At 70.4% G+C, this 98,560-nt stretch carries 96 protein-coding genes (1 of these 96 cut by a window edge); 62 read left to right on the top strand and 34 right to left on the bottom strand.

Annotated features, from left to right (window positions below; translation table 11 throughout):
• Positions 1-73: 73 nt before the first annotated feature.
• Positions 74-901, bottom strand: a complete 828-nt coding sequence (locus tag Ate02nite_RS01235) for a peptidylprolyl isomerase (protein WP_203797614.1) — start codon at positions 899-901, stop codon at positions 74-76.
• Positions 902-934: 33 nt separating this feature from the next.
• The gene (locus Ate02nite_RS01230; protein ID WP_203797612.1) at positions 935-1,795 is read right to left on the bottom strand and encodes a peptidylprolyl isomerase; all 861 of its coding nucleotides are present in this window, start codon (positions 1,793-1,795) and stop codon (positions 935-937) included.
• 131 nt (positions 1,796-1,926) lie between these two features.
• Between Ate02nite_RS01230 and Ate02nite_RS01225 the strand changes: the two genes are divergently transcribed.
• Both Ate02nite_RS01225 and hisS read left to right on the top strand, forming a co-directional pair.
• The gene (locus Ate02nite_RS01225; RefSeq protein ID WP_203797610.1) at positions 1,927-2,610 is read left to right on the top strand and encodes an MBL fold metallo-hydrolase; all 684 of its coding nucleotides are present in this window, start codon (positions 1,927-1,929) and stop codon (positions 2,608-2,610) included.
• Positions 2,611-2,621: 11 nt separating this feature from the next.
• Entirely contained in the window at positions 2,622-3,938 is a 1,317-nt protein-coding gene (gene hisS, locus Ate02nite_RS01220) for a histidine--tRNA ligase (protein WP_203797608.1), read from the top strand.
• Here hisS and Ate02nite_RS01215 read toward each other — a convergent pair.
• The gene (locus Ate02nite_RS01215; protein ID WP_438871144.1) at positions 3,919-5,007 is read right to left on the bottom strand and encodes a serine hydrolase domain-containing protein; all 1,089 of its coding nucleotides are present in this window, start codon (positions 5,005-5,007) and stop codon (positions 3,919-3,921) included. The genes hisS and Ate02nite_RS01215 overlap by 20 nt on opposite strands.
• Before the next feature lie 235 nt (positions 5,008-5,242).
• Here Ate02nite_RS01215 and Ate02nite_RS01210 point away from each other — a divergent pair, with 235 nt between their 5' ends.
• Positions 5,243-6,166 carry an acyl-ACP desaturase gene (locus tag Ate02nite_RS01210; protein WP_203797673.1) on the top strand — a complete coding sequence of 308 codons (924 nt, stop codon included), beginning with the start codon at positions 5,243-5,245 and terminating at the stop codon, positions 6,164-6,166.
• A gap of 2 nt (positions 6,167-6,168) precedes the next feature.
• Here Ate02nite_RS01210 and Ate02nite_RS01205 read toward each other — a convergent pair whose 3' ends face one another.
• The gene (locus Ate02nite_RS01205; RefSeq protein ID WP_203797604.1) at positions 6,169-7,188 is read right to left on the bottom strand and encodes a hypothetical protein; all 1,020 of its coding nucleotides are present in this window, start codon (positions 7,186-7,188) and stop codon (positions 6,169-6,171) included.
• A 123-nt stretch (positions 7,189-7,311) separates the two neighbouring features.
• On the bottom strand, positions 7,312-7,815 hold the full coding sequence (locus Ate02nite_RS01200) for a PaaI family thioesterase (protein WP_203797602.1): 504 nt from the start codon (positions 7,813-7,815) through the stop codon (positions 7,312-7,314).
• Positions 7,816-7,870: 55 nt separating this feature from the next.
• Between Ate02nite_RS01200 and Ate02nite_RS01195 the strand changes: the two genes are divergently transcribed.
• The 7 genes from Ate02nite_RS01195 (at position 7,871) to Ate02nite_RS01165 (ending at position 17,585) form a co-directional block, all read left to right on the top strand.
• Positions 7,871-8,341, top strand: coding sequence for a winged helix-turn-helix transcriptional regulator (locus Ate02nite_RS01195; RefSeq protein ID WP_203797601.1), 471 nt, complete (start codon positions 7,871-7,873; stop codon positions 8,339-8,341).
• A 10-nt stretch (positions 8,342-8,351) separates the two neighbouring features.
• Entirely contained in the window at positions 8,352-9,926 is a 1,575-nt protein-coding gene (locus Ate02nite_RS01190; RefSeq protein WP_203797599.1) for an MFS transporter, read from the top strand.
• Positions 9,927-9,990: 64 nt separating this feature from the next.
• On the top strand, positions 9,991-10,788 hold the full coding sequence (locus Ate02nite_RS01185; protein WP_203797597.1) for a cyanophycinase: 798 nt from the start codon (positions 9,991-9,993) through the stop codon (positions 10,786-10,788).
• Complete coding sequence (gene cphA / locus Ate02nite_RS01180) at positions 10,785-13,571, top strand: cyanophycin synthetase (RefSeq protein WP_203797595.1); 2,787 nt, start codon at positions 10,785-10,787, stop codon at positions 13,569-13,571. The genes Ate02nite_RS01185 and cphA overlap by 4 nt, the downstream gene beginning before the upstream one ends.
• A gap of 507 nt (positions 13,572-14,078) precedes the next feature.
• Positions 14,079-16,082 (top strand): serine/threonine-protein kinase, encoded by a 2,004-nt coding sequence (locus Ate02nite_RS01175; protein ID WP_239147037.1) that lies wholly within the window; start codon positions 14,079-14,081, stop codon positions 16,080-16,082.
• 227 nt (positions 16,083-16,309) lie between these two features.
• Positions 16,310-16,558: a hypothetical protein gene (locus tag Ate02nite_RS01170; protein WP_203797581.1), complete on the top strand. Its 249-nt coding sequence runs from the start codon at positions 16,310-16,312 to the stop codon at positions 16,556-16,558.
• 121 nt (positions 16,559-16,679) lie between these two features.
• Positions 16,680-17,585, top strand: a complete 906-nt coding sequence (locus Ate02nite_RS01165) for a sigma-70 family RNA polymerase sigma factor (protein WP_203797579.1) — start codon at positions 16,680-16,682, stop codon at positions 17,583-17,585.
• A gap of 23 nt (positions 17,586-17,608) precedes the next feature.
• On the opposite strand, the gene Ate02nite_RS01160 is transcribed toward Ate02nite_RS01165, so the two are convergent.
• The 6 genes from Ate02nite_RS01160 to Ate02nite_RS01135 are packed head-to-tail and all read right to left on the bottom strand — an operon-like array spanning position 17,609 to position 22,146.
• Positions 17,609-18,358 (bottom strand): urease accessory protein UreD, encoded by a 750-nt coding sequence (locus tag Ate02nite_RS01160; RefSeq protein WP_203797577.1) that lies wholly within the window; start codon positions 18,356-18,358, stop codon positions 17,609-17,611.
• Complete coding sequence (ureG, locus tag Ate02nite_RS01155; RefSeq protein WP_438871141.1) at positions 18,358-19,113, bottom strand: urease accessory protein UreG; 756 nt, start codon at positions 19,111-19,113, stop codon at positions 18,358-18,360. The genes Ate02nite_RS01160 and ureG overlap by 1 nt, the downstream gene beginning before the upstream one ends.
• Entirely contained in the window at positions 19,103-19,747 is a 645-nt protein-coding gene (locus Ate02nite_RS01150) for an urease accessory protein UreF (RefSeq protein ID WP_203797575.1), read from the bottom strand. The genes ureG and Ate02nite_RS01150 overlap by 11 nt, the downstream gene beginning before the upstream one ends.
• 13 nt (positions 19,748-19,760) lie before the next feature.
• Positions 19,761-21,479, bottom strand: a complete 1,719-nt coding sequence (locus tag Ate02nite_RS01145; protein ID WP_203797574.1) for an urease subunit alpha — start codon at positions 21,477-21,479, stop codon at positions 19,761-19,763.
• The gene (locus Ate02nite_RS01140) at positions 21,476-21,847 is read right to left on the bottom strand and encodes an urease subunit beta (protein ID WP_203797572.1); all 372 of its coding nucleotides are present in this window, start codon (positions 21,845-21,847) and stop codon (positions 21,476-21,478) included. Before Ate02nite_RS01140 ends, Ate02nite_RS01145 begins: the two co-directional genes overlap by 4 nt.
• Positions 21,844-22,146, bottom strand: coding sequence for an urease subunit gamma (locus Ate02nite_RS01135; protein WP_203797565.1), 303 nt, complete (start codon positions 22,144-22,146; stop codon positions 21,844-21,846). Before Ate02nite_RS01135 ends, Ate02nite_RS01140 begins: the two co-directional genes overlap by 4 nt.
• A 305-nt stretch (positions 22,147-22,451) precedes the next feature.
• Here Ate02nite_RS01135 and Ate02nite_RS01130 point away from each other — a divergent pair, with 305 nt between their 5' ends.
• Positions 22,452-23,612, top strand: a complete 1,161-nt coding sequence (locus tag Ate02nite_RS01130) for a hypothetical protein (protein WP_203797563.1) — start codon at positions 22,452-22,454, stop codon at positions 23,610-23,612.
• Between the two features lie 43 nt (positions 23,613-23,655).
• Here the strand turns inward: Ate02nite_RS01130 and Ate02nite_RS01125 are convergent, their stop codons facing one another.
• The 5 genes from Ate02nite_RS01125 to Ate02nite_RS01110 form a co-directional block, all read right to left on the bottom strand.
• Positions 23,656-23,922, bottom strand: coding sequence for a hypothetical protein (locus tag Ate02nite_RS01125; RefSeq protein ID WP_203797561.1), 267 nt, complete (start codon positions 23,920-23,922; stop codon positions 23,656-23,658).
• Positions 23,915-24,259 carry a hypothetical protein gene (locus tag Ate02nite_RS01120; protein ID WP_203797559.1) on the bottom strand — a complete coding sequence of 115 codons (345 nt, stop codon included), beginning with the start codon at positions 24,257-24,259 and terminating at the stop codon, positions 23,915-23,917. Before Ate02nite_RS01120 ends, Ate02nite_RS01125 begins: the two co-directional genes overlap by 8 nt.
• Positions 24,260-24,371: 112 nt before the next feature.
• Positions 24,372-25,190, bottom strand: a complete 819-nt coding sequence (locus Ate02nite_RS01115) for an arylamine N-acetyltransferase family protein (RefSeq protein WP_275422745.1) — start codon at positions 25,188-25,190, stop codon at positions 24,372-24,374.
• Between the two features lie 91 nt (positions 25,191-25,281).
• On the bottom strand, positions 25,282-25,404 hold the full coding sequence (locus Ate02nite_RS49345; protein WP_275422743.1) for a hypothetical protein: 123 nt from the start codon (positions 25,402-25,404) through the stop codon (positions 25,282-25,284).
• 114 nt (positions 25,405-25,518) lie between these two features.
• A complete protein-coding gene (locus Ate02nite_RS01110; RefSeq protein ID WP_203797556.1) occupies positions 25,519-26,943 on the bottom strand; it encodes an MFS transporter in 1,425 nt (474 codons plus the stop codon).
• 34 nt (positions 26,944-26,977) lie between these two features.
• On the opposite strand from Ate02nite_RS01110, the gene Ate02nite_RS01105 reads away from it, so the two are divergent.
• On the top strand, positions 26,978-27,616 hold the full coding sequence (locus Ate02nite_RS01105; RefSeq protein ID WP_203797554.1) for a TetR/AcrR family transcriptional regulator: 639 nt from the start codon (positions 26,978-26,980) through the stop codon (positions 27,614-27,616).
• Here the strand turns inward: Ate02nite_RS01105 and Ate02nite_RS01100 are convergent.
• The 6 genes from Ate02nite_RS01100 to Ate02nite_RS01075 form a co-directional block, all read right to left on the bottom strand.
• Positions 27,603-30,173 (bottom strand): exo-rhamnogalacturonan lyase family protein, encoded by a 2,571-nt coding sequence (locus Ate02nite_RS01100; protein ID WP_203797552.1) that lies wholly within the window; start codon positions 30,171-30,173, stop codon positions 27,603-27,605. The genes Ate02nite_RS01105 and Ate02nite_RS01100 overlap by 14 nt on opposite strands.
• 80 nt (positions 30,174-30,253) lie before the next feature.
• Positions 30,254-31,129 carry a carbohydrate ABC transporter permease gene (locus Ate02nite_RS01095; RefSeq protein ID WP_203797550.1) on the bottom strand — a complete coding sequence of 292 codons (876 nt, stop codon included), beginning with the start codon at positions 31,127-31,129 and terminating at the stop codon, positions 30,254-30,256.
• Positions 31,129-32,088 (bottom strand): ABC transporter permease, encoded by a 960-nt coding sequence (locus Ate02nite_RS01090; protein ID WP_203797548.1) that lies wholly within the window; start codon positions 32,086-32,088, stop codon positions 31,129-31,131. The genes Ate02nite_RS01095 and Ate02nite_RS01090 overlap by 1 nt, the downstream gene beginning before the upstream one ends.
• Positions 32,088-33,608, bottom strand: coding sequence for an extracellular solute-binding protein (locus Ate02nite_RS01085; RefSeq protein ID WP_203797546.1), 1,521 nt, complete (start codon positions 33,606-33,608; stop codon positions 32,088-32,090). Before Ate02nite_RS01085 ends, Ate02nite_RS01090 begins: the two co-directional genes overlap by 1 nt.
• On the bottom strand, positions 33,605-34,201 hold the full coding sequence (locus tag Ate02nite_RS01080) for a YesL family protein (RefSeq protein WP_203797544.1): 597 nt from the start codon (positions 34,199-34,201) through the stop codon (positions 33,605-33,607). The genes Ate02nite_RS01085 and Ate02nite_RS01080 overlap by 4 nt, the downstream gene beginning before the upstream one ends.
• 103 nt (positions 34,202-34,304) lie before the next feature.
• A complete protein-coding gene (locus Ate02nite_RS01075; protein ID WP_203797542.1) occupies positions 34,305-34,934 on the bottom strand; it encodes a DUF1961 family protein in 630 nt (209 codons plus the stop codon).
• A gap of 35 nt (positions 34,935-34,969) precedes the next feature.
• On the opposite strand from Ate02nite_RS01075, the gene Ate02nite_RS01070 reads away from it, so the two are divergent.
• On the top strand, positions 34,970-35,890 hold the full coding sequence (locus Ate02nite_RS01070; RefSeq protein WP_203797540.1) for an alpha/beta hydrolase: 921 nt from the start codon (positions 34,970-34,972) through the stop codon (positions 35,888-35,890).
• Here Ate02nite_RS01070 and Ate02nite_RS01065 read toward each other — a convergent pair.
• From Ate02nite_RS01065 to Ate02nite_RS01055, 3 genes are read right to left on the bottom strand one after another with little or no spacing between them, the layout of a single operon-like run.
• Complete coding sequence (locus tag Ate02nite_RS01065) at positions 35,843-36,220, bottom strand: RidA family protein (protein WP_203797534.1); 378 nt, start codon at positions 36,218-36,220, stop codon at positions 35,843-35,845. The genes Ate02nite_RS01070 and Ate02nite_RS01065 overlap by 48 nt on opposite strands.
• A 1-nt stretch (position 36,221) precedes the next feature.
• Complete coding sequence (locus Ate02nite_RS01060; protein ID WP_203797532.1) at positions 36,222-37,430, bottom strand: amidohydrolase family protein; 1,209 nt, start codon at positions 37,428-37,430, stop codon at positions 36,222-36,224.
• Complete coding sequence (locus Ate02nite_RS01055; RefSeq protein ID WP_203797531.1) at positions 37,427-38,707, bottom strand: MarR family transcriptional regulator; 1,281 nt, start codon at positions 38,705-38,707, stop codon at positions 37,427-37,429. The genes Ate02nite_RS01060 and Ate02nite_RS01055 overlap by 4 nt, the downstream gene beginning before the upstream one ends.
• A 70-nt stretch (positions 38,708-38,777) precedes the next feature.
• Here Ate02nite_RS01055 and Ate02nite_RS01050 point away from each other — a divergent pair, with 70 nt between their 5' ends.
• Genes Ate02nite_RS01050 through Ate02nite_RS01035 form a run of 4 tightly spaced genes read left to right on the top strand, consistent with a single transcriptional unit; the run spans position 38,778 to position 43,057 of the window.
• Complete coding sequence (locus Ate02nite_RS01050; RefSeq protein ID WP_239147035.1) at positions 38,778-40,391, top strand: beta-N-acetylhexosaminidase; 1,614 nt, start codon at positions 38,778-38,780, stop codon at positions 40,389-40,391.
• Positions 40,392-40,401: 10 nt separating this feature from the next.
• Entirely contained in the window at positions 40,402-40,854 is a 453-nt protein-coding gene (locus tag Ate02nite_RS01045; RefSeq protein WP_203797529.1) for an NUDIX hydrolase, read from the top strand.
• Between the two features lie 26 nt (positions 40,855-40,880).
• The gene (locus Ate02nite_RS01040) at positions 40,881-41,609 is read left to right on the top strand and encodes a response regulator transcription factor (protein WP_203797527.1); all 729 of its coding nucleotides are present in this window, start codon (positions 40,881-40,883) and stop codon (positions 41,607-41,609) included.
• Complete coding sequence (locus tag Ate02nite_RS01035) at positions 41,606-43,057, top strand: HAMP domain-containing sensor histidine kinase (protein WP_203797525.1); 1,452 nt, start codon at positions 41,606-41,608, stop codon at positions 43,055-43,057. Before Ate02nite_RS01040 ends, Ate02nite_RS01035 begins: the two co-directional genes overlap by 4 nt.
• An 8-nt stretch (positions 43,058-43,065) precedes the next feature.
• Here Ate02nite_RS01035 and Ate02nite_RS01030 read toward each other — a convergent pair whose 3' ends face one another.
• Positions 43,066-45,207 (bottom strand): MMPL family transporter, encoded by a 2,142-nt coding sequence (locus tag Ate02nite_RS01030; protein WP_203797524.1) that lies wholly within the window; start codon positions 45,205-45,207, stop codon positions 43,066-43,068.
• Positions 45,208-45,425: 218 nt separating this feature from the next.
• Here Ate02nite_RS01030 and Ate02nite_RS01025 point away from each other — a divergent pair, with 218 nt between their 5' ends.
• Positions 45,426-46,589 carry a monooxygenase gene (locus tag Ate02nite_RS01025; RefSeq protein ID WP_239147034.1) on the top strand — a complete coding sequence of 388 codons (1,164 nt, stop codon included), beginning with the start codon at positions 45,426-45,428 and terminating at the stop codon, positions 46,587-46,589.
• Here the strand turns inward: Ate02nite_RS01025 and Ate02nite_RS01020 are convergent.
• Together Ate02nite_RS01020 and Ate02nite_RS01015 are read right to left on the bottom strand one after the other, a co-directional pair.
• Positions 46,561-47,259 (bottom strand): response regulator, encoded by a 699-nt coding sequence (locus tag Ate02nite_RS01020; RefSeq protein WP_203797522.1) that lies wholly within the window; start codon positions 47,257-47,259, stop codon positions 46,561-46,563. The genes Ate02nite_RS01025 and Ate02nite_RS01020 overlap by 29 nt on opposite strands.
• 83 nt (positions 47,260-47,342) lie before the next feature.
• Positions 47,343-47,939, bottom strand: a complete 597-nt coding sequence (locus tag Ate02nite_RS01015) for a TetR/AcrR family transcriptional regulator C-terminal domain-containing protein (RefSeq protein WP_203797520.1) — start codon at positions 47,937-47,939, stop codon at positions 47,343-47,345.
• A gap of 62 nt (positions 47,940-48,001) precedes the next feature.
• On the opposite strand from Ate02nite_RS01015, the gene Ate02nite_RS01010 reads away from it, so the two are divergent.
• The 7 genes from Ate02nite_RS01010 (at position 48,002) to Ate02nite_RS00980 (ending at position 54,198) form a co-directional block, all read left to right on the top strand.
• Positions 48,002-48,373: an MDR/zinc-dependent alcohol dehydrogenase-like family protein gene (locus Ate02nite_RS01010; protein ID WP_203797518.1), complete on the top strand. Its 372-nt coding sequence runs from the start codon at positions 48,002-48,004 to the stop codon at positions 48,371-48,373.
• On the top strand, positions 48,364-48,951 hold the full coding sequence (locus Ate02nite_RS01005) for a zinc-binding dehydrogenase (protein ID WP_203797516.1): 588 nt from the start codon (positions 48,364-48,366) through the stop codon (positions 48,949-48,951). The genes Ate02nite_RS01010 and Ate02nite_RS01005 overlap by 10 nt, the downstream gene beginning before the upstream one ends.
• The gene (locus Ate02nite_RS01000; RefSeq protein ID WP_203797515.1) at positions 48,948-49,334 is read left to right on the top strand and encodes a hemerythrin domain-containing protein; all 387 of its coding nucleotides are present in this window, start codon (positions 48,948-48,950) and stop codon (positions 49,332-49,334) included. The genes Ate02nite_RS01005 and Ate02nite_RS01000 overlap by 4 nt, the downstream gene beginning before the upstream one ends.
• 4 nt (positions 49,335-49,338) lie before the next feature.
• Entirely contained in the window at positions 49,339-50,523 is a 1,185-nt protein-coding gene (locus tag Ate02nite_RS00995; RefSeq protein WP_203797513.1) for an alanine racemase, read from the top strand.
• A gap of 45 nt (positions 50,524-50,568) precedes the next feature.
• A complete protein-coding gene (locus Ate02nite_RS00990) occupies positions 50,569-51,327 on the top strand; it encodes a 2-phosphosulfolactate phosphatase (protein ID WP_203797511.1) in 759 nt (252 codons plus the stop codon).
• Between the two features lie 140 nt (positions 51,328-51,467).
• A complete protein-coding gene (locus Ate02nite_RS00985; RefSeq protein ID WP_203797509.1) occupies positions 51,468-52,937 on the top strand; it encodes an MFS transporter in 1,470 nt (489 codons plus the stop codon).
• A 76-nt stretch (positions 52,938-53,013) separates the two neighbouring features.
• Entirely contained in the window at positions 53,014-54,198 is a 1,185-nt protein-coding gene (locus Ate02nite_RS00980; RefSeq protein ID WP_203797507.1) for an esterase-like activity of phytase family protein, read from the top strand.
• On the opposite strand, the gene Ate02nite_RS00975 is transcribed toward Ate02nite_RS00980, so the two are convergent.
• The gene (locus Ate02nite_RS00975; RefSeq protein ID WP_275422744.1) at positions 54,174-55,472 is read right to left on the bottom strand and encodes a diguanylate cyclase domain-containing protein; all 1,299 of its coding nucleotides are present in this window, start codon (positions 55,470-55,472) and stop codon (positions 54,174-54,176) included. The genes Ate02nite_RS00980 and Ate02nite_RS00975 overlap by 25 nt on opposite strands.
• 275 nt (positions 55,473-55,747) lie before the next feature.
• Between Ate02nite_RS00975 and Ate02nite_RS00970 the strand changes: the two genes are divergently transcribed.
• From Ate02nite_RS00970 to Ate02nite_RS00955, 4 genes are read left to right on the top strand one after another with little or no spacing between them, the layout of a single operon-like run.
• On the top strand, positions 55,748-55,921 hold the full coding sequence (locus Ate02nite_RS00970) for a hypothetical protein (RefSeq protein WP_203797497.1): 174 nt from the start codon (positions 55,748-55,750) through the stop codon (positions 55,919-55,921).
• Positions 55,918-57,051, top strand: a complete 1,134-nt coding sequence (locus Ate02nite_RS00965; RefSeq protein ID WP_203797496.1) for a glycosyltransferase — start codon at positions 55,918-55,920, stop codon at positions 57,049-57,051. The genes Ate02nite_RS00970 and Ate02nite_RS00965 overlap by 4 nt, the downstream gene beginning before the upstream one ends.
• Positions 57,048-58,073, top strand: coding sequence for a glycosyltransferase (locus Ate02nite_RS00960; RefSeq protein ID WP_203797494.1), 1,026 nt, complete (start codon positions 57,048-57,050; stop codon positions 58,071-58,073). The genes Ate02nite_RS00965 and Ate02nite_RS00960 overlap by 4 nt, the downstream gene beginning before the upstream one ends.
• A gap of 9 nt (positions 58,074-58,082) precedes the next feature.
• The gene (locus Ate02nite_RS00955) at positions 58,083-58,472 is read left to right on the top strand and encodes a RidA family protein (protein ID WP_203797492.1); all 390 of its coding nucleotides are present in this window, start codon (positions 58,083-58,085) and stop codon (positions 58,470-58,472) included.
• Here Ate02nite_RS00955 and Ate02nite_RS00950 read toward each other — a convergent pair.
• Complete coding sequence (locus tag Ate02nite_RS00950; protein WP_203797490.1) at positions 58,469-59,482, bottom strand: Lrp/AsnC family transcriptional regulator; 1,014 nt, start codon at positions 59,480-59,482, stop codon at positions 58,469-58,471. The two genes, Ate02nite_RS00955 and Ate02nite_RS00950, sit on opposite strands and share 4 nt — an antisense overlap.
• Before the next feature lie 122 nt (positions 59,483-59,604).
• Here Ate02nite_RS00950 and Ate02nite_RS00945 point away from each other — a divergent pair, with 122 nt between their 5' ends.
• The 7 genes from Ate02nite_RS00945 to Ate02nite_RS00915 all read left to right on the top strand — a co-directional run bounded on the left by Ate02nite_RS00945 (position 59,605) and on the right by Ate02nite_RS00915 (position 66,760).
• On the top strand, positions 59,605-60,315 hold the full coding sequence (locus Ate02nite_RS00945) for a hypothetical protein (RefSeq protein WP_203797489.1): 711 nt from the start codon (positions 59,605-59,607) through the stop codon (positions 60,313-60,315).
• Between the two features lie 86 nt (positions 60,316-60,401).
• The gene (gene aspS, locus Ate02nite_RS00940) at positions 60,402-62,204 is read left to right on the top strand and encodes an aspartate--tRNA ligase (protein WP_203797487.1); all 1,803 of its coding nucleotides are present in this window, start codon (positions 60,402-60,404) and stop codon (positions 62,202-62,204) included.
• A complete protein-coding gene (locus tag Ate02nite_RS00935) occupies positions 62,201-63,040 on the top strand; it encodes an SDR family oxidoreductase (protein WP_203797665.1) in 840 nt (279 codons plus the stop codon). The genes aspS and Ate02nite_RS00935 overlap by 4 nt, the downstream gene beginning before the upstream one ends.
• Entirely contained in the window at positions 63,027-63,701 is a 675-nt protein-coding gene (locus Ate02nite_RS00930; RefSeq protein ID WP_203797478.1) for a hypothetical protein, read from the top strand. The genes Ate02nite_RS00935 and Ate02nite_RS00930 overlap by 14 nt, the downstream gene beginning before the upstream one ends.
• Positions 63,702-63,780: 79 nt before the next feature.
• A complete protein-coding gene (locus tag Ate02nite_RS00925; RefSeq protein WP_203797476.1) occupies positions 63,781-63,999 on the top strand; it encodes a hypothetical protein in 219 nt (72 codons plus the stop codon).
• A gap of 76 nt (positions 64,000-64,075) precedes the next feature.
• Positions 64,076-65,959 carry a replication-associated recombination protein A gene (locus Ate02nite_RS00920; RefSeq protein ID WP_203797474.1) on the top strand — a complete coding sequence of 628 codons (1,884 nt, stop codon included), beginning with the start codon at positions 64,076-64,078 and terminating at the stop codon, positions 65,957-65,959.
• A gap of 597 nt (positions 65,960-66,556) precedes the next feature.
• The gene (locus tag Ate02nite_RS00915; protein WP_203797467.1) at positions 66,557-66,760 is read left to right on the top strand and encodes a hypothetical protein; all 204 of its coding nucleotides are present in this window, start codon (positions 66,557-66,559) and stop codon (positions 66,758-66,760) included.
• 755 nt (positions 66,761-67,515) lie between these two features.
• Here Ate02nite_RS00915 and Ate02nite_RS00910 read toward each other — a convergent pair.
• A complete protein-coding gene (locus Ate02nite_RS00910; RefSeq protein WP_203797465.1) occupies positions 67,516-70,092 on the bottom strand; it encodes a hypothetical protein in 2,577 nt (858 codons plus the stop codon).
• Positions 70,093-70,299: 207 nt separating this feature from the next.
• On the opposite strand from Ate02nite_RS00910, the gene Ate02nite_RS48570 reads away from it, so the two are divergent.
• From Ate02nite_RS48570 to Ate02nite_RS00875, 7 genes are all read left to right on the top strand, one after another.
• Entirely contained in the window at positions 70,300-71,388 is a 1,089-nt protein-coding gene (locus Ate02nite_RS48570; RefSeq protein ID WP_239147033.1) for a hypothetical protein, read from the top strand.
• A 67-nt stretch (positions 71,389-71,455) separates the two neighbouring features.
• Positions 71,456-71,905, top strand: a complete 450-nt coding sequence (locus Ate02nite_RS00900) for a DUF948 domain-containing protein (protein ID WP_203797463.1) — start codon at positions 71,456-71,458, stop codon at positions 71,903-71,905.
• A gap of 22 nt (positions 71,906-71,927) precedes the next feature.
• The gene (locus Ate02nite_RS00895) at positions 71,928-72,191 is read left to right on the top strand and encodes a hypothetical protein (protein WP_203797461.1); all 264 of its coding nucleotides are present in this window, start codon (positions 71,928-71,930) and stop codon (positions 72,189-72,191) included.
• Positions 72,188-74,872 (top strand): alanine--tRNA ligase, encoded by a 2,685-nt coding sequence (gene alaS, locus Ate02nite_RS00890; protein WP_203797459.1) that lies wholly within the window; start codon positions 72,188-72,190, stop codon positions 74,870-74,872. Before Ate02nite_RS00895 ends, alaS begins: the two co-directional genes overlap by 4 nt.
• Before the next feature lie 66 nt (positions 74,873-74,938).
• The gene (gene ruvX, locus Ate02nite_RS00885; protein WP_203797457.1) at positions 74,939-75,397 is read left to right on the top strand and encodes a Holliday junction resolvase RuvX; all 459 of its coding nucleotides are present in this window, start codon (positions 74,939-74,941) and stop codon (positions 75,395-75,397) included.
• On the top strand, positions 75,394-76,584 hold the full coding sequence (gene mltG / locus Ate02nite_RS00880) for an endolytic transglycosylase MltG (protein ID WP_203797455.1): 1,191 nt from the start codon (positions 75,394-75,396) through the stop codon (positions 76,582-76,584). The genes ruvX and mltG overlap by 4 nt, the downstream gene beginning before the upstream one ends.
• A complete protein-coding gene (locus tag Ate02nite_RS00875; protein ID WP_438871143.1) occupies positions 76,578-77,405 on the top strand; it encodes a shikimate dehydrogenase in 828 nt (275 codons plus the stop codon). Before mltG ends, Ate02nite_RS00875 begins: the two co-directional genes overlap by 7 nt.
• Here the strand turns inward: Ate02nite_RS00875 and Ate02nite_RS00870 are convergent.
• On the bottom strand, positions 77,402-78,583 hold the full coding sequence (locus Ate02nite_RS00870) for a multidrug effflux MFS transporter (RefSeq protein ID WP_239147032.1): 1,182 nt from the start codon (positions 78,581-78,583) through the stop codon (positions 77,402-77,404). The two genes, Ate02nite_RS00875 and Ate02nite_RS00870, sit on opposite strands and share 4 nt — an antisense overlap.
• A gap of 144 nt (positions 78,584-78,727) precedes the next feature.
• On the opposite strand from Ate02nite_RS00870, the gene aroC reads away from it, so the two are divergent.
• Genes aroC through Ate02nite_RS00855 form a run of 3 tightly spaced genes read left to right on the top strand, consistent with a single transcriptional unit; the run spans position 78,728 to position 81,364 of the window.
• Positions 78,728-79,906: a chorismate synthase gene (gene aroC / locus Ate02nite_RS00865; protein WP_203797451.1), complete on the top strand. Its 1,179-nt coding sequence runs from the start codon at positions 78,728-78,730 to the stop codon at positions 79,904-79,906.
• Positions 79,906-80,406: a shikimate kinase gene (locus Ate02nite_RS00860; RefSeq protein WP_203797445.1), complete on the top strand. Its 501-nt coding sequence runs from the start codon at positions 79,906-79,908 to the stop codon at positions 80,404-80,406. Before aroC ends, Ate02nite_RS00860 begins: the two co-directional genes overlap by 1 nt.
• A 16-nt stretch (positions 80,407-80,422) precedes the next feature.
• Positions 80,423-81,364, top strand: a complete 942-nt coding sequence (locus tag Ate02nite_RS00855) for an NADP-dependent oxidoreductase (RefSeq protein WP_203797443.1) — start codon at positions 80,423-80,425, stop codon at positions 81,362-81,364.
• Here the strand turns inward: Ate02nite_RS00855 and Ate02nite_RS00850 are convergent.
• Positions 81,361-82,071 (bottom strand): Clp protease N-terminal domain-containing protein, encoded by a 711-nt coding sequence (locus Ate02nite_RS00850; RefSeq protein ID WP_203797441.1) that lies wholly within the window; start codon positions 82,069-82,071, stop codon positions 81,361-81,363. The genes Ate02nite_RS00855 and Ate02nite_RS00850 overlap by 4 nt on opposite strands.
• A 124-nt stretch (positions 82,072-82,195) precedes the next feature.
• Between Ate02nite_RS00850 and aroB the strand changes: the two genes are divergently transcribed.
• Genes aroB through nusB form a run of 4 tightly spaced genes read left to right on the top strand, consistent with a single transcriptional unit; the run spans position 82,196 to position 84,733 of the window.
• Positions 82,196-83,254: a 3-dehydroquinate synthase gene (aroB, locus tag Ate02nite_RS00845; RefSeq protein WP_438871140.1), complete on the top strand. Its 1,059-nt coding sequence runs from the start codon at positions 82,196-82,198 to the stop codon at positions 83,252-83,254.
• A complete protein-coding gene (gene aroQ, locus Ate02nite_RS00840; protein WP_203797437.1) occupies positions 83,251-83,715 on the top strand; it encodes a type II 3-dehydroquinate dehydratase in 465 nt (154 codons plus the stop codon). The genes aroB and aroQ overlap by 4 nt, the downstream gene beginning before the upstream one ends.
• Before the next feature lie 24 nt (positions 83,716-83,739).
• Positions 83,740-84,297, top strand: a complete 558-nt coding sequence (gene efp / locus Ate02nite_RS00835) for an elongation factor P (RefSeq protein ID WP_203797435.1) — start codon at positions 83,740-83,742, stop codon at positions 84,295-84,297.
• A 25-nt stretch (positions 84,298-84,322) separates the two neighbouring features.
• Positions 84,323-84,733: a transcription antitermination factor NusB gene (nusB, locus tag Ate02nite_RS00830; protein ID WP_203797654.1), complete on the top strand. Its 411-nt coding sequence runs from the start codon at positions 84,323-84,325 to the stop codon at positions 84,731-84,733.
• An 830-nt stretch (positions 84,734-85,563) separates the two neighbouring features.
• Here nusB and bldD read toward each other — a convergent pair.
• Positions 85,564-86,052 carry a transcriptional regulator BldD gene (gene bldD / locus Ate02nite_RS00825; protein ID WP_020517563.1) on the bottom strand — a complete coding sequence of 163 codons (489 nt, stop codon included), beginning with the start codon at positions 86,050-86,052 and terminating at the stop codon, positions 85,564-85,566.
• A gap of 291 nt (positions 86,053-86,343) precedes the next feature.
• Here bldD and pyrR point away from each other — a divergent pair, with 291 nt between their 5' ends.
• From pyrR to coaBC, 12 genes are all read left to right on the top strand, one after another.
• Positions 86,344-86,904 (top strand): bifunctional pyr operon transcriptional regulator/uracil phosphoribosyltransferase PyrR, encoded by a 561-nt coding sequence (gene pyrR / locus Ate02nite_RS00820; protein ID WP_203797433.1) that lies wholly within the window; start codon positions 86,344-86,346, stop codon positions 86,902-86,904.
• Entirely contained in the window at positions 86,901-87,824 is a 924-nt protein-coding gene (locus Ate02nite_RS00815; RefSeq protein WP_203797431.1) for an aspartate carbamoyltransferase catalytic subunit, read from the top strand. Before pyrR ends, Ate02nite_RS00815 begins: the two co-directional genes overlap by 4 nt.
• Entirely contained in the window at positions 87,821-89,086 is a 1,266-nt protein-coding gene (locus Ate02nite_RS00810) for a dihydroorotase (protein ID WP_203797429.1), read from the top strand. Before Ate02nite_RS00815 ends, Ate02nite_RS00810 begins: the two co-directional genes overlap by 4 nt.
• Positions 89,086-90,192, top strand: a complete 1,107-nt coding sequence (gene carA, locus Ate02nite_RS00805; protein WP_203797427.1) for a glutamine-hydrolyzing carbamoyl-phosphate synthase small subunit — start codon at positions 89,086-89,088, stop codon at positions 90,190-90,192. The genes Ate02nite_RS00810 and carA overlap by 1 nt, the downstream gene beginning before the upstream one ends.
• Positions 90,193-90,198: 6 nt before the next feature.
• On the top strand, positions 90,199-93,513 hold the full coding sequence (gene carB / locus Ate02nite_RS00800; RefSeq protein ID WP_203797418.1) for a carbamoyl-phosphate synthase large subunit: 3,315 nt from the start codon (positions 90,199-90,201) through the stop codon (positions 93,511-93,513).
• On the top strand, positions 93,510-94,547 hold the full coding sequence (locus Ate02nite_RS00795; protein WP_203797409.1) for a quinone-dependent dihydroorotate dehydrogenase: 1,038 nt from the start codon (positions 93,510-93,512) through the stop codon (positions 94,545-94,547). The genes carB and Ate02nite_RS00795 overlap by 4 nt, the downstream gene beginning before the upstream one ends.
• Before the next feature lie 259 nt (positions 94,548-94,806).
• Complete coding sequence (locus Ate02nite_RS00790) at positions 94,807-96,081, top strand: adenosylmethionine--8-amino-7-oxononanoate transaminase (protein WP_203797407.1); 1,275 nt, start codon at positions 94,807-94,809, stop codon at positions 96,079-96,081.
• A 23-nt stretch (positions 96,082-96,104) separates the two neighbouring features.
• On the top strand, positions 96,105-96,935 hold the full coding sequence (gene pyrF / locus Ate02nite_RS00785; protein ID WP_203797405.1) for an orotidine-5'-phosphate decarboxylase: 831 nt from the start codon (positions 96,105-96,107) through the stop codon (positions 96,933-96,935).
• A 185-nt stretch (positions 96,936-97,120) separates the two neighbouring features.
• Positions 97,121-97,438, top strand: a complete 318-nt coding sequence (gene mihF / locus Ate02nite_RS00780; protein WP_203797403.1) for an integration host factor, actinobacterial type — start codon at positions 97,121-97,123, stop codon at positions 97,436-97,438.
• Positions 97,439-97,471: 33 nt separating this feature from the next.
• Positions 97,472-98,071, top strand: a complete 600-nt coding sequence (gene gmk, locus Ate02nite_RS00775; protein ID WP_203797402.1) for a guanylate kinase — start codon at positions 97,472-97,474, stop codon at positions 98,069-98,071.
• A gap of 13 nt (positions 98,072-98,084) precedes the next feature.
• A complete protein-coding gene (rpoZ, locus tag Ate02nite_RS00770; RefSeq protein ID WP_015623990.1) occupies positions 98,085-98,348 on the top strand; it encodes a DNA-directed RNA polymerase subunit omega in 264 nt (87 codons plus the stop codon).
• 68 nt (positions 98,349-98,416) lie between these two features.
• Positions 98,417-98,560: the 5' end (the start) of a bifunctional phosphopantothenoylcysteine decarboxylase/phosphopantothenate--cysteine ligase CoaBC gene (gene coaBC, locus Ate02nite_RS00765; protein ID WP_203797400.1), read on the top strand. Its footprint extends 1,074 nt past the window's final position; the window shows 144 of its 1,218 coding nt (coding positions 1-144); it begins with the start codon at positions 98,417-98,419; its stop codon lies off the right edge, out of view.

Below are 98,560 nucleotides of genomic sequence, written 5' to 3'. Positions count from 1 at the left end.
CCCGGCCCAAAACCGTCCCAGAGCAAGCAAAAGGGCGGAGCCCAAAGAGGCCCCGCCCTTACAAAGCAAAAACTCAGGACATAGTCAGAGCTTTAATGTCGAGCTCCTTCTTGGGGTGCCCACCACCGGCAGAGGAGGCAAAGGCACCGTCATCCCCGGCCTTGACCACGTCCTTAACGAAGTCGAGGCCAGAAGTGATCGTGCCGAGCAGCGTGTAGCTAGCCGGCAGCTGAGTGTCCTCAGAGCAAATGAAGAACTGAGACCCAGTGCTACCAGCCTGGCCCGTGTTAGCCATAGCGATCGACCCAGCCGGATACGGCTTGTTGGTGTCAGTAGGCAGGTTCTCCTCAGCCATGGTGTAGCTAGGCCCGCCTTGACCGTCAGTGTCCCGGTACCCCTTACCGGTAGCGAACGGATCCCCACACTGCAGCACCTTGAAGCTGGCTTCGTTCACGAGCCGGTGGCACTTGGTGTTGTCCCAGAACTTCTTGCTGGCCAGGTAGGTGAAGCTGGCGGTGGTGCACGGGACCTTGGACTTGTCCAGCGTGGCAACGATCTTGCCGAGGTTGGTGTCCATGGTCAGGGTCGCGGTGCCGGTGTTGGGCGCGGTGGTCGGCGGGGTGCCGACGTCCTTGACCTTGCCGCCGCCGGTGTCCGGCGTCCACGTGCAGGCGACCGAGCCGGCCGGTACGGCGCTGCTTGCCGTACTCGCGGGCTTTTTGTCGTCCTTGAGCGCGGTGACGATCCAGACCGCCGCGCCGGCGATGACCACGACGGCGAGCGCCGTACCGATGATCGCCTGCTTTTGCCGGCGCTTGCGAGCGGCTGCAGAGCGTTCCTGCATCTCCTTCTCGAGCCGGGCCCGCGCCGCCGCGCGCTGCCGGTCCTTGATCGACGACACGGTGTTCCTCCTGCTGTGTTCGGCCTGGGGGACTTAAGACTGTGCGCTCGCCGACGGCGCCGCGGAGGCAGTGGCGGCATCACCAACGGTGAGACTCTTGATCGTGATCTTCGTTTTGGGCTTGATCTTGTCGCCGGCGGAGTCATCGACGGTGGGGATCTTGCCGATCGTGGTGACGGTGTCGATGCCCGCGGACACCGTGCCGACGATCGAGTACTCCGGAGACGCCGGCGAGTAGTCCTTGAAGAAGATCAGGAACTGGCTGCCGTTGGTGCCGGGCGGGTTGCCGAGCAGGGCGACCGTACCCTTCGGGTAGAGCGGGGTGGTCGACGCCGCGGTGCCGGTGCTCGGCGACGGGTCGGGCTGTGCCGGGGTGTTCTCGCTGTAGACGCTGTAGGTCGGGCCGCCCAGTCCGGTGCCACTGGGGTCGCCGCAGCGAATCGCGCCGTACGTCGTGATCTCGTGGCACGTGGTGTTGTCGTAGAAGTTCTTGCTCGCGAGGTACCGGAGGTCCTCGGTGCCGCACGGCGCCTTCTCCTGATCCAGCGCGACGACGATGGGGTCGCCCTGGTCGGTGTTGATGGTCATCGTGTCGGTGCCGAGGGTCGGGATGTCCGTGGTGGGCGGAGTACCGACTTCCTTGAGGTTGGTGTTCGTCGTCGCGCTCTGCGGCGTCCAGGCGCACACGTCCTGCGCGGCCGTGTCCGCTTTGTCGTCGGAGTCGAACGCGCCGCCGATCCAGGCGATGCCCGCGACGATCAGGAGGACCGCGACACCCGAGCCGACGCCGGCATAGATGCGTCGCCTGCGCCGCTCCTTGGCGACGCGCCGAGCCAACTGCCGATCGTGCTTGGCCCGTGCCAGCTTGCGCTGCCGGTCCTTACTGGAAGTCACCGAACGTTGCCCTTCCTCATGTTCCTAGTCACACGCCCGCAAGAGTGTACGGGTACCTCCTGGGAAAGTGGTGTGCCCCCGCCCGGCTAGGCTCGTTACGATTTGCTCCAGATCGGCAGAGAGGTCGTGGCGTGCTCGTCACCGGCGTTGAGGCACAGGCCTTCGGCACCAATTGCTATGTGGTGGCTGTGGGTCCGGGTGAGCAGTGCCTGATCGTCGACCCCGGCATCGGCGTGCTCGACCGGCTCGACGAGGTGCTCGCGCAGCACCGTCTGCAGCCGGCTGCGGTGCTGCTCACGCACGGGCACCTCGACCACACGTTCTCGGTCGCGCCGGTCTGCGGGGCGCGCGGCATCACGGCCTATGTGCACCCGGCCGACCTGGAGATGCTGGCCGATCCATCCAAGGGCTTGAGCATGGACCTGAACCAGTTGTTCGGTGGCCGGCTGCCCTACACCGAGCCCGACGACGTCGCCGAGCTGACCGACGGCGGGGTGCTGAACATCGCCGGCATAGAGGTGACCGTCGATCACGCGCCCGGCCATACCGGCGGGTCGGTGCTGTTCCGCCTGCCGGGAGATGACGCTCCGCTGTGTTTGTCGGGCGACGTTCTCTTCGCGGGATCCATCGGACGCACCGATCTGCCGGGCGGCAGTACGGACACGATGATGACCAGCCTGCGGGACAAGATCCTGCCGCTGGCCGACGAGACCGTCGTCCTGCCCGGCCACGGACCAGCCACCACCATCGGCCGCGAGCGCGCCACCAACCCGTACCTACGGGAGTTGACCGCAGCGCCCGGCCGCGGACTCTAGGAGCAACGTCAGTGCCTATCTCCGGCTTTCCCGAATGGCTGCCCGCCCAGCGCATCATCGAGCAGCGGGTGATCGACCGCATCCGGTCGACGTTCGAGCTCTATGGTTTTGCCCCGCTCGAGACTCGCTCGGTCGAGCCGCTCGAGACCCTGCTCAGCAAGGGGGAGACCTCGAAGGAGGTCTACCTGCTGCACCGCCTGCAGGCCGAGGCGGACGCGAAGGACGACGATCAGCTCGGCCTGCACTTCGACCTGACCGTCCCGTTCGCACGCTTCGTCGTGGAAAATGCGGGCAAGCTGCAGTTCCCGTTCCGCCGCTACCAGATTCAGAAGGTGTGGCGGGGGGAGCGACCGCAGGAGGGCCGCTACCGCGAGTTCCTGCAGGCCGACATCGACGTGGTCAACCGCGACTCGCTGCCGTTCCACTACGACACCGAGATGCCGCTGGTCATCGGCGACGCGCTGGGCGGCCTGCCGATCCCGCGGGCCCGCATCCTGGTCAACAACCGCAAGGTGTGCGAGGGCTTCTACCGCGGGCTTGGCCTCACCGACACCGATCAGGTGCTGCGGACGGTCGACAAGCTCGACAAGATCGGGCCCGAAAAGGTCGCGGCGTTGCTGGTCGAGACGGCCGGCGCGACCGACGCACAGGCCGCGGCCTGCCTTGAGCTGGCCGCCATCTCGGCCGAGGACGGCTCCTTCGTGGACGCGGTCCGCAAGTTGGGGGTCAGCGACCCGCTGCTCGACGAGGGGCTCGACGAGCTGGTCCGGGTGGTCGAGACGGCCCGGGAGCACGCTCCCGGCCTGGTCGCCGCGGATCTGAAGATCGCTCGCGGTCTCGACTACTACACCGGCACGGTCTACGAGACCCAGCTGCGCGGTTACGAGCGGTTCGGGTCGGTCTGCTCGGGCGGCCGCTACGACAACCTGGCGTCCTCCGGTAAGGAGCGCTTCCCGGGCGTCGGCATCTCCATCGGGGTGTCCCGGATGCTCGGTGTGCTGTTCGGCAAGCAGGCGCTGACGGTGTCCCGGTCGGTGCCCACCTGCGTACTCGTCGCTTTGCCGCACGAGGACCAGCGGGCCGCTTGCGACCGGATCGCCGGCGCGCTGCGCCGCCGCGGCATTCCCACCGAGGTGGCGCCGGCCGCGGCGAAATTCGGCAAGCAGATTCAGTACGCCGACCGGCGCGGCATTCCCTACGTGTGGTTCCCGGGTGAGCCGGACACGGTGAAGGACATCCGCTCGGGGGAGCAGGTCGACGCCGACGTCACCGCGTGGCAGCCGCCGGACGCCGACCTGCACCCGTCGGTCAGTGGAGAGCCTCAATAGTTCGCGGCATGGTCGTCGCGGCCGCCTTGAGCTGCTGCGACGACCCTCCGCAGAGCGCGGTGAGCAGGAAGTTGGCGATGGCCTCGTCGATCGCGGGATTGACGTAGAACGCCATGCTGTGCGCGTACGAGACCTGGCGCTGCCCGTCCGGGCTGTGCCAGGAGATCGTCTGGTGGCCGATCGTCCCGCCGTCGTGTCCCCAGAACCGCCCGCACGGCAGGTCGACCCAGTAGAGGCCGAGCCCGTAACCGCCGGCCGCCGGCTCCTCCGGGAACTGCGGCACGGTGTTCTCCATCTCGGCCAGCAGCGCCGGCTTGAGCAGCCGCCCGGACAGCAGCGCCCGGTAGAAGACGTCCAGGTCGTGCGCGGTCGACACGATCTCGCCGGCCGCCCAGCCCCAGGTCATGTTGTAGACGGTGAAGTCCTTCAGGGTGCCGTCGATCCATGGGACGTACGCGTGCATGTGCGGTCCGCGGATCTTCGGGTCGGCCCCCTCGAAGTAGGTGTCGCGGAGGCCGAGCGGTCGCAGGATCCGCCGGCTCACCTCGGACTCGTAGCGGTTTCCGGTGACCCGCTCGATGATCAGTCCGGCCAGGATGTAGTTGGTGTTGGAGTACGACCAGGTCGCTCCCGGTGCGTTGGTGGCGCCGGCCTGGAGGCCGAGGCGTACCAATTGTTCGGGTTGGTAGATCGTCTGGCCCATCGTGATGATGTCTTCTTCGGTCTTGATGAGCTCGTTGGTGTAGTTGCCGATGCCGCTGGTGTGCTGCAGCAGCATCCGCACCGTCACCTGACTGGACAAATCGGATGGCACCAGGCCGCGGGGTAGATAGCGGCCGATCGGGGCGTCCAACGACACCCGGCGCTCGTTCACCAGCTGCAGCACGGTGGTGGCCACGAAGGTCTTGGTGATGCTGCCCACCCGGTGCCGCATGCCGTCGAGGACCGGCGAGCCGGTGGCGACATCGGCTACGCCGGCGGCCGGCGTCCAGGTGCGGCGGCCGTCCCGCACCTCGGCGAACACGCCCGGCATGCCGGCCGCGTGCACCGCGTCGAGCTGCTGTTGCAGGAGTCGGCCGTAGGTGTCGGGGCCGGCCGCAGCGGGCGCGGCCGGGGTCACCACCACGGCGAAAATGGTCAGAACGGTCAGGGCGCGTCGCAACACTGCTGCCTCCCAGGTCGTTTGAGCCATCCATGATGGTCGACCCGTGCCACTGAAGAGTCAGCTGTGAATTCCGTGCCCCGTTCGGATACCGGCGGGTAAGAGGTTACGGTGGCGTAGGTTACGCAACCGTAGGGGAGAGATCGTGGACCAGACCGCCCTGCTCATCGAGCTGGAACCCGTAGTGGCCGCCAACCTCGACCGGCACTTGTCGCTGGCCAAGGAATGGTTCCCGCACGAGTACGTGCCGTGGAGCGAGGGGCGCACCTATGACGGCCTGCTGAACGGCGAGCCGTGGAAGCCGACCGACTCCCCGCTGCCCGACGTCGCGCGCACCGCGCTGATCGTCAACCTGCTGACCGAGGACAACCTGCCGTCGTACCACCACGAGATCGCGACGCTGTTCGGCCGCGACGGCGCGTGGGGCACCTGGGTGCACCGCTGGACGGCGGAAGAGGGCCGGCACGGCATCGCGCTGCGCGATTACCTGACGGTCACCCGCGCGGTCGACCCGATCGCGCTGGAACGGGCCCGCATGGTGCACATGGAGGCGGGCTACAACAATTACCACCCCGACGAGATGATGCACTCCATCGCCTATGTCGCGTTCCAGGAATTGGCGACCCGCATCTCGCATCGCAACACCGGTAAGGCCACCGGCGACCCGATCGCCGAGCAATTGCTGGCCCGGGTCGCGGCCGACGAGAACCTCCACATGGTCTTCTACCGCAATCTGCTGGCGGCGGCCTTCGACCTCGACCCCGACCACGCGATGCGGGCGGTGGCCGACGTGGTGGCCGGCTTCCAGATGCCCGGCGCCAACATCGAGGGTTTCCAGCGAAAGGCGCTGTCGATCGCTTTGGCGGGTATCTATGACCTGCGCCAGCACCGCGACGAGGTGCTGCAGCCGGTTATCCGGCAGTGGAACATCTTCGGCCGCACCGATCTGTCGGCCGAGGGGGAGAAGGCCCGCGAGGAGTTGGCCGCCCATATGGACGAGCTCGAGACCCAGGCGTCCCGCTTCGAGGAGAAGCGTGAGGCCCGGCGTCTTCGGCTGAGCCGCTGAGATCAGCCGAAGTTGGGGTGGGCCGGGCCGCCCAGTTGGGTGGAGATCCGGCCCAGGACGGCTCGGTGGGCGGTGCCGTCAACCTGGTACTCGGGCTCGACCTCCAGGGCCGACTCGTCGACGATGGTCGCCCACTCGGCTAACTGGACGGACAGCGCGGCCCACTGGGCGCCGGTCAACGTGACCCGGGACGTCGGCGCCTGCCGGCGGACGGCCGCGACCAGCCGGTCGTAGTCCTGGTCGTCCTCGGTGGGTTCGTCGACGACGACGGCATCGTCGGTGTCGTACATCTCCAGGGCGGTGCGCCACTGGGCCGGGGTCAGCTTGACGGTGTAGTCGCGCTCCGGGCGGATCTTCAGCTGGGCCAGCGCGTCGATCTCGGTCGGGTCGAGTTCGCGCAGGTCGGGGGCGTCGGCGGCGACGGCGAACTCGCACCAGCCGGACCAGCCCGCCAGGGTCTCGTCGGGCGTTCCGCGAACCCGCCACTGGTAGGTTTCGCCCGGCGTCAGCTCGCCCGGTTCGAAGTCCAGGGTCGCCACGTCCGGGCCGTCGATCGAGGTGCTGGTGTAGGTGCTGTCCGGCTCGGCGGTCGTGCGGTATTCGAAGAGGGGCTGGGCGCCACCCGGACCCTCGAAGGTCGCCGACAGGGTGAGCGTCGTCGTGGTGCCGACGACCGGGCGGGCCGCGCCGGTGACACAGCCGGCCGTGGTGCCGGTAGCCAGGTGGACCGGCACCGGCACGGTCAGCGGCGGCAGGATCGGCACGTCGAAGGCCGGTGCCATGGCCGTCGCCGGCACGTCGAGTTCCGCCGTCGTCGTGACGGTGAGGTGGGATGAGAAGGCCGGTTCGATCGCGATCGCGCAGTTCACCTCGACGCCGGGCTCCAGGGAGACCGCAGCCGGGCAGAGCGCGTACAGGTCGTCGACGGGTGTGGCGGGCTGGGCCGACGCCGGCTGAAGTGCGGCCGTGACCACCAGGGCCAGCGCCGGGGCCAGCACGTACGGAAGACGGTGGGCGCGCATCGATCTTCCCATCGGCCGGCGGGCTGTTTGGCTGAGCGACCAAAGTCGCCGCCCGGCGGCGGGGTATGGCCGGGACCGACGCCTGGCGTATCCCTGAACCAGGGGACTGTTCGATCGGCGTACTTATAAAGGCATTTCGAAGATGAGGCAACTGCTTGTGGCGTGGGCCAGCAGTTTGCCGGCGGAATCGGTCAGTCTGGCCTCGGCCAGTGCGGTGCGGCGGCCCTGCTGGAGAATGCTGCCTTTGCAGGTGATGCGGCCGGTGGTGATGGTGATCGGACGCAGGAATTTCACCGAGAGATCGAGGCTGGTGTAACCGACGCCGATCGGGAGAGTGCTGTGCACGGTGCAGCCGGCGGCGGTGTCCAGCAATGTCGAAATGACGCCGCCGTGCATGGAGCCGAGCGGGTTGTAATGGAATTCCTGCGGGTCCAGGTGAACGGTGACCGAGCCTTCCTCGACCTCCATGCCGGCCAGGTCGACCAATTGCATGATCGGCGGAGCCGGGAGTTCGCCGGACGCCATTGCTCGCAACAGGTCGAGGCCACTGCGGCGGCCGATCAGGTTCGCGTGCACCGACGGGTCGGTCCAGCCGAAAGTGCGGGAGCGATCCTGGGTCTGCGTCATGGACGCAGCCTCGCCCGCCCTTGCTGCGTCTGTCAAGCAGACCTAGCCTGGTGTCATGAATTCCACAGCGCTCAGTTGGTCCATCGACGGGTGCACGATCGAGCGGGCGATGGAGGTGCTCGGCGAGAAGTGGACCGTCGTGGTGCTGCGCGAGGTCTTCAACGGGGTGCGTCGTTTCGACGACATGCGGGTGCGCACCGGCATACCCCGGCAGGTGCTGACGAACCGGCTGGCCATGCTGGTCGAGCAGGAGATGCTGCGGCGGGAGCCCTACCGCGAGCCGGGCGCGCGGGAACGGCACGAGTACCGGCTTACCGCCAAGGGGCTGGACGTCTATCCGGTGCTGGTCACGCTGCTGGCGTGGGGTAACCGGTATTTCGCCGGGCCGGCCGGGCCGCCGCTGAAGTTCGAGCACCGGGACTGCGGGTGCGAGGTGCACGCCGAGATCCACTGTTCGGCCGGGCACCGGCTGGACGACGTGCGCGAGGTGGTACCCCGGCCGGGGCCGGGCGCGTCCCGGCGGTAGACACTGCGCTGTGACCTCCTCCTGGGCGCCGCTGCGCCAACCCGTGTTCCGCGTGCTGTGGGTGGCGGTCCTGGCCGGCAACGTCGGCACCTGGATGCAGACGGTCGGCGCCCAGTGGCTGGTCGTCCAGGAGCCGCACGCGGCCACCTGGGTGAGCCTGGTGCAGGCCGTGACCATGCTTCCGGTGCTGCTGCTGGCGTTGCCGTCGGGGGCGCTGGCCGACCGGTTCGACCGGCGCCGGCTGCTGCTGGCCGTGCAGATCGGGTTGTTCGCGGTCGCCTCGGTGCTGACCGTGTTCACCTGGCTCGACCTGATGCCGCCGGCGCTGCTGCTCGGGTTCACCTTCCTGCTCGGGGTCGGGCAGGCCCTGACCCTGCCCACCTGGCAGGCGGTGATCCCGGAGGTGGTGCCGCGCGACGAACTGCCGTCGGCGTCGGCGCTGGGCGCGGTCAACACCAACCTGGCCCGGTCGGCCGGGCCGGCCGTGGCCGGTCTGCTGGTGGCCCAGATCGGATCGGCAGCGGTGTTCGGGCTCAACGCGCTGTCGTTCGCCGTCTTCGCGGCGGCGCTGGCCTGGTGGCGGCGGCCGGCGCAGGCGCCGGACTCGCATCCGGAGCACTTCGGGTCGGCTCTGCGGGCCGGTGGCCGGTACGTGCGTTACTCGCCGACGGTCCGGCTGCTGCTGCTTCGGGTGGTGCTGTTCGTGCTGCCGGGCAGCGTGGTCTGGGGTCTGCTGCCGGTGGTCGCGCACCAGGAGCTCGGGTTGGGGGCGAGCGGCTACGGCATCCTGCTGGCCGCGCTGGGGGTGGGCGCGATCGTGGGTGCGCTGCTGATGCCGCGCATCCGGCAGCGGCTCAGCCCGAATCGGCTGATCGTCCTGGCCGGTGTCGTCTACGCGGTGGCCCTGGTGGTCGTCGCGCTGGTGCCGCTGTTCCCGGCGGTGACGGTCGCCCTGGTCGCGGCCGGGCTGGCCTGGATGACGCTGGTCTCGCGGATGAACGCCACCCTGCAGTTGTTCCTGCCCAACTGGGTGCGAGCCCGGGGGTTCGGGATCTACCAGGTGGTGTTCGCGGGCGGGCAGGCGGTGGGGGCGCTGGCCTGGGGTCAGGTGGCCACGGCGGTCAGCCTCGATGCGGCCTTCGTGACGGCGGCCGGGCTGATGCTGGCCGGGACCGTGACCGTGCTCTGGTGGCCGGTGCACGAGGTGGACGGCACCGACCGGAGCCCGGCGATCTACTGGGCCGAGCCGCATCTGATGCTGGAGCCGCACCTGGACGAGGGGCCGGTGCTGGTCACCGCGGTCTACCGGGTGGGCGACGCGAACGTGGACGCCTTCCGGGCGGCGATGCGGCAGCTGCGCGGGTCGCGGCAGCGGACCGGCGCGACCCGGTGGGGGCTGTTCCGGGACGGCGAGGACCCGGCCAAGTTCGTCGAGGTCTACCAGGTGCCCACCTGGGCCGAGCATCTGCGCCAGCACGAGGGCCGGCTGACCCAGCGGGACGAGGGAGTCGAGGAGCGGGCGGTGGCCCTCGCCGACGGGCCGGCCGAGGTTACCCACCTGCTGCCCGCGGACTACCAGCATTAGGCGGATGTTTCGGATTTGTTCCGTTTAACCTCAGGGATGGCTGCTGCATCCTTGAGGGGGAACTGTGTCGAGTCACGGCCGGCTCCTGATCATCGGCGGCGCCGCCGGGCCCTCGCTGCTCGCCCGTTTCGTCGAGCTGGCCGGTGGGAGCCGGGCGCGGATCGTGGTGATCGCCACCGCGAGTTCGTCGCCCGCCGCCGCCGAGACCGCCCACCGGGAGGCGTTCACCGCTCTCGGTGCGGGCGAGGTCGTCCCGCTGCGGCTGAACACCCGGGCCGACGCCCAGCTCGAACAGCCCGCCCTGCATCGGGCCACCGGCGTCTTCTTCACCGGCGGCGACCAGGAGCGGATCACCACGGTGCTCGGCGGCACCGCCACCGACTCGCTGCTGCAGGCCCGGGTGGCGGCCGGTGCGGTGGTGCTGGCCGGCACCAGCGCCGGCGCGGCCGCGATGTCCGGCACGATGATCGCCGAGGGCGACGCGCCCGGGGTCAACCGGGCCGCCGTGCGCACCGGGCCCGGCCTCGAGTTCCTGCCCGGCGTGCTGATCGACCAGCACTTCGCCGAACGCGGCCGGCTCAACCGGCTGCTCAGCGCCGTCGCGCTGTACCCGCACGAGCTCGGTCTCGGCATCGACGAGGACACCGCCATCCTGACCGACGGCGACCGTTTCGAGGTGCTGGGCAGCGGCGCGGTCACCGTCGTGGACGCCGGCGCCGCCACCGACATCCGGGTTCCGGCCCGGGGCCCGATCACCCTGGCCGGGGCGCGCATCCACGTGCTGCCCGCCGGGCACACCTTCCACCTCACGGGACGCCGGCCGGTCGTCGACGCACCCGCGGCCGAACGGGGAGTCGCATGAAGATCGAAAGCCTGCGCCGGCTGCGCGGACCCAACGTGTACCTGTCCCGGCCGGCGGTCGTCGCCCGGCTCCGGCTCGGCGACCTGGCCGGCCGGGAGACATCCGACCTCACCGGCTTCCCGGAGCGGCTGCTGCGCGCGCTGCCCGGCCTGACCGAACACCACTGCGCGGCCGGTGCGCCCGGCGGGTTCGTCAGCCGGCTGCGCGGCGGGACCTACTTCGGGCACGTGACCGAGCACGTCTGCCTGGAGCTGTCCCAGCTGATCGGGCGGGACATCAGCTTCGGGCGCACGGTGTCGACCGGCGAACCGGACGTCTACCAGCTGATCGTGGAATGCCCGGTGGACGAGCCGGCCGGCTCGACCGTGCCGGGCGACCTGCTGGCGATGGCCGTCGATCTGGTCACCGAGATCGCGGCCGGGCGGTCCTTCTCCAGCGTGGCGCTGGCCACCGCCGCGGCCGGCGTGCCGGAGATTCAGCACGGCTCGGCGGCCGACCTGGCTTCGATCGCCGCGCTGGCCGAGCGGGAGGCCACCGGGCCGAGCACCCGGGCGATCATCGCGGCCGCCCGGCGCCGGGGCATCCCGGTCGAGCGCTGTGGCGACCTCAGCCTGGTGCGGCTCGGCTGGGGCACCCGGCGCCGGCTCGCCTGGGCGGCGATGAGCGACCGCACCAGCGGCGTCGGCATCGACATCGCCGGCGACAAGGAGATCACCCGGCGGCTGCTGGCCGAGGCCGGCGTGCCGATCCCGGCCGGCGGGGTGGCCCGCACCGCCGCCGAGGCGGCCCGGCTCTTCGCCGAGCTCGGCGCGCCCGTCGTGATCAAACCCCGGCAGGGCCGGCAGGGCGACCGGGTCACCCTCAGCGTCACGACCGGGGCGGAGACGGCGTACGCGTTCAGCGCAGCCGGCGAGGACGTGATCATCGAGCGGCAGCTGACCGGCCGCGACTACCGGGTGCTGGTGGTGGCGGGCGAGGTGGCGGCGGCGGCCGAGCGCATCGCCGCGCACGTCGCCGGCGACGGCCGCAGCACGGTCGCCGAGCTGGTCGACCGCACCAACACCGACCCGCGCCGGGGGGCCGGCCACTCCCGGGTGCTGACCCGGATCACCGTGGACGACACCGCCCTGCGGGTGCTCGAGCACCAGGGGCACACGCTGGCGTTCGTGCCGGCCGCCGGGCAGAAGGTGTGGCTGCGCGAGACCACCAACCTGTCCACCGGCGGCACCAGCCACGACGTCACCGACCGGGTGCACCCCGACGTGACCCGGCTCTGCCTGCGGGTGGCCGCGCTGGTCGGCCTGGACATCTGCGGGATCGACCTGCGGTTGCCGGACATCGCCGAGCCGCTCGCCCCGGTGCGCGACGGCGACGAGGTGACCGGCGGGGTGATCGAGGTGAACGCGGTACCCGGCCTGCGGATGCACCTGGCCCCGGTGCGCGGCCGGGCGCACGACGTGGGCGACGCGATCGTGCGGGCGATGTTCCCGGCCGGCTCCGACGGCCGCATCCCGACCGCCGCGGTGACCGGCACCAACGGCAAGACCACGGTGGCCCGGCTGACCGCGCACCTGCTGGCCGACACCGGCAAGCGGATCGGGCTGACCACCACCGACGGGGTCGGCATCGACGGCCGGGAGATCTTCCGGGCCGACGCGACCGGGCCGCTGTCCGCGCAGATGGTCCTCGGCGACCCGGGGGTGCAGGCCGCGGTGCTGGAGACCGCGCGGGGCGGGCTGCTCAAGCGCGGCCTCGGCTACGACTGGTCGGACGTCGGGGTGATCACCAACATCACCGCCGATCACCTCGGGCAGGACGGGCTCGACTCGGTCGAGGACCTGGCCCACGTGAAGGCCCTGGTGGCCGAGCGGGTGCGGGACGGCGGGACGCTCGTGCTCAACGTGGACGACCCGTGGGTGCGGTCGCTGGTCGACCGGCCGCGGGTGCGCGCCGACCGCAAGCGGGTCGTCTGGTTCGGCCTCGACTCACGGCACCCGGTGGTGGTCGAGCACCTCGCCAAGGGTGGCACCGCCTATCTCCTGCACGACGGCTGGCTGATGCAGGCGACCGGGGCCCGGCGCACGCCGCTGCTGCGGCTGGCCGACCTGCCCGGGGCGTACGGGGGAGCGGCCCTGCACGCCGCGGCCAACGCCCTGGCCGCCGCCGCGGCCGCCCGGGCCCTGGGGGCCGGCCAGGAGTCGGTGGCCCGCCGGCTCGCCGACTTCGACCCGCCGGTCGCCAACCCGGGCCGGGCCACCCTGATGCGGATCGGTGACGTGGCGGTGTTCGTCGATTACGCGCACAACCCGGCCGCCCTGGCCGCCACGCTGCGGACCCTGCACCGGCTGTGGGGGGCCGAGCGGTGCGTGGCCGCCGTGACGCTGCCCGGTGACCGGCGCGACGACCTGCTGGCGGCCTGCGCCCAGATCATCGCCGACGGGGTGGGCCGGGCTGTGCTCTACGACGACGAGGACCTGCGCGGGCGGGAGCCGGGCGAGGTGTCCGCCCTCGTCGAGCGGGAGATGCGGGCCCGCCGGCCGAAGCTGCTGTCGATGCGCGAGGACGGCTATCGGGAGGCGATCACCACGGCCATCCACCTGGCCCGGCCGGGCGAGGTCGTGCTGGTGCTCTACGAGGAACTGGCGCCGGTGCTGACGCTGCTGGCCGAGCTCGGCGCGGTGCGTGGCGGGGACGTTCCGGTGCCGGCCGCGCTGCCGGTGCGGGCCCCCGGCGCGCTGCCCGCACCGGCCCGTGACCTGGTCAAGGGCGTGCTGCTGGGGTGACACGCGAGCCGGTCGGAAGTTGGCACGCGGAACTGTCTGAAAAGCCGAGGGGGTCACCCGAACAGATGGGGTTGCACTGCTAGATCCTTCAACATTTGCCATAAGGACACTATTTAAAGATCATCGCTGGGTGACGGTGTTCCGTCTCGATCAGTGACCGGATGGCGACAGTTGGTAGATCACTCCCGGGTGGACGTTCAGAACGCTGAACTACCGAAGCTTCCGATTTTTCCATAGAAATGTGTATTTTCCCGGGAAAAGCGCCTCGAGGTAAGTCCAAGATCCGACTTTCAGCCGGGTCGGTCCAATCTCGACGGGTGGCATATGACAGGAAACGGACGGTAACCAGTCGCAGGTAGATGCTGGTCTCGACCGCTCGTGGTACATGCCCTTCGTGGGCTAACATCTCGCCGTCGATGGGGAACGCCCGGTAATCGGGTTCTACCCGACGTCGAGGAGCATGGCGGTGCGTCTCGGCGTTTCTTCGGAGCGCGCATGTGGGGGCACATGAGCACGACGGACCTGCCCGGAGCGAGCCTGCTGGCCGATAGATATCGGTTGGTGGAGCGGCTCGGTGCCGGCGGGATGTCAGTGGTGTGGCGAGGATTTGATGAGGTCCTCGGACGCCAGGTCGCGGTCAAAGTACTGCCGCCGTCGACCAGCGCGGACCCGGCTTTCCGGCGTCGGCTGAGGGCTGAGGCCCAGGCTGCCGCACGGCTGAGCCACCCGCACATCACCAACGTCTACGACTACGGCGAGGCGGTCACCGTTGACGGTGAGCCGGTTCCCTATGTCGTGATGGAGCTCATCGACGGCGAGTCGCTCGCCGCCGTTCTGGCCCGGGCCCGTCGGCTGCCGTGGCAGCACGCGGTCCGGATCACCGCTGAGGTGGCCGCCGCGCTGGCCGCCGCGCACTCGCGCGGCATCGTGCACCGCGACGTCACCCCGGCCAACGTCATGCTGACCCCGACCGGGGCCAAGGTTGTCGACTTCGGCATCTCGGCGCTGATCGGGGAGAACGACATAGACCCGGACGGCAGCCTGCTCGGCACGCCGGCCTACCTCGCGCCCGAGCGGCTCGAGGGTGGTCAGGTCAGCCCGGCCACCGATGTCTACGCGGTGGGCCTGCTGATCTACCGCACGCTGATCGGCCAGCTGCCGTGGGACGTCGGCACCACCACCGCGCTGCTGCGCGCCCACCAATATGTCGAGCCCGACCCGCTGCCCGCGGTCGAGGGCCTGCCGCACGCGGTCTCCGCGCTGGTCGGCCGCTGCCTGGAGAAGCGTCCGCAGGACCGGCCGTCGAGCGCCGAGCTGGCGCACGTGCTGGCCGCCGTCGCGGCGGGTGCGCCGTCGGTGGCCCGCGGTTACGTGCCCGACTGGGCCGAGAGCGGCGAGGACACCACGATCCTGCCGCGCCACCAGCGGTCCTACCCCGATGTGATCCGGCACGAACCGACGCCGCCCAAGGCGCATGCGGAGGAGGCGGAGCCGCCGGTCCGCAACAGCCGTTTCGCGGCGCTGCGCTCCGGCCCGGTCGTGATGTCCGCGGCCGCCGGGGCGGCTCTGCGGCCGGCGTTCGAGGGCAACCAGCCGCCCGGGCCGGCGTCCCCGGACAAGGGTGGCAAGGAGCGCAACCGGGGCCCGCAGAACCCGACCCGGCGCATCATGATCGCGGCCGGTGCGGTTCTGCTGCTCGGTGTCGGCACCTACGCCTGGAGCCTGGCCGCCAACACCGGCGGCAGCGACCGGGACGAGGGGTCGTCGCAGGCGAGCGTCGTGGCGGCCAGCGGCAAGTGCGTGGTCAGCTACGCGATCTGGAGCGACTCCCAGGGCAAGTTCAGTGCCCAGGTGACGGTGGCCAACCGGGACGCGTCTCCGATCAGCGACTGGAAGCTGTGGTTCATCATGCCCGGCGACCAGGTCGTGTCCGGCAACGGCAAGGTGCCGCTGACCCAGACCGGCAACCAGGTCACGATGGCCTCCACCGCGCCGCTGGCCGGTCGCAAGGCCGTGACCCTGCCGATCACGGGCCGGTACTCACTGAACAACGCCACGCCGCTCGCGTTCAACCTCAACGACCGCAGCTGCGAGACGTTCGTGTCGGAGGGACCGGGCAAGGCGACCAAGCAGGTGCAGAACCTGTCGAACGGCGAGACGCGCCTGGTGCCGACCCCGGCGGGCACCACTCCGATCCCGGGGGTCACGATCGGGCCCGGTGGCACCATCACCATCAACCCGACCGCCGACCCGACCGCCACCGGCACGACGGGCCCCACCACCGGGCCGACCACCGCCCCGACCACGGACCCGACGACCGCGCCGACCATCGCGCCGACCACGACGGATCCCACCGCGGTGGCGCCGAAACCGCCGACGACAGATCCGACCACGGCGCCGACGACAGCGCCCACGACGGCTGCGACGACGACGGAGCCGGTGGGGCCGTCGGCGAGTGTCGGTGGCGAGACCTGTAACCCGGAAACCGACCTGGACTGTCCCACCACCTGAGCAATGCGCTTCCGATCGGCCGTCCGGGGAAAAACCTTCCGCCGGACGGCCGATCGCCGCGTTAGGGTGAAACCGATGTGAGCAGGCACTTTCTGGAGCGATCCGTCGTGATCCGCGTGCCTGACGACCGATGCGACGCCCACCGGCGTGGCAGCTACCTGCTGCCGTCCGCGCGGGACAGAATCGCTCCAGCGGGCCAATAAGGTCGTACATCGGGGAGTATCGACATGATCAGCATCGTGAAGGATCTGGCGGCTGAGGCGCTGTTCGTCTCCAGCATTCAACCGTCTGAATGCCCGACCCGTAAGGCGGTGGAGCAGGCCGTGACGGCCATGCTCCTGCTGCACGGCAGCGACGGCTGCGCCGCCGAGGTGGCCACCGAGTTCGGTGACCATCCGGAGGTCGCGGTCCGCCGCATGCACTGGGTAAACGAGGAGCTCACGGGCGTGGTCGCGCCCGCTCATGCGCTTACCTGAGCTTTTCTCGCAAAAAGCACCATAAAAGCAACCGAGTTCGGCCGCCACTGCACCTTTCGGCAACCAAGGTCTTCCTCGTCAGCCGGTTTCATCAACCGGTCGTATGAGCGAGGAGGACCACGTGACGACCACGACCGAGCTCCCCGCCACCATCGGCACGACCCACCACGACGCGCCATCCGCGCGCGACATCGAGGACCTGGTCCGCGAACACATGCCGATGGTTGGCCATCTGGTCCGGGAACTGCTCAATCGGGTACCGGGCCACGTCCACGCCGATGACCTGTCCTCGGCCGGATTCGCCGCGCTGCTGGGCGCGGCTCGCTCGTTCGACGTAACCCGGGGCATCCCGTTCCACCGCTTCGCCGCGGTCCGCATCCGCGGTGCGCTCCTGGACGAACTACGCGGTCAGGACTGGGCCAGCCGCTCGGTCCGGGCCCGGGCCCGGCGCAGTGCCTCGGCCCGCCAGGAGCTGACCGCGGCACTGGGACGCACGCCGACCGACGCCGAGGTCGCCGAATTCCTCGGCATCGGGGTGGCGGAGTTGGCGACGGTGGAGGACGACGTGCAGAAGGCGGCCCTGCTGAGCCTGCAGGGCTTCCCGACGGGCGCCGCCGAGGAGATGGTGCCCGAGCTGTCCGAGGGCCCGGAGGATCTGCTGCTGAAACGGGAACGTCTCGGCTATCTGCATCAGGCCATCCAGGCCCTGCCGGAACGGCTGCGCATGGTGGTCACCGAGTCGTTCCTGCAGGAACAGCCACTGAGCGACGTCGCCGCACGGCTGGGCGTGACCGAGTCCCGGATCTCGCAGCTGCGCACCGAGGCGTTGCAGCTGCTGCGCGAGGGCCTGAACAGCTCCCTCGCACCCGAGCTGCTGACGGTGGCGGCCGGTGGCCCACGCACGCGCAAGGGCTGCCTGCAACGCCGCCGGTCGGAGTACTTCGCCCGGGTGGCGCAGCAGGGCAACCTGCACACCCGGCTGGCCCTGACCGACGCCCACGGCGTCCCGATCGCGGTCGCGGCCTGAACTCCGTCGTGATGGGGGCGGCTCTACGCCGCTTCCATCACGGTCCGGGCGGCACCGGCCGGCTCGCACAGCGGGCCCAGGGCCGCCTGCACCTGCCGGATGTCCACCCCGACGGCGGTAGCGAGCACACCGGGGCCGGCCAGCGGCATCAGCGCGGCGTGCGGGGAAGCAGGCAGCACGCCGGGGAGCCCCGGAATCGCCACCACCGTCCCCACGGCTCGGCCGCCGCCGAGCACGGCCGCGCCGTCCCAGCCGTCGGCGTGCCGGCCGACGCCGAGGTCGTGCCGGTACAGGGTGCGGCCCGCGTAGCGGATCGTGGTGTCCAGCCGGGCGTCGCCCGACGGCTCGGCATGGCGGCCGCACACCAGGTCGTCGCGCCAGAGCAGTTCGCCACCCTCGGCCACCTCGACCACGGTTGACGTGTGGTGGTCGCACCCGGCCGCGGCGATCAGCGGCTCCGGCAGCCACCGCAGGGTCCCGGCCACCGTCGCGTGGATGACCAGGCGGGAAGCCGGTGCGGGGCGGCCCGGCAGAGCCAGTTGCGCGGCCACGCTGCGTACCGTCAAATGCGCGCCTTCCCCCACGACGACCTCCAACCGGAGGTCGTCGCCGCGCAGCGGCCCGGCCGCACCACCGACCAGATGGACGGTGGCGTCGCCGCCGGACCGGCCGCCGGTGCGGCGCAGCAGCAGCGGCGACTCGCCGCGCAACACCGCCAGGCGGGTGCCGCCGCGACCGTCGGCCTCGGCGACCACCTGCGCGAACGCCTGCATCAGGCCGGCACGCGAGCCGCGACAAGTGCGCGGATCCAGTCGGCGACGGCGGTGGCACCGCGGTCCTCGACCAGCGACAGGAACACCGTGGGCAGCTCGCCCCGGCGGTGCTTGGCGTCGTGTTCCATCACCGACAGGTCGGCGCCGACCATCGGGGCCAGGTCGGTCTTGTTGATCACCAGGAGGTCGGCGGCGGTGACGCCGGGGCCGCCCTTGCGCGGCACCTTGTCGCCGCCGGCCACGTCGACCACGAAGATCTGCTGGTCGATCAGGCCCTTGCTGAAGGTCGCGGTCAGGTTGTCGCCGCCGCTCTCCACCAGCACCAGGTCCAGCGGGCCCAGCTTCTCCTCGAGTTCCTCGACCGCGTCCAGGTTGGCCGAGATGTCGTCGCGGATGGCGGTGTGCGGGCAGCACCCGGTCTCCACCGCGCGGATCCGCTCGGCCGGCAGCACCCCGTTGCGGAGCAGGAAGTCGGCGTCCTCGGTGGTGTAGATGTCGTTGGTGACGACGGCCAGCCGCAGCTCGGTGCCGAGCGCCCGGCACAGGGCCGCGACCAGCGCGGTCTTGCCCGAGCCGACCGGGCCGCCGATGCCGATCCGCAGGGCCCGGGGCCCGGTGGTCAGCGGCTCGTGCGGGTCGACGCCCGGGTCGGGGTGGGTGTGCGGCACCTCGTCGGCGTCGTGCGTGTGCGGGGCGACGTAGTTCTCCGAGGGCCGGGGCCAGGCCCCGCCGGACGGCTGATGGTCAGGATGCAAAGAGACGCACCTCCCAGGTGGCGTGGTGCTCGGCGCCGATGTCGAGCAGGGGAGAACCCGCGGCCGGCAGATCGTCGACCGGGTCGTCGGACCGGCGGGCGGCCTCGGCCGCGATCCGGTCACATTCGGGGGCGAGCCGGGCGAGGAGCCCGTGCACCGCGTAGGGGTCCAGGCCGAGCAGCCGTACGGCCGCGCTGGCCGAGCCGGTGGTGACGCCGTGCGCGGCGGCGACCGCGGCCTCCAGCGGGCCCAGTCCGGCTGCCGAGGCGAGGAGGCCCAGCGCGATCGGCTGGTGCGGCTCGCGGCCGGTCGGCGGTAGGTGCCACATCGCCCGGCCGGCCCGCAGCAGGGCTCGTCCCTGGGCGCGAGATGCCTTGCGTAGGGCCGGGGACGGCGTACGCGCATCGAGCCCTTGATCCAAGGCCGCCCCATCGCCGGGCCGGCGGCAGGCCGCGGCCGCGAAGGCGGCCGAGACCAGGCCGCCGGTGGCGAGCTTGCCACGCAGGAAGCCGAACACGTCGTCGAGGTCGCGCACCCGGCCGGCCGAGACCTGGGCCTCGAGCCCGCCGGAGTGCGCGTGCCCGCCGGAGGGCAACCGTCCGTCGGCGAGCACCAGCAACGTTGCGAGACTCATCAGAAGTCGGTCATCAGAACAGGAAGTAACGCTGGGCCATCGGCAGTGACGTCACCGGGTCGGGCTCGACGACCTCGCCGTCGATACGCACCGTGAACGTGTCCGGCTCGACCTCGATGCGCGGGGTGGCGTCGTTGAGCGGCATGTCCGCCTTGCCGACCTGCCGGGTGTCGCCGACCGGGGCGAGGGCCCGCTTGACCCCGATCCGGTCGCCGAGCATCGCGTCGATGGCGGCCGGGGCGACGAAGGCGAGGGACGTCTGGGACGGCACCACGCCGTACGATCCGAACATCGGCCGCGGCAGCATCGGCTGCGGGGTGGGAATCGAGGCGTTGGCGTCGCCCATCTGGGCGTACGCGATCATGCCGCCCTTGATCACCAAGGCCGGCCGCACCCCGAAGAACGCCGGGTCCCACAGCACGAGGTCGGCAAGCTTGCCGGTCTCCACGGAGCCGACCTCAGCGCTCATGCCGTGCGCCACCGCCGGACAAATCGTATATTTCGCGATATAGCGTTTCGCGCGGTTGTTGTCGGCCGCGCCGTCGCCGGGCAGGGCTCCGCGCCGGGCCTTCATCACGTGCGCCGTCTGCCAGGTCCGCATCACGACCTCACCGACCCGGCCCATCGCCTGCGAGTCCGAGCCGATCATCGAGATCGCCCCGAGGTCGTGCAGCAGGTCCTCGGCGGCCATCGTCGACGGCCGGATCCGGCTCTCCGCGAACGCCAGGTCCTCCGGCACCGCCGAGTTCAGGTGGTGGCAGACCATCAGCATGTCGAGGTGCTCGGACAGTGTGTTCCGGGTGTACGGCCGGGTCGGGTTGGTCGACGACGGCAGCACGTTGGGCAGCGCGGCGACCGTGATGATGTCCGGCGCGTGCCCGCCACCGGCACCCTCGGTGTGATAGGCGTGGATCGACCGCCCGTTGATCGCCCGGATCGTCTCCTCGACGAACCCGGCCTCGTTCAGCGTGTCGGTGTGGATCGCGACCTGCACTCCGGAGGCGTCCGCGACCCGCAGCGCGGCGTCGATCACCGCAGGCGTCGTGCCCCAGTCCTCGTGCAGCTTGAACCCGCCGGCCCCACCGCGCAGCTGCTCCCACATCGACTCCTCCGACATGGTGTTGCCCTTGCCGAGTAGCAGCACGTTGATCGGGAAGGTGTCGAGCGCCTCGAGCATCCGGGCGAGATGCCATGCGTTCGGCGTGACCGTGGTGGCCTTGGTGCCCTCGGCCGGGCCGGTGCCGCCACCGATGATCGTGGTGATGCCGGTGGCCAGGGCGGTGTTCAGGATGGTCGGGCTGATCAGGTGCACGTGGCTGTCGATCGCGCCGGCCGTGAGGATCTTGCCGTTGCCGGCGATGATCTCGGTGCCCGGCCCGATCACCAGGTCCGGGTGCACTCCGTCCATGGTGTCCGGGTTGCCGGCCTTGCCGATGGCGATGATCCGCCCGTCCCGGATGCCGATGTCGGCCTTGATGATGCCCCAGTGGTCGAGGACCACCGCGCCGGTGATCACGGTGTCCGGGGTGCCCTCGGCGCGGGTGGCGCGGGACTGCCCCATCGACTCGCGGATCACCTTGCCGCCACCGAAGACGACCTCGTCACCCGGCTGCGGCCCGGCGCTGCGGTCCTCCTCGACCTCGATCAGCAGGTTGGTGTCGGCCAGCCGGATCCGGTCGCCCGTGGTGGGCCCGTACAGGGCGGCGTACCGCCCCCGGTCGAGTGTGGTCATCGCGGGCTGCCGTTCTCTGGTTCTTCTTCGGTCGGGGCCGGCGGCGGCTCAATTTCCACGCCGTCCAGGGAACCGCCGGCCAGGCCGCGCAGGCCCGGCACGATCCGGTTGCCGGCCAGGGCGACCAGGTCGACGTCGCGGGGCATGCCCGGCTCGAAACGCACCGACGTGCCGGCCGGCACCGCGAGCCGATAACCCCAGGCCGCGGTGCGGTCGAAGTCGAGCGCCGCGTTCGACTCGGCGAAGTGGAAATGCGAACCGACCTGAACGGGCCGGTCCCCGGTGTTACGCACGGTCAGCGACAACACCTCACGCCCCGGGTTGATCTCAATCGCGCCGTCACCGAGAAGAACCTCGCCCGGAATCATGCGATCGGCCCGTGCACGGTGACGAGCTTGGTCCCGTCCGGGAAAGTCGCCTCGACCTGCACCTCACCCAGCATCTCGGGCACACCCTCCATGACGTCGTCGCGGGTCAGCACGCGCCGCCCGGCGTCCATCAGATCGGCCACCGTGCGCCCGTCCCGCGCCCCTTCCAGCAGGAACGCCACGATGATCGCGGTCGCCTCCGGATGGTTGAGCTTGAGCCCACGCTCTTGCCGGCGCCGGGCCACGTCGGCCGCGACGTGAATGAGCAAGCGTTCCTGCTCGTGCTGGCTGAGGAACAAACGAGCCTCCCTGATTCCCGGCGAAATGCTCGCAGCCGGAAGTTTCCCACGTGTTACCGCACCTGAATCGAAGCACGGTGCCCATTCCCGACCAGCAAAAACGGCAAGAACAAAGCCCTTTGAAAATACGGGCATGAGAAGTCCCGGATCGAGCGGATCAGCCAGTCGGTGCTTACGGCCGTTTCCGGCCGCCGGCCCGGCCCCGGTGGTCACTCTTACTTCAAGTCAACCCCGGAGTGCCTCCCGTCCGTAGTGATTGCCGAGGAGCCGCGCCGGATGGTGCCGACTCCGTCCCAGGAGGAACGATGGCGCCCAACCCGTCCGGCGACGATCCGCCCGCTGACGTCTTCGACTACGACGACTATGTCGGCGACGACTACGGCCCCGCCGAGGTGTTTCAGGGAGACCGGCCCGGGGCGGAGGAGTACGCCACCGGCGAGCACCCGGTGGAGCGTTATCCGGTGGCGGGCCCGCTGGCCCAGAACTACCCGGCGCAGACCCCCTACGACGAGGAGCTGACCGGCGCGTGGCCGGCGCCGGCCGAGGAGGACACCGACCCGGTCGGCTTCGAGCCGGTCGAGGCCCCCGAGTACCCCCCGCCCGCCGACCCCTACGACGACTCGGACGACGACCTCCACCTCCTCACCACCCACCAGGGCTTCGAGCTGCCCGGCTGGGGCGCCCCCGAGGGGGCCGAGGCGGCGCAGGGTGCGCGGGTCCGCCGCTATCGGCGCCCGCTGGTGGTGGCCGGGGTGGTCCTGTTCCTGGCCGGAATGGCGGCGGCGATCCTGGTCGCCCCGCGCTGGGTCGGCACCTCGGCGGACCGCACCGAGGCGGTAGGCCAGACCGGGGTCAGCGGCGACGCGGTAAGCGGCCCGGTGAACGGCCGCGAGTCGGCCAAGTTCGAGCTGGTAGACGGCGCCGCCGCGGTCCGCCTGCACACCGACGACCTGGGCGACGACCTCTACCGGGTGACCACCCCCGCAGGAAGCGGCGTGACCCCGAAGGTGGACGAGGCCGACGGCACGGTCCAGCTGCGCCTGCCGCCCGGCGAGCACGGCGGCCCGTCCGAGGTGACGATCGTGCTGAACAACGCGGTGCGCTGGACACTGCAGCTGAACGGCGGCACCGCCCAGACGACGGTAGACCTGACCGGCGCGGAGGTGGACGGCGTAGACCTGCTGGGCGGCGCCAGCCGGATAGACCTGACCCTGCCGGTGCCGACGACCGTGGTCCCGGTCCGGATGGCCGGGGGAGTGGACCAGTTCCTGGTGAAACTGGCCGGCGCGACCCCCGTGCGGGTGCAGGTGCAATCGGGTGCCGGCGAGGTGACCTTGGCCGGCGCCACCCACAAGGGCATAGCCCCGGGCCAGTCCTTCACCGCAAACGGCTGGGGGAGCGGCGAGGCAGGCTTCGACGTGCAGGCGGTCGCTGGAATGTCGGCCCTGACCATCACCGACGGCTGACCGCCTGCTGGCGCGCCTCGGCGAGGCGCGCCAGACGCCGCCCTCAAACTGAGCGGAGCTGCTCCAGCGGAACGCGATCCGTGACCCACTTCAGGTGCTGTTCATGGTTGGTTGCCACCAGCTTGTGGGCGAGTTCCTGCAGGTCGTCGATATCTCCGTAGTTGAGCCGCAGCAACAGCACCATCGAATCGGCGTGTCCCTCTTCGCGGCCCTCTTCGCGGTTGCGGCGGGCGATGTCGCGGCCCACCGAGGTCTTTTCCAGGATGTCGTCCATACCTCTCCTCGCCAGCGTCTCGACCAGCTCAATCACGACTGCCTCGGTAGGAGACCATCCGCTCCTGGAATCCCGCCACGCGCTCTACCTGAATCTCGATGTGGCACACCTCGTGCATGGGCACGGGCAGGCCGTCCTTCTCAGCTCGGTCTTGCTCCTCCTCGTCCCGGCGGAGGATGTAGGTCTTGTCCCTGCTTCGGGTGAGATGTCGCTGTTGCTCGGTCGGCCCTTCCAGTACAACTTCCCGGCCGTCCGTTTCTAAGCCAAAGAAGATCCTCACGGTGTCGGCTGGATTGGCCTCCAGCACTGTTTTGAACAGGCCGTCGTAGTCCCGCGCCTGCGCCTTGCCGCTTGGCGGTGTGTCGGTCGGCATTCCCCGTCCCTTCATCGACGAACGCCAACGAAGTTACACGACAAGGTGACTAATGACTACTAGCTGGATGCCAAATTTTGGTCTTGTGATGGCGTTCGTCGGTCCTTGACGTCTACCGAGGGTTGGTGCTCGTCAGCCACTTCTCGTGCGCTTCGGCGAGGCGTCGCCAGAGTGCGTCGCGTTCGGCCGGGCCGACGTCGTCGAGAGTGATCCCGAAGACGTCGGCCAGCGCCGCGAAGTAGTCGTCCCGCCGCTCGAGGTTTGTCTTCTGCTCGACGTCACCGGTCCGGCTGAGCACCAGCCCGCGCACGACGTCGGTGCCGTGGGCGTCCCGCCGCTGCACGGTGGCGATCCGCACGAAGCCGGAGTCGGGCGAGGTGGAGAGTTCGTGGTGCTTGGCGGCGAACGCCGACATCTCCACACTCTCGCCGCGGAAGTCCATCCCGAGGAATCCGCCCCGCGGGTCGTGCTCGAACCGCCAGCCACCGGGCTCCGCCACGGACCGCGACAGCCGATACCGGAATGGCCCCTGCTGGTATTCACCCTCGGCCAGCGGCAGCGGTTCGTAGATCCCGTCCCCCATGCCGAGGTCAACCAGCCAGTTCCCGTCGGGAGCCTCGTCGGAAGGCAGTCCCGAGACGGTAAGCACAAGGTGGTTGCCGGCCGCGCCGGCCGGATGCGTCGCGTTGCCCTGCACCCCGCCGTAGTGCCGGGTGACGGCATACCCGAGCTCCGTCAACAGTGCCGAGAAAGCCCCGTTGAGGTGAAAGCAGTAGCCGCCACGCCCTTGAAGAATCCGCCCGATCGAATCCGCAGGTTCGACGGTGGTAGGACGGCCAAGCCAGATTTCCAGACATTCATAGGGCACCCGCTCGGCGTGAGCCCGATGCAGGGCCGTAAGCCCGTCCAGGCTGGGCGGTTCCCGATCCACCCCAAGGCGCTGCAGATATCCGGAAAAATCGATGGCAGAGCCCACCCGCCAACCCTAATCGATCAGCGAGTGGGCAAGTGTCCCCCGAAGCTCAGACCGCCCGCTCCGGGAGGTCGAACTCGATCTCTTCCACGACCACGGTCTGTCCGGTCGTATCGAGGCCGAAGAAAATCCGCAGCGTGTCCTCTGGGAATGCCTCGAAGACTCGTTTCATCGCGGTGACGATGTCCCGTCCCCACTCCTCACTGCGAGGTACACATCGATCGGCATTACAACCCCTTTCGTTGGCAATCGACGAGATGCTACATGACTAGTTGACGTACACAAACTAGTCTTGCGCCATTACTGCGGCTTTGGGTGGCTCGGCGACGGCCGTCAGGCTGGGGCGGCGGAGGACGGTCGCGGCGATGGCGGCTGCGGCGAGCAGGAGGATGGCGCTGATGAGGAGGGCCAGGGCGTAGCCGCTTGTCAGGGCGGCGGGGGTGGGTAGTGGGCCGGATTGGTGTTGGGCGGCTGTGCTCAGGGCGGCCAAGCCCAGCGACGCGCCTATCTGGCGGGAGCTGTTCAGGAGGCCGGAGGCGGTGCCGGACTCTGACGGGGCCACGCCGGCGGTGGCTATCGAGACCAGGGGGCCCAGGCATAGGCCGAAGCCGATGCTGGCGACTATCGATGGGCCCAGGACGTCGGTCAGGAATGAGCCGTCGGGGCTGATCCGGCTGAACCAGGCGAAGCCGGCCGCCGTCAGCAGGGCGCCGCCGATCAGGATGGACCTTGCCGCGAAGCGGTAGCCGAGCTTGATGGCCAGGATGCTGCCGGTGACCACGCCCAGGGCGAACGGCAGGAACATCACGCCGGCCGGCGCCGGGCCGATGCCCAGGACGCGCTGCAGGTAGAGGGACGCGAAGTAGAACGTAGCGGTGATCGCCGCTCCGACCAGCAGGTTGTACGCGTTCGCGCCGGCCACCGCGCGGTTGGTCAGCAGCGCCAGGCGGATCAGGGGGTCGCGGCTGGTGCGGCGTTCGACGGCCACGAAGGCGGCCAGCAGGGCAACCGCCGCGGCGAGGGTGAGAAGAGTGGGCGGGGAGGTCCAGGCCTGCCGGTCGGTGCGCACGATGCCGAAGACCAGCAGGCCCATGCCGGCCGTGGCCAGCACGGCACCGAGCACGTCGGGGCGGCCGGTGGGGGCGACCGGGCGGTCGGCGGGGACGCCGCGCAGGGCCAGAACCAGAGCGACCGCGGCCATCGGCACGCTGACGAACATCACCCAGCGCCATCCGGCGTACTGGGTGAGGACGCCGCCGATCAGCACGCCCAGGGCGCCGCCGGCCGCGTTGGTCGCGGCCCACACGCCGAAGGCCCGGACCCGGGGCTTGCCGCTCGGGAACGCCGCGGTGAGCAGCGCCAGCGCGGCAGGGGACAGGGCGGCGGCGCCGACGCCCTGGGCGGCTCGGGCGGCGACCAGGTGGCCGGGGTTCTGGGCGAAGCCGCCGATCAGCGAAGCGGCGCCGAAGACGGCCAGGCCGAGCAGCAGGATGCGCTTGCGGCCGAAGCGGTCGGCGGCCTTGCCGCCGAGCAGGAGCAGGCCGCCGAAAGTCAGGGCGTAGGCGTGGATCACCCAGGTCAGGCCGGCGGGGCTGAAGCCCAGGCCGGCCGCGATCCGGGGAAGTCCGACGTTCACCACCGAGAGGTCCAGCGACACCATGAATTGCACTAGGGCAACGGCAGTCAGTGTGCGGTTCGACTTTCGGAACATGTTCCGAAAGTAGCAGACGACGCAAGATGGTGGGGTGCCAACATCGAACGGCCGCACCGGCCGACCACCGGTCACCTCGCGCGCGGCGATCCTGGCCGCGGCCCGCGGGCTCATCGACGAGGGTGGCTGGGAGAAGCTGACGATCCGCCGGCTGGCCGGCGAGCTGGGCATCGGCGCGACGACCCTCTACCACCACGTGCGGGACAAGGAGGACCTGCTGCTTCTGCTGCTCAACGAGTACGCGGCGCAGGCCCCGTTCCCGGAGCTGCCGGCCGATCCGCGGGAGCGGATCGTGGTGGCCGCGGCCGCGATGCGCGACACCCTGGCCGGCTGGCCGTGGGCCGCCGAGGTGCTGACCACCGACGGCTTCCTGGGGCTGCTGGGCGGCTCGGCCATCCGGCTCGTGGAAACGATTGTGGCGGCCGCCGTGGACAGCGGATGCACGCAGGAACAGGCCGTCGACGTGTTCCGCAGCATCTGGTACTACACGGTCGGCGAGATTCTGGTGCGCGTGAACTCCAGCACGAAAAAAGCCGGTGACTTCACCGGCTTCGACCCCGAGCAGACGCCGCGGCTGGCCGCGATCGGGCCGCAGTGGCCGGTTCTCGCGGCCCGGGACACCTACGTCCCGGGCCTGCGAGCCTTCGTCGACGGGTTGCTCAGGGCGCGATGATCTGGTCGCCGACCAGGGCCAGGTTCTGGATCGCGGCCAGGCCGTAGAGCGCGGTCGTGTTGGTGGAGACCCACTTCGCGGCGTCGGTCGGGGTCAGCGTGGTCGTCACTCGCTCGCTCTTCCACGGCAGGGCCGGGCCGTAACCGTCACCGGTGTAGAAGTCGCGCCAGGCCCGCTGAGTCAGCGCGGCGCTGTTCAGTCGCACCGCCGCGTACGCGGTGAGCCGGGCGTGACCCTGGCGCAGGATCAGGTTGCCGAACGCGGCCCCGCACTCGGCGGTCTGCTCGGCCGCCGTGGCGTTGAACAGCCGGCAGTACTGCAACCAGGCCGCCTCGAACGCCGGCAGGTCGACCAGGTCGATGACCTCGGCGCAGATCTCCACCTGGCCGAACATCGCGCTCAGGTGCGACACGCTGACGGTCTTGCCGGCCACCGGCGCGAACCGGCCGGTGTCCAGGTCGTACAGGCCGCTGCCGGTGACGAAGCCGTTCGGCATCGCGCCGATCGTCTCCATCGTGCCGAGCAGTTTCGCCTTCGCCGTCTCCCACAGCGGTCCCTTCCGTTCCCACTCGGTCAGCCAGGCGGCGGCCAGGCCGCTCCAGTCGGTGCCGAGGCCGATCGACAGGGCGTGCGGGTCGGGGGTGTACGGCTCGGTGCGGATCTTGCGGATCGGGTCGAGCACCAGGAACGTACGGTCCGAGTCGACAAGTTCGGAGAGCAGGTCACCGGTGCGTTCGTCGGCGGTCAGGTAGTAGTAGATCCGGCGGTAGATGGCCGTGCTGATGCGCTGCTGCTTGGCGCTGTCGGCCCAGTGCTGCACACCGTGCCGGGTGCCGAGGCCGGCCCATTTGCCCAGGTGATAGACGTCGACCTCGCCGGTGTGCCGGGTCATCGCCTCGGCGAAACGGTAGATGTCGGCGCGACCCGATCGCAAGAAGGCATACCAGAGCCATAGATCTGGCGACAATTCCGAATTGTCCCAGGCGTACCCACCCACGTCGTAGCGCCACACCAGACGGTCCTCGTCGAAGGTGTGCATGATGTCGCCGTGGTCCCAGAAGCCGTACCAGTGCCGCTGTTCGACCTGCTTGCGATAGAAGTCGAAGAGAAAATCGAGGTGGTCCTCGATGGTCGCCTTCAGCGGGTCGGTCCGGTCGACCGGCGCGAACAGGCCACCGAACACGTTGCAGGAGACCAGGTGGTCGACCGGGTTGATCAGCTGCGGGGGAGTGCGGACCTGGTCGGCCATCGCGCCGAGGCGCTCGGCGGTCGGCGTCGACGGCAAGGCCCACAAGACCAATTCATTGGTACGGGAGATGCCGTACGGCGTACCGAAGGCGGGTTCGTAGTCCTCGTACGTGATGTTGAGGCCTTCGAGCTGCTCCGGATAGGTGTCCTGGCCCATCCCGTCGTGATAGAAGCGGGTGTCCATCACCCCGGCGTCGGGTGACCACAGCCAGACCGTCACCTCGGCCTCGGCGGTGTGCGCCCGCCGGATGTCGAGTTGGGTGGGATGCCGCTGCCAGAAGTCCTTGAGCCCGACCGCCACCCCACCGGTGACCCCGCCGACATAGGCCAGCCCGGAGGCGCGCTGACCCTGGTCGACGCTGACCCACCCGTACCCCTGCTTGGTCCTTTTGCGAACGGTGAAACCGTTTGCGGACAGCTGGCTGAGTGAGTAATCCCCCCACAATGGAATGTATTGCAGGCGGGTCGTGACGCGTTGATCCCAGGTCGCCGGATCGGGCAGAGCCGTGCCGGCAATTTGCGCGTTGCGGACCGCGAGTCCGGGGTCTCTGCGCAGGCCGGTGATGCCTTGAACGGCCTCGGTGAGCTGTCCATGCCCGTCCCCGACGAACCGAATGTGCCGGTCATAGGCGGCATCCCGCATCGGCACCTTGAAACGCACGCCGAGCCCCGCGATGTAGTCCTTCGAACCGTCCCGGTCATAGACGAACGTGTGCATCATCTTGACGCTTTCGGCGCCGGCGAAGAAGACCAGCCGCACGGTGAACGGCAGCCAGTTCGTCCCGTGCCGCCCCTCGATCCGGACCACCGCACGCACCGGCCCGGACTGCTCGACCACCACTTTCCGCACGTCGCTCTGCACGAGGTGGCGCGGCGACGGTTCGTCGGAGATGTGCTCCTGGCGATAGGCGACCAGCACGCCGTCGCGGGCGATCACCGTCTCGCCCCGGCGGATCTCACTGATCAGCTCACGCCCGCTGCGCGGGACGCGAGCGACGATCACCCCGGTGTCGATCTCGACGTACTTCTTACGGTCGGTGACCACGACCGGTTGCGCTGGGCGATCGGGGGTGCCGGCTTGCAGGGTGTACGCGTCGGACGGCGCGCCGTCCGCGATGGCGTGCCCGCTCCACTTCAGACTGCCGTCCGGCCAGTAGGCGAGCGGCCAGCTCTGCACCGGCACCGACGGATCGGCCAGCCGGAAGGTCTGATCGCCCGGGACGGTGCCCTTGGGCCACGGGGTTCCCCAGGTGGTGGTGGCCGACGAGCCGGGGCGGCCCTCCAGCCAGGTAAGGCGCACTTCGGGCACGGCGGCTCTCCCCACTCTCGGGATCATCGGTACAAACGGGGCGGCGGCCATGCCGGCCAGGACGCGGCGACGTTCCACGGTTACTCCTTGACGGATCCGATCAGGACGCCCTTCGCGAAATGCTTCTGCAGGAAGGGGTAGACCAGCAGGATCGGCAGCGTGGCGATCACGATGATCGCGAACTTCAGGCCCTGCTCGGGGAAGATGGTGGAGTCCAGCTGCTGCACCACGTTCGCCGAGTCCGCGTTGGGCGCGGTGAGCTGGCGGACGAGCACCTGGAGGGTCCACTTCTGGCTGTCGTTGATGTAGAGCAGCGGGGACATGTAGTCGTTCCAGATGCCGACCGCGTAGAACAGCGAGAACGTCGCGATGATCGGCTTGGACAGCGGCAGCACGATCCGCCGGAAGACGCCGAGCTCGGTGCAGCCGTCGATCATCGCGGCCTCTTCCAGGGCCTCCGGCAGCTGCTGGAAGAACGTCTTCACGATGATCAGGTAGAACGGGTTGATCGCCAGCGGGAGGATCAGCGCCCAGTAACTGTCGAGCAGCCCGAGATTGCGCACCACCAGGTAGGTCGGGATCATCCCGCCGCTGAACACCAGCGTGAAGATCACCAGGTTGAGCACCAGGGCCCGGCCCGGCAGCTGCCGCTTGGACAGCGGATAGGCCATCGTCAGGGTCAGCCCGACCTGGACCGCGGTGCCGACCAGGGTGACCCCGACGGTGGTGGCCAGCGCGCGGACGAACACCCCGGTACCGAAGATGTAGTCGTAGGTGTCGGTGACGATGTGCTTCGGCCACAGGAAGAACGGCCGGGCGGCGATCTCGCCCTCGGAGGCGAACGATCCGGCCGCCACATAGAGCAACGGCAACAACGTGATCAAAGCCAAACCCAACAGCAAAACGGCATTGAGTACGTCGAACACGCGGCCGCCGACCGACTCGTCCCGGGCCATCAGAACAGCCCCCGCTCGTCGAACCGTTTGGCGAGCAGATTTGACCCGTAGATGAGCAGTACCCCGACCACGCCCTTGAACAGGCCGACCGCGGTGGAGTAGCTGTACGAGCCCTGGGTGATGCCGATGTAGTAGACGTAGGTGTCGAAGACGTCGGCCACCGACCGGTTCAGCGAGGTGGTCATCAGCCAGATCTGCTCGAAGCCGGAGTCGAGCAGGTGCCCGCAGGTCAGGATGCCCATGATCACGATGGCCGGCCGGATGCCGGGCAGCGTGACGTGCCAGAACTGCCGCCACCGGCCGGCCCCGTCGACTCGGGCCGCCTCGTACAGCTGGGTGTCCACTCCGGCCAGGGCGGCCAGGTAGATGATCGTGCCCCAGCCGGTCTGCTTCCACAGCAGCTGCAGCACGATGATCGGCCGGAACCACGCTTCCTGGGCCACGTAATCGGCGCGCGGCCCGCCGACGAGGTCGTTGATGTACCCGGCGATGACCCCGAAATCCGCCGAGAACAGCAGGTAGGTCACCGACGCCACGATCGTCCAGGACAGGAAGTGCGGGATGTAGATGATCGACTGGATCGAGTTCTTCAGGGTCCGCCGGCGCAGCTCGTTGAGCAGCAGCGCCACGATGATCGGGGCCGGGAACACGAACACGACGGTGAGCAGCGCCAGGATCATCGTGTTGGTCATCAGCCGGGTGAAGTCCGAGCCGGTGAACAGCTCCTCGAAGTGCTTGAGCCCGACCCACGGGCTGTCCGAGTAACCGAGGAACGGCAGGTAGTCCTGGAACGCGATGCTCAGGCCGTACATCGGCCAGTACCGGAAGATCAGGAAGTAGGCCAGGCCGGGTAGCAGCATCAGATAGAGCCACCCGTGCCGTGCGATGCGGCGAGCCTTGGCGGCCGGTGGCGCCGGACTGATCGGCGCCACCGGTGGGCTCTCCAGGTCGGTGGCCACTACTTGCCGAGCTTCGCCACGAGATCGTTGGTCTCCTGGGCGACCTTGTCGCCGCCCTCGGCGTACCACCGCTTGATCTCGGCCCGCAGCTGTTCCTCGGTGATGTCGCCGGACAGGAACTTGATCCGGGCGTCCGGGATGATCAGGTCGAGGGTCTTGCCCTGCTTGATGTAGGTCTCCGAGACGACACCGAGCGCCGGGTTGTGCACCGCGGTCTTCAGGTCCTCGGTTGCCAACTCGTTACGCTGCACGACCAGCTTGCGGGACGGCTCGTCGGCCGGCTTCGGCGGGTAGGCGCCGAGCCCGACGCTGGCCCGGGTGCCGAGCTGGATGAACGCCTTCTCGACGTCGTTGTTGATCACCTTGATCTGCGGGTTGTCCTCGTCGAGCGGCGCCGCGTACCCGTCCTCGAGTTTGAAGTTGCGCCCTTCGATCCCGTTGGTGAGCAGGACCGTGCCCTCCTTGGCCTGCAGCTTGTCGAGCACCTGCAGCACCTGGTCGAGCTGCTCCTCGGTCTTCACCTTCTGCTTGGGAATCGCGACGATGCCGTTGTAGCCGGGGAACGGCGCGGAGAACTTCTGCCCGTCGGTGCGGGCCAGGTTGCCGGCCAGGGCGACCTTGTCGAAGTTCTTCGGGTCGGTCTCCTTGAACAGCTTGACCAGGTCACCGGAGCGGACGTTGACGTCGAGGATGATGCCGCCGCGGCCCTGCACGAACGGCTTGTTCCAGTTGGCGCTGTCCAGGGTGGCGAAGTCCGGGTTGATCCAGCCGTTATCGACCCAGTTCTTGAGCCACTTGTTGGCGGTCACGAACTCCTCGGTGTCGAACCCGGGGACGAGTTTGCCGCCGCGCTCACCCCAGCCGTTCGGGGCGCCGAACCAGGTCTCGATCACGTCGTACGGGCTGGAGCTGGCGTAGGTGCCCGGCCACTTCGGGACGATCAGCCCGTACGTGTCCTTCTTGCCGTTGCCGTCCGGGTCCCGCTCGGTGAAGGCCTTGGCGATGGCCTGCAGGTCATCGACGGTTTTCGGCATCTGCAGGCCGAGCTTCTCCAGCCAGTCCTTGCGGATCGAGATGGCCGAGCGCAGCAGCGGCCGGACCCGGTAGATGCCGTAGGTCTTGCCGTTGACCGTGGCGTTCTTGCCGGTCGTCGGGTCGGCCGGGGTGAGGTTCGGGTACTTGTCGAGCTTGCCGGTCAGGTCCCAGAATGCCCCCGCCTGCGCGGCCTGCACGAAGGCCGACTGCTTGTCGCCCTGGATGACCATGGCCTGCGGCATGTTGTTGGAGGCCAGGGTGACGTTGGTCTTCTCGCTGTAGTCGGCGTTCGGCACCCAGGTGATCTGGAGTTTCTTGCCGATCAGTTTCTGCACGGCCTGCTGCAGTTCGCCGTTCGGGTCGGGCGCGGTGCCGAACAGCGGCGCCATCACGGTGATGGTGTCGCTGCTCGTCTCGCTCCCGCTGTCGCCGCAGCCGGCCGTTATGAGCGTCAGGGCGGCCAACGCCGCCAGGCTTTTCTTCATGTGAGCCCCTTTCGAAGCGCCTCGTTCTCGGCGAACAGGCGCAGGCAGAGCCAGGTGTCCAGCTGGATCCACCCGCCGACGGCCACCACCAGCAGCACCGGGAACGCGGCGACCGCGAAGCCGAACGCGAGCAGGGTGAGCAGTAGCAGGGCGGATGCGGGTATGCGGAGCAGGGCGAACCGGGAAGCCTTGGGGAGAAGGGCCGGCGTCCGGAGGTCGTAGTGCACGGCCATGGGCAGCAGGTAAGCGGCGATCACGGCCAGGAAGGCCAGGGCGGCCAGGGTGGCGGTGCGGGCGGTGCGGTCGGCCAGCCAGTGATAGTTGGTGATCAGCAGGATGGCCGTGGCGGTTATCGGCAGGACCAGGGCGGAGCCTCGCCGGAACTCGTTCCGGTAGGCGCGGACGAAGGACGATCCGGTCTCGCCGGCGGCGTGGTGGCGAGCGACGGTGTACGCGGCGAGCGTGGCCGGGCCGACCCCGAGAACCACTCCACCGGCCAGCGTCCCCACTGTCCACAGCAGACTCAACCTAATTGCCCAGAAGATCTCGTCGGCCGCCTCGTACAGCCGTAGTGCCCACGCCGCCGGAGTCATCGCGCCCCCTGCCGTTGTGACGGGCGGGTTAACAGGTATCGAGGAACGTAACTTTGAATCGTCTCAAAGTCAACGCTCCGGAAACCCCTTTCCGGCAGGTAGATCAGGGGGTGATAATCCGCAGGTCGGCGTACTCGCCGATCATGGGCGCCATCTGCCGGAAGCCGACGCGGCCACCCGGCAACGGCTCCGGATCGGTCCACCGGAAGGTCAGCAGGTCCGCGACCTCGAACGTTATCGCTCCATCATGGACAGATAGGCGCATCCGGTACGGTCCTTGCGCGTCGAGCACCGCCGGAAGCGGGTCGGGTCCCTGTGCCACGAGGTGGAAGCCGTAGCTCTTGCGGAGGTTGCAGGTGTGCAGCTGTCGCTCGGACGGCCACCTCCGGCGGAAATAGGAGACGTGGTAAGCGTTGAGGTCGCCGTGGTGATATTGCTCGTACGGCCCGGTGCGCGGGGTCAGGTCGAAGATGCTCTCGCCGCCGCGACCGCGCGCGTGGAAGAAGAGGATCGCCAGCCCGGGTTCCCGGATCGGCCAGAAGTCCCAGGTCGCGACGATGTTCGGGCCGAAGTCGGCCGGGCACCACAGCACGACGTTGGCGTCCTGCCCGTCCTCGGGCGGCCGCAGGCTCTCCAGCCGCAGCCGGCCGCGCGGGAACGAGACGGCACCGTCGCCCTCCATCCGGAAGTCGGCGAGGTCGGCGGCTCCAGCGAGGCGATTGTGGTAGTGCATAGACATCAATCTATACGTTTCAATGGCGGAGGATCATGCCACTCGACAGCTTTCACGCTGACCGTCTTGCCGCGCTCGAGCGGTTTCGCCTCGGTACCGGGCCCGAGCCGGCGCCGCCGGTCAGCCCGCCCGCGCCGGCCGGGGTGATCACCGGCGAGATCAGCATTCCCGGGCCGCACGGGCCGATCCGGCTGCGCACCTACCGCCCCGCCGGCCCGCCGGTCGCGGCCCTGCTCTGGGCGCACGGCGGCGGCTTCCGGCACGGGACGATCGAGATGCCCGAGGGGGATTGGGTCTCCGCGCAGCTCGCCGCCCGGGCCGGGGCCTACGTGGTGTCGGTGGACTACCGGCTCGCCACCGGGGGAGTGCGCTATCCGGTGCCGCTCGACGACGTGTCGGCCGCCTGGACCTGGTTCGTCGGCGCGGCCGACCTGCCGGCGCGGCGGGCGATCGGCGGTGCCAGCGCCGGGGCCGCGCTGGCGCTGGCCGCCACGCTGCGCGCCCGGGACGCCGGCCGGCCGGTCCCGGACGCGCTGCTGCTGGCCTATCCGTTCGCGCACTTCCCGAACCCGGCCGCGGACGCGGAACTGGCGGCCGAGCTGTCGGCGGCGCTGCCGCCGGTCGCCCGGTTCACCGCGGCCGGGGTCGAGGACATGGTCCGCAACTACGTGGGCCGGATCAGCTGCCTGCCGCCGGAGGCACTGCCCGGCGCGGCCCGGCTGACCGGCTTGCCGCCGGCCTGGATCCTGCTGTCCGAGTACGACGATCTGCGCACGTCGGGCGAGTTACTGGCCCGGCAACTGGACTCGGCGACGCTCTTCCTGGCCGAAGGCGCGCCGCACGGTCACCTGAACCAACCGGTTTCCCTTCCCGGAACGGAGGGATCGCTCGACTTCTTCGCCGCGGCGCTAGCCGACGTAAAGGACGGCGTCGATCTCGATGTCGAAACCGACTAGCGGCACCGGCAGCGTCGTCCGTACCGGAAGGTGGTCGCCCTTGATGTATTGGGCGTAGATCTCGTTCAGCTCGGCGAAATCGGCGAAGTCGCGCAGATAGACCCCCACCCGCACGGCGTCGTCGAGGCTCGCGCCGGCGACCTCGGCAACGGTGGCCAGATTGCGGAAAGCGGCGTGCGCCTGCTCGGCGAAACTGCCGGTCACCCGGGTGCCGTCGGGCAGTGCCGGAATGGCTCCGGCCAGGTAGATGGTGTCGCCAGCGACGACCGCGTGCGAATAGGGGCCGCCGGCCGGGGCTGCCTTGTCGGTGATGATCGCGCGCTTGGGCATGTCATTCACTCCTGATTTCTCGTGGGAATTGGTCGGCCAGACCGTCCTTGCCGACCAATGGTTGGTTGAGCAGGGCGCGCAGGTCGCGGTCCCGGCGTTGCAGGGCCGCGCGTTGCGCGCCGGTGAGCGGAATCCACGGCGCCGGTGGTGCGGGCAGGCGCGCCGGCAGCGGCTGCCCTTGCCGGTACGTGGCCACGTTCACCAAACGCATCGGCGAAATGCGGGCCGCCAGGTGCGCGTCGGTCACCTCGAATTCGCCGTGTTCGATGGCGAAAATCGCGAGATCGGCCGGCCTCCCGACGTCGAGAGTGCCCGCGTCGAGCCCGAGCGCCGCCGCCGGCCGCACCGTGACCGCCGCGATCACCTCGGCCAGCGCAAGCCCCGCCGCCAGCATTTTCGCCATCGTGGTGGGCAGGTCGAAGACCGGCCCGAGCACCGACCGGGCATGCAGATCGGTGGAGATCGTGTGCGGCCGCAGGCCCAGGTCGAGCTGCCGCTCCAGGATGTCGAAGGCGAACCCGCCCGACCCGTGCCCCAGGTCGAACAGCACCCCGCGCTCCCCGGCCGCGACGGCGGCCGGCCCGACCGGCGAGGCGATCCCGCTGGCGCAGTGCGTGACGATGTCGCCGGGCCGCAGCAGCTCGAGCACCTCGTCGACCGCCGGGGGAGCGGCCCCCACGTGCGCCATCACCGGCACCCCGCAGGCGTCGCCCACGGCCAGGGCCCGCCGCAGGGGTGCGACCCCGTGCTCGCCCACGGTTTCCCGGTCGATCCGCACCTTGATCCCGACGATCCGGTCCCGGTGCTGCTGCACGGTGTCGATGGCCAGCGCGACGTCGCAGTTGGCCAGGTCGCGGCTCTCCCCGGTGCGCCCGGAGAGCCCGACCGCCGAGATGTTGAGCAGCCCCGCGACCCGCACGTCGAAGCTTTTCCGGAGCAGCCCGTCGAGCGTGTAGGCCCCCGCGGTCCCGGCGTCGACCCAGGTGGTGACCCCCGTGCGCCAGGCGATCGGATCGGGTTCGATCCCCCAGTAGCCCGGCCCGACGTGCGTGTGCAGGTCGACCAGCCCCGGCGTGACCAGCAGCCCGCCGACGTCGACCACGGTCCGGGCGTCGCCGCGGGGGAGGTCCGGTCCGGTGGCCGCGATCAGCCCGTCCTGGACGGCCACGTCGAACGGCTCGCCCCCGGCCAGCAGCAGATCCCACGTCATCCGGCGGCCTCCAGCGCGCTTGTGATGGCCAGGCGATACAGGCGCGCCGGGCGGCCCTTGCGGGTCACCTGGGTGCTGCCACCCACGATGACCAGGCCCGCGTCGGTCAGTTTGCGGATCAGGCGGCGGCCACTCGGATCGGTGATGCCCATCGCGCGGGCCAGCTCGCCCGGCGAGACCAGCCGGCCGCCCAGCCCGCGCTCCACCGCCGCCAGCCGGGACAGCGTCGCCGGGCTCAGCCCGGCCCGCCCGGCCAGATTTTCCAGCTCGCCGTGCTCGCGATGGGTCCAGGTCAGCGGGGGTGGTGCGCCGGCCGCGCCCATCGGCCCGATCGTCACGCCGTCGTCGGTGAACAGGTAGGCCACCGAACCCTGCTCCTGCTCGGCCCGGGCAGCCGCCTGCTCGGCCAGGTCGACGCTGAGCCGGGCCGAGGCGCCGATCCCGAACCCGGCCACCACCCGCACGCCCAGCTGGTCGCGGGCCTCGGCCAGCACCGGAAGCCCCACCCACTGCCGGGTCGCGGTCTCGAACAGCGAGGCCGGCGCGAACGCCAGCAACGCCCGATGCCCGCGCTGGTCGATCCAGGCGTCGGCGAACTCCGGCGCGTGCAGCAGCAGGTGCTGCAGCCCGACCCGGGCCCGGTCGCTGCCCGGCGCCCCGAGCAGGAACAGCCCGGTGGCGAACCGTTGCCGCTCGCGCGCCCGCACCACCAGCTCGTGCAACCCGGCCCGGATGGTCTGCGCGGTCGGAGCCGCGTGCAGCACCGCTGTCTCGGCGCCGAGCGCCGCGGCCACCGCGGTCCGCGCGGTGATCAGGTAACCGGCCCCGGTCTCGGCCAGTTGCCGCCGGTGAAAGGCGACGATCTCGTCGATCGGCTGGTTCGGATCGAACGGCAGCACGGCGATCCGGTCCGGATCGAGATCGAGCGCCCCCGCCACCTCGTCGACGACCTCCCGGTCGAAGGTGTCGATCGCCACCGGTGTCGCCGGCCACCCGTGGCCCCGGGCTTTCGCCCAGGCCAGGGCCAGATCAAGGGCGGCGGCCGCCAGGACGGCGACCGGCAGGGCCGGCGGAAGAAGATCACGACCATGCGCGTACGGCAAAAGGCCCAGCAGCAAGCCGTCGAGTCGCGTCTCGCGGAGCAACCCACCGATCAGCTCGCGGATCTCCTCGTCCCGGTCGTAGACCGCCCAGACGAGCTCGACCCCGTCGAGGGTCCGCGCGGCGTCGGCGAAGCGCGGCCGATGCCCGGCGTGCACCACCAGCCCGATCCGCATGATCCCACCCCGTTGACACCCGCCACCGATCAACGAACTATATGCGAACCTGGTTCGTTTTGGAGGTCCCGTGTCGCCCGCATCCTTGGTGCCGCCACCCAGCCGACGGGACGTGTCGGTGATTCCGCGGCCGTCCGAGGTGCGCCCGAGCAGCGGAACCTTCGTTCTCGGCCCGGACGCCCGCCTTTCCCTGGGCGAAGGGCTCGGCGGCGTCGCCGGGTGGCTGCGCGAGGAACTCGTCCTCGACCTTCCGCTCGGAGAATCGGCCGCGGTGCGGCTGGAGATCGATCCCGGCTTGCCGAGTGAGGGTTACGCCCTGCGGGTCGCCGCCGACGGCATATCGGTCGCGGGCGGTTCGGCCGCCGGAGTCTTCTACGGCGCGCAGACGTTGCGGCAGCTGTTGCCGCCCGCCGCGCTGCGCCGCGCCGGGTCGTGGCCGGTGCCCTTTACCGATATTTCGGACTCGCCCCGGTTTCCGTGGCGCGGGGTGATGCTCGATGTGGCGCGGCACTTCATGCCCGTCGCGGACGTGCTGCGGTTCGTCGACCTCGCCGCGTTTCATAAGCTCAACGTCCTGCACCTGCACCTGACCGACGACCAGGGCTGGCGCATCGAGGTGCCGGGGTGGCCGCGGCTCACCTCGGTCGGGGCGTGGCGGCCGGAGACGATGCTCGGGTCGCGAGTGCACGGACGGTATGACGGGCGCCCGCACGGAGGGTTCTACACCGCCGACGACCTGCGACGGATCGTGGCCTATGCGGCGGAACGCTGCGTGACGGTGGTGCCCGAGGTGGACATGCCCGGGCACATGCAGGCCGCGATCGCCGCCTATCCGTCGCTGGGGAACGGCTACCGGGGTCCGGTCCGTACCGGCTGGGGGATCTCCACCCACGTGCTCAACCTGTCGGCCGAGTCGTTGTCGTTCTGCCGGGACGTGCTGTCGTTCGTGTGCGAGATCTTCCCGTCGCCGCTGATCGGCATCGGCGGCGACGAGTGCCCCGCCGACGAGTGGGCGGACAGTCCGGTGATCGGGCGGGAAGGGCTGGCCGGCCCGGCCGAGCTGCACGGATGGTTCACCGCACAGATGGCCTCGTTCCTGGCCGAGCGGGGGCGGCGCGTCTTCGGGTGGGACGAGTTGCTGGCGTACGGCGTACCCGCCAAGGCCGTGATCGCCGCCTGGCGCGGCGTGCCCCCGACCGTGCTGGCCGCCCAGGCCGGGGTTTCGGTGGTTTCCTGCCCCGACATCTCGTGCTACCTGGACTATCGGCAGTCGGACGACCCCGGCGAACCCACCCCGGTCGGCACCCGGCTCACCCTGGCCGACGTCTACCGCTTCGACCCGGTCCCGGCGGGCCTGCCCGGCGCGGCGGCCGCCAACGTGCTGGGCGGCCAGGCCAACGTCTGGACCGAACACATGGAATCGGCCCGCCGCGTCGACTACATGACGTACCCGCGGTTGTGCGCGTTCGCCGAGACCGTGTGGTCCTCCGCCGCGCGGGATTTCGCCGATTTCAGCGCCCGCCTGGCCGCGCACCTGCCGCGACTGGACGCGCTGGGCGTCAACTACCGCCCGATGACCGGCCCGCGCCCGCAGGACGCCCGGCCGGATGCCCCCGGCCACCCGCGCAGCCTGCCGGACCGACTCGCCGAGCTGCACGAGATGACGGCCGACCTGCGCCGGTAGGGTCACCTCGGTGAGCCCTACGCATCCTGTCGACCTGCACCTGGTGCTCACCCGCGGCGCCCGGATCCTGCTCGCGTTGCGAGAGAACACCGGTTACGCCGACGGCCAGTGGAACCTGCCCTCCGGCAAGCTGGAACTCGGCGAGGACGCCCTGACCGGCATGGCCCGGGAGGCCCGCGAGGAGATCGGCCTGCGCCTGACCCCGGCCGACCTACGTCTGGCGGCCACCGTCCACATCCGAAATCCCGACGGCCATACCCGAATAGGCCTGGTCTTCGCCACCGCGCTCGACCCGTCCCGGCACGGCACCCCGATCAACGCCGAGCCCCACAAATGCGCCGCCATCAACTGGTTCCCGCCCGCCGCCCTGCCGCCGGACACCGTCCCGTACTCCGCCGCCTGCGTGCAGGCGTTCCTGGACGAGGTCCCGTTCGCCCGGACCGGTTTCCCCCGACTCTTCTAATCCTGGCTTCAGGTTGATCGGGGAGGATGAGCGGCAAAGCATCGACTGGAAGGCGGGCCGGCGTGCGGATCCTGATCGCGGACGATGACGGGGCCATCCGTGAGTCGCTGGAGCGGGTGCTCCAGGTCGAGGGTTACGACACCAGCACCGTCGCCAACGGTCTCGCCGTGCTCGACGGGGTCGATGGGGCGGGCGGTGACGCGCTGGATCTGCTGATCCTCGACGTGATGATGCCTCGCCTCGGCGGGTTGGAGACCTGCCGGCGGTTGCGGGCCGCGGGCCGGGATCTGCCGGTGCTGATGCTGACCGCCCGGGACCAGGTCTCCGATCGGGTCGCGGGGCTCGACGCGGGCGCCGACGACTACCTGCCCAAGCCGTTCGCCACCGAGGAGTTGCTGGCCCGGGTGCGGGCCCTGCTGCGCCGGCGCACGCCGGCCGACGGCGAGTCGCAGATCCTGTCGTTCGCCGACGTCCGGCTCGATCCCGACCGGTTCGAGGCATGGCGGGGCGGGCGGTCGCTGCACCTGACCCGGACCGAGTTCTCCCTCCTGCAGGTCCTCCTGCGCAACGCGACCCGGGTCTTGACCCGCGACGCGCTGTTCGAGGCGATCTGGGGCTTCGACATGAGCGCCACCGCCAACAACCTTCAGGTGTACGTGAGCTACCTGCGCCGCAAGATGGAGGCCGAGGGCGAGCCGCGATTGATCTACACGCTGCGCGGCCTGGGATACACGTTGCGGGAGACTCCTCCGTGAGCAGGCCTGCCGGCCGGGAACCACGCCGGCTGACCGGGTGGTGGCGCCGGCGGTCCCTGCGGACCAGGCTGACGGTGATCGCGGCGACGGCCATCGCGGTAAGCGTGTTCGTGGCCTTCCAGGTGGCCAGCGAGCTGCTGGACTGGTCGCTGCAGGACAGCGCCGAGAATCAGCTGCGCGCCGACTCCCGCGTCCTGGCGGCAGACGCGGAGCACGCCGGTGTGGCGCGAGTCCAGCTACCGCCGTATCCCGGATCCGGTCGGCTGGTGCGGGTCATCCTGCCCGACGGCTCGACCCGCGTGCCGGCCGGCCAACCCGCGCTGCCCCCGGTCAGCGAGCAGGCCGGGCGCGTGGCGCAGGGCGCGTCGGCCGACCTGATGGAGTCGGGCGACAGCGACGAGGACGGCTACCTCATCTACACGCTGCGGGCGGGCGACGGCGCGGTCCAGGTGGCCCGCGTCGCCGACGACAGCCCGATCAACCAGTTCGGGTTCGGGATGCTGCTGATCGGGCTGTTCTGCGTGGTCGGCGGTGCCCTTGTCGGGCGGACCGTGGCGCGGACCGCGCTGGCACCGATCGACCGGCTGACCGCCGCCGCGGTACGTGTCGCGCGCACCCGGGATCTCGACGCCGACATCCCGGATGAGGGCGGTGGGGAGATCCGGCGGCTGATCCAGTCGATCAACGCGATGCTCGCCGCGCTCCGGGACTCCCGGCGGGCCCAGCGGCTGCTCGCCGAGGACGCCGCCCACGAGCTCAAGACTCCGCTCACCAGCCTGCGCCTCAACATCGAGCTGCTGGTCCGGCTCGACCGGCGCGGCACCCTCGACACTGCCCTCTCGGCGGAGAGCCGGACCCGGCTGATCAACGATCTCGGTACTCAGGTGGCCGAGTTGAGCACCCTTGCCGCCGAGCTGACCGACCTGGCACGCGGTGACGTCAGCGACGAGAGCACCGAGCTGCTCGACCTCGCCGACGTGGTGGTGGCCGCCGCGGCCCAGGCGCATTCCCGCGTGCCCGATGTCGAGGTCGCGCTCGACGTGACCTCCGTGTGGGTGAGCGGGCGTCCCGCTGCGCTCCAGCGGGCGGTGCTCAACCTCATCGACAACGCCGGCAAGTGGTCCCCCGCGGATCAGCCGGTCCAGGTCCGGCTGCGTGCCGAGGGCGGGTCGGCGGTGCTCGAGGTCGACGACGCCGGGCCGGGCATCGACGCCGTCGACGTACCGCGGGTGTTCGATCGGTTCTACCGTGCCGACAGCGCTCGGGCGCTGCCGGGATCCGGTCTGGGGCTGTCGATCGTGCAGCGGGTCGTCGACGCCCACGGCGGCCGGGCCACCGTCGCCCGCTCCGCACGCGGTGGCGCCCTGCTTCGGGTCGACCTTCCGGCCGCGGCCCCGCCCGCCCCGATCGCGCGCCGCGCTGCCGGGGAGGGCACCGCGGCGCGCTGACCCCGCGCTCACCGTTGCAGCGCGGGCTCCTCCTCGTCGGCGAGCGTGTGTCGAGCGATCGGCGGCCCGGCCACTGGACGGGACAGCCGGCTCGGCCACCAGATCCGCCGGCCGATCAGGAGCGTGAGGGCGGGCACCAGGACCGACCGCACCAGCAGCGCGTCGAGCAGCACGCCGAAGGCGACCAGGAAACCGAGCTCGATCAGCATCACCATCGGAAGTGAGACGAGGACCGCGAACGTGGCCGCCAGGACCAGGCCGGCCGAGGTGATGACGCCGCCGGTGGCGGAGAGGGCTTTGAGCATGCCCTCCCTGGTGCCCAGACGTGCGGTCTCCTCACGGGCCCGGCTGGCCAGGAAGATGTTGTAGTCCACGCCGAGCGCCACCAGGAACATGAATGCCAGCAGCGGCACCGAATAGTCGACACCCTTGAACCCGAGGATCGTGTCGAAGACGAACACGCTGCCGCCGAAGGCGGCGGCGAACGAGACGATCACGGTGACCATCAGGACCAGCGGGGCCACGACCGCCCGCAGCAGCAGCCCGAGGATTATCAGGATGACGCCGAGCACCAGCGGGATCACCAGCTTCTGGTCGCGGCTGGTGGTCACGTCGGTGTCGAGGTGCTCCGCACTCGGCCCGCCGACGATCGCCTCCGCCCCGTTCACCGCGTGCACGGCGGTGCGCACCCGCTTGATCGTGTCGTACTCCGCGGCGGTGTCCGGCGCGTCCTTCGGGAACACGGAGATGTCGACCCAGCCGCCCCTGGTCTCACCCGGAATGGCCTGGGCAACACCGGGGATGTCCTTGACGACGTTGAGAACCCGTTCCTGGTACGCCGGTCGCGTGTAGATCGTCATCGGCTGGCCGCCGAGCTCCGGGAAGTGCTGGCGCAGAACGGTGAAGCCGGTGACCGACTCCGGCGCGGACAGGAACTGGTCCTGCTCCCGCAGGATGCTGGTGTTGCCCGACAGCCCGAAGACGAGCGCGCCGAGGACTCCGAGCGAAGCGAGCGTCGCCACCCACCGGCGGCGGCTGATGGCGGCGCCGAGCCCTCCCCACAGCCCCAGCTTCTGCTCCACAACCGTGGCGGAGAACCGCGGGATGGCCGGCCAGAAGATCCGCCGGCCGAGCACCACCAGCACCGCCGGGAACAACGTCAGCATGGCCACCAGCGCGCACAAGATGCCGGCCGCACCGATCGGCCCCAACCCGCGGGTTTCGTTCAGGTCCGCGACGAGCAGGCACAGCAGGCCGGCGACCACGGTGGCCGCGGACGCGACGATGGCCGGCGCCGCGCCGCGTAGCGCGTGGGCCATCGCGACCCGGACGTTCTCGTGGTGGTGCAGTGCCTCCCGATATCGGGCGATGAGCAACAGCGCGTAGTCCGTGCCGACGCCGAACACCAGAATCGTCAGCAGCGCCGAGTTCTGGCTGTTGATCACGATGCCGAAGCCCTTGACGAGCAGGTAGACGGTCGCCATCGCGGTCAGCGCGGCCGCGCCCACGGCCATCAGCGGGACGAACCACAACACCGGGCTGCGGTAGGTGAGGATGAGCAGGAGCGCGACGACGACGACGGTGGTGAGCAGCACCTGCACGTCGATGCCGTCGTAGATGGCGTCCATGTCGGCGTCGATCGCGGCCGGGCCGGTCACGTCGAGGTCCAGGCCGGCGGGCCGGTCCTTCGCGGTGTCACGCAACGGGCCGATGAGTTCCGACGGGTCGCCATAGGTCGTGCTCACGTTGAGGGCGAACATTATCGCCTTGCCGTCCTTGGAACGTTGCGCCGGCGGGCCCTCGTCGTGCTCGCCGGCCGGCGGCGCCACCTTCGGCGGGTACCGCTTGGCAAAGGTGTTGTAATGACGCTCGACCGCCGCCCGGTCGGCATCGCTCACACCGCTCGCACGGTGGTACACGAAGACGAACGTGTTGTCCTCACCGCCGGGAAGCCCGTCCTCCAGCGCCGCCACCTTGGTGGACTCGGCACTGGCGGGCAGGGCGTCCACGGCCCGGTCTTTGGTGACCGAGCTCAACTTTCCGCTCAACGGCACCATGACCGCCGCCAGCGCCAGCCACAAGCCGATCACCAGCCACGGCACCCACCGACCGGGCGGCGTTTTCCTGGGCGGCGCTGCGTTGATTGACATCAATAGCCTCCTGACGGGTTGCATCGCTTGTCCGAGGCCGAATTCGTATCGAGCGAATCTGAGACGATCGTTAATCCGCCGCTCCGGGCGTAATACCGCGGTACCACCTCCGTCCCGGCAATGACGACCGCGGTACGACGAAACCGGACGGAATCGGTCCTAGCGTTCGGGCCATGAGGAAACCTGACAGTCCATGGTGGATGTTTGCAGCGGGCGCCATGACGCTGGTGACAGCGGTCGCCGCTTGCGGGTCGGACGCCGGCAACAGTGCGGCGCCCCCAACTGCCGGCCCGCACGGCATGCACGCGGGCGCGTCGTCGGCTCCACCGCAGCCGCTGCGCGCCGGCGAGCGGTTCCTGGACCTGAGGATGGCCGAGGCCTACACGCCTACGGCGCCCGAGGGCGGCGGCACGGACGAGTACCGGTGCCAGCTGATCGATCCGGGCCTGACCAGGGCGGCGTTCCTGACCGGTACCCAATTCACACCGGAGAACGTCGCCATCGCGCACCACGCCATCGTGTACGCGGTGCCGCCGGACCGCGCTGCCCTGGTGCGTGAGCAGGATGCGAAGACGCCCGGCCTCGGCTGGCAGTGTTTCGGCGGGACCGGCGTGCCCGGCGCCGACGTGGAGGGCGACGACCAGGGCGCGACGTGGGTGGACACCTGGGCGCCGGGCGCCACGGAGACGCTGTTCACCCAGGACATCGGCTTCAAGGTGGGGCCGGGCAGCCTGATCATCCTCCAGATCCACTACAACCTGCTCGCGACCGACGGCAAACCGGCCGGGTCGGACCGCTCGGCGGTGCGGCTGCGGCTGACCGACGGCACGCCGCAGACCCGGGAACTCGGCACGTTGCCGCTCGACGCACCGACCGACCTGCCCTGCGCCGCCGACGAGTCGGGTCCGCTCTGTGACCGGGCGGCCTCGATCGCGGACGTGACGAAGCGGTTCGGACCGGATGTCGGCGAGTCGGCGGACCGTCAGGTGGAGGAATGCAATCCGGGCGGCGTACCGAAGCCCGGTAACACCCAGACCTGCGACCAGAAGGTGCCGGCGCCGATGACGCTGTTCGCCGGTTTCGGCCACATGCACCTGCTCGGGCGGGCCATCAAGGTCGAACTCAACCCGGGCACGCCGAACGCCAAGGTCGTACTCGACGTGCCGCAGTTCAACTTCGACAACCAGCGGCTGATGAAGCTGCCGTCGCCGGTGGAGATCGGTCCGGGGGACACGCTGCGGGTGACGTGTACGCACGACGCGAAGCTGCGCCGACTGCTGCCGCAGCTGAAGAAGCTGCCGCCCCGCTACGTGGTGTGGGGCGACGGCACCAGCGACGAGATGTGCACGGGCATCATGACGGTCTCCCCCCGCGCGAGATGAAGTGCTGGACCGGGCGGGTGAGTCTCAGGTTGTAGGCGAGGATGACCGCCTGGATCCGGTCCCGTGCGCCGATCTTGGCGAGGACCCGCCCGACGTGGGTCTTCACCGTCGACTCCGACAGCGTGAACCGTTGCGCGATCTCGCCGTTGGTGAGGCCCTCGCCGATGGCGACGAGGACCTCGTGCTCGCGGTGGGTCAGGAAGCTCAGCCGGGGATCCTTCCGCACGGGTCCGCAGAGGTCATCGTCGAGCCGGTCGGCGAACGCGTCGAGCAGCCGCCGAGTCAACGCCGGCGCGATCACCGCGTCGCCGGCGGCGACGGCCCGGATGCCGGCGAGCAACTCCTCCGGGCCGATGTCCTTGAGCAGGAAACCACTCGCTCCGGCCCGCAGCGCGGCGAACGCGTACCGTTCCACGGCGAACGTCGTCAGCACCAGGATCCGCGAACGCCCACCGGCCGCGACGATGCGCCGGGTTGCCTCGATCCCGTCGACGCCCGGCATCCGGATGTCCATCAGCACCACGTCGGGGCGCAGCTGGGTGATCTGCCGAACGGCCTCGGCGCCGTTGCCGGCCTCGCCGACGATCTCGGTGTCGGGGGTGCACTCCAGCAGCACCCGAAACCCGAGGCGCTGCAGCGGCTGGGCGTCCACCACGAGCACAGAAATCACGAATGGCCGCCCTTCAGGGTCGAGACCCGCGTCGCCCCGTTCATACCGAGCGAACCTGAAACGACCGTTAGAAACAGCGCGGGCTAACCGGGGCCTTCGACCACCAGGGTTACGCACTCGTGGAACAGGTCGGCGGCGGTTCGGCCGGGGGTGAAGTACTCGGTGATGCCGGCTATCACCGTGGGGTAGGCCTCGGTGAAGGCGGCCAGGTCGAAGTCCTTCGGGTCGGGCCGGGGGGCCTGTTCCTCCAGGGCGTAACCGATCGTGAAGCGTTCCACCGTCAGCACCGTCACCCGGGCTCGGTGCAGCGACAAGCCCTGCTCGACCAGGGTCTTCATGGCCAGTTCGGACACGGCGGCCATGTTCTGCGACAGCTGGGCTATCGACACCACGCGGGCGCCGTCGGGGTGGGCCAATAACGCTGTGCGTAAGCGCTCGGCCAGCGTGATCAGCCAGTCCTGCCAGCGTTCCCCGGGAACCAGGGGCACCGCGGGGGACGGCGTCAGCACCTCCTCGGCGATCGCCGTGATCAGGGCCGCCTTGTTCGGCAGATGCCAGTACAGCGTCGGGGCCTGCACGCCCAAGCGGGCGGCGAGTTTGCGCAGCGTGACGTTCTCCAGGCCCTCGGCGTCCAGCAGGGCCATCGCCTCGTCGACGATCTGCTTCCGGTCCAGGGGCATGACCAGGGACTCTATCAGTGTTAGAGTCCCCTAACACTGTTAGAGAAACGGGAGCGGCTCAGATGAAAGCAGCAGTCCTGCACGAGCGCGGCGGAGTTCCTCGTTACCAAGACTTTCCCGATCCGGTGGCCGGCGACGGCGAGGTGATCATCGAGGTGCTGGCGACCGCGGTGGAGAACGTCGACAAGGCGGTCAGCGCCGGCACCCACTACGCGAGCCGGGCGATGATGCCGGCGCTGCCGGCCATCCCCTGCTTCGACGGCATCGGGCGGCTGCCGGACGGCCGGGTGGTCGGCTTCGGCAACCCGCGTCCGCCCTACGGAGCGCTCGCCGAGCGCACGGTCGTGACCGAGGGTCACTACGGCCCGATCCCGGACGGCATCGACCCGGCGATCGCGACCGTGCTGCCGACCGCGATACCGGCATGGCGATGAAGACCGCGGCCGGTCTGCAGCCGGGCGAGACGGTCCTGGTGCAGGGGGCCACCGGCGTCGCCGGCCGGCTGGCGGTCAAGATCGCCCGGCTGCTGGGCGCCGGCCGGGTCGTCGCGACCGGCCGCGACGACGCGCGACTGGCCGAGGTCGGTGCCGACGCGGTCATCAACACCGCGGTCAACGACGAAGACCTTTCCAAGGCCTACCAACAGGAGGCGTACGACGTGGTGGTCGACTTCCTCTGGGGGCGTCCCACCGAGGTGCTGCTGCGGTCCCTGGTCCCGGCCGGGTTCTCGTTCGCCGAACCGACCCGGCTCGTGCAGATCGGCGAGTCGGCCGGCGCCGAGCTGACCGTGCCCGCCGCCGCGCTGCGCACCTCCGGCGTCGAGATCTACGGCGCCGCGCGCGGCCTCGACGGTGGCGGCATGGCCGAGTCGTACGCGCAGGTGGTGAGCTGGACGCAGAGCGGCGAGCTGACCTTCGACATCGAGGAGGCGAGGCTCAGCGACATCGAAACGGCCTGGACGCGGACGGACCTGCACGGCCGCCGCCTCGTCGTTACGATGCGAGGACAGTGACTGACGAATACGAACGCCTGACCGCCTACGGCACCCAGCTGATCCTCACCCACGCCCGTCTGCGCGACATGCTCGAAGACCTCCGCGACGGCATCTACCCCGGCGCCGAGCTCGCCACCCACTGCCTGGCCTTCTGCGACGCCCTCACCGAGCACCACACCGACGAGGACGCCAACGTTTTCCCGCTGCTCGCCGCCCGGCATCCGGAGCTTCGTGGCTTCCTCGCCCAGTTGCGCCAGGACCACGCGATCATCTCCGGACTTGTCAGGGGTGTGCGGCAGGATGATCCCGAGGCGTTGAGCGCCCTCGCCGCGGTGATGGAAACCCACTTCCGCGGCGAGGAGAAACGCCTGGTAGAGGTGTTGAACGAGGTCGGGAGGTAAGGGCGTGGACGTTCCGGAGCCGCGGGTCGACTGGCGCAGCAAGGGTTTCTTCCTGCCGGACGGGGAACGGTCGGCGAGCGATTACGCCCGCGACAAACCGAGCCTGTTCGGCGGCGGTTTCACCTGGCCGGTGCTGACCCTGCGCCAGGCGGCCGCCGAGGCCAACATCGCCATCATGGCCGCCTACTGCGCCCGCCACGATCTCGACTTCGCCCCGCACGCCAAGACGACGATGGCCCCGGGCCTGCTCGCCGCCCAGTTCGCGGCGGGCGCCTGGGGCATGACGGTGGCCACCCCCAGCCAAGCGCTGGTGCTGCGGCGCCTCGGCGTCGACCGGATCCAGATCGCCAACGAGGTTCTCGACCCGACCGCGCTGTCCTGGCTGGCCACTCAGGACGACATCTGGTTCCAGGCCGACTCGGCGGCGGGAGTCGGCGCGGCGGCCGCGGCGGGTGGCCGGCTGCGGGTGTTCGCCGAGCTGGGGCACGCGGGCGGCCGCACCGGGGTCCGCAACCTCGAGGAGCTCGAAACGGTGGCACGGGCGATCAGCGACGCCGGCAACCTGGAGTTCGCGGGCGTCACGGCGTACGAGGGTCAGTTGAAGACCGAGCAGGAGGTCGACGACTTCCTCGATCTGCTGGTGGCCGGGGTCGGGCGGCTGACGGCGGCCGGCCTCTGGCCGGCCGGTGCGCGGGTGTCGGCCGGCGGGAGCGCCTGGTTCGACCGGGTGGTGGCCCGGCTCGCCGCGCTGCCGCGCGACGTCCGCCTGATCCTGCGCTCGGGCGCGTCGGTCACGCATGACGACGGTTTCTATTCCGAACGTACGCCGTTCCGGCGCGTCCCCGAGGAAGGGCCGCTGACCGCCGCGCTGGAGATCTGGGCGCAGGTGCTGTCCGTCCCGGAGAAGGGGCTGGCGATCGCCGGCATGGGCAAGCGGGACGCCCCGTTCGACGAGGGCCTGCCGGTGCCGCTGGAAATCCGCCGGGACGGCACCACCCACCCGGCCGAGGGCCTGTCGGTGGCCAAGCTGAACGACCACCACACCTATGTGGAGGGCGAGGGCCTGCGGCCGGGCGACCTGATCCGGTTCGGCATCTCGCACCCGTGCACGGCGTTCGACAAGTGGCGCTACATCCCGGTCGTCGACGATGACCATCGGGTGGTGGACGTACTCCAGACGTACCTCTGACTGGCACACTGCATTGGTGATGGTCAATAAGGTGGGCTGGGTCCGATGACTCTGGCGGACGGTCAGGGTGGTTATCGCGTCCGTTTCGACTGGGGGCCGGTCGGGGCCGATGTGGTGGCGTCCGGGGCCGCGTTCGTCGCGGTGGTCGACGTGCTGTCGTTCACCACGACCCTGACCGTCGCGGTCGAGCAGGGCCTGAGCGTGCTGCCCTACCGCTGGCGCGACGACTCGGCCGTTGACGTGGCCCGCCGGCACGGCGCGATGCTGGCGGTGCTGCGCAACCAGACCGGCCCCGGCCAGATCACCCTGTCGCCGGAGAGCATCCTGCACGCCGACCTGCGGGCCGAGGGCATCGACCGGCTGGTGCTGCCGTCGCCGAACGGCTCGGCCATCTCGGTCCGGCTCGCTGACGCCGGGGTGACCGTGATCGGGGTGTCGCTGCGCAACGCGGCCGCCGCGGCGGCGTGGGTGCGGGAGCGGGCCGGGGACCGTCCGATCGGGGTGGTGGCGTCCGGCGAGCGCTGGCCGGACGGCTCGTTGCGACCGGCGGTGGAGGATCTGTGGGGGGCCGGGGCGTTCATCGACGGGCTGACGGGCGACGGTTTCTCCCCGGAGGCGGAGGCGGCGCTATGGGCGTACCGCGGCATCTCAGCCGGCCTCAGCGACGCCCTGCGCGAGTCGGTCAGCGGCCGTGAGCTGCGGGCTTTTGGGTTTTCCGGCGATGTCGCGGTGGCCGCGGCGGTCGGCGCGAGCCAGGTCGTGCCGGTGTTGACCGACGGCTGGTTCGTCGATGGCGGTTCTTGAGTTCTTCTACGCGTGCAGCGACGGATCTTGTCCGACCAGCAGAAACGGTGGCGGAAAGCGGCAAATATAAGAGCTCGGCTGGGTGATAGGACAAGCAACGGCCGATCGTAGGGGGCGAAACCAAGAGAGGAAGAACCCCCATGCGTAAATGGTGGCCGCTGGTGACCGTCTGTCTCGGCACCTTCATGCTGCTCATCGACGTGACCATCGTGAACGTGGCGCTGCCCCCGATGGCCAACGACCTGAGCACGTCGTTCAGCTCCCTGCAGTGGGTGGTCGACGGCTACGCCCTGTCCCTCGGGGTGCTGCTGCTCGGCGCCGGCGCGCTCAGCGACATGTACGGGCATCGCCGCTTCTACATCGGCGGCCTGATCCTGTTCGCGGTGGCGTCGCTGGCCTGCGGCCTGGCCGCCGACCCGGCCCTGCTGGTGACCGCCCGGGTGATCCAGGGCGCCGGTGCCGCGGCCATGTTCACCACCACGTTCGCCCTGCTCAACAGCTCCTACGAGGGCCGCGATCGGGGTGTCGCGTACGGCGTGTGGGGTGGCGTCTCGGGTGCCGCGACCGCGATCGGCCCGATCCTCGGCGGCCTGCTCACCGAGGCGTTCAGCTGGCGCTGGATCTTCCTGGTGAACCTGCCGATCTGCGTCGCCGCGGTGATCATGTGTGTCACCACGCTGCGTGCCGACGGCGCCCGCCGCCCGGGCAGCTTCGACCTGTGGGGCACGGTCTCGTTCACCGTGGCGGCCGGCACTCTCACCTACGCCGTGATCCGCGCCAACGACGAGGGTTGGGCGTCGCCGAAGACCTGGGGTCTGCTGATCGTCAGCGGGGTGGCGCTGGCCGCGTTCGCGCTCATCGAGCGGTTCGGCCAGAACCCGATGTTCGACCTGGCCCTGCTGCGCAACCGCTCGTTCAGCGGCATCCTCACGGCCGGTCTGCTGGTCAACTTCGCCGCGTTCGCCGCGTTCACGTACACCTCGATCTGGCTTCAATCGGTGATCGGCCTGTCGCCGTTGCAGGCCGGTCTCACCGGCCTGCCGGTCTCGATCTGTTCGGTCCTGGCGTCCGGCTTCGCCGGCGCCCGCCTGCACGGGCAGTCCCCGCGCCTGGTGGTCGGCGGCGGCATGCTCCTGATCGGCCTGGGCAGCCTGCTCAGCGGCTTCCTGATCACCGCCGACTCGAGCTGGCCGGCCCTGATCGCCGGGTACGCGATCGTTGGCCTCGGCGTGGGCCTGGTGATGCCTGCCCTGGCGTCGTCGGCGATGGGCGCGGTCCCGCATCACCGCGGCGGCATGGCGGCGGGTTCGCTGACCACCGCGCGGCAGCTCGGTTACGCGATCGGCATCGCCATCCTGGGCACGGTCTTCGCCTCCCGGGCGGCCGCTCACCTGGGCGGCAGCACGGAGGCGGCGCACGCGGTGGCCGGCGGCCAGGCCGGTCGGCTGGCCGGCGCGTTCCCGGAGCACGTCATCCGGGCGGCCGCGGCGGCCGGGCTGGACGCCGGCTTCTACATCGGGGGAGCGGTCGGCCTGCTCGGCGCGCTCGCGGTCTTCCTGCTGGTGCGCCCGGCCCCGGTGGTCATCAAGGAACCGGTTCTGGCTTCCTGACCGGACACGGCCCGGGTCCACTGCGGACCCGGGCTGTTTCCGCTGTGGTCACCCAAGATCCCTAGCCTCGGCGCACATGATGAAGCTTCCCGCCGTCGCGGGCGTCCTTACCCTCTCCCTCGCCCTGGGCGGCACCGGCGCGGTGGCCGGCGGCCACGACCGGGTCACCACCCCCACCCTGACCGGCTGGGCGTCGCTTCCGGCCGGCACCTTCGTGCCGGGCAGCGAGCCCTCGGGCGCCAAGATCACCGGCAACACCAACGGGTACGCCGTTCCGTTCGCCGACCAGCCGATCCAGGGCTTCTCCGGGATCGTCAAGAACCGGGACGGCTCGTTCGACGTCCTGTCCGACAACGGGTACGGCAACCAGGCCAACTCGGGCGACTTCCTGCTCCGCATCCAGCGCCTGACCCCGGCCTTCGCCACCAACACGGTCGACGTGGTCGGCGGCATCAACCTGACCGACCCGTCCGGGAAGGTGCCGTGGGCACTGACCCGCCCCGACCGGGTGCTGACCGGCGCCGACTTCGACGTCGAGTCGATCGTCCGGGCCGCCGACGGCACGTACTGGATCGGCGACGAGTTCGGCCCGTACCTGCTGAACTTCGACCGGGCCGGCCGGCTGCTGGCCGCGCCGATCGCGCTGGATGGCGTGATCGCGCCGGAGACGGCGGCCCGCACCGGCGTCCCGGCCACCACCAACAGCAGCAAGGGCTTCGAGGGCCTGGCCGCCTCCCCGGACGGCCGTTACCTCTATGGCCTGCTCGAGGGCACGGTCAACGGTGACGTCGCGGGCCGGCTGCGGCTGAACGAGTTCGACCTGCGCACCCAGAAGTACACCGGCAAGCGCTTCATCTACCAGCTGGAGAGCCCGGCCAACGCGATCGGCGACGCCATCGCGATCGACGACAACCGCTTCCTGGTCATCGAGCGGGACGGCGGCCAGGGCGCCACCGCCGTGGTCAAGCGCATCTACCTGGCCGACAAGCGCGACCGCAACCACGACGGCGTGCTGGACAAGACCCTGGTCGTCGACCTGATGAACATCGCCAACCCGCGCCACCTGGGTGGTTTCGGCGACCAGTTCACCTTCCCGTTCCAGACCATCGAGGACGTGGTCGTCCTGGACGACAACAAGATCGCCGTCCTCAACGACAACAACTTCCCGTTCTCCACCGGCCGCTCGGCCACCGCCGCCGACAACAACGAGTGGATCACCATCGAGCTGCCCAAGTCCTACCGGGTACTCGCGAGCAGGTAGCGGTTCTTGCCGGCCGCCTTCGCCGCGTACATCGCGGCGTCGGCGGCCCGGATCAGGTCGTCGACCGACATGCCCGGCTGGTGCACGGCCACGCCGACGCTGGCCGACACCCGGGCCGGGACGCCGGTGATGTCGATCGGCTGCTGGATGTCGGCCACCACCCGTTCGGCGGCGGCGCGGGCGTCGGCGATGCCGGTCAGCGACTCCAGGACGGCGGCGAACTCGTCGCCGCCGAAGCGGGCCACCGTGTCGCCGGCCCGCAGGCCGGCCCGCAGCCGCTCGGCCACCGTCATCAGGACGATGTCGCCGGCGTGGTGGCCGCGGGCGTCGTTTATCTCTTTGAAGCCGTCCAGGTCGATGAAGAGCACGGCGACCGTGCCGCGGTCGACGGCCTGGGTGAGCCGGTCGTAGAACAGCTGCCGGTTGGCCAGCCCGGTCAGCTGGTCGTGGAAGGCGAGATGGTGCAGCTGGGCCTCGACCGCCTCGCGGCGCTCGATGTCCTGGCGCAGCGCGGCGGTGGCCTGCTCGACCTGGTGAAAGGCGCGGTTCCGGCTGCCGACCAGCACCCCGGTAACGACCGCGAGCATCGCCGTGAGCGCGATCCCGGCGATGCCGCTGAGCTCGCTCATCCCGCGGTCGGTGGTGTTCAACAGTTCGGTGGTCGGCCACACGGTGACCTGCCAGCGGCGCTGGCCGATCACGATGCCGCGCTTCCGGGTCAGGGCGCCGTCGGCGGCGCGGTGACCGGGCCGGGCGGTGGCGATCACCTTGCCGGCCCCGGCCGGGTCGACCAGATCGACCTGCACGGCACCCTGACCCCGGTCGAGCAGCGTCTGGGAGAGGAAATCCTGCCCGCGTACGCCCATCACCACCCAGCCCGCGAACGCGTCCGGTTCGTCGGTGCCGAGCCCGGCCCGGACCGGCACGGCGATCGCGACCGAGTTCTGCCGCAGTTCCGGTGCCATGTTGCGGTCGCGCAGCAGTTGATAGGTCGGACTGATGGCCATCTGATCGCTCTGCCGGGCGGTGTGCATCGCCTGCAGCACCGGCGGACTCTGCGCCAGGTCGACCCCGAGCACGGTGCCGCCGCCGTCGAAGACCCGGTCGAGGACGACGTAGTAGTGCTCGTCGTACCCGGCCAGCGGGGTCAGCGTCAGCGCCGAGACGCCCTGGCCGCGCCAGAATCGCTGAATCGAGGCGGTCTGGGCGGTGCTGGACGGTACACCAGCGACCCGGTGAGTATCACCCCGATCACCAGGGCAATTCCGCTCCAGCGCCGGGCCTGTTGCCGTGGCCTGGCGCCCGCCCCCATACCTGCCCGATCGGCAGCGGATCTCGATCGTTTAGCGCCGTGCCGGGGCGTTCGTGAACATTCACGTTCGCGGCCATCGTTCCCGGCAGGCGTAGGATGACGACTGGTTGCCCCAGACCTTGGTGGCCATACCGCCGCCGGCGGGTGCGCCTCATCTTCGAGGGAGCGCGCGAACCTCCCGCCCTCGACATGGCCGTGCCGATCTGGCCGCCTGTCGGTAAGCATTGAGAGCAAACCATGATCATCGCTAAAGATGCCGTCCTTGCCGTTCTCCGCGAGCGCGGCCAGCAGGCCCGGGCTGATTTCGTCGACCGTGAACTGCCCGACCTCATCGACTCCGACAAGCATGGTGGGCTGCTCGCCACCCTCAACCTCGACCTGGCCAAGCTGGCCGCCGCGTCGAATCAGTGACCATCCGATACGGATTCCTGAGCACTCATCCGCCCACCCGCTGTGGGCTCGCGACCTTCAACTCCGCCCTCGCCGCCCAACTCGACCGCACCGGTGCGCCCGGCATCGTGCGAGTCGTGGCGAGCGGTGACGACCCGGCGCCGGTGCCCGGTGTGGTGCACACCTGGGCGGGCGGGGTGGCCGGCGGCTGGCGAGAGACCGCCGAGGTACTGAACACCTACGACGTGGCCGTCGTCCAGCACGAGTACGGCATTTATCCCGGCCGGGACGGCGGCGAGGTCCTGTCCGTGCTGCGCCGGCTCACGGTGCCGAGCATCGTCGTTCTGCACACCGTGCTGAGCCGCCCGACCCCGAGCCAGAAATCGCTGCTCGAGGAGGTCGTGGCCGCCGCCGGTGCGGTCGTCACCATCACCGCCACCGCGCACGACCGGCTGCTCCTCGGGTACGCCGTGGACGCCGCGAAGGTGTCGGTCATCCCGCACGGCGTCCCCGACTTCGGCGTCGCGGCGACCCGGAAGGGCACCCGGCCGCACCTGCTGACCTGGGGTCTGCTCGGGCCCGGCAAGGGCATCGAGTGGGCCCTGCAGGGCCTGGCCCGGCTGCAGAAGCTCAAGCCGGCCCCGGTCTACACGGTGGCCGGCCGCACCCACCCCAAGGTCGTCGAGATGCACGGCGAGGCCTATCGGGCGAGCCTGCACCGGCTCGGCGCGACCCTCGGCATCGCGCACTCGGTCACCTACGAATCGGCATACCTCGACGACGCCGCGCTCGGGGCCCTCGTCCGCTCGGCCGACGTCGTGGTGCTGCCGTACGACTCGACCGAACAGGTCAGCTCGGGCGTGCTGGTCGAGGCCGTGGCCGCCCGGATCCCGGTTGTCGCCACCGCATTCCCGCACGCGGTGGAGTTGCTGACCGACGGGCCCGGCCTGGTCGTACCGCACCGGAACCCGGCGGCCCTGGCGGCCGCCATCCGCAAGATCCTCACCAAGCCCGGCCTGGCCACCGCCATGCGGGAACACTCCGGTGGCATCGAGGCCACCCGCTGGCCGGCCGTCGCCGAGCGCTACCACGGGCTCGCCGAGACGCTGGTCGCCGCGGATGCCCGCCCGGTCGCCGGGGTCCGGGCATGACCGCCGCCGCCGTCGCGGCGACGCCCCCGCACATCGTTCCGGCGCCCAGCTTCGCGCACCTCGCCCGGCTGACCGACGACACCGGACTGTTCGAGCACGCCCGGCACGCCATTCCGCGCCGTGAGCACGGCTACTGCACCGACGACGTCGCCCGCGGCCTCGTCGTCACCAGCCGCGAGGCGGACCCGTCGCGCCAGGTCCTGCGGCTCGCCGAGCGGTACCTCGCGTTCCTGACCCACGCGCAGGACGCCCAGGGCGCCTTCCACAATCGGCTCGGATTCAACCGCAGCTGGGCCGACCAGCCCAGCCTCGGCGACTGGTGGGGGCGAGCCCTGTGGGGCCTGGGGACGGCCGCGGCCCGCAGCCCGGCCGCGTGGATCCGCGAGGAGGCGCTGCTGGCCTTTACCCGCGGTGCCACCTGCCGGTCCGCTGCCCCGCGGGCGATGGCCTTCGCCGCGCTCGGCGCCGCCGAGATGCTGCGGGCCGACCCGGACAACGAGCCGGCCGCCGACCTGCTGACCGACGCCGCCGCCGCGATCGGACGGCCCGGTCTCGACCCGCGCTGGCCGTGGCCGGACGACCGGCTCACCTACGCCAACGCCGCCCTCGCCGAGGCGCTGATCGCGGCTGGTGACCTGCTCGCCGACCCGGCCGCCCTGGCGGCCGGCCTGCGCATGCTGACCTGGTTGCTGGAGATCCAGACCAGCGGCGACCACCTGTCGGTGCTCCCGTCGGCGGGCTGGCAGCGGGGCGGCCCCCGGCTGCGGCACGACCAGCAGCCGATCGAGGTGGCCGCGCTGGCCGACGCCTGCGCCACCGCCGCCGTCGTCACCGGCGACCGCGACTGGCGGCACGGGGTGGGCCGGTGCATCGCCTGGTTCCTCGGCGAGAACGACGCCGACCACGCCATGTGGGACCAGGGCACCGGCGGTGGCTACGACGGGCTGACGCTGCAGGGCGTCAACCTGAACCAGGGCGCCGAATCCACCCTCGCCCTGATCGCGACGCTTCAACACCGATAGCGTCGGGGCATGGCGGAACGGCGGGTGATCCTCAGCGGTTCGACGTTCGAGGAGCAGATCGGCTATGCCCGGGCGGTGGTCGACGGCGACGACGTGCACGTGTCCGGCACAACCGGTTTCGATTACCGGACGATGACCATCGCGGACGACGTCGTCGAGCAGGTCGAGCAGTGCCTGCGCAACATCGAGGCGGCCCTGGTGGAGGCCGGCTGCACGTTCGCCGACGTCCTCCGGGTCCGCTACCTGCTGCCCGACCGCGACGACTTCGAGCCCTGCTGGCCGGCCCTGCGCCGCGCCTTCGGCGAGGCCCGCCCGGCCGCCACCATGATGGTGTGCGGCCTGGCCGACCCCAAAATGAAGATCGAGATCGAGGTGTACGCCCGCCGGCCTCGTTCTTAAGTCGGTGGCTCGCGGATCAGGCCGCTCTCGACCAGTGAGTGGGAATGCTTGAGCCGGACCATCTGCGGGACGATCTCGACCCGCTGGATGCTGTCGATCTCGGCCACCTTGGTGGTGAGGTACAGGTAGAGCGCCTCGGCGTCGGTGGCCAGCGCCGACGCCATCAGGTTGGCGCTGCCGGTGACGGCGCCGACGAAGGCCAGCTCCGGGTGATCGGCGAGGCGGTCGCCGGTCGACGCCAGATGCGCCGGCGCCACCGTGAACCACAGGTTGGCCACCGCGTGCATGCCCACGGCGGTGGTGGCGACGTCCACGTGGAAGTAGATCGCACCGGCGGCGGCCAGCTCGCTCACCCGGTGCGCGGCCTGCCGCTGGCTGATCCCGGTCACCGTTGCCACCGTCGCCCAGCTCGCCCGGCCGTCCCGGCTCAGCGCGTCGAGCAGGGGCCGGTCGGCGGCCTCCAGCCGGGCCCCGCCGGTCGGGTTCGGGGACTGCCGGGGTGGTGCGCCGTCGGCGAGGAACTCGCGCGACTCCACGGACAGGTCATGATCGGGAGCCACCCAGTCGATCTCGCCGCGCCCGGCGAAGCGGTGCAGCATCTGATGCGCGCTGAAGGCCAGCACACTGCTGGCCCGGGGCAGGTGGTGCAGCAGGCCGGACTGCGGGTCGTCCACCTCGGCCTGGCAGGTGACCTCGGCGCCACCGGCGCCGATGCTGACCCAGGAGGTGTCGCCGCGCTGGGCGAGCGCCTTCGCCAGCACGGCGGCGGTGCCGGGGCGGCAGCCGATGCGCAGGGTCCAGTAGGTGGCGCCGGCCCGGTGGGTGGCCTCCGGCCGGGCGACGATCCGGACGATTCCACCGGTGCGCATCCGCTGGAATCGGCGGGCGACCGTCTGCTCGGACACCTCCAGCACGGTGGCGATGCGCGCGAACGGCGCACGCGGGGCGACCTGCAGGGTGTGGAGGATCCGTCGATCAAGAGTGTCGAGCGTGCGGGATTCGGTCGACATCAGCCCACTCTACGGCGGCATCCCCCGGGGCGGTGGGTCACCAGGGCGGGGGATGGGATCGAATGATCGACACCTATAGCGTCAGGAACCCGGACCAAAAGCCCCAAAACCGGAGCCGCCCCATGTCCGTGTTCCGTGCCGCGAACAACATCAACCGGCCCCCCGGCCCCAATGCGGGACCCCGCGACCCGTACCCGATCAACCGGCAGCGCGAGGAGGAGGAGGTGCCGGACGGCCCGACCGTACGCATCGACGACCGGCCGTCCCGGTTCCGCGACCGGATCGCCTGGCTCGGCATGCTGATCGCGGTGTTCGCGCTGATCACCTCGTCGATCGCGGCCCTCTCCGCCTGGCAGGCGATGAAGGTGGCCCGGATGGTCGCCGTCGCGCGGGCGCCGGTCAGCCACGCCGAACAGGAGAGCCGGACCACCGGCTTCGCGGTCAGCTACGCCCAGGAGCCGCTGCGGGTGCAGGTCGGCTGCGCCGCCGTGCTGTTCGTCGACCTGGACGAACCGCGGGCCAACGCCGACGAGAAGGTGAGCGACCTGCGGTACGACAGCCGTTGCGGCACCGACGTGCCGCGCCTGACGCTCGGGCCGGGCGCCGTCGCCGGTGCTCAGGTGAAGGATCTCGACCTGGACGCGGCCGGCTGCGCGCGGGCCATCCGGAACAGCCCGATCGGGCCGGGCGGGAGCGTCGAGGTGCGCAAGGGCGCCGTGCTGTGCGTGCTGACCGCCGCCCAGCCGGCCGCGATGACCCTGCTGGAGGTGACCGAGGTCGGCCGGACCGGCACCGCCGGCCTGCGGGCCACCTCCTGGAAAGTCGCGGGCTGACGGCGGTCGAGCGGGGCGCTCCTGACAGAATGTCGGGAGCGCTCTGCGCAGTTTTTGGAAAAGCATCGGTGAGGAGACGAGTACCCGTGATCCGTACCCATAACGCCGGCAGCCTCCGTGCCGGCGACGCCGGCACGACGGTAACGCTCGCCGGGTGGGTGGCCCGCCGGCGTGACCACGGCGGGGTCATCTTCGTCGACCTCCGCGACGCTTCCGGTGTCGTGCAGGTGGTCTTCCGCGAGGAGGACGCGCACGCGCTCCGCAATGAGTACTGCGTGAAGGTCGTCGGCGAGGTCAACGCCCGCCCGGCCGGCAACGAGAACCCCGACCTGGCCACCGGGGCCGTCGAGGTGGTCGTGTCCGAGCTGACCGTGCTCTCCGAGGCGGCCCCGCTGCCGCTGCCGGTCGACGACACCGTCACCGCGTCCGACGACCTGCGGCTCAAATACCGCTACCTCGACCTGCGCCGCTCCGGTCCGGCCGCCGCCCTGCGCCTGCGCAGCCGGGCCAACCAGATCGCCCGCGAGGTGCTGCACGCTCGCGACTTCAACGAGATCGAGACCCCGACGCTGACCCGGTCGACCCCGGAGGGCGCCCGCGACTTCCTGGTCCCGGTGCGCCTGCAGCCCGGCACCTGGTACGCATTGCCCCAGTCCCCGCAGCTGTTCAAGCAGCTGCTGATGGTGGCCGGCCTGGAGCGGTATTACCAGATCGCCCGCTGCTACCGGGACGAGGACTTCCGGGCCGACCGGCAGCCCGAGTTCACCCAGCTCGACATCGAGATGTCGTTCGTGACCCAGGACGACATCATCGAGCTCGGCGAGGAGATCGTCAGCAAGCTCTGGCGTGAGCTGGCCGATTACCAGGTGCAGTTGCCGATCCCGCGGATCACCTGGACCGACGCGATGAACCGCTACGGCTCCGACAAGCCCGACCTGCGCTACGGCGTCGAGCTGGTCGAGCTCACCTCCTATCTGCAGGGCACCGAGTTCCGGGTGTTCGCCGGTGCCATCGCGGCCGGCGGCTACGTCGGCGCCGTGGTGATGCCCGGCGGCGCGTCGCAGACCCGCAAGGAGCTGGACGGCTGGCAGGACTGGGCCAAGGCCCGGGGTGCGCGCGGTCTGGCCTACGTGGTGCTGGACGCCGAGACCGGCGAGGCTCGCGGCCCGGTCGCCAAGAACCTGTCGGCCGAGCACCTGAACGGCCTGGCCGACACGGTCGGCGCCAAGCCCGGCGACGCGATCTTCTTCGCCGCCGCCAACGAGCGCCGCGAGGCGCAGGAGCTGCTCGGCGCGGCCCGCATCGAGATCGCCAGGCGCTCGAAGCTGATCGACGAGTCGGCCTGGGCGTTCTGCTGGGTCGTCGACGCGCCGATGTTCGAGAAGACGGACGAGGGCGGCTGGACCGCGGTCCACCACCCCTTCACCTCGCCGAACGACGAGTGGCTCGACCGCTTCGAGGAGGCGCCCGACCAGGCCCTCGCCTACGCGTACGACATCGTGGTGAACGGCAACGAGATCGGCGGCGGCAGCGTCCGTATCCACCGGGCCGACGTGCAGAGCCGGGTCTTCGACCTGCTCGGCATCACCCCGGAGGAAGCGCAGGACAAGTTCGGCTTCCTGCTCGAGGCGTTCAAGTACGGCCCGCCGCCGCACGCCGGCATCGCCCTGGGCTGGGACCGCACCTGCATGCTGCTGTCCGGCAACGAGTCGATCCGCGAGGTCATCGCGTTCCCGAAGACCCGGGGCGGCTACGACCCGCTGACCACCGCGCCGACCCCGATCACCGCGCAGCAGCGGCTCGAGGCCGGCATCGACGCCAAGCCGAAGCCGGCCGCCGGAGCTGCCGGCACCGGTGGGCAGGCGGCCCCGGTGGAGCACTCGAACTGAGAATTCTCGTCGTCGGCGCCGGCGGCTACCTGGGACAACGGGTGGTCCGCCGGGCCGCGGCGTGCGGGCACGAGGTGGTCGGCACGGCCACCACGGCGGTCTCCGGCCACCGCGTCCTCGACGTCCGGTCGCGCGAGGCGGTGCTTGCGCTGCTTTCCGAGGTACGGGCGGAAGCAGTCCTGAATCTGGCGTCGCGGATGGACGACTGGGTGGTGACCGCGGACGGTGCCGCCCATGTCGCCGTCGGGGCGCGCGGATCCCGGCTCGTACACGTCTCCTCCGATGTCGTGCACGGCGGCCGTTCCCGCCCGTACACCGACATTGATCCGCCGGACCCGAAGGGTCGTTATGGGTCGGCGAAGGCGGCGGCGGAGACCGCCGTCGCGGCGGTCGATCCGGGCGCCGCGATCGTCCGCACCTCGCTGATCATCGGCAGCGACGACAGTCAGCACCTTCGTCTCGTCCGGGACCTGATCGCCGGGCGGCGGGCGGGGTTTCTGTTCGAGGACGAGATCCGCTGCCCGGTGCACGTCGACGACCTGGCCGCGGCGCTTGTCGAGCTGGCCGAGGGCGACTATGCCGGGGTGCTCAACGTGGCCGGGCCGGAGGCGATCTCCCGAGCCGACCTCGGCCGGCTGGTGGCCCGGCAGGACGGCGTCGACCCGGCGAGCGTGCCGACCGGGCTCACCGCCGACGCCAACCTGGGGCCCCGGGCGTCCGACGTGAAACTCGACAGCTCCCGGGCGTACGGCATGTTGGCCGTGCGGTTCCGGTCGGCTTCGGAGGCCGTACGCGCCGGGGGTCTTGGTTTCGGGGGTTTTCGTGCCGGGGGTTGAGGAGAAGCCGGCCTGGCGCCGGCGCACCGAGGGTGAGCGTCGCTGGCCCGCCGGGATCGCCTGGGCCGTGCTGATCACCCTGCAGTGGCTGTTGCCGGACCGGCTGTCTCTCGGGCCGGGCTGGCTGCTGCCGGTGATCGAGATCGGGATCGCGGTGGTGCTGGTCGCCGCGAACCCGGTGCGGATGAAGCGCGGCACCGCCCAGCTGCGGCTGCTCTCGCTCGGCCTGATCAGTGTGGCCAGCCTGGCGACCGCCTGGTCGGTGGCGATGCTGATCCGGGACATCGTCACCGGGCACGACGTCGGTTCGGCCGGCCAATTGCTCGCCACCGGTGGCGCGATCTATCTGATGAACGTGGTCGGCTTCGCGGTCTGGTTCTGGGAGCTGGACCGCGGCGGCCCGGTGGCCCGGTCGCTGGGCACCGACCCCTACCCGGACTTCCTGTTCCCGCCGATGACCTCGCCGGACCTGGCGCACAAGGACTGGGAACCGGAGTTCCTGGACTACCTGTACCTGTCGTTCACCAACGCGACCGCGTTCAGCCCCACCGACACCCTGCCGATGACACGCGGGGCCAAGGCCGGAATGGCGCTCGAATCGGCGATTGCGCTGGTCACGGCCGCTCTGGTGGTCGCCAAGGCGGTAAACGCGATCGGGTAGATCCACGGTGGAGTTTGCGGATCGACAGCACCGGGGTATTGGCCGTGCAGATGGCTCTCACCCCCCGGAGGAATAGACAATGCTTGCTATCGCCGCCGCGATCGTTTTCGGTTTCTACCTGCTGCTCGACCTCTTCGACACCAACCTCGGTGCCCCCGACCTGTTCAACTTCCCGACCATGGCGTCGCTCGGCCTCCTGCTCCTCGCGCTGTACCTGGCCGGCGTCGGCAGCGGCCCGCGTACCGGCAACAGCGGCAGCGGCCGTCGCTTCTACGGCCGTCGTCCGGGCCGGGGCTGATCTCCAGTCGCGCAGGCCGGCCCGCTCGCACGGTGCATTTCGGGCATCGAGCGGCGGGCCGGTACTGTCGGTCCCGATGGAAATGGACGGGCTCTTCTCGCTGGGCCAGCCGAGTGGCGTTCTAGCCGCGCCGGCTTCGTCGGCTGCTTTTACTCCAGCCGCGGACGACTCACCGCTTCCCGTGCGGATGCGCCCGGCGAACATCGACGAGCTGGTCGGTCAGGAACACCTGCTCGCCCCGGGTAGCCCGTTGCGGCAGTTGGTGACCGGGATCACCCCGATGTCGGTGATTCTGTGGGGCCCGCCCGGCACCGGCAAGACCACCATCGCCCACCTCGTCGCCGGCGCCAGCGAGCGCAAGTTCGTGGCGCTCTCCGCGCTGACCGCCGGGGTGAAAGATGTCCGCGCGGTGATCGACACGGCCCGCCGCGAGCGCCGTTCCGGTGGCCCGCCGACCGTCCTGTTCATCGACGAGGTGCACCGCTTCTCCAAGACCCAGCAGGATTCCCTGCTCGCCGCCGTCGAGGACCGCACGGTCCTGCTGCTGGCCGCCACCACGGAGAATCCGTATTTCTCCGTTATTTCACCTTTGCTGTCGCGGTGCGTGCTTCTCACGCTTAAGGCGCTCGGCGAGGACGAGGTCCGGGCGCTGCTGCGCCGCGCGGTGGTGGATCCGCGAGGGCTGGGCGGAAAGGTCACGCTTTCCTTAGAAGCCGAGGACCATTTCGTACGGCTGGCCGCCGGCGACGTCCGCAAGGCGTTGACCGCTCTGGAAGCCGCCGCCGGTTCCGCCGAGGCGCAGGGTGTCGCCGAGATCGACCTGGCCACCGCCGAGAAAGCGGTCGACGTCGCCGCCGTCCGCTACGACCGGGACGGCGACGCGCACTACGACGTGACCAGCGCGTTCATCAAGAGCATGCGGGGCAGCGACCCCGACGCGGCGCTGCACTGGCTGGCCCGCATGCTGGTGGCCGGCGAGGACCCGCGCTTCATCGCCCGCCGCATCGTGATCTTCGCAAGCGAGGACGTCGGCATGGCCGACCCGCAGGCCCTGCTGGTGGCCACCGCGGCGGCCCAGGCCGTGCAGCTCATCGGCCTGCCCGAGTGCCAGCTCAACCTCGCTCAGGCAGTCGTGCACATGGCCACCGCCCCCAAATCCAACACCGTCACCACCGCCATCGGCACCGCGATGGCCGACGTGCGAGCCGGCCGCGGCGGCGCCGTTCCGGCTCATCTGCGCGACGCCCACTATCCGGGCGCACGTGGCCTAGGTCACGGTCGCGGTTATAAATACCCGCACGACGACCCGCGCGGCGTGGTCACACAGCAGTACATTCCCGACGATCTTCTCGGCTCCGATTACTACCGCCCGACTGATCACGGTGCCGAACGCGCAGTAAGCGAGCGTGTTCCACGGTTACGCCGGATCGTCCGCGGTCTTGCCGCCCCGCCGCGCGCCCAGCCGGCCGCGGACGCTTCGGCACCCACACCCGACCGCGCGGCGGGTGGTGCTCCGGCCGCTGATGCGTCACGCTCTTCGGCGAACAGTGAGCAGCCGGCTTCGCCACCGGCCGCAAACGGTTCGCCGGTGGCGCCGCTACCGGCGGTAAGCAATGCGCCGTCGGCTTCGCTACCGACAGTGAGCAGCTCCCCGCCGGCTCCGCTGCCAGCGGTTCGTGGTTCCTCGTCGGCTTCGCTGCCGGCGGTGAGCGATTCGCAGTCGGCTTCGCTGTCGGCGGTGAGTGGTTCGCCGCAGGTTTCGGTGTCGGCGGTGAGTGGTTCGCCGCAGGTTTCGGTGTCGGCGGTGAGTGGTTCGCCGCAGGCTTCGCTGTCGGCGGTGAGTGGTTCGCAGTCGGATTCGCTGCCGGCGGCGAGTAGTGGACCGTCGGCATCGTCGCCGGCGGTGGACGGGGCAGAGGCAGTCGACAGCGGCGAAGCCGCCGGAGAGGAACAGCCGTGAATTCGCGCGGTGCCGATCGGCCCGACGACGAGGCCGACCTGCGCAACGGAACCGGCGCCCGCAAGGGGCGTGGCCGGTTCGGTCGAGGCCGCCCGGAGCCGACGGAGCCCGAGGCGATCCCGCAGGAGGAAACCGGCTGGCTCGACGACCTGCGCTCCGCCAAGGAGGACCGCAGCGCGATCGGCCCCGGCACGCTCGCCGGCGAGACCCGTCCCAGCAAGTCCGGCCGGGTGGCTCCCGGCCCCGATGACACCCCCGACGAGGGCGACCTGCCCTTCGGCGGCGAGGCCCCCGGCTGGCAGTCCGCCAGCGGCGCGCACCCCGCCACCCGGCCCCCCGGCAGTGTGTCCGGCGCCCCCGCTCCGGCTCCCGGCCGACCGGGTCCTGGTGCCGCTCCAGGCCGCGAAGCCCCCGGCCAGCCCGGCGGTCTTTCCGGCCGGGTAGCGCCTGGCGGCCCGCCTCCCGGTCTCGCACCGGGCCAGCCGCCCGGCGGCGTTCCTGATCGTCCCGTGCCGGGTCAGGCCAGTGGTGTTCCTGGCCGTCCGGTGTCGGGTCAAGCGAGTGGTGTTCCTGGCCGTCCTGTGTCGGGTCAGGCGAGTGGTGTTCCTGGCCGTCCGGTGCCGGGTCAAGCGAGTGGTGTTCCTGGCCGTCCCGTGCCTGGTCAGGCCGGCGGTGCTCCGGGTCGGGCCGCGCCTGGTCAGGCCGGCGGTGCTCCGGGTCGGGCCGCGCCTGGTCAGCCTGGTGGAGCGCCTTCCGGGGCTGCTCCCGGCCAGCCGCCCGCCGGTCTTTCCGGCCGGGTAGCGCCCGGCGGTCCGCCTTCCGGTTTCGCGCCGGGCCAGCCGCCCGGTGGAGTTCCTGGCCAGGTCGGCGGCCCTCCCGGCCGAGCGATGCCCGGCGCGCCGGGGGATGTTTCCGGATATATCGCGCCCGGCCAGCCCGGCGGCTCCGGGCCGGGCCAACCGCCCGGTGGCGTCACCGGGCGCGGCGTTCCTGGCCAGCAGCCTGGTGGTATGCCGGGTCGTCCGGCGCCCGGCCAGCAGTCCGGTGGGATGCCGGGCCGACCCGCGCCCGGCCAGCAGCCCGGCGGCATGCCGGGCCGACCCGCGCCCGGTCAGCAGTCCGGTGCGGCTTCCGGGCGTCATGGCGCGGGCGGGCGGCCCGATTCCGGGCCGGTGAGCCCCGCTCCGGGCCGTCCCGAGCCGTCCTGGCAGGCGGGCAGCGGCTCGTATCAGGCATCCGGATGGCAGGACGACGGGCAGCAGCCCGCACCGGGCCAGCAGCCCGCACCGGGCCAGCAGCCCGCACCGGGTCAGGTCAGCTCGCCCGGCGGTCGAGCCGGGCGCGGCCAGGGCCCACGATCGACTCCGCCCGGCGCGATGGGACCGGAGTCGGTGTCCCCGGCCGGCGGTCCGCGGCGCGGCGCTCCCGGCGGTCCGCCGGTGCCCGGCCAGGGCCGCTACGGCGACCCGAATTCCTCCGGCCCGGTCGTGCCGCTCTCCGGCAACGCACCCGACGTGCCGATGCCCCGCCCGGTCTCCCCGGCTTCGCGCCCGGTGTCACCAGCCTCCCGCCCGGTCTCGTCGGCCGGTCCGCGCGACCGCTTCCGCACCGAGGGCCCGCCACCCGGCATGGGTGCCGCTCCGGGCGCGCCGATGTCGGCCGCCCCCGCAAGTGCGCCGCCGGCCGGCGGCCGCCACGGGACCCCGCCAGTCGGCGCCTCCGGCTTTGCCGGTGAGGGCACCGGCCGACACGGCACACCCGACGACGGCCGCGGCACCGGCCGACACGGCCAGCAGGACTTCCCAGCCGCCGCAGGCCCCAACACCCCGCGCGGCCGCGACGGCCAGCCGGACTTCGCCGGTGGCCCGGGCGGCGCTGGGCGTGGCCGCGATGGTCAGCCGGACTTCGCTGGTGGTCCGGGCGGCGCTGGGCGTGGCCGCGACGGTCAGCCGGACTTCGCCGGTGGTGCCGGCGGCGCTGGGCGTGGCCGCGATGGTCAACCCGATTTTGCCGGTGGTCCGGATGGCGCCGGGCGCGGGCGAAATGGTCAACCCGGCTTCGCCGGTGGTCCGGGCAATGGCACTGGGCAGCAGGACTTCCCCGGCGGGCCGGGTAACGGCACTGGGCAGCAGGACTTCCCCGGCGGGCCGGGTAACGGCTCGCGTGGGCGTGGTGGCCGGGGTGGGCCGGCGCAGGGCGAGCCCAGTTTCCGCACCGGCCCGGTGGCTGGCCGCCGGGGCGCCGGTGGCCCGGACGGGGCCGACCCGGGCGCCGCTGGGAACGGCGGACCCGCTGCCGGTCCGGGCATGCCGGGTACCGGTCCGGCCGGGCCAGGTGGACCACGGCCCGCACGGGCCGCGGCCAAGGTCGTTCCGCCGGTCGTGCCGGGCAAGCAGGGCGCTCGTGCGCCGGCCGTACCCGGCCGCGCTGGCGCCATGGCCGAGCTCACCGGCAACAACGCCGTCCGTCAGCCCGGCGACGTCTCCGGCATGGTCCCGCGCGGCGGCCAGCGGCCGCCCGGCGACGTCTCGGGCCCGATTCCCCGTGGCCGTCCGGGGCAGCCCGGTGGCGTCACCGGTCCGATTCAGCCCGGCGGCGTTACCGGTCCGATTCAGCCCGGCGGCCAGCGGCCGCCCGATGACGCCTCCGGTCCGATTCCGCGTGGTGTCCGGCCGCCTGATGATGCTTCCGGTCCGATTCCGCGTGGTGTCCGGCCGCCTGACGATGCTTCTGGCCCGATTCCGCGTGGCGTTCGGCCGCCTGATGATGCTTCCGGTCCGATTCCGCGTGGCGTTCGGCCGCCCGGCGACGGCACCGGCCCGGTGGATCCGCGTGCTGCTGGTCGTCAGGCCGGCGACGTCTCGGGCAACCGACGTGGCGGCCGCGGGCCGCAGCCCGGTCGTCGCCCGGGTCCGGCCGGGGCGATGGCGGCTGCCGCCGGCATGTTGCCGCCCGGCGCGCCCGGCCCGGTCTCGCCCGGCCGCCCGCCGATGCCGGCCGGTCCGCAGCCGGTCTCGGGTCAGCACAGCCAAGGGTTCGGAGGCCAGCACGGCCGCCCGGACAGCCCCGCGAATCAGCCGGTCTCGCCGGCGCACGGCCAGGGTTTCCCGGGCCAGCACGGTCGCCCGGACAGCCTCGCGAGTCAGCCGGTTTCGCCGGCGCACGGCCAGGGTTTCCCGGGCCAGCATGGTCGCCCGGACAGCCTCGCGAACAAGCCGGTCTCGCCGGCGCACGGCCAGGGTTACCCCGGCCAGCACGGTCGCCCGGAACCGGGCGCGGCCGAGCCGAACCAGGGCTTTCCGCCCCAGCGCGGTCGGCCCGATGGCGTCGATGGCGCTTCGGGCTTCGGTAGCCAGTCGGGATCCCCGGAGCAGAGCCAAGGCTTCGCGGCGGGCCTCGGCACCCGGCCCGGCACGCCGGGGCAGGGCCGGCGCGGCCGGCCGGAGAGCCTCGCGAGCCAGCCCGGCCCAGGTCGGGTCGGCCCCGGCCAGGTCAGCCCGGCTCAGGCCGGTCCCGGCCAGCCCGGCCCGGCGCAGCACGCGCGGCCGGATGCGGGCGAGCGTGGTCCGGGCTTCGGCAGTCAGCCGGTGTCGCCCGCCCGCGGCGGCGGTCAGCACAGCCGCCCGGAACTGAGTGATCGTCCCGGCAACCAGCCGGTCTCCCCGGCCCAGGGCCAAGGCCAGGGCCCCGGTGAGCGCGGCGGCCGGTTCGGCGGTTCCGGCGAGGACAGCCAGGGCTTCCCGGCGCAGCGCGGACGCCCCGAGTCGAGCCCGCGCTTCGCGGGCCAGGCAGGTTCGGGGGATCAGGCGCGCTTCGCGGGCCAGCCCGGCCAGCCGGGTCAGGCAGGTTCGGGGGACCAGGCGCGCTTCGCGGGCCAGCCGGGCCAGCCGGGTCAGGCAGGTTCGGGGGACCAGGCGCGCTTCCCGGGCCAGGCGGGCCAGCCGGGTTCGGGGGAGCACCCGCGCTTCCCGGGGCAGGCGGGCTCGGGCGAGCAGGGACGCCTTGCGGGTCCGGCGGGGTCGGGGGAGCAGAGTCAGGGCTTTGCGGCGGGGGCCGGGAGCCGGCCGGTCTCGCCCGCGCAAGGGCCGGGCCAGCACGGTCGCCCGGAGAGCCTCGCCAGCGAGAACAGTCAAGCTTTCCCGGCCCAGAACGGGCGGCCGGAGCAGGGTGAGCGGAGCCAGCGCTTCGCCGGACAGACCGGTAAGCGGGCGCGTCCCGAGCAGGGACAGACGCCCGGTGGTGGCCAGGCCGGTCGGGCCCCGCGTGGTGGTGCCCCGGCCAACGGGCGTGGCACCGGTGATCGCGGGCCGGCCGGTGGGCGCAAGGGTGGCCCGGCGGGCGTGCTCGGCGCCGCCGCGGTCGGCGCGGGTGCGATGGGTGCCGCCGTGGCGAAGGGTGCGGCCTCGGCCGGCGCCGCGCCGGCCGGTGCCGTCGCCTCGGGTGCCGCGTCGGTCGGTGCGGCCTCGGTTGGTGCGGCCACCGGCGCTGCGTCGGTGGGTGCGGCCACGGGTGCCGCTTCGGTCGGGGCTGCTTCCGTGGGAGCGGCGTCGGTGGGGGCCGCCTCGGTGGGGGCTGCCTCCCTGGGGGTGGCGTCGGCTGCCGTCAAGGTCGGGGGCGCTCAGGCCGTACCCCCAAGGGGTGAAAGCCTGTCTCCCTCGGTGGGTGCCCGGGCCGGCGCGGCGAAAGCCGCGGCCAATGGGCAGAGCGTGGCCGCTCGGCCGGCCTCGCCGGGCGCGGATCCGGAGACCTCGGGCGGGCTTCGGGGTGCGAGTAACGAGCTTCGGGCCAAGCTGCGGACGCAGCGTCGGCTACGCGTGGTGATTCTGCTCTCGCTCGCCGTCGTGGTTCTGATGGTGATGCCGGCGTTCTTCGGGCTGCGGTCGGCCAGCAAGGACCCGGTGTTCAGTTCGCTGGACTCGCTCGACGTGCCCACCTGGGCCGCCACCCAGGTCGACGACCAGGGGAGCGGCAGCCGGTGGTGTTTCCTGGACTGCCGGTTCCGGGAGCGGGAGGCGGACTCCAGCAAGTCGTTCAAGGAGACCACCGCGGCCTACACCTCGGCGCTCGAGGAGGCCGGCTGGCAGCCGTGGAAGGTCGCCGAGTGCCCGGAGACGCCGATCGCGGCTGACCAGGGCACCTACAGCTGCTGGAAGCGCGACGAGTTCACTCTGGACCTGCGGGTTCAGCTGCCGGACTGTGCCATCGACCAGGTGGCGGCGCAGGATCCGTCGGTGATCACGTCGGCGCCGGCGACCACCGCGCCGGCCGAGAAGTGTGTGGGTTCGAAGGTCAGCATCATCGTGCAGAACGCGATCATGGACACCCGCGGCAAGCGGGAGCCGGCCGAGAGCCCGGACCTGATCGGTGAGACGCCGGACCCGGTCATCTCCAACGATCCCCTCTTGGTGCCGACACCCGCGGCGTCGTGAAGCGGGCAAAGGTCACGGACGGTAGGGTCTGCACGTTGACTCGCCACCCGTAGAGGAGAAGCGCCACATGGACGCCGGAGAAATCGCTGGTCTGATCGCGGCGGGCGCCTTCCTGATGCTCGTCATCGTGCTCGCCGTGCCGATTCTGAAGCTCGGCCGCACGGTCGACGCCGCCACTCGGGCGATCAACGACCTGAACGACCGCAGCGGGCCGCTGCTCGGCAACGTCAACGAGACGGTGGAGAATGTGAACACCGCGCTCGGTCAGGTGCAGGTCTCTTTGGACGGAGTCAACCTTCAGCTGGCCAAGGTCGACACGATCACCGACGCCGCTGCCCACGTCAGCACCAACGTCGCCAACCTGTCCACGGTTGTCGCCGCCGCAGCGGCGAACCCGCTGGTGAAGGTGGCCTCGTTCGGTTACGGACTGCGTAAGGCAGTGAACAACCGGCGGCGCGCCGACGAGGACCGCGAGGTCCGCGACACGATCAAGCAGCGCCGCAAGTCGGCGCGCTGAATCTCAACGAAAGGCATTCGCAATGAAGCGCCTGCTGTGGCTGGGCGTCGGCTTGGCCGTCGGCGCCCTGGTGGTTCGCAAACTCACCCGCAAGGCGAACGAATTCACCCCCTCCGGCATCGCCACCTCGCTGTCGCAATCCGCTGGCGGCCTGGTCGAGTCGATGCGTACTTTCGTGGATGACGTCCGCGACGGCATGACGGAGCGGGAACAGCAGATCCAGCAGGCGTTCGCCGAGGGTGAGCTGTACGACGATGAGCAAGACGCTCAGGAGGGCAACCGATGAAGACGGCGGAAGTAAAGCGGCGCTTTCTCGCGCATTTCGAGGCCAACGGGCACACGGTCGTGCCGAGTGCCCCGCTGCCGGCTATCGACGACCCCAACCTGTTGTTCATCAACGCCGGCATGGTGCAGTTCGTGCCGTTCTTCCTGGGCCAGCGCACCCCGCCCTATTCGCGGGCGGCGAGCGTGCAGAAGTGCATCCGGACGCCCGACATCGACGAGGTCGGCAAGACGTCCCGGCACGGCACGTTCTTCCAGATGAACGGCAACTTCTCGTTCGGTGACTACTTCAAGGCGGGCGCGATCCCGCTGGCCTGGGAGCTGTCCACCAAGCCGGTCTCCGAGGGCGGCTTCGGCCTCGACCCGGAGCGCATCTGGGCGACGGTGTACCTCGACGACGACGAGGCCATCGAGATCTGGAAGAAGACCGGCATGCCCGCTGAGCGCATCGTGCGCCGGGGCAAGAAGGACAACTTCTGGTCGATGGGCATCCCCGGCCCGGCCGGTCCCTGCTCGGAGCTCTACTACGACCGCGGCCCGGCGTACGGTCCCGAGGGTGGCCCCGAGGTCGACGAGGACCGCTACCTGGAGTTCTGGAACCTGGTCTTCATGCAGCACGAGATCACCGACGTGAAGTCGAAGGAAGACTTCACCATCGTCGGTGACCTGCCCAAGCAGAACATCGACACCGGCATGGGCCTGGAGCGCATCGCGTCGATCCTGCAGGGCGTCGACAATCTGTACGAGATCGACGAGGTCCGCCCGATCCTGGCCCGGGCGGCCGAGATGACCGGCAAGCGGTACGGCGTGCACTCCGGCCACGCGGCCAACCAGAGCCACCCGGACGACGTACGGCTGCGGGTGATCGCCGACCACGTGCGGACCGCGCTGATGCTGATCGGCGACGGCGTCACCCCGGCCAACGAGGGCCGCGGCTACGTGCTGCGCCGCATCATGCGCCGGGCGATCCGGTCGATCCGCCTGCTCGGCTGGCAGGAGCGGGCGCTGCCCGAGCTGCTGCCGGTGGCGCGGGACTGCATGGCGCCGTCGTACCCGGAGCTGGCGACCGAATTCCAGCGGATCGCCGACTACGCGTACGCCGAGGAGGACTCGTTCCTGTCGACGCTGCGCGCGGGCACGACGATCCTGGACGTCGCGATCACCGAGTCCAAGGACGCCGGTAAATCCGCGCTGTCCGGCGCGCAGGCGTTCCAGCTGCACGACACGTACGGCTTCCCGATCGACCTGACCCTGGAGATCGCGGCCGAGCAGGGCCTCGACGTCGACCAGGACGGTTTCCGGCGGCTGATGGCCGACCAGCGGGCCCGCGCGAAGGCGGACGCCGCCGCGCGCAAGACGGGTCACGCCGACCTGTCCGCCTACCGGGGCGCGCTCGACGCGGGCGGCCCGGTGGAGTTCACCGGTTACCAGGAGATCTCCCGGGAGTCCCGGGTCCGGGCGTTGATCGGTGACGGCGGCCGCCTCGAGGTGGCCGGCGAGGGCGACTTCGTCGAGCTGGTTCTCGACGCCACCCCGTTCTACGCCGAGGGCGGTGGCCAGCAGGCCGACACCGGCGTGATCCGGGTCGGCGGCGGCCAGCTCGAGATCGTCGACGTGCAGCAGCCGATCCCCGGCCTGATCGTGCACAAGGCGCGGGTCATCCGCGGCGAGGTGCGCGCGGGCGAGGCGGCCGAGGCCGAGATCGACATCACCCGGCGCAAGGCGATCTCCCGCTCGCACACCGCGACCCACCTGATCCACCAGACCATGCGGCACTTCCTCGGCGAGTCGGCGACCCAGGCGGGTTCGCTCAACGCGCCGGGCCGGCTGCGCTTCGACTTCAACACCCCGGGGGCAGTCTCGCCCGCGGTGCTGCACGACGTCGAACAGCAGGTGAACGAGGTGCTGCTGCGTGACCTCGAAGTTCACGCGTTCGTCACCTCCCAGGCGGAAGCGCGCCGGCTGGGCGCGATGGCTCTCTTCGGGGAGAAGTACGGCGATGAGGTCCGGGTGGTTGAAGTCGGTGACTACGCGCGTGAGCTCTGCGGCGGCACGCACGTGGCCCGCTCGGGTCAGCTGGGCCTCGTGAAGATCCTCAACGAGGCGTCGATCGGCTCCGGCGTGCGCCGGGTCGAGGCGCTCGTCGGCATCGACGCGTTCGGCTTCCTGGCCAAGGAGCACCTGCTCGTCGCGCGGCTGGCCGACCTGTTCCGGGTGCCCGGTGACCAGGTCGCCGACCGGGTCGAGCAGACCGTCACGGCACTGCGCGACGCCGAGAAAGAGCTCGAGAAACTGCGCGCCCAGATGGTCCTCGGTGGTGCCGGTGCGCTCGCCGAGCAGGCCCGGGACGTGCGTGGCGTGGCGTTCGTCGGGGTCGAGGCTCCGGAGGGCGCGGCGGGCAACGATGTGCGTACCCTGGCCCAGGAGATTCGGGGCAAGATCGATTCTGGCCGCCCGGCGGTCGTGGCGGTCGCGTCCCGGTCGAACGGCAAGGCGTCGCTGATCGTGGCGATCAACGGGGTGGCCAAGAGCCGCGGGCTGTCCGCGGCCGATCTGGTCAAGGGCGCGTTCTCCGGCCGGGGCGGCGGTAATGCCGACCTCGCGCAGGGTGGCGGTCTGCCGGCCGACCAGGTCCCGTCCCTGCTGGCTGCGGTGGAGAAGGCAGTCGGTGAAGCCGCTCTCTAACAAGAAGCTCTGTCTTCAGACTGCTCAAGGGCGGTGGCGGGGCGGCGGATGGTGGAGGGTGACCGCATGAGCGCACTGTCGCGGGGTAGGCGGCTGGGCGTCGATGTCGGTAAGGTGCGCGTCGGGGTCGCCGTCAGCGACCCTGACGGGATCCTGGCCACCCCCCTGGTTACGGTGCCCCGTGACATGGGTGCGGCAGTCGATGCCGTGCCTAGCGACATAGCTGAGCTCGTCCGCCTCGTGGGGGAACACGAGGCGGTCGGGATCGTGGTGGGGCTTCCGGTGCGCCTCAACGGCGCCGAGGGTCCTGCCGCCATCGACATTCGTGCGTACGCTGGGCGACTGGCGGACGCGGTCGGCGAGGTGCCGATCGCGTTGGCGGACGAAAGGATGTCAACCGTGGTCGCGACTCGACGACTCGCCGAGCGAGGCGTTCGAGGTAAGCGGCAGCGGGCGGTCGTCGATCAGGCGGCCGCGGTGGAGATCCTGCAGAGCTGGCTGGACGCGCAGCGGAGGCAGAGATGATCGACGAGCTGGACCTGGCGTTCGACGAGCACGCCGAACGCGGACGATCCCGCCATCGGCGGAATTCCCGCGGCGGTGGCAAGAAGGGCTCGGGTAAGTCCGGCGTCGCCTTTTTGATGGCTTTTGTTCTGTTAGCGCTTTTGGGCGGCGGTGTCTTCTTCGGCTACAACAAGGTGAAGGGATTTTTCACCGCAGCCGATTACGACGGTCCCGGTACTGATGCGGTTCAGGTGACCATCGAGAAAGACGCGACCCTCACCGACATCGGTAACACCCTTGTCGATTCCGACGTGGTGAAATCCACCAAGGCGTTCACGAACGCGGCGGGTGAGAACCCGCGCGGCAAGAACATCCAGTCGGGCACGTACAACATGAAGAAGCAGATGTCCGCCGCCAACGCGGTGACCGTGCTGCTCGACCCGAAGTCGCGGATCACCTCGGGGGTGACGATCGTCCCCGGCACCACCAGCATGGAGGCCTACGTCATTCTGTCGAAGGCCACGAACATCCCGGTCAAGGACTTCCAGACCGCCGCGAAGAACCCGGTCGACCTGGGTGTGCCGGCCTTCTGGTTCAACCGCCGCGACGGCAAGCCGGCCGCGAAGACCAGCATCGAGGGCTTCCTCTTCCCGGACACGTACGAGTTCGACCCGAAACTCGACGCCGAGCAGATCCTCAAGGTGATGGTGAAGCGATTCGTCGACGTCACCACCGAGATGGGCTTCGTCGACAACGTGCAGAACACCCTGGCGGTCTCGCCCTACGAGGCGCTGATCGTGGGGTCGCTGGCGGAGGCCGAAGCGGGCGTCCCGAAGGACCTGCCGAAGGTCGCCCGAGTGGCCTACAACCGGGCCTACAAGGCGAAGATGCCGCTGCAGTTCGACGTGACCGCCAACTACTGGCTCCAGGTCCAGGGCAAGGCGGCCAAGCACTCCGGTCAGCTGTCGCCGGAGGAGCTCGACGACCCGAAGAACCCGTACAACACCAAGAGCAAGCTCGGCCTGCCGATCGGCCCGATCGACAACCCCAGCCAGGCTGCCCTGCAGGGTGCGATGCAGCCGGCCGCCGGTAACTGGCTGTACTTCGTGGCGATCGACAAGGCCGGCAACTCGGTCTTCACCGACAGCCTCGCCCAGCACGACAAGAACATCCAGCAGGCCTGCAAGAACGGGGTTCCACTCTGCTGACGTCGAAAGCCGCGGTCCTCGGCAAGCCGATTGCCCACTCGCTCTCGCCGGTGATCCACAACGCCGGCTATGCCGCCGCCGGTCTCGGTGGCTGGAGCTACGTGGCGATCGAGTGCGCCGAGGCCGAATTGGCCGCGCTGCTCGGCGGGCTCGGCCCCGAGTGGGCCGGGCTCTCGCTGACCATGCCGCTGAAGGAGGAGGCGCTTCGCCTGGCGGCGAGCGCCTCGGTGGTTGCGCAGGCGACCGGTGCGGCCAACACGTTGGTACGCCGTGACGACGGCACCTGGCACGCGGACAACACCGACGTGTACGGCATGGTCCGGGTGCTCCGGGCCGCGGGCCTGGGCTCGTCCCCGGTGGTGACGGTGCTCGGCGGCGGCGGCACGTGCCGCGCTGCCCTGGGCGCCGCCGCGCAGCTGGGCGCCACCTCGGTGACCGTGGTGACCCGCCGCCCGTCAGCGCGGGAGGAACTGCGGCCGGCCGCGGCCGAGCTCGGCCTGGAACTGGTCGGCGCCGACTGGTCGGACGCACCGAAGCTGTTCGACGCCGACGCGGTGATCTCCACGGTCCCGAAGGGCGCCGCCGACCACCTCGCGAACGAGGTCGCCTGGCGCCCCGGCACGGTGCTGTTCGACGCGATCTACGACCCGTGGCCGACCCCGCTGGCCGCCGCCGCCGAGAAATCCGGCATTTCCGTAGTGTCCGGCCTGGACCTGTTGCTCGGCCAGGCGCTGAGCCAGTTCGAGCAGTTCACCGGCGTCGCCCCGGCCCCCGAGGCGGCCATGCGCGAGGCCCTGTTCGAGGCGGCCAGCCGCCGTTAAGACGTCAGCCCCACGACCGTGACCAGGGCGGCCAGCGCCGCACCGAGGATCACCACCGCCATCGGCACGCCCGTGCCGATCGCGCCCAGCCCGGCCAGCGACGCCAGCGCGCCCGCCATGGCCGGTTGCAGGGAGCCCATCACCGCGGCCGCGGTCCCGGCTCGGTCGGCGTGCCCGTCCAGGGCCAGGGCGGTCGCGTTCGGCTGGCCCATCCCGATCGTGCAGACCAGCAGAAACAGTCCCGCCACCACTCCGATCAGCGCCCCGGCGAGCGCCGAGACGACGAGCACCACCCCGGAGACGACCTGAACGGCCAGCGCCGCCAACAGCAGTGGGCGCGTGCCGAACCGGTTCAGCAAACGGGCGTTGAGCTGACTCGTCAGGGTCAGCCCCACCGCATTCAGCCCGAATAGCAGGCCGAACATCGTCGGCGACAATCCGTAGCCGTCCTGCAGCACGAACGACGAATTCGACAGATAGGTGAACAGCGCGCCGAATGCGAAGCCCTGCGCCACGGTGTAACCCACGAACGAGCGATCCCGGAACAATGGCCCGGCCAGCCGCAGCGTCCGCCCGAGTCCGCCCTCGGTGCGGTTCTCCACCGGCAAGGTCTCCGGCAGCCGCCATGCCAGCAGCAGCGTGAGCAGGGTGGCGAGCACGCCGAGGGCCACGAAGATCCCGTGCCACGAGGTGAACCGCAGCACCGCGCTGCCGAGGCTCGGCGCGAGGATCGGCGCCAGCCCGTAGATCAGCGTCAGCCGCGAGTAGAACCGGGCCGCCTCGACCCCGGAATAGAGATCCCGGACGATCGCCCGCGCCACCACGATGCCGGTCCCACCGGCAAACCCCTGCAACACCCGCAAACCGATCAACACCGGCGCCGAGGGCGAAAAAGCGATCAAGAACGACAGGATGGCGTACGCCGTAAGCCCTGCGATCGCCGGGCGCCGCCGCCCCCATTTGTCGCTGAGCGGTCCGCACACCAGTCCACCGAGGGCGCTGCCGACCAGGCACGCCGTCAGCGACAACTGCACCTGTGCGGCCGAGACACCCAGATCGTCGGCGATCGCCGGGAAGGCCGGCAGGTACATGTCGATCGACAGCGGCCCGATCGCCGAGACGAAGCCGAGCATGACGATAAGCAGCACGCCTTTCGGCCGTACCTCGGTCCGGGTCACGGGCCGGACCATACCTCTGACCTTTCACGCGGGCAGCTGATCTCTTCCGCTGGGAGGAAGGCCGGGATCGGTACGGCATTCCGGTGGGCGGGATGGCGGCGGGGCCGCGACCGGCGGCCCGGGCGGCGTGCCAGACTGTGACCCGTGTTGCGCTGGCTAACCGCAGGTGAATCCCATGGCCCGGCGCTCGTCGCGCTCCTCGAAGGCGTTCCCGCCGGGGTGGAAGTGACGAGCGCGGAAATCGGGCGCGATCTCGCGCGCCGCCGGCTCGGCTACGGCCGCGGCGCCCGGATGAAGTTCGAGCAGGACGAACTCGAGCTGATCGGCGGCATCCGGCACGGCGTGACGCAGGGCAGCCCGGTCGCGATCCGGATCGGCAACAGCGAGTGGCCCAAGTGGCAGACCGTGATGGCCGCCGACCCGGTCGACCCGGAAGAGCTGGCCGCCCAGGCCCGCAACGAACCGCTCACCCGGCCCCGTCCCGGGCACGCCGACCTGGCCGGCATGCAGAAGTACGCACACACCGACGCCCGCCCTATCCTCGAGCGCGCCAGCGCCCGGGAGACCGCGGCCCGGGTCGCCGTCGGCGTGGTGGCGAAAGCCCTGATCAAGCAGGCCCTCGGCATCGAGATCGTGTCGCACGTGATCGAGCTGGGCTCGGTGGCCGCCAAGGTCGGCCTGATCCCCACCCCGGAAGACGCCGACCGCATCGACGCCGACCCGCTGCGCTGCCTCGACCCCGAGGCCAGCGCCCGGATGGTGGCCGAGGTCGACGCGGCCAAGAAGGACGCCGACACGCTGGGTGGCATCGTCGAGGTGCTGGCGTACGGCGTACCCCCCGGCCTTGGATCTCATGTCCAATGGGACCGCAAGCTGGACGCCAAGCTTGCCGCCGCCCTGATGTCCATCCAGTCGGTGAAGGGCGTGGAGATCGGCGACGGCTTCACCCAGGCCCGCTCGCGCGGCTCGGTGGCGCACGACGAGATCATCCCGACCCCCGACGGCGTCAAGCGGGTCACCGACCGGGCCGGCGGCCTCGAAGGCGGCATCACCAACGGCGAACCGCTGCGGGTGCGCGCCGCGCTCAAGCCGATCTCGTCGCTGAACCGCGCCCTGCAGACCGTCGACGTCATCACCGGCGAACCGGCCACCGCGATCAACCAGCGCTCCGACGTCTGTGCGGTGCCGGCCGGCGGGGTGGTCGCCGAGGCGATGGTGGCCCTGGTGCTGGCCGAGGCCGCGGTGGAGAAGTTCGGCGGCGACTCGGTCGGCGAGATCCGCCGCAACCTGTCGAGTTACCTGGACAGCCTGGTGATCCGCTGATGGCTCCGGTCGCCGTCGTGATCGGCGCGCCCGGCGCCGGCAAGACCACCATCGGCGGGCTGGTGGCCGGCCTGCTCGGCGTCCCGTTCGTGGACACCGACGCGATCATCGAGGCCGAGGCCGGCAAGCCGATCCCGGAGATCTTCATCGACGACGGCGAGGACGCGTTCCGCGCTCTGGAGCGATCCGCCATCGCCACCGCGCTGACCGAGTTCTCCGGCGTCCTCGCCCTGGGCGGCGGCGCGATCCTCCACGAGGGCACCCGCGACCTGCTCAAGCAGCACACCGTCGTCTACCTGTCGGTCGAGCTGTCCGACGCGGTGAAGCGGGTCGGCCTCGGCACCGGCCGTCCGCTGCTCGCGATGAACCCGCGGGCCACCCTGAAATACCTGCTCGACCAGCGCCGCCCGCTCTACTCCTCGGTCGCGACCCACACCATCGCCACCGACAACCGTGATCCATCAGACATCGCCGACGAGGTCGCCGGGCTGCTCAAGTAGCGCGAGTATTGGTCCCATGTCACGAGCGGTTCGTTTTGATCAGTACGGCGACGTGGACGTCCTGCGCATCGAGGACGTCGAACCGCCCACGCCGGCCGCCGACCAGATCCTGGTCGAGGTGGTCGCGGCCGGCATCAACCCCGGCGAGATCTCCATCCGCGCCGGTCTGCTGCACGACCGCTTTCCGGCCACCTTCCCGTCCGGCGAGGGCAGCGACTTCGCCGGCCGCGTCCGCGCGATGGGCAGTTCGGTCACCGAGTTCGCCGTCGGCGACGAGGTCCTGGGCTGGTCCGACTGGCGTTCCTCGCACGCCGACTACGTGGTGGTCCCGGCCGACCACCTCACCCGCAAGCCCCTGGCGCTGGACTGGATCCGGGCCGGCGGCCTGTTCGTGGCCGGGGTGACCGCCTACGCCGCGGTCCGCGCGGTGCAGCCGGCGGCCGGCGAGACGGTGGTGGTGAGCGGTGCGGCCGGCGGGGTCGGTTCCCTCGCCGTCCAGCTGGCCCGCAACCTCGGCGCGTACGTGGTCGGCATCGCGAGCGAGGCCAACGCGACCTGGTTGCGCTCGGTCGGGGTAACCCCGGTCGCCTACGGCGACGACCTGGCCGCCAGTCTTCCGGCCGAGATCGACGCCTTCATCGACACGTACGGGAACGGGTACGTCGATCTGGCCGTCGGCCTCGGCATCGACCCGGCCCGGATCAACACGATCATCGATTACCCGGCCGCCGCGAAGGCCGGCGCCAAGACCGAGGGCAGCGCGGCCGGCAGCGACGCCGAGATCCTCGCCTTCCTGGCCGACGAGATCGCCTGGGGCCGCATCGTCCTGCCGATCGCCGCGGTCTACCCGCTCGACGCGATCAAGGACGCCTACACCGAGCTGGCCGCCCGGCACACCCGCGGCAAGATCGTCCTGTCCACCGAGCTGCCCCCGAACGCCGGCCGCCAGCCCGCCTAGTTCGCTCGGGCTTCGAGCGCTTCGAGGCGCTCCACCAGTGGGGCCAGCTCGGCGCGGAAGGCCGCCAGCAGGGCTTCCGGGGGTGGGGCCTGGCTGGCGCTGGCGCGCAGGTGCACGTAACCGGCCAGGGCGGCGGCCACCGCGCGGCGGGTCGAGCGGGCGTCGACTCCGCGGGCGCGCAGCAGCTCGCCGGCCGCGCCGTCGGGCTCGCCGGCCAGGGCGACGATCAGGTGCTCGCAGCCGACGTAGTTGTGGCCGAAACCGACCGCCTCGCCGACCGCCAGCTCCAGCGCCACCGCGGCCGGATTGCTGAACCGCAGCGCGTCGCCGGTGGCTGCGGGTTCCGGTGTGGACACCGCGGCCAGCGACGCCGGGGCCACGTCCATCGCGGTGAGGATCTGCAGGGCCAGGTTGCTGCCCTCGGATTGCAGGCCGGCGAGCAGGTCGCCGGTGGTCACCACGGTGGCGCCGGCCGCCTTGGCGCGGTCGGTGGCCAGGCTCAGCGCGAGCACCAGGCGGCCGGTGAAGCTGGGCAGCCGCTCCGAGAACGACGCCGGGTCGAGGTCGCTCAGGCTCACCTCGCGGATCGCCTGCATGCGGCGGATGGCCTGTTCCAGGGCCCGCTGGCAGATGGCCGAGACGGGAACACCGGAGTCGCGGACGGCGTCGGCCAGATCATCGGGGAGGTACACGTTGATTTTCGGCATGCGGAATTTGTAACCCGTCTGGGGTTAGAAAGATATAACCCCAATCCGCACGCGTACGTCCGAGGGATGGAACCCCACGCGGGCCCAGCCGGTTCTGTCGGAGGGCGCCGATAAAGTGACCGCCGTGGTGACGCGCATACAGGTGGGTGGTGACCGGCCGTACGACGTGCTGGTCGGCAATGATCTCGGCGGCGAGCTGCCGGGGCTGATCGACGGTGCGGCCCGGGTCGCGGTGCTCTATGCGGCGCCGCTGCGGGAGCGGGCCGAGCGCCTCGCCGCCGCGCTGCCCGGGGTGACCCCGATCGAGGTGCCCGACGCCGAGCGCGGCAAGAGCGTCGCGGTCGCCGCCCAGTGCTGGGACACGTTGGGCAAAGCCGGCTTCACCCGCACCGACGTGGTGGTCGGGGTCGGCGGGGGCGCGGTCACCGACCTGGCCGGGTTCGTTGCCGCGAGCTGGCTGCGCGGGGTCCGCTGGGTGCCGGTGTCGACCTCGCTGCTCGGCATGGTCGACGCGTCGGTGGGCGGCAAGACCGGGGTCAACATCGACGCCGGCAAAAACCTGGTCGGCGCGTTCCACCCGCCCGCCGGGGTGCTCTGCGACCTCGACGCGCTCGGCACCCTGCCGGCCGACGACCTCGCCGCCGGGCTGGCCGAGGTGATCAAGTGCGGGTTCATCGCCGACCCGCGCATCCTCGAGCTCGTCGAGACCGATCCGGCCGGTGCCGCCGACCCGGCCGGGAAAACGCTGAAGGAGCTCGTCGAGCGGGCCATCCAGGTCAAGGCCGACGTGGTCAGCGTCGACCTCAAGGAGTCCGGGCTGCGGGAGATCCTCAACTACGGGCACACGCTCGGGCACGCGATCGAGAAACGCGAGAAATACACCTGGAAGCACGGGCACGCGGTCTCGGTCGGGCTCATCTTCGCGGCCGAGCTGTCCCGGCTGTCCGGCCGGCTCGACTCGGCCACCGCGGCGCGCCACCGGGCGGTCCTGGAGCAGGTGGGGCTCCCCACGGCGTACTCGTCGGAGGCCTGGACCGATCTTCTGAGCGCGATGCGCGTCGATAAGAAGACGCGGGCCGCGACCTTGCGGTTCGTGGTGCTGGACGGCCTGGCGAAGCCGGGCATCCTCACCGGGCCGAGCGAGGAGATGCTGGTCGAGGCCTACGCGGAGGTGGCGCGATGATCTACGTGCTGAACGGTCCGAACATCGGTCGCCTGGGCACTCGCGAGCCGGAGATCTACGGGCACACCACCTACGCCGACCTGGTCGACCTCTGCCTGGCGACCGGCAAGCGGCTCGAGGTCGAGGTCGAGGTGCGGCAGACCGACGCCGAGTTCGAGATGCTCAAGTGGCTGCACGAGGCCGCCGACGCGGGCGCGCACGTGGTGCTCAACCCGGCCGCCTGGACGCATTACAACATCGCGATCCGGGACGCCTGCGCCATGCTTCGCGGAAACCTCATCGAGGTGCATATCTCCAACATCCACCGCCGTGAGGAGTTCCGCCACAAGTCGGTCATCTCGGCGGTTGCCACCGGGGTGATCATGGGCCTGGGTGTTGATGGTTACCGGCTGGCGCTCGAGCATCTGGCCCAGTTGGGCGACCAGGCCCAGCCGCCGGTAAACTCGGACGGTCACCGATAAGTTTCCCCAGGATTTAGGCAGGTCATGGCTTCCACGAACGACCTTAAGAACGGTCTGGTTCTCAACCTCGACGGCGATCTCTGGTCCGTCGTGGAGTTCCAGCACGTCAAGCCCGGCAAGGGTGGGGCGTTCGTGCGCACCACGCTCAAGAACGTGCTCTCCGGCAAGGTCGTCGACAAGACCTTCAACGCCGGCACCAAGGTCGAGACGGCCACGGTCGACAAGCGCACGATGCAATACCTCTACCTCGACGGCGAAGACTTCGTCTTCATGGACCTCGACACCTTCGAGCAGATCACCGTGCCCGGCGTGACCGTCGGCGAGAACGCGAACTACCTGCTCACCGAGGCCGAGGCGACCGTCGCCACGCACGAGGGCGTGCCGCTCTACATCGAGCTGCCGACCAGCGTCTTCCTCCTGGTCACCTACACCGAGCCCGGCCTGCAGGGCGACCGCTCCACCGGCGGCACCAAGCCGGCGACCGTCGAGACCGGCGCCACCGTCAACGTGCCGCTCTTCATCACCACCGGCGAGAAGATCAAGGTCGACACCCGCGACGGCCGTTACCTCGGTCGTTCCTGATATGGCGGACGCCCCTAAGACCCAGATGCCTGCTCGCCGCAAGGCACGTAAGCGGGCGCTGGACGTGCTCTACGAGGCCGATCTGCGGGATCTTGCCCCTAGCGAGGTTCTTCGGACCTATCTTGAGCGGATTGAGAAGCCTCGGCCTGAGCACATGGACTATGCGGTGGCTTTGGTTGAGGGCGTGGCTAAGAACCTCGACCGGATCGATGAGTTGCTGGCTTCTTACGCGGAGGGCTGGACGCTCGATCGCATGCCGGTTGTTGATCGCAACCTGGCGCGGATTGCGGTGTTCGAGCTGCTTTACGTTCCGGAGATTGACGATCCGGTTGCTATTACCGAGGCCGTTGAGCTTGCTAAGCAGATGTCTACCGATGACAGTCCTCGGTTCCTTAACGGGATCCTGGGGCGGATTGCTGAGTTCGCTTCTCGCTGAGGTTTCCGCTCTTTATTGCCGCCCGGATGGTGTTGGTTCCGGGCGGCTTTTGCGTGTTTCTTGCGGGGGGGACGGTTGGTGGGCCGGGGTGACCAGGCTGGGCGGTAAAGCATCTATGCCCTGCCTGGTCACCCCGGCCCACCAACCTTGCGTGGTTATCCGTGACGGGCAGGAGCTTGGTTCCTCGCTGCTGGGGGCGTGACTGGGCTGGCGGTCCCCTTTCGCTCGGTGGTCTGGCTTCCGCGCTTTTGGGCGCTCCGGGCGCGTTGCTTGGGCGGGCCGGCCTTGGTGGTGGGTCCTGGGAACATTCCGCGCCGGTTGCGGTTGTTTGGGCCTTCGCCGGCTCGCGCTTCGCGCCTCGTCGGGCTTCGGCGTGGGTTGAGGTGGGGCGGGCGGGGGGAGCTTTTGGGGGCTTGCCGGTCACGTTCGGTCGAACAGTTGCTGGGAACGGGCGTCGTGGGGTGCCCTGGGGTGGGGCGGTGCTGGGTGGTGACGGCCTGTGGTGGGGGCGGCTTGAATTGAGTTTTCGCGTTCACTCGATGTGCGAAAACGGGCGTTGCTGTTGGAGGTCTGGAGAGTGTCCGCACGGTCGGTGACATCGACCGGGGGGCATTTGGGGCGCCTGTGGCTGCCTGTGCTGGGCCGGCGGAGTTGATCGTGGGGAACTTTGCCGGTCGGCCGTTTGGCGCCGCGCTGTGGGGCGTTCAGGCCGTCCGTGCTTTTTGCTTTCCCTGGAGACGCTGAAGGCCCGCGGGGGCCGCGGGCCTTGGGCGTTGAGGGCGCTTTCGCGCGGGGGATTTAGATGGGGGGTTTGCTGCTAGCTGGGGGAATCAGCTGGCGAAGAACGCGCGGGGGTCGGCTACCAGGACACCCTGTTCCGTCAGGCGCTCGATCAAGCCTGAGGGGGAGATGTCGTAGACGATGGCGAGCGCGCGCAGGTCGTCGGCTCGGATGGAGAGGACGCGGCCGTTGTAGTCGCCGCGCTGCTGCTGGATGGCCCGGGCGTACCGTGCGACGTAGGCGAGGTCCTCGCCCGTGGTGTCGTACAGTTTTTCCAGGTCAAGCACGATCTTGTTGGTGGCCTCGAGGCGGACACCGCTGCCGTCGGGCAGCAGTTCCGAGACGGGCACCCGGTAGAAGTCAGCCAGCTCGGCGAGGCGCGACACGGTGACCGCGCGGTCGCCGCGCTCGTACGAGCCCACCACTACGGCCTTCCAGCGGCCGTTCGACTTCTCTTCGACACCCTGCAGGCTAAGACCCTGCTGCTGCCGGATTGAGCGCAGGCGGGCGCCCAACGACTTGGCGTACTCAGACGGCATTCGGAACACTCCCAGTACTGTGCTGGCCCGGAGGGTTCTTCCTCCGCGATCGCTACGCAGCGTGACGGTACGCAGTGTGCGACCGCCGGTCAAGTGTTGGTTACCGATGAGTCGCGCGGCCCGCGGGGGATGTGCCGGATTCGTCCGGCTGGTACCAGGGGTCGGGCACGTCACCATGGTCAACGCCGCGTCCACTGGTAACGTAGCGTCAGCCATCGGGAAGCCTTCTTTCGGGGTTCCCGTCGACGTCCTTTAACGACCCGTCCCGTGAGGCGGGGAAGGAGGTCCGCCGTGGCATCGCCGCGTGCTGACACCACCAGCAAGATCATTTTGGGTGAGTCCGACCTGCATCGGGTCGTCGACCGCATCGCTCATCAGATTCTCGAGAAGACGTCCGGCGCCACCGGCACCGTGCTGCTCGGAATCCCGACCCGCGGAGTGCCGCTCGCCCAGCGCCTGGCGGCCCGCATCCACGCGTTCGAGGGCATCGACGTTCCGGTCGGGTCGCTCGACATCACGCTCTACCGCGACGACCTGCGGCTGCACGCCACCCGGGCGCTCGGCAAGACCGAACTGCCCGGCGGCGGCATCGACGGCCGGCGGGTCATTCTGGTCGATGACGTGCTGTTTTCCGGCCGTACGGTGCGGGCCGCCCTGGACGCGCTCAACGACGTCGGCCGGCCCTCGTCGGTGCAACTCGCGGTGCTTGTCGACCGGGGGCACCGGCAGCTGCCGATCCGCGCCGACTACGTCGGCAAGAACATTCCGACCGCGGTCTCCGAGAGCGTCCGGGTGTCGCTGCTCGAGGTCGACGGGCTGGACGAGGTCAAGCTCACCGGGGGCGACAAATGATCAAGCATCTACGTTCGGCCGCCGATCTGGACCTGGCCACCGCCACGCTGATTCTGGACACCGCGGGCGAGATGGCCGCGCTGGCCGGCCGGGAGGTCAAGAAGCTGCCGACCCTCCGGGGCCGCACGGTGGTCAACCTTTTCTACGAGGACTCCACCCGTACGCGCATCTCGTTTGAAGCCGCCGCCAAGCGTCTCTCCGCGGATGTCATCAATTTTTCCGCAAAAGGCTCCAGCGTCTCGAAGGGTGAGAGCCTGAAGGACACCGCTCTCACATTGCAGGCAATGGGGGCCGACGCGGTGGTCATCCGGCACTCCGCCTCGGGGGCGCCGCACCGGCTCGCCTCCTGGGTGGACGGCTCGGTGATCAACGCGGGCGACGGCACGCACGAGCACCCGACCCAGGCGTTGCTGGACGCGTACACGATGCGCTCGCGGCTCGGCCGGCTCGCCGGGCTCCGGGTGGCGATCGTCGGCGATGTTCTGCACAGCCGGGTCGCCCGCTCCAATGTGTTGCTGCTGACCACGCTGGGCGCGCACGTCACCCTGGTCGGGCCGCCGACGCTGGTTCCGCGGGACATCGCGGCGGCGCTCTCGCCAGCGACCAAAGTGTCATACGACCTCGATAGCGTTCTGCCCGACATGGACGTCGTGATGATGCTGAGAGTGCAGACCGAGCGCATGCAGGACTCGTACTTTCCGTCCGCCCGGGAGTACAGCCGGCGCTACGGTCTCGACCTCGCGCGCATGCGCAAGCTGCCCGAGCACGCCATCGTCATGCACCCGGGGCCGATGAACCGGGGCATGGAGATCGCGCCCGAGGTGGCCGACTCGTCCCGCTCCACGATCGTCGAACAGGTCGCCAACGGGGTTTCGGCCCGGATGGCGGTTCTCTATCTGCTGCTTGGGGGCAAAGCGTGACCGGCTTTTTGATCCAGGGCGTCTCCGTTCTCGGCGCCGCGCCGTCCGATTTGGTGCTGCGCGATGGTTTTGTCGTGTCGGCTCCGGATGGCACGGAGGACGTCGTCGACGGATCGGGCCTGGTTGCGCTGCCCGGGCTCGTTGACCTGCACACCCACCTGCGTGAGCCGGGCCGGGAAGACGCCGAGACGGTGGAGACCGGCTCCCGGGCCGCCGCGCTCGGTGGCTACACGGCGGTCTTCGCGATGGCCAACACCTCGCCGGTCGCCGACACCGCCGGCGTGGTCGAGCAGGTCTGGCGGCTCGGCCGGGAGGCCGGCCTGGTCGACGTGCAGCCGATCGGCGCCGTCACCGTCGGGCTGGCCGGCAAGCAGCTCGCCGAACTCGGCGCGATGGCCACCTCCGCGGCTGGCGTGCGCATCTTCTCCGACGACGGCTTCTGCGTCGCCGACCCGCGCCTGATGCGCCGCGCCCTGGAATACGTCAAGGCGTTCGACGGCATCATCGCGCAGCACGCCGAGGAGCCGCGGCTCACCGAGGGCGCGCAGATGCACGAGGGCGAGGTCAGCACGCGGCTCGGCCTCACCGGCTGGCCCGCGGTGGCCGAGGAGGCGATCATCGCCCGGGACGTGCTCCTGGCCGAGCACGTCGGCAGTCGGCTGCACGTCTGCCACGTCTCCACCGCCGGGTCGGTCGAGGTGCTGCGCCAGGCCAAGGCCCGGGGCGTCCGGGTGACGGCCGAGGTCACGCCGCACCACCTGCTGCTGACCGACGAGCTGGCCGCGTCCTACGACCCGGTTTTCAAGGTCAACCCCCCATTGCGTACGGCCGCGGACGTCGCCGCGCTGCGTCAGGCCCTGGTCGACGGGGTCATCGACGTGGTCGCCACCGACCACGCGCCGCACGCGGTGGAGGACAAGGAATGCGAGTGGGCGTACGCCCGGCCCGGCATGCTCGGCCTGGAGACCGCCCTCTCGATCGTGCTGAGCGTCCTCGGTGAGCGATGGGATCTGATCGCCGACCGGATGTCGCGCACCCCGGCCCGGATCGCGGGCCTCGACGGGCATGGCACCGACCTCGCGGTCGGCTCGCCGGCCAACCTCACGCTGGTGGACCCGTCCGCCCGGCGGGTCGTCGACCCGGCCGAGCTGGCGAGCCGCAGCCGCAACACGCCATACACGGGCACCACCCTGCCGGGTCGCATCGTCGCGACCTTCCTCCGGGGAGAGCCGACGGTCCTCGACGGGAAGGCTGTGAAGTAATGACGAAAGCGATCCTCGTACTTGAGGACGGCCGAGTTTTCCATGGTTCGGCTTATGGGGCCGTGGGGGAGACCTTCGGCGAAGCCGTGTTCACCACCGGGATGACCGGTTACCAGGAGACGCTGACCGACCCGTCATACCACCGGCAGGTGGTCGTGCAGACGGCGCCGATGATCGGTAACACCGGGGTCAACGCCGAGGACGACGAATCCGACAAAATCTGGGTTGCCGGATATGTCGTCCGAGATCCCGCCCGGCGGCCGTCGAACTGGCGCTCCACCGGAGACCTGGGCTCCCGCCTCGAGGCTGAGGGCATCGTCGGGATCAGTGGCATTGACACCCGCGCGCTGACTCGCCATCTCCGCTCCCGCGGTGCCATGCGGGTCGGGGTGTCCAGCGTGGATCTCGATCCCCAGTCGCTGCTGGCGCGCGTTGTCGCCGCACCACAGATGGCCGGCGCCGACCTGTCGGCCGAAGTCACGACATCGTCGACCTATACGGTTTCGGCGGAGGGTGAGCACCGGTACACGGTGGCGGCCCTCGACCTCGGCATCAAGCGCAACGTCGCCCGGCGGCTCGCCGCCCGCGGCGTCACCACGCACATCTTCCCGGCCTCGTCCTCGATCGAGGAGCTGCTCGCGGTCAGCCCGGACGCGGTCTTCTTCTCGCCCGGCCCCGGTGACCCGGCGACCGCCGACGGCCCGGTTGCCCTGGCCCGTGAGGTGATGCGGCAGCGTACGCCTCTGTTCGGAATTTGCTTCGGCAGTCAGATCCTGGGCCGGGCACTCGGGTTCGGCACCTACAAGCTCGGCTACGGCCACCGCGGCATCAACCAGCCGGTGCTCGACAAGACCACCGGCAAGGTCGAGGTCACCTCGCACAACCACGGCTTCGCGGTCGACGCGCCGCTCAACACCGTGATCGACACCGACTTCGGCGGGGTCGAGGTCTCGCACGTCTGCCTCAACGACAACGTGGTCGAGGGCCTGCGGGGGATCGACGTCCCCGCGTTCACCGTCCAGTACCACCCCGAGGCCGCCGCCGGCCCGCACGACGCCGACTACCTCTTCGACCGGTTCGTCGAGCTCGTGGAAAAGAAGGGCTGACCCACCATGCCTAAGCGCTCCGATTTGAAGCATGTGATGGTGATCGGCTCCGGGCCGATCGTCATCGGGCAGGCCTGCGAGTTCGACTACTCCGGCACCCAGGCGTGCCGGGTGCTGCGCGCCGAAGGGCTGCGCGTCTCGCTGGTCAACTCCAACCCGGCCACGATCATGACCGACCCGGAATTCGCCGACGCCACCTACGTCGAGCCGATCACCCCGGAATTCGTCGAGCTGGTCATCGCCAAGGAACGGCCGGACGCGATCCTGGCCACCCTGGGCGGGCAGACCGCGCTGAACACGGCGGTCGCGCTGCACGAGAACGGCGTGCTGCAGAAGTACGGCGTCGAGCTGATCGGCGCCAACATCGACGCCATCCGCAAGGGCGAGGACCGCCAGCTCTTCAAGGACATCGTCGCGAAGGCCGGCGGTCAGACCCCGCGCTCGCGGGTCTGCCACTCGCTCGAGGAAGTTTTCTCGACGGTCGACGATCTTGGCCTTCCGGTGGTCATCCGCCCGTCCTTCACCATGGGCGGCCTCGGCTCGGGCATGGCGCACACTCGCGAGGACCTCGAGCGGATCGCCGGGGCCGGCCTGGCCGCCTCGCCGGTGACCGAGGTGCTCATCGAGGAGAGCGTGCTCGGCTGGAAGGAGTACGAGCTCGAGCTGATGCGCGACAAGAACGACAACGTCGTGGTGGTCTGCTCGATCGAGAACATCGACCCGATGGGCGTGCACACCGGCGACTCGGTGACCGTGGCCCCGGCCATGACGCTCACCGACCGGGAATATCAGGACCTGCGCGACCTCGGCATCGCGGTGCTGCGCGAGGTCGGCGTCGACACCGGTGGCTGCAACATCCAGTTCGCGGTCAACCCGGCCGACGGCCGGCTCGTGGTCATCGAGATGAACCCGCGGGTGTCCCGCTCGTCGGCGCTCGCCTCCAAGGCCACCGGCTTCCCGATCGCGAAGATCGCGGCCAAGCTGGCCATCGGCTACACGCTCGACGAGATCCCGAACGACATCACCCTCAAGACGCCGGCCGCGTTCGAGCCGGCGCTCGACTACGTGGTCGTGAAGATCCCGCGGTTCGCGTTCGAGAAGTTCCCCGGTGCCGACCCCGAGCTGACCACCACGATGAAGTCGGTCGGCGAGGCGATGTCGCTGGGGCGGAACTTCGCCGAGGCGCTGAACAAGGCGATGCGGTCCATGGAGACGTCGGCGGCCGGTTTCTGGACCGAGCCGGACTCCGCCGATCTTGAGTCGACTCTGTCCGCTTTGCGCATCCCGCACGACGGCCGGCTCTACACGGTCGAGCGGGCGTTGCGGCTGGGCGCCACCATCGACCAGGTCTTCGAGGCCAGCGGCGGGATCGACCCGTGGTTCCTGGAGGAGATCCAGGCGCTGGTGGAGCTGCGGCAGGACATTTCGGACGCGGCGGTGCTCGACGAGGAGCTGCTGCGCCGGGCCAAGCGGTCCGGGCTGTCCGACCGGCAGCTCGCCGCGCTGCGGCCCGAGCTGGCCGGCGAGGACGGGGTGCGCATCCTGCGGCACCGGCTCGGGGTCCGCCCGGTCTACAAGACCGTCGACACCTGCGCGGCCGAGTTCGAGGCCGACACGCCGTACCACTACTCGACGTACGACGAGGAGACCGAGGTCGCCCCGTCCGATCGGCCCAAGGTGCTGATCCTCGGCTCCGGGCCGAACCGGATCGGGCAGGGCATCGAGTTCGACTACTCCTGCGTGCACGCCGTGATGGCGCTGCGGGCCGTCGACTTCGAGACCGTCATGGTCAACTGCAACCCGGAGACGGTGTCGACCGACTACGACACCGCCGACCGGCTCTACTTCGAGCCGCTCACCTTCGAGGACGTCCTCGAGGTCTTCCACTCCGAGGACTCCAGCGGCAAGGCGGCCGGCGGCCCCGGCGTGGTCGGCGTGATCGTGCAGCTCGGCGGCCAGACCCCGCTCGGCCTGGCCAACCGGCTCAAGGCGGCCGGCGTACCCATCGTCGGCACCTCGCCGGAGTCGATCGACCTGGCCGAGGACCGCGGCCTGTTCGGTGCGGTCCTGCACAAGGCCGGGCTGCGCTCGCCCGACCACGGCACCGCCACCAGCTTCGACGAGGCCAAGGCGATCGCCGACACGATCGGCTACCCGGTGCTGGTCCGCCCGTCTTACGTGCTCGGCGGCCGGGGCATGGAGATCGTCTACGACGAGCCGACCCTGGCCGGCTACATCGAGCGGGCCACCCAGATCTCGCCCGACCACCCGGTGCTCGTCGACAGCTTCCTGGACGACGCCATCGAGATCGACGTCGACGCGCTCTGCGACGACACCGGCGAGGTCTACCTGGGTGGCGTCATGGAGCACATCGAGGAGGCCGGCATCCACTCCGGCGACTCGTCCTGCTCGCTGCCGCCGGTCACGCTGGCCGGCTCGCACCTGGCCGAGGTGCGCCGCTACACCGAGGCGATCGCCCACGGCGTCGGCGTGCGCGGCCTGCTCAACGTGCAGTACGCCCTGAAGGACGACACGCTGTACGTGCTGGAGGCCAACCCGCGCGCCTCCCGTACCGTCCCGTTCGTCTCCAAGGCGACCGCGGTCCCGCTGGCGAAGGCCGCGGCCCGCATCATGCTCGGCGCGACGATCACCGAGCTGCGGGCGGAGGGCCTGCTGCTGCCCGAGGGCGACGGCGGCACGGTGCCGGCGAACGCGCCGATCGCCATCAAGGAGGCGGTGCTGCCGTTCAAGCGGTTCCGCCGCCCCGACGGCAAGGGCGTCGACAGCCTGCTCGGCCCCGAGATGAAGTCCACCGGCGAGGTGATGGGCATCGACGCCGGCTTCGGCCAGGCGTTCGCCAAGTCCCAGGCCGCCGCCTACGGCTCGCTGCCGACCAGCGGCAAGATCTTCGTCTCGGTGGCCAACCGCGACAAGCGCACCATGATCTTCCCGATCAAGCGCCTGGCCGACCTGGGCTTCACCATCGTCACCACGGCCGGCACCGGCGAGGTGCTGCGCCGGCACGGCATCGCCTGCGAGATCGTCCCGAAGCACTTCGAGAGCCCCGGCCAGAACGCCGTGGCCCTCATCCTGGCCGGCGAGATCGCGATGATCATCAACACCCCGCAGGGCTCCGGCGCCAGCGCCCGCTCGGACGGCTACGAGATCCGCAGCGCCGCGGTGACCGCCGACATCCCGAGCATCACCACCACGCAGGGCGCGGCCGCCGCGGTGATGGGCATCGAGGCCCTGATGCGCGGCGACATGACGGTCCGCCCGCTGCAGGAGCTGCACGCCGCCCTCCGAGGCGACAAGGCGTGACCGTGTTCGAGAAGGCGGTCCGGCCGGTTCTGTTCCGGATCGGCGGGGGAGACGCGGAGAAAGCGCACGAGTTCACCCTCGACCGGCTGAGACGGCTCGGGGAGCGGACCCGCTCGCTGCTGCGGGCCCGCTACGCGACCGACGCGCCGGTCGAGGTGTTCGGGGTGCGTTTCCCGAACGCGGTCGGGCTCGCGGCCGGGGTCGACAAGAACGGGCACGCGCTGCCGGCCTGGTCGGCGCTCGGGTTCGGGTTCGTCGAGGTCGGCACGGTGACCGCGAAGGCGCAGCCGGGGAACGACAAGCCCCGGCTGTTCCGGCTCCGGGGCAGCGAGGCGATCATCAACCGGATGGGCTTCAACAACGCCGGGGCGGCGGCGCTCGCCGCCCGCCTCGACGCGCTGGGCCCGATCGGCGTCCCGCTCGGCATCTCGCTCGGCAAGTCCAAGGTCACTCCGCTGGAGGAGGCGGTCGAGGACTACCTGACGTCCTACCGGCTGCTGCATCCCTACGCCGACTACATCGCGGTCAACGTCTCGTCGCCGAACACGCCCGGCCTGCGCTCCTTGCAGGACAAATCGGCCATCGCCGACCTGCTGACCGCCCTGGCCGGCGACACCCCGGTGCTGGTGAAGATCGCGCCCGACCTCACCGAGCCGGCCATCGCCGAACTCCTCGAGGTGTGCCTGAGCCACGGCGCGGCCGGGGTGATCGCCACGAACACGACCCTCGCCCGCGACGGGCTCGCGGCGGCCGATCAGCCTCGCGGGGCCGAGGCGGGCGGATTGTCCGGGAGGCCGCTCACCGAGAAAGCCCGCAAGGTCGTGCACTTCGTGCACACCGAGACCGGCGGCCGGCTCCCGATCATCGGCGTCGGCGGCGTGATGTCCCCGGACGACGCGTCCCGGCTGCTCGACGCGGGCGCGTCCCTGGTCCAGCTCTACAGCGGTTTCATCTATCACGGTCCCGCGCTGGTGCGGGGCGCGGCGCGAGCGGCCGCGTCACACCGGGCCCGAGCGGAGTCGGAGACCCGGTGATCACCGACCCGGCGAGCGACCACTCACCCGCCGGGCCAGGCATCGCGTCTCCCAAGCCGCGATCTTGTGGAGTTGCGGTTCAGTCCTGGCCGGAAGTCGACAAGATCGCGTCCGGGCTGGGGCGCGCTGGGTGGTTGGCGCGGGCTGCGGCGCGATCTTGTGGGGTTGTGGTTTGCAGGTGACAGGAATTCCACAAGATCGCGGGCATGCACGGCGCGGGGCGCGGGGCGATCTGGTGGTGGGACTGTGAGGTGTGGGAATGCGTCGAGGTGAGCGGGAGCTTCTAGGGCTTGATCGGGCGCATGTCTGGCATCCCTATGGACCTATGCCGGGGCGGAGCGAGCCCTATCTCGTCGAGAGCGCTCAGGGCGTACGGCTGAGGCTTGGGGATGGGCGGGAGCTCGTCGACGGGATGTCGTCCTGGTGGGCGGCCATCCACGGGTACCGGCACCCGGTGCTGGACGCTGCGCTGGTGGAGCAGGCGGGGCGGATGAGTCACGTCATGTTCGGGGGGCTCACCCACGAGCCGGCCATCGAACTCGCCACGACGCTTGTCGATCTCGCGCCGGACGGGCTGGAGCACGTCTTTCTCTGTGACTCCGGCTCGGTGTCGGTCGAGGTCGCGATCAAGATGGCGCTGCAGGCTCAGCTCGCGCTCGGCCACCCCGGTCGGCGGCGCCTGCTCACCTGGCGTGGGGGTTACCACGGGGACACCTTCCACCCGATGACCGTGTGCGATCCCGACGGCGGGATGCACTCGCTCTGGACCGGGGTCCTGCCGGTCCAGGTTTTCGCGGACGTGCCGCCGGCCGAGTTCGACCCGGACTACGCGCAGGCGCTCACCGACTTGATCGCGCGGCACGCCGGCGACGTGGCGGCGGTCATCGTCGAGCCGGTGGTGCAGGGGGCCGGCGGGATGCGGTTCCACCATCCCGAGTACCTGCGGGTTCTGCGGGAGGCGACCGCCGCGTACGGCATATTGCTGATTTTTGATGAGATCGCCACCGGTTTCGGGCGGACCGGCGAGTTTTTCGCGGCCGACCATGCCGGGGTCAGCCCCGACATCATGTGTGTCGGCAAAGCGCTCACGGGCGGCTATCTCACCCTCGCGGCGGCGCTCTGCACTCCGGCGGTCGCGGCGGCGATCTCGAGCGGCGAAGCGGGCGGCCTGGCGCACGGGCCGACCTTCATGGGCAACCCGCTGGCCTGCGCGGTCGCCAACGCGTCCCTCGGACTGCTGAACGACGGCGGCTGGAGGTCCCGCGTACGGGTGATCGAAAACGGACTGGCACACGGGCTGGAACCGCTGCGGACGGCGCCCGGGGTGGCCGACGTGCGGGTCCTGGGCGCGATCGGGGTGGTTCAGCTCGATCATCCGGTCGACATGGCCAGGACGACTGCCGCGGCCGTCGAGGCCGGAGTCTGGCTGCGCCCGTTCCGGGATTTGATCTACACGATGCCGCCCTATGTGGCGGACGAGGACGACGTTGCCCGCATCACCGCGGGGATCGCCGCCGCGGTGGCGGCAAGCTGACGACACGGAAGGGCTGAGGCCGCATGGAGACCTTCGGAAAACGGCTCACGGACGCCATCGAGAAGCGGGGGCCGCTGTGTGTCGGCATCGACCCGCACGCCGCCTTGCTGACTCGCTGGGGGCTCACCGATGACGTCGCCGGCCTGGAACGCTTCGCCCGTACGGTGGTCGACGCCCTGGCCGATCGGGTGGCCGTGGTGAAGCCGCAGTCAGCATTTTTTGAGAGATTTGGGTCACGTGGCATCGGTATTCTTGAGTCAACTATCCGACAGTTGCGTGATGCAGGATCCCTTGTCCTGCTGGACGTGAAGCGGGGCGATATCGGCTCGACGATGGCCGCGTACGCCTCCGCTTATCTCGATCCGGCGAGTCCGCTGAGTGCTGACGCGATTACTGTGAGTCCTTATCTCGGAGTCGGCTCGTTGCAGCCGGCATTCGATCTGGCGGCCGCGAACGGCGCCGGCGTTTTCGTTCTCGCGCTGACCTCGAACCCCGAGGGACCGTCCGTCCAGCACGCCGTCGGAAATGACGGCCGGACCGTCGCGCAGACCGTGATCGATGAGATTTCCCAGGTCAACAGGGGTGCGGAGCCGCTCGGCAGCCTCGGCCTGGTGGTCGGCGCGACGATCGGACGGACCGGTCACGACCTGTCCGAAGTGAACGGTCCGTTACTCGCTCCGGGGCTCGGAGCGCAGGGTGCGACCCCCTCCGACCTGCGCTCCGTCTTCGGCGAAAGCCTGCGCAACGTGCTGCCGTCGTACTCACGCGAAGTTCTCAACGCGGGACCTTCCGTGTCCGCGCTGCGGGCCGCCGCAGAGGCCGCGGTGGATGACTGCAGGGCCGCTCTCGGGTGAAACGCGCCTGCTTAGCAGGCTCTAGTCCAGCGGGTAAGGGGGTACCCCCACGTTGCCGAAACCGCCAATGGCCGCTAGTTTTCCCGGCGCCGGGAACCACATGCCCCTTTGGTTCCCTGGCACACCACGTTTCACAGAAGCGCCGGTATTGAGTTACCGCCGCGATAGGGACCTGAGGAGAACTGGTGCCGCTCCCGTCACTGAGCCCCGAGCAGCGCGCTGCAGCGCTGGAGAAGGCCGCGGAAGTTCGCAAGGCCCGGGCTGAGCTGAAGGAACAGCTCAAGTCCGGCAAGACCACTCTGGCTGCGGTTCTGGACCGCGCGGAGGGCGACGAGGTCGTCGGCAAGCTGAAGGTCTCGGCCGTGCTTCAGGCGCTGCCGGGCATCGGCAAGATCCGGGCGACCCAGATCATGGAGAAGCTCAAGATCGCTGACAGCCGCCGCCTGCGCGGTCTCGGCGACCAGCAGCGGAAGGCCCTCCTGGGGGAGTTCGCTGCGAACTGACTCATGGGCTCGTGTTGAATGAGCCTTGTGAGCATGGATGACGACGCGCGCCCGGCAGCCCGCCTCACCGTCCTTTCCGGTCCCTCCGGGGTCGGCAAGGACAGCGTGATCGAGCTGATCCGGGCGCGCTCGCCTTGGATCAAGCTCTCCGTGTCGGTGACGACACGGAAGAAGCGTGACTACGAGACCGACGGCGAGCATTACCACTTCGTGAACCGTTCGGAGTTTCAACGGCTGATCGACGGCGGTCAGCTGCTCGAGTGGGCCGAGTTCGCAGGGAACCTCTACGGAACCCCGCGGGCCCAGGTCGAGGGATGGTTGAGTCAGGGCCGCCCGGTCCTGCTGAAGATCGACCTGCAGGGAGCGCGCCAGGTGCGCGCCACCATGCCGCACGCTCAGCTGGTGTTCCTCGCCCCACCCAGCGTCGAGGAACTCAAGCGCCGGCTGGTCGGCCGGGGCACCGAGGACGAGGAGACGATTCGTCGCCGACTCGCCCACGCTGACGAGGAGCTGTCGCACGAGAAGGAATTCGACCGTACGGTCGTCAACGACTTCGTCGAGCGGGCAGCGGACGAGCTGGTAGGATTGCTCGGTTCATCGTTTCTGACGCCCGCGCAAGCTCCAGAACACTAAGGATTTCTTAACTGTGGGAACCATCGCGAACCCCGAAGGCATCACCAACCCGCCCATCGACGAGCTGCTCGACAAGACCTCGTCGAAGTACTCGCTGGTGATCTTCGCGGCCAAGCGCGCCCGCCAGGTGAACGCCTACTACAGCCAGCTCGGCGAGGGTCTGCTGGAGTACGTCGGCCCGCTGGTCGAGACCACCCCGCAGGAGAAGCCGCTCTCCATCGCCATGCGTGAGATCAACGCCGGTCTGCTGACCGCCGAGGCCACCGATAACCCGTAAGCCTTGGGTTATCCACAGGTTCAAAACTGGTCCCGCGTCCGCTCGACGGACGCGGGATCATTTGTGTCATGACTGAAGTCGTCCTGGGGGTTTGTGGCGGGATCGCCGCCTACAAGGCCTGTGAGCTGTTGCGTCTGTTCACCGAGTCGGGTCACAGCGTGCGGGTGGTGCCGACCGCTTCGGCGCTCAAGTTCGTGGGGGCGCCGACCTGG

It is taken from the genome of Paractinoplanes tereljensis (assembly GCF_016862435.1).
Classification (GTDB): domain Bacteria; phylum Actinomycetota; class Actinomycetes; order Mycobacteriales; family Micromonosporaceae; genus Actinoplanes; species Actinoplanes tereljensis.
Note: the sequence above shows the minus strand (reverse complement) of the source record. Positions and strands in the feature narration are given on the sequence as shown.

Coding starts and splice junctions, on each gene's coding strand:
- Ate02nite_RS01130 (WP_203797563.1), top strand. CDS start 22,452: ATGGCGCCCAACCCGTCCGGCGACGATCCGCCCGCTGACGTCTTCGAC.
- Ate02nite_RS01145 (WP_203797574.1), bottom strand. CDS start 21,479: ATGACCACACTCGACCGGGGGCGGTACGCCGCCCTGTACGGGCCCACC.
- Ate02nite_RS00990 (WP_203797511.1), top strand. CDS start 50,569: ATGACTCTGGCGGACGGTCAGGGTGGTTATCGCGTCCGTTTCGACTGG.
- Ate02nite_RS00970 (WP_203797497.1), top strand. CDS start 55,748: ATGATCATCGCTAAAGATGCCGTCCTTGCCGTTCTCCGCGAGCGCGGC.
- Ate02nite_RS01065 (WP_203797534.1), bottom strand. CDS start 36,220: ATGCCCAAGCGCGCGATCATCACCGACAAGGCAGCCCCGGCCGGCGGC.
- Ate02nite_RS01150 (WP_203797575.1), bottom strand. CDS start 19,747: ATGAGTCTCGCAACGTTGCTGGTGCTCGCCGACGGACGGTTGCCCTCC.
- Ate02nite_RS00895 (WP_203797461.1), top strand. CDS start 71,928: ATGAAGCGCCTGCTGTGGCTGGGCGTCGGCTTGGCCGTCGGCGCCCTG.
- alaS (WP_203797459.1), top strand. CDS start 72,188: ATGAAGACGGCGGAAGTAAAGCGGCGCTTTCTCGCGCATTTCGAGGCC.
- Ate02nite_RS01075 (WP_203797542.1), bottom strand. CDS start 34,934: ATGCACTACCACAATCGCCTCGCTGGAGCCGCCGACCTCGCCGACTTC.
- Ate02nite_RS00960 (WP_203797494.1), top strand. CDS start 57,048: ATGACCGCCGCCGCCGTCGCGGCGACGCCCCCGCACATCGTTCCGGCG.
- Ate02nite_RS01040 (WP_203797527.1), top strand. CDS start 40,881: ATGAGCGGCAAAGCATCGACTGGAAGGCGGGCCGGCGTGCGGATCCTG.
- Ate02nite_RS01070 (WP_203797540.1), top strand. CDS start 34,970: ATGCCACTCGACAGCTTTCACGCTGACCGTCTTGCCGCGCTCGAGCGG.
- carA (WP_203797427.1), top strand. CDS start 89,086: ATGACGAAAGCGATCCTCGTACTTGAGGACGGCCGAGTTTTCCATGGT.
- Ate02nite_RS00980 (WP_203797507.1), top strand. CDS start 53,014: ATGATGAAGCTTCCCGCCGTCGCGGGCGTCCTTACCCTCTCCCTCGCC.
- Ate02nite_RS01095 (WP_203797550.1), bottom strand. CDS start 31,129: ATGGCCCGGGACGAGTCGGTCGGCGGCCGCGTGTTCGACGTACTCAAT.
- Ate02nite_RS01195 (WP_203797601.1), top strand. CDS start 7,871: ATGAATTCCACAGCGCTCAGTTGGTCCATCGACGGGTGCACGATCGAG.
- cphA (WP_203797595.1), top strand. CDS start 10,785: ATGAAGATCGAAAGCCTGCGCCGGCTGCGCGGACCCAACGTGTACCTG.
- Ate02nite_RS01030 (WP_203797524.1), bottom strand. CDS start 45,207: ATGTCAATCAACGCAGCGCCGCCCAGGAAAACGCCGCCCGGTCGGTGG.
- Ate02nite_RS01085 (WP_203797546.1), bottom strand. CDS start 33,608: ATGAAGAAAAGCCTGGCGGCGTTGGCCGCCCTGACGCTCATAACGGCC.
- Ate02nite_RS00860 (WP_203797445.1), top strand. CDS start 79,906: ATGGCTCCGGTCGCCGTCGTGATCGGCGCGCCCGGCGCCGGCAAGACC.
- Ate02nite_RS01170 (WP_203797581.1), top strand. CDS start 16,310: ATGATCAGCATCGTGAAGGATCTGGCGGCTGAGGCGCTGTTCGTCTCC.
- Ate02nite_RS01175 (WP_239147037.1), top strand. CDS start 14,079: ATGAGCACGACGGACCTGCCCGGAGCGAGCCTGCTGGCCGATAGATAT.
- ruvX (WP_203797457.1), top strand. CDS start 74,939: ATGAGCGCACTGTCGCGGGGTAGGCGGCTGGGCGTCGATGTCGGTAAG.
- Ate02nite_RS00925 (WP_203797476.1), top strand. CDS start 63,781: ATGCTTGCTATCGCCGCCGCGATCGTTTTCGGTTTCTACCTGCTGCTC.
- Ate02nite_RS00850 (WP_203797441.1), bottom strand. CDS start 82,071: ATGCCGAAAATCAACGTGTACCTCCCCGATGATCTGGCCGACGCCGTC.
- Ate02nite_RS00815 (WP_203797431.1), top strand. CDS start 86,901: ATGATCAAGCATCTACGTTCGGCCGCCGATCTGGACCTGGCCACCGCC.
- Ate02nite_RS01205 (WP_203797604.1), bottom strand. CDS start 7,188: ATGCGCGCCCACCGTCTTCCGTACGTGCTGGCCCCGGCGCTGGCCCTG.
- Ate02nite_RS00900 (WP_203797463.1), top strand. CDS start 71,456: ATGGACGCCGGAGAAATCGCTGGTCTGATCGCGGCGGGCGCCTTCCTG.
- Ate02nite_RS01120 (WP_203797559.1), bottom strand. CDS start 24,259: ATGCCGACCGACACACCGCCAAGCGGCAAGGCGCAGGCGCGGGACTAC.
- Ate02nite_RS00985 (WP_203797509.1), top strand. CDS start 51,468: ATGCGTAAATGGTGGCCGCTGGTGACCGTCTGTCTCGGCACCTTCATG.
- pyrF (WP_203797405.1), top strand. CDS start 96,105: ATGGAGACCTTCGGAAAACGGCTCACGGACGCCATCGAGAAGCGGGGG.
- gmk (WP_203797402.1), top strand. CDS start 97,472: ATGGATGACGACGCGCGCCCGGCAGCCCGCCTCACCGTCCTTTCCGGT.
- carB (WP_203797418.1), top strand. CDS start 90,199: ATGCCTAAGCGCTCCGATTTGAAGCATGTGATGGTGATCGGCTCCGGG.
- Ate02nite_RS01140 (WP_203797572.1), bottom strand. CDS start 21,847: ATGATTCCGGGCGAGGTTCTTCTCGGTGACGGCGCGATTGAGATCAAC.
- aroQ (WP_203797437.1), top strand. CDS start 83,251: ATGATCTACGTGCTGAACGGTCCGAACATCGGTCGCCTGGGCACTCGC.
- bldD (WP_020517563.1), bottom strand. CDS start 86,052: ATGCCGTCTGAGTACGCCAAGTCGTTGGGCGCCCGCCTGCGCTCAATC.
- Ate02nite_RS01005 (WP_203797516.1), top strand. CDS start 48,364: ATGGCGATGAAGACCGCGGCCGGTCTGCAGCCGGGCGAGACGGTCCTG.
- mltG (WP_203797455.1), top strand. CDS start 75,394: ATGATCGACGAGCTGGACCTGGCGTTCGACGAGCACGCCGAACGCGGA.
- Ate02nite_RS00855 (WP_203797443.1), top strand. CDS start 80,423: ATGTCACGAGCGGTTCGTTTTGATCAGTACGGCGACGTGGACGTCCTG.
- Ate02nite_RS00955 (WP_203797492.1), top strand. CDS start 58,083: ATGGCGGAACGGCGGGTGATCCTCAGCGGTTCGACGTTCGAGGAGCAG.
- Ate02nite_RS00945 (WP_203797489.1), top strand. CDS start 59,605: ATGTCCGTGTTCCGTGCCGCGAACAACATCAACCGGCCCCCCGGCCCC.
- Ate02nite_RS01160 (WP_203797577.1), bottom strand. CDS start 18,358: ATGCAGGCGTTCGCGCAGGTGGTCGCCGAGGCCGACGGTCGCGGCGGC.
- Ate02nite_RS01010 (WP_203797518.1), top strand. CDS start 48,002: ATGAAAGCAGCAGTCCTGCACGAGCGCGGCGGAGTTCCTCGTTACCAA.
- Ate02nite_RS01110 (WP_203797556.1), bottom strand. CDS start 26,943: ATGTTCCGAAAGTCGAACCGCACACTGACTGCCGTTGCCCTAGTGCAA.
- Ate02nite_RS00790 (WP_203797407.1), top strand. CDS start 94,807: ATGCGTCGAGGTGAGCGGGAGCTTCTAGGGCTTGATCGGGCGCATGTC.
- Ate02nite_RS00920 (WP_203797474.1), top strand. CDS start 64,076: ATGGAAATGGACGGGCTCTTCTCGCTGGGCCAGCCGAGTGGCGTTCTA.
- efp (WP_203797435.1), top strand. CDS start 83,740: ATGGCTTCCACGAACGACCTTAAGAACGGTCTGGTTCTCAACCTCGAC.
- Ate02nite_RS01025 (WP_239147034.1), top strand. CDS start 45,426: ATGACGCTGGTGACAGCGGTCGCCGCTTGCGGGTCGGACGCCGGCAAC.
- Ate02nite_RS49345 (WP_275422743.1), bottom strand. CDS start 25,404: ATGAAACGAGTCTTCGAGGCATTCCCAGAGGACACGCTGCGGATTTTC.
- Ate02nite_RS00950 (WP_203797490.1), bottom strand. CDS start 59,482: ATGTCGACCGAATCCCGCACGCTCGACACTCTTGATCGACGGATCCTC.
- Ate02nite_RS01055 (WP_203797531.1), bottom strand. CDS start 38,707: ATGCGGATCGGGCTGGTGGTGCACGCCGGGCATCGGCCGCGCTTCGCC.
- Ate02nite_RS01060 (WP_203797532.1), bottom strand. CDS start 37,430: ATGACGTGGGATCTGCTGCTGGCCGGGGGCGAGCCGTTCGACGTGGCC.
- Ate02nite_RS01200 (WP_203797602.1), bottom strand. CDS start 7,815: ATGACGCAGACCCAGGATCGCTCCCGCACTTTCGGCTGGACCGACCCG.
- Ate02nite_RS01080 (WP_203797544.1), bottom strand. CDS start 34,201: ATGACTCCGGCGGCGTGGGCACTACGGCTGTACGAGGCGGCCGACGAG.
- Ate02nite_RS01015 (WP_203797520.1), bottom strand. CDS start 47,939: ATGCCCCTGGACCGGAAGCAGATCGTCGACGAGGCGATGGCCCTGCTG.
- nusB (WP_203797654.1), top strand. CDS start 84,323: ATGCCTGCTCGCCGCAAGGCACGTAAGCGGGCGCTGGACGTGCTCTAC.